Origin of the sequence: Klebsiella michiganensis (assembly GCF_002925905.1) — a bacterium.
GTDB lineage: Bacteria > Pseudomonadota > Gammaproteobacteria > Enterobacterales > Enterobacteriaceae > Klebsiella > Klebsiella michiganensis.
Window position 1 is genome coordinate 1 of sequence record NZ_PRDB01000002.1, and the last position, 114617, is coordinate 114617.

Consider the following 114617-nt stretch of genomic DNA (forward strand, 5'->3'; position numbering starts at 1 on the left):
AGGCATCGCGGGCGTTTTCCAGCGCCATCTGGTCATCGGCGGCGTGCAGACTGCCGACGTGGCGGTGCGACAGTCCCTGTTTGCTGCGAACGAACACTTCATATAACGGCCAGTAGTTTTTGCTCATCTTCATTCTCCTTACGCGGCGTCGCGAGCCTGCTGTTTTTGCGCATGCGCCAGCGCGGCTTCCCGCACCCACGCGCCCTCTTCCCATGCCTTGCGTTTAGCGCCCAGGCGTTCGTGGTTGCAGATCCCGCGTCCGGCAATCACTTCGTTAAATTCGTGCCAGTCGATGGCGCCAAAGCGGTAGTGGCCGCTGGTTTCATCCAGCCGCAAATCCGGGTCGGGTACGGTCATGCCGAGGATTTCCACCTGCGGAATGGTGTTATCGACAAAGCGCTGGCGCAGTTCGTCGTTCGAGTGGAGCTTGATTTTCCACGCCATGCTGCGGGCGCTGTTTGGCGAGTTATCGTCACCCGGGCCGAACATCATCAGCGCCGGCCACCAGAAACGGTTGATGGCGTCCTGCAGCATCTGCCGCTGCGCGTCGCTGCCCTGCGCCAGCGCCATGCAGGCTTCAAACCCCTGGCGCTGGTGAAAGCTCTCCTCTTTGCAGATCTTGACCATTGCCCGGGCGTAGGGTCCGTAGGAGGTGCGACACAGCGCCACCTGATTGACGATGGCCGCGCCGTCCACCAGCCAGCCAATCACGCCGATATCCGCCCAGCTCAGGGTCGGGTAGTTAAAAATGGAGGAGTACTTCATCTTGCCGTCGAGCATCTTCTGATACAGGTCTTCGCGGGCGCAGCCGAGGGTTTCCGCCGCGCTGTAGAGGTACAGGCCATGCCCGGCTTCATCCTGCACTTTCGCCAGCAGAATCGCTTTGCGCCTAAGGGTCGGCGCGCGAGTGATCCAGTTGCCTTCCGGCAACATGCCGACGATTTCCGAGTGCGCGTGCTGACCAATCTGGCGGATCAGCGTTTTGCGGTAGGCTTCCGGCATCCAGTCCTGCGGTTCGATGGCCGTCTCCTGCGCGATGCGCTGGTCAAAGCGTTGTTCTTCTGTCACGTCATCACCTTTATGATTCCAATAAATTCGATTAAAAATAATTTTCGAATCACTTTGTTTTATAAAAGTTACATTCAGGTTAAATAAAACCACAAATTTTGTTTGTTCTTTTTGTGATAGCGACCGCAAAAGCTTTTGTAAAAATCCTTATTAACAGGGTATTAAGTGAATAACGCAGAACATCACCGATCACAATGTTAATAAATTATTAAATGTGAGCTTGATTTTTATGATTCACCAAAGAACTATTTATAGATATTTCACGTAACACATCTGGAGATAAACCATGCAGCAGTTAGCCAGCTACTTGTCCGGCGCGTGGCAGACCGGCCGGGGCCACGCGCGTACCATCCATCACGCCATCAGCGGCGAAGCGCTATGGGAAGTCACCAGCGCGGGTCTGGATATGGCGCAGGCGCGACGCTTCGCGATTGAGCGCGGCGGCAAAGCGCTGGGGGCGATGAGCTTTATTGAGCGCAGCGCGATGCTGAAGGCGCTCGCCAGATATTTGCTGGAGCAGAAGGCAGAGCTGTACGCGATCTCCGCCGAAACCGGCGCCACCCGCGCCGATAGCTGGGTAGATATCGAAGGGGGCATTGGCACTCTTTTCACCTACGCCGGTCTCGGCAGCCGCGAGCTGCCGGACGATACCCTGTGGCCGGAAGATGAGCCGATCCCGCTGTCAAAACAGGGAGGCTTCGCCGCCCGCCACGTGCTGACCTCAAAATCCGGCGTGGCGGTGCATATCAACGCCTTTAACTTCCCCTGCTGGGGCATGCTGGAAAAGCTGGCGCCCACCTGGCTTGCCGGTATGCCCGCCATCGTCAAACCGGCTACCGCCACCGCGCAGCTGACGCAGGCGATGGTCAAAATGATTGTTGATAGTGGGCTGGTGCCGGAGGGGGCAATCAGCCTGATCTGCGGCGGCGCGGGCGATCTGCTCGACCATCTCGATAGCCAGGACGTTGTCACCTTTACCGGCTCGGCCCGTACCGGACAGCAGCTGCGGGTGCATCCCAACCTGGTCGCGAAGTCCATTCCCTTCACCATGGAAGCGGATTCGCTGAACTGCTGCGTACTCGGTGACGACGTCACGCCGGCGCAGCCGGAGTTCGCGCTATTTATTCGCGAAGTGGTACGAGAGATGACGGCGAAGGCCGGGCAAAAGTGCACCGCCATCCGGCGTATTATCGTGCCGCAGGCGCAGGTGAAAGCGGTGAGCGACGCGCTGATTGCGCGCCTGCAAAAAGTGGTGGTCGGCGACCCGGCGCAGGAAGGCGTGAAGATGGGCGCGCTGGTCAACCACGAACAGCGTCAGGACGTGCAGGATAACGTCAACCGTCTGGTGGCCGCTGGATGTGACGTGCTGCTGGGGGGCCAGGCCGATTTCAGCGCCGCCGGCGCCTTCTTCCCGCCAACGCTGCTGTACTGCCCGCAGCCGGACGAGACCCCGGCGGTACACGCTATTGAAGCGTTTGGTCCCGTCGCCACCCTGATGCCGTATCAGAACGTTGAGCACGCCATGACCCTGGCGCGGGCCGGCGAAGGTAGCCTGGCCGGAACCCTGGTGACCGCCAGCGGCGAACTGGCGCGGGCGTTTATTCTCGGCGCCGCCCGCGCCCACGGGCGTATTCAGATACTGAACGAAGAGTCTTCCGCAGAGTCCACCGGCCACGGCTCCCCGCTGCCGCAGCTGGTACACGGCGGCCCGGGGCGCGCCGGCGGCGGCGAAGAGCTGGGCGGCCTGCGGGCGGTGAAGCACTATATGCAGCGCACCGCGGTTCAGGGCAGCCCGACGATGCTCGCCGCCATTGGGCAGCAGTGGGTGCGCGGCGCGCAGGTAGTGGAAGACCGCATTCACCCTTTCCGTAAATATTTCGAGGAGATCCAGCCGGGCGACAGCCTGCTGACGCCGCGCCGCACCCTGGCCGAGGCGGATATCGTCAACTTCGCCTGTCTGAGCGGCGATCACTTTTACGCTCATATGGATAAGATTGCCGCCGCGGAGTCGATTTTCGGCGAGCGCGTGGTGCACGGCTATTTCCTGATTTCCGCCGCTGCCGGGCTATTTGTTGACGCCGGGGTCGGCCCGGTGATCGCCAACTACGGAATGGAAAATCTGCGCTTTATCGAGCCGGTGAAGCCGGGGGATACCATCCAGGTACGCCTGACCTGCAAACGCAAAACGATGAAACGCCAGCGCAGCGCGGAGGAGAAAGCGACCGGCGTCGTCGAGTGGGCGGTAGAGATTTTTAACCAGCACCAGCAGGCGGTCGCGCTCTACTCCATCCTGACCCTGGTGGCCCGCCAGCAGGGGGATTTTGCGGAGTAAATATTAGAAATTCGCCCATCTTTATCGCCATCTTCATGCCTCTGCGGAGGCATTTTTTGTAACTGGCAAAACTGACAAACAACCTGGCATAAGCAGGCAAACGCCCCGGCGCTGACCGCTGTTAGGTTAACGATACACAAGCCGACATTCGCAGCGGCACTGCACAACACAACAATAAGGTGAGGTCTCAATGGCGATTCTTTCTCCCCGCAAAACGGCTCTGGCGTTGGCTGTCGCTCTGTCTTGCGCCTGGCAAAGCCCGGCGTTCGCCCACGGTGGCGAAGCCCATATGGTCCCGATGGACAAAACCCTGCAGGATTTTGGCGCGGACGTTCAGTGGGATGACTACGCGCAGATGTTTACCCTGATTAAAGACGGCGCTTACGTAAAGGTAAAACCGGGGGCGAAAACGGCCATCGTCAATGGTAAAACCCTGGAGCTGCAGGTGCCGGTAGTGATGAAAGACGGCAAAGCGTGGGTTTCTGACACCTTTATTAACGACGTTTTTCAGTCCGGTCTTGACCAGACCTTCCAGGTGGAAAAACGTCCGCATCCGCTGAACTCGCTGTCAGCGGCGGAAATCAGCGCAGCGGTCGCTATCGTTAAAGCCGCGGCGGATTTCAAACCCAATACCCGATTCACCGAGATCTCCCTGCGCGAGCCGGATAAAAAAGCGGTGTGGGATTTTGCCCTCAACGGTACGCCGGTCAACGCCCCGCGCGCTGCCGACGTGATCATGCTCGACGGCAAGCACGTTATTGAGGCGGTGGTGGATTTACAGAATAAAAAAGTGCTTTCATGGACGCCGATTAAAGACGCCCACGGCATGGTGCTGCTGGATGATTTCGCCAGCGTGCAGAACATCATCAACGCCAGCAGCGAATTTGCCGAAGTGTTAAAAAAACACGGCATCGACGACCCGAGCAAGGTGATTACCACCCCGCTAACCGTCGGCTACTTCGACGGCAAAGATGGCCTCAAGCAGGACGCGCGGCTGCTGAAAGTGGTCAGCTATCTTGACGTTGGCGACGGTAACTACTGGGCACACCCGATTGAAAACCTGGTAGCAGTGGTCGACCTTGAGCAGAAGAAGATCATCAAAATCGAAGAGGGGCCGACGATCCCGGTGCCGATGGCGGCCCGCCCCTATGATGGTCGCGACCGCGTTGCGCCAAAGATTAAACCGCTGGATATCATTGAGCCAGAGGGCAAAAACTACACCATTACCGGCGATATGATCCACTGGCAAAACTGGGATTTCCACCTGCGCATGAACTCCCGCGTTGGGCCGATTCTCTCCACCGTGACATATAACGATAACGGCAAGAAACGTCAGGTGATGTATGAAGGTTCGCTGGGCGGGATGATCGTGCCCTACGGCGACCCGGACGTGGGTTGGTATTTTAAAGCCTATCTGGACTCCGGCGACTACGGCATGGGCACCCTGACATCGCCTATCGTGCGCGGCAAGGACGCGCCGTCCAACGCGGTCCTGCTGGATGAAACCATCGCCGACTATACCGGCACGCCCACGACCATCCCGCGCGCAATCGCCATCTTCGAACGCTACGCCGGGCCGGAGTATAAGCATCAGGAGATGGGCAAGCCAAACGTCAGTACCGAGCGCCGCGAGCTGGTGGTGCGCTGGATCAGCACCGTCGGCAACTACGACTATATTTTTGACTGGGTATTCCACGAAAACGGCACCATCGGCATTGATGCCGGGGCAACCGGCATCGAAGCGGTGAAAGGCGTGCAGGCGAAGACCATGCACGATCCGAGCGCCAAAGAGGACACCCGCTACGGCACGCTGATTGACCATAATATTGTCGGCACCACCCACCAGCATATTTACAACTTCCGCCTCGATCTTGACGTTGACGGCGAGAACAACACGCTGTTAGCCATGGACCCGGAAGTGAAGCCGAATACCGCCGGCGGTCCGCGTACCAGCACCATGCAGATCAATCAGTACACGATTGATAGCGAGCAGAAAGCGGCGCAGAAATTTGACCCGGGCACCATTCGTCTGTTGAGCAATACCACGAAAGAAAACCGGATGGGTAACCCGGTGTCGTATCAGATTATCCCCTACGCGGGCGGCACGCATCCGGTCGCCACCGGGGCAAAATTCGCGCCTGATGAGTGGATTTATCATCGTCTGAGCTTTATGGATAAGCAGCTGTGGGTCACCCGCTATCATCCCACCGAGCGCTTCCCGGAAGGCAAGTACCCTAACCGTTCGATTCACGACACCGGCCTCGGCCAGTACGCGAAAGATGACGAGTCGCTGGACAACCATGATGACGTGGTGTGGATCACCACCGGCACCACCCACGTGGCCCGCGCCGAGGAGTGGCCGATTATGCCGACCGAGTGGGCGCACGCGCTGCTGAAACCGTGGAACTTCTTTGACGAGACGCCGACGCTGGGCGAGAAGAAACAATAGGCACGTCACGGCCTCAGCGATGGGGCCGTTTTTATTTATCCGCGGTCAATGCACATGCAGCGGGCAGCAGGACCGGTATAGCCTGTTTTTCAACTTCTTTTGCCATATATGTTAGATGTCGGCGATTAACTTATATGGCATAAAAGCAGGCAACGAATATCAATGAGAATGGCTTTATGTCGCTTTACGATCTCAGAACCGAAGCGCAGGCATTGCCGGCGTCCTGGCGCTCCCGGATCTTAGGCCGCGTTGGGGCAACGAATCTCAAAGTCCTGCGCATGGATGCCCACTCTGTCGCTGAGGAGGTACATGAATATGACGAGGGATTACTGGTTATAGACGGACGTCTGGAACTGAGCGTGCAGGAGAAAAAAATTTCCGTCGCGCCCGGCCAGCTTTATATAGCCAAAGCGGGAATTCCTCATACGGTAGAAGCAGGCAGCTTTGGCACCCTGGTGATTATAGATTTACCAGACAGCGGTTTCAGCGGCGCATCCCCTGCTGATTAAGTGAAATGTGCGGTAGACAGCGTTGTGCCAAAAGCGGATTTTTTTAGACAGCCATTCAATCTTTCAACGAGCTCAATTCTTCAGCGAGCCATTGTCTTAGAATGCTTATTTTAAAAGAGTCCTGATTATCTGAACGGTAGACTAAATAGTACCCCCGCTCAGCCTTAAGTTTGAACTGTGGAAACGGAACAACAAGCCTTCCAGCAGCGACATCATCTGCAATCAGAACGCTGCGTCCCAGAGCAACGCCTTCGCCACGTATAGCCGCCTCAGTCGCCATGCTGCCAAGAGTCCATAAGGGACCCTGCTGGCAGCTAAAATTTTTTTCTCCGGCCATCTCAAACCATGCCTTCCAGTTCGCCTGCATTCTGTACTCATGCAGAAGAACGCAATTTAAAAGTCCCTTAATCTCTGTCAGACCATTATGTTTCTCAAGAAAATCTGGGCTACAGACAGGAGTGACTGTTTCATCGAACATACGTTCAGACGAAACATCTCGATAATTGCCAAGGCCGTAACGAATGGCAGCATCTACCTGACCATCATTAAGATCCACATTAACGTCAGTAACATCCAGCTCAATTTCAAATTCAGGATATCTCTGCCTGAACCGGCTTAAACGCGGTGCTAACCACTTACTGGCAAATGAAACCGTTGTACTTATTCGTAAACTTTTTATCAGGTTTCTTCCTCGCAGACGCTCGGACTCCCGCATTAAATCACTCAAAAGACGGGTAACCAGTTGGTGAAATTCAGCCCCTTGCTCCGTCAGAATTATCTGCCGCGTCAGCCTGAAAAATAGCTTTAACCCCAGATGCTCTTCGAGCTTCCGGATTTGCCGGCTTATCGCGCCATGCGTAACGTGCAACTCCGCTGCCGCCAGCGTCATGCTTGAGAGGCGGGCTGTGGCTTCAAAAGCGCGCAGAGTTTGCAATGGGGGAAGGCGATCGAACATCATACGCGTGATAATAATTCATGCGTGTTGTGAGAACAAATGATTTGTCAGGCCAGAGTCCAAAAATCAAAATTAACAAAAGAACATTATTATTTTCATAGCGATACCTGGAGGAATAATGGAAAGTTTATTTGTTTACGGGACACTCGGACCTGGCCGGCCTAATGCTCATATTCTTGAAAATATCGGGGGAACATGGCAGGAAGGCCACGTTGGGGGTTCTTTATTAGAGAAAGGCTGGGGTGCAGAGATGGGTTATCCGGGAATTGTACTGGATGACTCAGGTCATCGTGTACCGGGTTTTCTTTTCAAGTCAGAGAATTTACATAATCACTGGCACCTACTCGATGAGTTCGAAGGTTCTGAGTATGAACGGGTTCCTGTAGAGGTAACCACATCGAACGGTCAGACAGTGCAATCATGTCTCTATATGCTCAAAGCATAAACTGTTAGCGGCTGGTCCTGGTTCAGGTCGAGATTTTTAACTGTGTCTGTTAACAAATAAAGGTGACTGTCGGCCGGTTACAGGTAATCTGACGATGTCAGCAAGCCAGTTCATATATGGCTGATTGAACGACCAATGATGCTAAAACGCTCTACAGGTTCTAATACAGAGAATAAATCATCCTTGAATGCATCATGCACAAATCTTTAGCCCTATCTATGTCCGCTTCTCGCTCATAGCGGACCTTTGCACTTGTCCGTTTCGTGCCGTAGGCGGACGTTGCAGTATCTTCCACTTTCGGCTCGAATCAGTCTGAGGTAACGTAGCAGAAATTTTTTTCCGGACTCAACCACGATGCCTTCCATCGAAACGTTTATGACTTTCCTTCTCGCGCTGACGCTTCTGGAAATTTCTCCGGGGCCAGACATGATGCTGACCATCGCCAGAGGAGTCGGTCAGGGAAGACGTATTGCACTGCTTACGGTTCTGGGCAATGTCTTTGTCGCAGGTTTTGTGCAAGTTTCTTTTCTTGTTCTTGGGCTGGTGACCGTTGTGCATGCCTGGCCAGTTGCGCTGGATCTGCTAAGGTGGGCTGGTGCGGCTTATCTGATGTGGCTGGGCATAAAAATGATAGCGACTTCAGGCACAGATACTCGGCTGCGAAAAACCGCAATAATTTCTGACTGGAATGCGGTTAAGGAAGGTGCCCTGAACAGCCTGACGAACCCAAAATCCCTGCTGTTCATGTTTGCTTTTCTTCCTCAGTTTATCGATCCCGCCGCGGGTCCTGTCTGGCTGCAATTGCTTGTTCTGGGGAGTATCCAAAAGCTGGCAGGAATTGTTTCCCTGGGGTCAGTCGCAATGGCATCAGGGACATTTGGAAACTGGCTACGTAAACACCCAGGCTTTATCAAATGGCAGGAACGATTTACAGGCGTTGTCATGATAGGCCTTGGTATCCGCATGTTGTTTAGCGGGTCTGGTGTAGTCTCGAAATCTGCCCGGTAAGTTTTACCGAAACAGTAAACCCAGTGTCCGCCTCTCGCTCATAGCAGACCTCGCGACGCTTCAGACGGTCCGCTTTGTGCCGGGAGCGGACTGTGCAAGCCGAAGACGATATTGAGTGTCTTTGCCGGAAATGCCGCCTTTCACCGCTAAGCGTTATAAACGCTCAAAACCCTAAAATGTGATAAGTGAAGCCACTATTCTTCATCTACGAACTTATCTGCTTCAGGAGAATAATGCTGACAAACGCATGCCAGCTTATGCCCGTCAGGATCGCGCAGATAGGCAACATAAAAGTCGGGGCCGTATGCGGTTCGTGTCCCTGGCTCGCCTTCATTCTCCCCTCCCGCAAGGAGGCCTGCTGCATGAAACCGCCTGACAAGGTCAGCGCTGTCTGCATGGAATGCGAACATTGTCCCGTTTCCCGCCGTTGCGGGATGCCGGTCAAAAGGAGGACAAATACAGAAGTTGAATACCTCATGTGGGTTATTTTCATCCCCCCACATTGCCCAGCTTTCTGTCCAGGCTGGCAGTCGTGAGTAGCCAAGAACTTTAAAAATAGCCTCATAAAAGTCCACGGAGCGCTGAAAGTCATTTGTACCTATAGTGATATAAGCCAGCATCTTAGTGCATCCTCTTCGCCCTTTTTTGAACAGACATGATATCTCTCTGAGTCGCGATGAACTATTTCCCCGGATGCGCCTGTTGCCGCTTTGAAACCTGAGCACCGACGGTTACGGCATAGCATGCCCTGTTAATCTCTTCGACTATAAGAGAAATAGCCGGAAAGACATTATCCCCGGGGTTGACACTGGCTTGCCAGCCAGCGACCGACTTCAGGCCATATTTTTTCCGCACATCGGGTACGGAAAAAGCCCATGTGGCCGATGACCGGAATACCATAATCCGCGTGCCGGATCTCGCGGCGTTCAATTTTTGCGTTTTCCACCGGCGCCATCAGGCGCGTAATCGCTGCAGAATTAGCCCAGGGATCGTCATCAAAACCGAGTACCAGAAGGGGTAACGTGACTTCGCTTGCCCGTCGGCGCGCATCCCAGGCGCGATCGTCATAAAAATAGTCGGGCATGGCACTCCAGCGCCCCCATTGCAGCATGACGGGCGCGGGTAAATCTTCCCCCAGCCCGAGGCGTCTGGCAGGCATATAGCCAAAGGTACGACACAGAACCGGCGCCAGAATACGTAATAAAAACCAGACTCTGAGCTTTTCCTGCGTTTGTTGAATTGTGCGGGTGACGCCAGCGTGCGAAGCAACAAGAACCGCCGCATGCAGCGACCGGGTGGCCGTTGAAAGCAGAATAGCGTGCCCGCCAACGCTGTGCCCTACCGCCATCAGCAGAAGATTGGGGAAGCGCAGCTTTGCCCAGGCGGTAACGCAGCCGACATCCTGCTCGATCCAGTCGGACATAGAGACATGACAGTGTTGTAGCGTGCCTGACCTGGAATGACCTATCCCCCGATAGTCGTAGGTCAGAACATTGAATCCCATTGCGTAAAGATACTCAGCGAAGTCCTTGTAAAACGCCTGTGATACCGCGGTGGCAGGATGGAGGATCACCAGCGCTTTAGCATCGCTTCTCTCCCATACTGTGGCAGCCAGAACATCCCCCTGCTTTACAGGGATTGTTATCAGGTTCATAAAAGATATCCGCCCATGTGGTCATACCAGTTAAATATTTTTAACTGTAGCCGCCACGGGCAAATCTGGCGATGTTTTTATTCCTCTATTAACGTCCTCTTCTCACGCTGCACAGGCTCAGCGGTCTTTTCCCCCAACCACCAGCGCCAGAAGCGGTTGGTACTGATAAGCCACTCAATCTCTTGCTTTTTTTCGACCTGTCGATCATGCTCATCTCGTGCAGATTAAGCGCAGCGGTTCGAATACGGGACAGGCAGATGCCCCTCGCGCGCTCATGACGCCCCTTTATTTAATAGCAGGAGATCACCATGCTTGAACTTCGCCCTAATTGTGAATGCTGTGATAACGATCTGCCGCCAGAATCAACAAGCGCGTACATCTGTTCATTCGAATGCACCTTTTGCGTTGACTGCGTGACTCAGCGGCTGCAAGGCCGGTGCCCGAACTGTGGGGGAGAGCTGGTGCGCCGCCCAATACGCCCCGAATCAGCCCTCCTTCGGCATCCCGCCTCCAGCCTGCGCCGATATAAACAATAAGCCGGTTTGTCACTTATCGCTGACGATCCGGTTCGCCGCGTGCCCGCTCATCCTCGTTTACGTAGCGCGTTAAGTAGCGCCTGCGTTGCGCCGGAAGACGTTCCGGATGACGAACAGACCAGCCGAAACTCACGGTGTATGGCAGGCGTCACTGGCACCACGCACAGATTGCGCAACGCCTCTGGCAGGGCTGATTCAGGCACAATGGCGACTCCCATCCCTTCCGCGACCAGCTTACAGGCGCTAATCCAGTCGCGTACCGTCACGCGTATATCAACAAGTTGCAGACCCGCCTTTTCCATCAGGCTTTTGCCATTAACGGCGCATCCGCCTGTCGCCAGAATAAAGGGCTGGTCTGCCAGCGCCTTTAGCGTTATGCCACACGTCCTGGCATGATGTGCCAGCCGATGAGTGGCTGGCAGTACCGCTACCCATGCATCCTGCCCTAATACAACGTCAGCACGGCCGGGTTCGGGATTCATGACTACCCCCAGTTCAACGGTATCAGCGGCCAGCCACTCCTCGACCTCCTCGTCCGAGCCTTCCAGGATGACGACGTCAATACCCGGATACAGGCGCTTAAAGTCCCGCAGCAGTCCAGGCAACAAGGTGGACGTCACTGATGGAAAGCTGGCCAGGCGAATGCGCCCGCGATTTAAACCCCGGCTCTCATCGGCCAGTTCGCGGATGGCATTTAGCTGCGAAAGCATGTTTCTTGCGTGTTCAACAACCTGCCCGCCCAGCGCGGTCACGCCGATATATCGTCGCTCACGTATAAATACCGAAAATCCCAGTGAAGACTCTAGCTGGGCGATTGCCTGGCTGGCGCCGGACTGAGTCATTCCTATCTCCTCTGCGGCGCGCGAGATGTTGCCGGCATCCGCCACGGCCACCAGTAAGCGCCAATGTAAAAGGTTCATCATGATTATCAGTAGCTCAGCTAATAGTTGTTTTCTTTATCATTAATTTTACAGCGCATTCCGCGTCAAATACAGTGGATTCAGGACGTCCCCCGACGGCTTTTCACCTTTAACGGAGACAAAATGAAACTCTATTACGCCCCGGATACCTGTTCGTTATCGCCGCACACTGTGCTGCGCGAACTGCAACTTGAGTTTGAACTGGTTAGAGTCAACAACAGAAGCAAGATCACCGCTGATGGTCGCGACTTCCGCGCCATTAACCCTAAAGGTTATGTCGCGGCCCTTGAGCTCGATGATGGTCAGATACTCACTGAGGGCCCGGCCATCGTGCAGTACCTCGCCGATCTAAAACCAGAACACGGCCTGGCGCCGCGTGCGGACAGCTGGGCTCGGGTGCGTCTGCAGGAATGGCTTAACTTTATCACCAGTGAAATACACGCTGGCTCGGCACCGTTGTTCAATCCCGCGCTGCCCGAAGAGGTCAGAGCGATTTTTCGTGAGAAGCTGTTCCGACAGTTCGATTTCCTTCAGGCGACTCTCAACGAAAAAACCTATCTGACTGGCCCATCCTTCAGCGTGGCTGATGCCTACCTTTTCGCTGTGCTGGGCTGGTGTAAATTCTTCTCAATCTCACTGGAGCGCTGGCCTGCGCTATTGGCGTACAGGGAAACGATCAATGCCCGTCCTGCGGTACAGGCCGCATTACTGGCCGAGGCGTCGCTTTAAGGTTGGTAATCGCTGATTGCGGGACACCGCTTTTGAGTATCTGCAAAATGGAAAGTCCGCTCCTCGTCCATGGCGGATTGCGCGTCCGATGGCCGTCTGCTGCGTGCCAGGAGCGGACATTGTCTTACCAGAAGACAGCATGCAGGAAAGCGCTTCACCTATGGGGTAAAATGCCTGAATGCATACCTGTTTACCACTTTGATTGTAAGGATTTCAAAGAAAGCTTTATGGATACGTTCAAGTTAAAACCCTGGCTAAGTCGCTGGAACCTCATTCCTGATGGCACTCCATTTATAACTCATACATCACAGTTGTATCCGGTCAAAACAGCAGCACATGGTATTAAAGCCATGCTAAAAGTTACGGATGACCTTGATGAACAAGCCGGTAATGCACTAATGGCATGGTGGGAAGGGAATGGTGCGGCACAGGTGATTGCACATGAAAATGAAGCAATTCTTCTCTCAAGAGCCACAGGTTCCTCCTCTTTATCAGCAATGTCCCGTGGAGATAAGGATGACGTAGCCTGTCATATTTTGTGTATGACTGCGAACCAACTTCATTCATGCGCAAAAAGACCGTTTCCCCAGCTTACGCCTTTACATGAATGGTTTAATCCTCTAAAACCAGCAGCCTTGAAATATGGCGGTATCCTGACACGTTGCGCAGAAATTTCAGAGGAATTGCTTTCTTCTCCTCGAGATGTGGTCGTATTGCATGGCGATTTACATCACGGAAATGTGCTTGATTTTGAAACATCTGGCTGGCTTGCCATTGACCCCAAAGGGCTAATAGGTGAACGGGGATTCGACTTTGCTAATATTTTTACTAATCCGGATCTTGGTAATCCAGTACCTCCTGTTGCGGCTGTACCGGAGACATTTAAACAGCGTCTAAGCATCGTCACCAGAATGGCTGACCTGGACAGAGAACGCCTGCTCAAATGGATAATTGCATGGTGTGGTCTTTCAACCGCCTGGTCCCTCTCAAGTAACGATACTGTTTCAACAACAATAAAAGTTGCCGAGTTGGCGATGACTGAACTGGAACGGTGAGTGGGAAGTCGACAATGGGGGTAATGGTTTCCTGTACGTCCGCTCCTCGCTCATAGCGGACCTTTAGCCCAGTTAGCCTGTCCGCCTCGTGCCAGATGCGACCCTGGAGCGTCTCTATATTGTTATACGAGGCATCTCGGTATGATCAATACAGCCCAGGCCCTGTAATGTCGCATGGACAGCCTCATCAAGAGGAGTGTGAGGCTCGGCACCTAAAAAATTCACCAGTTTCGTATTGTCCAGGCGAACCGGCTGGCGCCACAGGTACCGCATCTCCAGAAGTTCGCGTAAGGTTGCGTTGAAAGGTGCTGCCAGGTACATCAACCACCACGGAAATGATTGTATTTTGGCCATGCCGCCATAGCGTGCCGCTGTGCGTTGAATCGCGCTGACCATTTCGCTGCCGTCGGCATCCCAGTGACCTTGCATATGAAAACGTGCAAAGGGCTCAAGCTCCTCGCGTCGTGCCAGCAGCGCAGCTATCGTTTCCGCGACATCAGGTAAGTAAGCCCACTGGTGACCGGTTGCAAACGAAGCTGGATTGGTAATGACGCCAGGCAGCTTGCCGGGCTTAATCAGACCTTGAGAAAACCAGTTATTACCGGCGCGTGGACCAAAAAAATCCCCCGCGCGGACGATCAATACCCGCCCGCCACGCTGCGAATAGGCCGCCAGTTCTTTCTCCATTTGTACCCTGATCGCTCCCTTCCTGGTGACCGGCGTCTGCTGAGCGTCTTCCCGTAATAGCGGAAAAGCGTCAGGTCCATAGTTGTAAACGGTCCCGGGAAGCACGATCAAGGCGCCGGTTCGTTCTGCTGCGCCAATCGTGTTGCGCAGCATAGGCAGCACCAGATGCTTCCAGTTTCTGTAGCCGGGCGGATTGACGGCGTGAACGATCGCGCTACAGTCTGCTGCCGCAGCGGCGACCTGCTCCGGGTCGAGAGCGTCGCCCCCTACCCACTGGATGTCACCACGTCGTTCACTGCCATGAAGTCCTCGTTTTAGTGCACGAACGTCCCATTTTTTCTGAATGAGCCGGCGCGCCGTTTCACCACCGATTCCGCCGGTTGCGCCAAGTATCAGGACCTTGCCTCGGGTTTCCATATTGTCTGCCTCTTTGCTGATTTGACCTTGACAGCGTACGTACAGGCAGAGCTAAATGGAATTGCATATCTTTATAGGGCAGCTATACAAATTTGTATGAATACATCTATCCCATGGGAGTGGTACCGAACATTTCTGGCTGTGCTCAGGGAAGGCTCGCTTTCCGGCGCATCACGCAGGCTTTCGATTACGCAGCCTACGGCGGGACGGCATATCGCTGCGCTCGAGTCCGCTCTGGGCCAGGTGTTGTTCACGCGGTCGCAGACGGGCTTGCTGGCGACTGAAACGGCGCTGGCGCTGAGGGTGCATGCCGAAGCGATGGAGAGCACCGCGAATACGCTAGCGCGCACAGCCTCCAACTTTAGTCATAACAGCGCGTCCATTCATGGCGTCGTCCGCGTCTCCGCGAGTGACGTTATCGGCGTTGAAGTTCTGCCGCCGCTTATTGCCAGGCTCAGGGAGTCTCACCCACAAATAACGATTGAATTAGTTCTGTCGAACCGGGTTCAGGATTTACTGCACAGGGAAGCCGATATTGCTGTACGCATGACGACGCCAGTACAGGAACAGCTTATTGCGCGTCGCGTTGGCCGCATTGAACTCGGTCTCCACGCATCGACGTCCTATCTTGCACGACATGGCACGCCTGAAAATAGCGAAGATCTGCTGAAACATGCGCTGATTGGCTTTGATCAGGATACGCCTTTCATCCGTAAGGCCCTGGAAAAATTCCCTCAGCTAAGCCGGAATGCATTTTCCATGCGCACCGACAGCGACGTGGCTCAGCTGAATCTTATTCGCGCCGGGGCCGGCATTGGCATATGCCAGGTGCAGTTGGCCAATAGCTCTGCTCCACTGCAGAGATTACTGCCGAATTTCTTTTCTTTCTATCTTGATACCTGGATCGTCATGCACGAAGACCTGCGTAATAGTCTGTGCTGCAAATTGGTTTTCGATGTTCTGGCAAAGGGATTAGAGGAATATATCGGCCAGAAACAGGCACAGTGAATCGCCATGGAGAAATGGCCCCTTTAAGGTGCCTGTATACTCCGCGCGTTTTCTCCGGGAGGAATCCCGCTCCTCGGTCATGCCGGCCGCTACGCCCTCCTCCGGCAGCTCCGCGTCGATGCAGAAACCGCGATGACCATGGTTCTGCATGAGCGCAACACACGATCCTGCGCATCATCATTATCTGTCTTTACTCTCACAGCCTTAACGCTATAGCTAAATGGGCATTGGTGGAGTTTGGTAGACAGCGTTGTGCCTGGAGCGGAAAGCGGGTCCAATTAATACAATCAGCGCAATGCTTTTGAGAAACACACGGCTTCTGTCCTACCGACATAGGGGCCGTAATTTTCAATACGAATATATCCATTTTTCTCGTAGAAATTTACTGCCCGATGGTTGATGTGTCGGGTTTCCAGTCTGAGTTCGCTATATCCCATATCTTTTGCAGATGTTTCCAGAAAAGTGAGTAAAGCTCCCCCAACTCCAGGCACGCTTCGGTCTGAAAACATTCTTTTAAGCTCGGCTATATTTTGCGTTATCGGCCGAATAGCGCCGCATCCTATTGCTTCGCCATGAGTATTCTTTGCCAATACCCATAAGGCTTTGTCATCATTCATTGCTTCAACGGTGAAATTGCTTTTGCCACTATCCCCCGTAATAGCGGCAAGTTCAGCTGATAGCATTTCGATTAAGCGATGGGACTCTGAAGAAAATGGATCGGATTTCTCTACAGTTATCATGGTCGTATCCTATAAATGAGAGTAACCAGCATAAAGTATCCTGCCTCAGAAAGCATGAACCGAAACTGATGCTGGAAGAGTATCCTTTCCCAAACTATCCCGGGGATGTTATGTCTGCTATTAGCTCATAGCGGAGATTCAACTCAGTTAGTTCGTCCGCTCCGTGCCAGGATCAGACGTTGTCTTCTCCCTGGTTCGCTATTAAACAGTATACGTGTGACCGGGTTGTCCCCCGGATTTCGAACTGACAGGGTTAGATACGTTTATAGATAGCCCATCAAAAATGGGGAACGTTTAATGAAGGGGCGCTCGATCTGGGAAACCATTCGTTTTTTGTTAGGTCAACCGCGTAGTTGCCATATAAGTAGCATCAACTTTGAAGGTCCCACTCGCGAAAAACTGGGAGATTAAGGCTCCATTTGGCGACGTTGAGCAGAGTGTTCAACTTCCATTCCTCGCTCATAGCAGACATTCGGTACTATTTTTCCAGTCCAGTTTGTGCGAGACCAGCCTCATCAGGCAACCCCATCCCGTCGACGTCACGCCATCAGCGAGCGAGACGAGAGCGTCGCTGCGGTGGCAAAAACTTCCCCTTCCCCGTCTGTTCTGTTGACTTATTCTGTAAAAAGATTACTTTTCAGGACATGAAGAAGATACTTATTATTGTCCCTGATGGCGGCATGCTGTTTGAATCCGCCGGTATTGCCGACATTCTGATGCAGGCCAACCGTCTGCACCCGGAAGGCGCCGGGGAGCTTTGCTACCAGGTCCAGCTAGCGACCACCCAGCCGCATCAGGTGATCCATGGTCAGTCCGGTTTAAATCTGCTGGCCGATCATCGCCTGCATGAGATAGACCCTCGCGAGCCGCTCGATACCATCATGATTACCGGCAGAGGTCAAAACCCGCAGGAAGGGGTTGCGGTGGTTGACTGGCTGCGCCTTGCGGCTCCCCATGCCCGCCGCATTGCCTCCATATGCGGCGGAGCCCTGCTGCTGGCGCAAACCGGGCTGCTGGACGGCAGGCGAGCCACTACCCACTGGAAGCTACTGGATACCCTGCAGGCGGAATTTCCTCAGGTACGCGTCGAAGGCGGTCCGCTCTACATTCAGGACGAACACATCTGGACCTCTGGCGGGGTCAGTTCCGGCTTCGACCTCACCCTGGCGCTGGTTGAAGAGGACTACGGCTTTAGCCTGGCGCGCGATATTGCCCAGGATTTCGTCATGTACCTGCGTCGTCCCGGCGGCCAGCTGCAGTTTAGCCGCTACAACCTTCAGCAGACCAGCACCCTGGGCCCCATTAACGATCTGCTGGCGTGGTTGCTCGCAAACCTCACCACCGATCTCAGCGTGGATAAACTGGCGGAAAGAGTCGCCATGAGTCCAAGGAATTTCACCCGCGTATTTACCCGGGAAACCGGTGCTTCGCCGGCGCGCTACGTCGCCGAAGCCCGTCTGGCCGCCGCGCGGCAGCGTCTGGAGCAAACTAACGAGACGCTGGATCGTATCGCCGAACAAACGGGATTTGGCAGCAGCATTAACCTGCGACGGCTGTTTGAAAAACAGCTTCACCTCACACCCGGGGAATATCGCCAGCGATTTCACTGTCGCAAAATGGCGTAAAGTGATCCTTTTTTGTCATTTACGCCAAAGCCTGCCCGGCCTACTCTGACGCCAGAGACAATGGATAAGGAGTTAATCATGGTAAAGGTCGGTATTAACGGTTTTGGCCGTATTGGACGCAACGTACTGCGCGCTGCACTGGGCAATTCGGATATTCAGATTGTGGCGATCAACGATTTGACGGACAGCAAAACGCTGGCGCATCTGCTAAAATACGATTCGCTGCTCGGTAAGCTCGACGCGGACGTTACCGCCGGTGAAGGGCAGCTTGTGGTTGACGGTAAACCCATAACCGTATTCAGCGAACGCGACCCGGCCAATATCCCGTGGCATCAGCGTGAAGTCGATATCGTCATTGAAGCCACCGGATTCTTCACCGATCGCGACAAGGCGGCGGTGCATATCCACCGCGGTGGCGCAAAGCGCGTGATTATCTCCGCCCCCGGCAAAAACGATGATTTAACCATCGTGATGGGCGTTAACGATAGCCTCTACTCCCCGGATAAACACTACGTGGTCAGCAACGGTAGCTGCACCACCAACGGTCTGGCGCCTGCCGCCCAGGTTCTGCACCAGCATTTCGGTATTAAGCACGGCTTAATGAACACCACCCACGCCTACACCAACAGCCAGGCCCTGCACGATCAGCCGGAAAAAGATCTGCGCGGCGCTCGCGCCGCCGCGCTGTCGATAGTGCCTTACTCCAGCGGCGCAGCGAAGGCGCTGGGCAAAGTTATTCCTGAGCTGGATGGCCGCTTAACGGGATACTCGCTGCGCGTCCCGGTACCGGTGGTGTCTATTGTCGACCTGACCGTGACGCTGGCGCGAGAGGTGACGGCCGAAGAGGTGAACAATGCCTTTCGTGAAGCCGCCGCCGCGGGGCCGCTAAAAGGGATTCTCGGCTATAGCGATGAACCGCTCGTCTCCAGCGACTACCAGGGTGACCCGCGCTCGTCGATTATCGACGGTCTGTCAACGCTGGTGATTGGCGGCAATATGGTTAAAATTCTGGCGTGGTACGACAATGAATGGGGATTCTCTAACCGCCTCGTTGACCTGGCGCTAATGATGGCAAGGCGTGAGCGTTAATTCACTGCGGGTGTTATTGATAGTTGACATCACTCTGTCCCGGAGAGATTCCCTGGTGACGCGCAGCAGGCTCCTCTGAGCGCCTGATAAAAAGCATAAATGCCCTCGAAGGGCATTTATGCTTTAGCGGTAATGTGCGAGGGTCAGTATTTACTTAACCATTATTCCTGCGGGGCCGGAAAATAGTCAGTGCACAAATAGCGCGATTAAAATAATGATAGGAATTGGCACACCCAGAAAGAAAAGCAATATTGAACGCATAGGTTCCTCCCGTATAATGAGTATTAGACGTTATAAATCACGCTGACGGCCGCCATAGGTGGCACAGAGACTGGCAACAAAAGCGCCAATTAACAGAGAAATAAATGACCACAGAGTGACGTAGCTGGTGGTTTTTCTGGCGGCGTCTGCGGCCTGCTGCGCTTTATCTTTTGCCTCTTTCAAATTAGCCTGGGCTTTATCATAAACCGCCTGCACCCGCTGCTCGGCCTCTTGCTGACTGATGCCGGTATTCTGAGAAACCAGCTGCGCCACATAGGTCAGATCATCCTTGGGAAGCGCGCCAGAATAAATACTGTTAGCAAAAATGCCCGTCACCTCGGCTAATTGAGCGGGTGACTCCGCCTTTGGCGGCGCCGGTTGATTCATGGCCATGACATCATTGCCCGGTGCGTTGCTGTTACCTGCCGGAGTGGAGCCGCTCGCCCTGAACAGCGAGCGGGTAAAATATTCCATCGATGACTTCGATAACATCGAGGATCCCTCCCCCGCGTTATTCACGGCGGTTGCCGTCGCGCCCCCGGCAACGGAACCAATGACTTTTGCGCTGCCGCCGATGAGTGAACTGATGGTGGTGGTTAAAAGAACGGCTGATACCAGCAGCGCCACCGCCCATGTCAGAAAGCCATGCGCCGTATCGCGGAAATAGATTTCATTGGTATGCGTATCAACCCATTTAGTCCGAAGCCGTCCGGCCAGATATCCCCCCATTCCTGACGCCACAATTTGGGTAAACGTCAGCCAGGCGATGGCGGCAATACCGACGGTACCCGCCGCAAGACCTTGATTTTCCCAGGGAGAGATTGAGGTGAGGCCTAATCCGGCGCCAAGCATGAGCAGCATAAGCGCCAGCGAGGCGGCAGCGGCGGCGCCTGCAAATATCGCCCCCCATGAAACCGCGCTCGCGCTGTTTACAGCAGCCGCAGGCAAGTGCCTGGCCGCTTCCTGACTGCTTATATTGGTAGAGTCGTAGATATTCGTCATTTACGTTGTCCTTTGAAATAACTCAATTAGCCCGGTGTCGTTTTACACAAACGTCCAGAGCAGGAATTTACCTGCCAGACCCAGGGCAATATCGAGCGGGATAATTATCGTCAGCAGCTATCACCCGCTGCTTAAATTTTGGGCATTCGACACAAAGCCAATTATCTAAATTAATACGAACGAGCAGTGTATGAATTTAATCAACAATTTGATTTTAGTAGATGATTTTATTTTAACCATTTTTTATCGCCAAAAATATTGCCGCACAGCTGTAACTACTTGTTAGCAATGAATTTCCAGGTGCAGGGGGTTGTGTGGCGGAAATATGTACTACGGATACAGATTGGCCAGCTCAGATAGAATTATCTTATTTTTGTAGTGGTAATTAACTGAATAGCCTTGTTTATTAAAAGTGGCGTTAGTTTTTTATTTGCATTATCTGCTATTTCATATACCCGCCGGCAACGTAAATAATCACCCGCTGCTGATGTCGCAGCAGATGAACAGATTGAGAGGGGCACGGGGAAGCGGTCACTCCCACCTCATGGCGATCGCGATGGCTCCCCCGCCATCCCTGCTTCGTGCCCGTTCCGCCCCGGACTCATTGGCCCCTTTGATTAATTAGCGGGCAGACAACGCAAAGCGCTGCTCAAGTACATGCGCAATTTCATCGTCTTCCAGCCGCTGCTTTTCTACCCGATCCGCGGTAATGCTCTTGAGCGTATTGCCCAGCAGAATAAAGCGCCCCTCGGGCTGATGCTGTATAACCAGCAGCTTTTGTACAAAGACCGCGTCGGGGTGCGTGGAGTTAAGGAAATTGGCCGGAGCAAAATCAATCCATTCCTGAGGTGACAGGTCAAAACCATATTGATTGGCCCAGCTTCCCTCAACTTTTGCCTGCAGCAGATAGTCGCCGTGCGCATCGCGGCTAAGCCGGAACGTATCGAAATCCTGGATAATGTCCGTATCAAGTTCATCCAGGGCCAGCGGCGCGCGAATACCGTAGCTCCCAAAGCCAAGGTCGCAAAGCCACTGACGGCCCTCGACTTCCGCGACGACCGCCATATGGGTTTTAGGCCGGCGCGCGGGATAGAACACGGGCCGCGCCGCGACAAACCGCCAGGCAATGCCCAGCGCTTCCAGCGCCATGGTAAACAGCCCGTTGAGTTCATAACAGTAGCCGCCCCGTCTCTGCCGTAAGAGCTTGTTGGCAATATCATCGGGCTCCATCGACACGATTTTACCTGCCTGTACGTCCAGATTTTCGAAGGGGATGGCAAAGAGCTGGTGACGCATGAGCGCGTGTAGCGTTGCGGTATCCGCTGCCGCAGTCCCGCTATAGCCTATGCGGCGGAAGTAAAGTGAAAGGTCAAAACTGTCGCTGTGCATATGATTTCCCCGGCTGGTTGGTGTGGAACACACTATAGATGGCGCCCCGCTTCGCCTGTATAGTCAGATTTATCAAAAAGCAGACTATACAGATGACGATGTCCGAAATATCCCCGCCGACGCCCCGCTACCGCCGTATAGCCGATATGCTGCGGCTGACGCTTGCTTCAGGCGCTTTACGGGCTGGCGATCGCATTATCTCCGCGCGTAAACTGGCCGAACGCGAACAGGTCAGCCTCCCCACGGCCCTGGAAGCGCTGCGTTATCTTGAGGCGGAGGGCCTGATTATCGCGCGACCGCGTTCAGGCTATTTTGTCCGCCAGCCAGCCGCCTCCGGAAACGAACAGCGCGCTGCCTCTTTGCCCGGGCCGGTGCCGGTGACAATGTCCGCCATTGCCCGGTCGCTGTTCGGTAGCGCTGAAGCGCGTCTGGTGCCGCTTGGCGCCGCGCTACCCGATCCCGCCTGGCTTCCCGTGGATGCACTACAGCGGGCGCTGCACACCGCCGGTCGTCGGCTTGATGCGCGCGGGCAGAGCTACAGCCTGCCCCCGGGAAGAGCGGACCTGCGCAGAAAGATTGCCGCACGCGCTGCGCAGTGGGGCGCTCTTTTTGGCGCGGATGACCTTATCATTACGGCAGGCGCAACCCAGGCGCTACGTCTGGCGCTCCGCGCGGTATGCCAGCCTGGCGATGCTGTCGCGATAGAGCAGCCCGCCTACTTCGGCACGCTTCTGCTGCTGGAAGATCTGGGTCTGAAGGCGTTACAGATCCCCACAGACCCGATTGAAGGCTTATTGTTGGCGCCCCTTGAAGAGGCTATCCAGCGCCACCGCCCTGCGGCCGTGCTTGCCTCACCCACGGTGCAAAATCCGCTGGGTGCCAGCATGCCCGTGGCGCGCAAACAGGCGCTGGTGGCGCTGCTCGCCGATAAGGGCATCCCGCTCATTGAGGACGATGTGTATGGCGATCTGGCCGGTGGCGCCCAGCGTCCGCCCGCGTGTAAAGCCTTCGACAGGGACGGAAATGTGATTTATTGCAGTTCGCTGTCGAAAACCCTGGCGCCGGGCTGGCGAATTGGCTGGATTGCTGCCGGACGCTACCACTCCGCGGTATTGCAGGCCCGCATGGCCGGAGAATGGGCAGGCGCGCCGCTGATTGAAGCCGCGGCAAACGAGATCCTCGCCAGCGGCGATTACGACAGGCACCTGCGGCACCTGAAGCTGCGGATTGCGGAAGGTATGCGCGCCATCATCACCCGAGTTGAAGCCTGCTTCCCACCGGGCACGCGCGTCGCGGCTCCGGAAGCCGGCTTTTTGATTTGGGTACAACTCCCCTCCAGGATAGATGCGCTGGAGGTACATCGTCGCGCACTCGCCCTGGGCATTGGCGTCAGTCCGGGGCCGCTGTTTTCCCCGGGCGCGGCGGAACTGCAAAACTACCTGCGCCTGAACGGTGCGAATGAACCCACCCCCGCGCTTTTGCATGCCGTTGAACAGCTCGGTATCGTATGCCACGAATTGGCCAGGGAACATTGACAGCGGCTATTGCCCGGGGCCGGTCAATTGGAGATAAAACCAGGATAGGGTAACCAATCGGGACGGGCAACGTGTCGGCCGCCTCCTCGGGGTGAACCGCGCGCTTTTTTCAAGCGCGCGGACACAGGCAGACTGAACCAGCTCTTCGACAACCAGAACCAGCCCATAGCGTCACAGGCGTGTCAGATATGCAGCAAGATGCTGACGGACGCCGCTGGTCGTAATTTTTTTATCCTCATACTCTTATTCAGGACTCAGCATGACCGTCGATCGCTGCCTGAAGATCCCGGTACTCCTCGCAGCTATGGCCGCACAGCGTGGCGATAGTTTTCAATTGCTCTTTTGCCAGGTCAGGACGGCCTTTCGCCAGCCATGCTTCACCAAGGTATTCACGTACTTTGGCATAGGTCGGATCGAGCGCGATTGAACGCTGATAGTAGCCGATGCCCTCATCGGTACGGCCCAGCTTACGCGTGGCATAGCCCCGGTAATTCCAGGCTTCCGCGGTATCGCCATTTTTCAGGGTGTTGAGCAGGTCCAGGGCCGCCTGGTACTCCCCTTTTTTGGCCAGATGATAGGCATAACGCGTTTTGTCTTCATCGCTGAGCTGGCTTGTTTTTTCAGGGACGCACTGTTTTTTCGTGCTGTCATACACCTGTCCGCTGGGGCAGTCCGGCGTTTTGCTATTGGTACTATTGTCACCTGCGGCCAAAACCGGCGTGGTCAGCAGAGCAAACACCACGGGCAGCAGCAGACGTTGATTAATGGCGGAATGTAAAAACGACAACGTGTTCATAGTGAACTCCGGGTTAACGAAAAGAACGGCAAGGCAGCATACGACGCGGTATGCTGTCCCGTAGCAGATAGTGAGGGAAAAGCGCGCAGCAAATATGACCGGCCCGCCGCTTTTTTTCAGGGGCGTTCCCCGCTCCAGCGGCTCCCGGATATGTGCGCTTGCAAACAGGAAAATGACATTGGCTGCGGTGACCCAATGCCGTGCCAGGGTAAAACTATCGCGGCACTGTTGTGTTAGCGGTTGCGTTGTTGCAGTCATAAATGATGACTCCATCAGTACGTTGATGATGAGTTAACGCCACAACCTTTTAATCTATTCGATAAAAAATACGTTTTTTCGTTTTTTATCGCCGGGCTCAGGTACGATCCTTCTTCGCGCCCTCGTATGAGTATATATCCCCGTTTATTCCTTCACATTTCTGGCGACGCAGCGAAGAGGAGTATCTTGTCGCCAAATATCAGTGATAGCCAGCGCCGGGCTGACGCTGACGGAACGGCCCGGCATGCCCCTGGCCTCTGACGCGGTAAAACGGAGGCTTAAAAACCTAACGGGAATGTCACTCAGCTAAAAAACCACCATCAATGGGATAAACGCCTCCGGTACAGAACGCTGATTTATCTGACAACAAAAACAATATGAAGTCTGCGATTTCCTGCATTTTTGCCATCCTTTTCATAGGGTGGCTATTTGCGAAACTGCGTACGATATTTTCAGGGAATTCGCTTATTCGTGGGGTTTGGACATAGCCCGGAGCGACGGCATTGATGCGAATGCCTTGACATGCAAACTCCAGCGCTGCGGTTTGGGTTAAACCAATTATACCATGCTTAGCGGCGGTGTAAGGCGCCAGCCCAGGAATGCCAACCAGACCATTTACTGCAGATAAATTAACGATAGCGCCCCCCATCTTCATCATCTGAGGTATCTCGTATTTTAGGCAGTAAAAAACGCTGCTCAATGAGGTGGCAATGACCTTATCCCAGTTTTCAACTGTCTGCTCTGTTATCTTTTTACCATGCTCACCTGTTATGCCTGCATTATTGACAGCATAATCAAGCCTGCCAAAATAGTTGATAACGTCATCTATCATTTGCCGTACTTGTTCGGGCTGTGACACATCGCATCCGATCCCCATTGCTGGTTGTCCCTGTGAAGACAATTGTTTCGCTTTTTGTTTCGCCTCCTCTGACGAGCGGGATACAATGACGACCTTCGCGCCATGTTTGTGTAACTGCTCTGCGACTGCCTCGCCTATACCTGCAGTGCTGCCGGTGATAACAGCCACTTTATTTTGAAAATTCATAATCCCCCCTATGACGTAGCATTGAGTCTTACATCTGAGGAAGTATACAAATTCGCAGTGACAGTTTTTGTCAGTACTCTTTCTCCGGGCCGATCCCCTCTTTCATTCTCCATTTATTCAATAAAACTAACCTGCTTTCACTATACCTGGAATCCAGCGGCACAATGCCTTGTATTTTGTCCGTTCTAAAATGACGGAAATCCTTTCTCATTTCACACCATGCAACCAAAAGCCAGCATGACTCCATATATACCAATGCGATGGGCCATATGACTCGAGAAGAGTTAACATTGCTCTTATCACAATACTTTATTTTGATCCTCTTTCGTTTTTTAATCGCATTACGCAAGTCTTCAAAAAACACCTCATTCTTTTCTGTGGGACCGGTCAGATAGGATTGACTCTCAATAAGATTTTTTAATTCGCCGGGAATAACGGCATGTATTTTGGCAAGCGCATTCCTTGCGTTTTTTTTGAAATCATTATCCGTATTATGAGAAACCCAATTAAGCCCAAGTATAATAGCATTGATTTCTTCATGAGAAAGATTTAAGGGCGGTAAATGAAAGTCAGACTTAACGATATAACCAATTCCAGCCCCCCCTTCAATGCACACGCCTTGCTGCTGTAGCGTTTTTATATCTCTGTAAAGGGAACGCACGCTTATTTCTAATCTTTCTGAGAGAGCGGATGCCGTGATCGGATATCTTTGCGCCCTTAATATCTGTAGTAATTCGAGAAGCCTTTCTGTTCTGGTCATGCTGATAAATCCATCTTGATCCTGAGACGATATCTTAACGCCTCTGTTGGATAAATATCTTAGTATAAAGCAAACGTACATGCTTAAGCTGAGTGGTTCCCCGTTGTTTAATACACCGCGACAGGACATAGGGTGAGTTTGGTAGGCAGTGCTTTGTGCCAGAAGCGGACATTATCGCTGGATAATATCCAGAAACCGGCTTCAAACGTTCACCATGCTACACTTTCGCCCTGAATCAGATAAACAAACGGGTAGTCACGTTGGATAACGGATCTCAAATACGATGAAAGTGATATGGGTGAGGCATGCAGAAACCGAGTGGAATCATAGAGGGATTATTCAGGGGCGTCGCGACAGCTTCGTAACCCACCGCGGTATGCAAGAAACAGCGGCGTTACTGACAGCGCTGACGAAAGAGGCATATCCGATAGAATGTGTTTACAGCTCCCCGCTTGGGCGCGCCTTGCACATGGGGCTGAAGCTGTCTGAAGGTCTTGGCTGCCCATTAAAAGTTGAAGAATCTCTTAAGGAACAGTCGTTTGGTTGCTTTGAAGGGATATCTTTTGAGCACTTCAGGCGAGACAATCCGCGTGATGCAGATGCGTTGCTCGCCCTTGATGCAGCCTATTGTCCCCCGGAGGGAGAGTCGTTAGCCCAGGCGACTCGACGCGTGATAAATTTCTTACGACACCTGCAAAATACCAATGAACATCAGATCGTCTGTGTTGTTTCTCACGGGCATGTCAGTCAGGGCGTGCTGGCGTTACTTAAAGAGGGGACTCTCGATAACTTCTCTCGCTATGCTCACCCCAATGCGAGTTACTCTGTTTTCGATTTTACGGACGGCAAATGCGCCGCGCTCAGATGGGGGATGGCTACCCACCTCATTCAACTTCAACGATAAACGCCCATTAAGACCCCGGGGGTCCTGTGTGCCCGAGCGGGTATTAAATGCTGATACATTTTTCATCAGTGCCTCACGCCATGGCGTGAAGCGTCGGCTGGTCCCGCTCTCACTCACGCTTTTTTACCTGGTGGGAAAAGCGCAGATTGCTTCAAAAAAATTACCGTATTTGGTATATTGTTGTTTATTGCTTACTCACCTCTGCGGTGCCAAAAAGAACAAGATTCACCGCTACCCAGGATAAGAAAATGTTAGATTACCGCTTCCCGACAGCTTTGCAGATGGTTCTCAGCGTAGCAATGGCGGAGCAGTTGGGTGAACGTTCGACGAGCGCGATTCTGGCCTACGGCCTGGAAGCGAACCCGAGCTTTATCCGCAAACTCATGGTTCCTCTCACGCGTGACGGCATTATTGTCTCAACGCTTGGCCGCAACGGCTCTATTCATCTTGGCCGCCCGGCGGAAGAGATCACCCTGCGCGATATCTACGTCTCCGTTATCGAAGATAAAAAACTGTGGGCGTCGCGCCCTGACGTCCCCGCCCGCTGCGTGGTCAGCGCGAACGCGTGCTGGTACTTCAAATCTATCGCCGATGAAGCGGAGCAGGCTTCGCTACAGGTACTGGCACGCCACACCGTGGCAAGCGCGCTGGAAGAAGTGAAAAAAGCCGACACCAGCGGGTGCGATCCGGTGCCTGAACTTATCGCCAAATATAAAGAAGCCCATTAATTTTCCTTGAGCGAAAAAAAACCGCCTTCACTGTGAAGGCGGTTTTTTGTTATCTGCCGCACCCTACGCCGGCGAAACGTCCTCGACTGGTTTACCGCGCGTCACGAATTTACGCAGCGTCACGTAAAACACCGGGGTCAGGAACAGACCAAACAGCGTCACCCCCAGCATCCCGGAGAACACCGTGATCCCGGTAACGCCGCGCACTTCCGCGCCCGCGCCGTGACCGAGGATCAGCGGGATGGTCCCGGCAATAAAGGCGATAGAGGTCATCACAATCGGGCGTAAACGCAGGCGACACGCCTCCAGCGCCGCTTCCATGATCCCTTTCCCCTGGATTTCCAGCTCGCGGGCAAACTCCACGATCAGAATCGCGTTTTTACAGGCCAGCCCCATCAGCACCACCAGCCCCACCTGTACGAACACGTTGTTATCGCCGCCGGTCAGCCAGACGCCAAACAGCGCGGAGAGCATCGTCATCGGCACGATAAGGATTACCGCCAGCGGCAGCGTCCAGCTTTCATACAGCGCCGCCAGCACCAGGAACGCCAGCAGCACCGCCACCGGGAAGACGATCAGCGCCGTATTGCCCTGCGTGGCCTGCTGGAAGCTCAGATCCGTCCATTCGATATTCATCCCGTTCGGCAATATCTGGCCGGACATCTTCTCCAGCTGCGTCATCGCCTGCGAGGAAGAGAGTACGCGCGGATCGGCATCGCCAATCAAATCCGCCGCCGGATAGCCATTGTAGCGAATCACCGGGTCCGGCCCGTAGGTGGTGCTGATATTCACCATACTGCCGATTGGCACCATTTCGCCCTGATTATTCCGCGTGCGCAAATTGGCAATATCCTCCACGCTTTCGCGGAACGGGCCGTCAGCCTGCGCCATCACGCGCCAGGTCCGCCCGAACTGGTTAAAATCATTGACGTAAGACGATCCCAGATAGGTTTGCAGCGTACCAAACAGATCGGTGAGCGACACGCCCTGCGCTTTCGCCTTATCACGATCGACCTGGACATCCAGCTGCGGCACGTTCGCCTGGTAGGTGGAGATCGGGAAGTGCATCCCCGGCGTCTGCATAATGGTACCGGACATCGCGTTTACCGCGCTTTGCAGCGCACCATAGCCAAGACCTGCCCGGTCCTGAATATAGAGCGAATAGCCGGAACCCTGGCCGAGCCCTAAAATCGGCGGAGGCAAAATAGAGAAGCCAAAGCCCTGCTGGATTTGCGCGATTTTCGCGTTGATCTCAGCGTTAATTTCCGCCGCCGAATGTTTACGCTGGTCGAACGGCTTCAGGCCAAAGAAGACCGTTCCGGTATTCGGCGTATTGGTGAACTGCAGCGCGTTAAGCCCCGGAAACGCGACCGCGTAATCCACGCCTTCGGTATTCATCCCGATTTCGCTCATTTTGCGGATCACCGCATCGGTGCGCGCCAGCGAAGAACCTTCCGGCATTTTCACGCCGCCGATTAAATACAGTTTATCCTGCGTCGGTATAAATCCGCCGGGTACCGCTTTAAACATGACGCCCGCCGCGCAGAGCAGCAGCACATAGACCACAAACACCGCCCCGCGTCGTCCGAGCGTTTTTCCCACCAGCCCCTGATAGCCGTTCGAGCTGCGGTGGAAAAAGCGGTTAAACGGACGGAAAATCCAGCCGAAAAGACGGTCGATAAGCCGGGTCGGGAAGTCTTTCGGCGCGCCGTGCGGTTTTAGCAGCAGCGCGGCCAGCGCCGGAGAGAGCGTCAGCGAGTTGATGGCGGAGATCACCGTGGAGATGGCGATCGTCACCGCAAACTGCTTGTAGAACTGGCCGGTTACGCCCGAGAGAAACGCCATCGGCACAAACACCGCGCACAGCACCAGCGCAATGGCGATAATCGGGCCGGACACCTCACGCATCGCCTGATGCGCCGCGGCGAGCGGAGCCAGCCCTTCCTCGATATTTCGCTCGACGTTTTCCACCACCACGATGGCGTCATCCACCACGATGCCGATGGCCAGCACCAGCCCGAACAAGCTCAGGGTATTCAGCGAGAAGCCCAGCAGGTAGAGAATGCTGAAGGTACCCACAACCGAAACCGGCACCGCGATCAGCGGAATAATTGACGCGCGCCAGGTTTGCAGGAACAGGATCACCACCAGCACAACCAGCACCACCGCTTCCAGCAGCGTTTGCACCACCGCGCGAATGGAATCGCGAACAAATACCGTCGGATCGTAAGGCGCCGCCCATTTCATATCCTGCGGGAAACGCTTCGACAGCTCGTCCATTTTGGCGCGCACCGCGTTAGACAAATCGATGGCGTTCGCCCCCGGCGACTGGAAGATACCAATCCCGACCGCGTCTTTATTGTTCAGCTGGGAACGCAGCGCATAGCTGCCGGAGCCCATTTCGATACGCGCCACGTCGCGCAGGCGGACGACCGTACCGTCCTGCGTTGTTTTCAGGACAATATTGCCAAACTCTTCTTCGGTATGCAGGCGCCCCTGGGCGTTAATGGAGATCAGAAAGTCGCTCTCTTTCGGCAGCGGCTCGGCGCCAAGCTGCCCGGCGGAAACCTGGACGTTCTGCTCCTGCATCGCCGTGACCACATCCGACGCGGTTAATCCGCGCGCCGCCACCTTGTTGGGATCGAGCCAGACGCGCATCGCGTATTCGCCCGAACCAAAAATCTGAATTTGGCCGACGCCGGGCAGGCGCGCCAGTTCATCCTTCACCTTCAGCGTGGCGTAGTTACGCATATACAGGGAGTCGTATTTACCGTTTGGCGAAAACAGATGCACCACCAGCGTCAGCGTCGGCGACTGCTTCTGGGTGGTGATCCCCAAACGCCGCACATCTTCCGGCAGACGCGCTTCGGCCTGCGATACCCGGTTTTGCACCTGAACCTGCGCCTGATCGGGATCGGTACCCGGACGGAAGGTTACGGTGGTCACCAGTACGCCGTCAGAACCGGCGACGGATTTCATGTACATCATATTTTCAACGCCGTTGATCGCCTCTTCCAGCGGCGTCGCCACGGTCTCGGCAATCACTTTCGGGTTGGCGCCCGGATACTCCGCGCGCACCTGCACGCTGGGCGGCACGACGTCAGGATATTCGCTCACCGGCAGCAGCGGGATGGCGATTAATCCGGTGATAAAAATCAGAATCGACAGAACGGCGGCAAAAATCGGCCTGTCGATGAAAAAACGGGAAAAGTCCATGGGTTGGATTCTCAGGTCAAGGGATCAGTTGAGGGCGGTGCTGGCGGTCATGGCCACGGTTTTCGCGTTAACCGGCATGCCCGGCATAAACACTTTCTGTAGACCATCGACGATGACTCTGTCGCCCGGCTTCAGCCCCTGCTGCACGATGCGCAAACCGTCCGCCAGACGCCCCGGCGTAATATCACGGCGCTGCGCTTTACCCTCTTTATCAACGACATAAACATATTTGCGATCCTGATCGGTCAACACCGCTTTATCATCGATAAGCGTGGCGTTGAATTCCGCGCTGCCCGGCAGGCGGACGCGGGCAAAGAGACCCGGCGTGAACTGACGCTGCGCGTTATCCAGCAGCGCGCGCATCCGGATGGTGCCGGTGCTCGGCGTTAACTGATTATCCAGAAAATCCACTTTGCCCTGATGGGGGTAGCCCTCTTCGCCAACCAGGCCAATCTCCACCGGCAGCGCCAGGTGATTGCTGGACGCGCCCTGCCCGCTGCGGGCGAGATTTTGATAATGGAGGTAGGTCGACTCGTCCACGTCAAAGTAGACGTAAACCGTCTTCTGCGACACCAGCGTGGTGAGCACGCTGGCGCTGTCGCCGGCGGTGACGAGGTTACCGCTGGTGATCAACGCCCGGCTGGCGCGGCCATCGATAGGCGCGGTCACTTTGGTGAAGTCCAGGTTAAGCTGCGCGGCGTCGACTGCCGCCTGGGCGGCGCGAATGTCGGCCTGCGCCTGGGTGGCCGCGGCGCGGCGCTGCTCCCACTCTTCGCGGGAGACCAGGTTGGTATTGACTAATTTATCGGTACGGTTAGCCTCGCTTCGCGCCAGGCTGGCCTGTGTTTTGGCTCGCGCCAGCGTCGCCTGCGCCTGTTCCAGCGCGGCGCGGTAGGTTCTGTCATCGATAGTGAACAGCACCTCCCCCTTTTTCACCTCCTGGCCGTCGGTGTAATTCACTTTGTCAATGTAGCCGGAGACGCGGGGTCGCAGCTGGACGCTTTCCACCGCTTCAATCCGACCGTTAAAGCTGTCCCACTGACTAATGGATTTGACGACCACATCAGCGGCGCTGACGGCGGGCGCCTGCGGCGCGGCGTTTTGCGCGACGCCCTCATCGCATCCAACGAGGAGCGCCGAGAGCAGCATCACGCCCGGCACAGTCAGATGAAAGTTACCCCAGTATTTTTGCAGGCTCATTATTTTTATTCCGGTATTGGTAGCCGCCGGGCAAGACGCTGCGGGAGACGCCGCGCCACTTCCTTTGTCCGGTAGCTGGCTTAAGGCCATTTGTGTCGTTCATCGCCACAAAACTGTAACAGTTGCGAATACACTATCGCGGCGATTGTAGGAAGGCGCTAAATTTAGTGCAAGAATAATTGTTGCACTTTATGTGCTATTCCTGGCGCCTAAAAATGGCGCGTTTCCGGCATGGATTTAAATGCAACAATAAAACTTGCAATTAGTGCAAAAACGGGCCACCTTTAAATGCAACAGATAAAGATGCTTTTTTAGACGCTGCGTAGAGGTACATCAGATGAACACTGGCGCATTCATTCACGATTTACTCGACTGGATCGACAACAATCTTGATAGCCGTCTGGATATTGGCACCGTCGCCAGGCGAGCAGGCTATTCGAAATGGCATCTGCAGCGGCTATTTAAGGAGCATACCGGTTATCCTCTCGCCGAGTATATTCGCGCGCAAAAGCTACAAAAATCGGTCGAGCGCTTAGCCCACAGCGACGAACCGATTTTGAACGTGGCGATCGCCCTGGGCTTTGACTCCCAGCAGTCCTTCAACCGCAGCTTCAAGCGTCAGTTCGGCCAGGCCCCCGGCGCATGGCGCCGCAGCATCGGCAACCCGGATACGACGGGATTACGCCAGCCGCCTCCGCCCTTCTCTGACTAAATTTTGCGCTCGCCGCGGCGCTGTGGCCGCGGCGGATATTAAGCGCCTCACTCCGCATCCAGCCTGCGCGCCGCTCAGGGATCTGCCGTTCTTCGACCGGCAAAGTAGTGCGCGGGGGTGCTCCCCATCGTTTTTCTGAACATGGTGATAAACGCGTTGACCGACTCATACCCCAGATTAGCCGCCACGTTTTGCACCGATACCCCGCTTGCCAGCTCCCGCAGGGCAATAATCAAATGCAGCTGCTGACGCCATCGCCCGAAGGTCAGGCCGGTTTCGCGCAGCATCAGGCGTGCTAATGAGCGCTCGCTGAGCGCCAGCCGTTTCGCCCAAACTTTAAAGGTGCTGCGATCCTCCGGGTGGCTGACCAGCGCATCCGCCATGGCGCGGATCTTAGGATGCGCCGAAACCGGCAGACTCAGCTTCTGCTGCGGCATGGTGGCCAGCTCATCGAGCGTCACTCTGGTCAGCCTGCCGACATGGCTCTCCGCGGCGTAATCGACGTCCGCATTCGTTAAGCGGTCAACTAACGCTTTAATCAGCGGCGAAATCGCCAGCGTGCAGCATTTCTCCGGCAGCGCGGCGGCGCCGGGTTCAATAAACAAATAGTTGAGATGCGCATTCCAGGTCGCTTTGGCGCTGTGCGGGATCCCACCGGGGATCCACACCGCGCAGTCTGGCGGCACTATCCAGATATCGTTTTCCGCACGACAAATCACCGCCCCATAGAGGGCAACGATCAGTTGTCCCTTGCGGTGGGTATGAACCGGCACTTCTGCCGCGTAATCAACGAAATCAATATGCCGCGCGACGGCAGGGCTCGGCGTGCTATCGGGATCAAACAGGGTATGGGCAAGTCTGGATGGCATCTCATTGGCAACATTTAGGTATTTTTTGACAGAATAGAGTATTTAAGGAGACGCGCAAAGCGGGAATAATTCCCGGCATGAGCACATTAACTTCCCATCACAGCCGTTTTTTACACGCGATAAGCCGTTGGTCAGGCCGCATAGCCTCTCCCTCGCTGCTGAGCGACGCCCATGCCCTGCTCTATTCCGTCAGGAGTTTTGCCGCCGCGATGCTCGCCTATTACGTTGCCCTGGCGATTGGCCTTGAACGGCCCTCATGGGCCATCATCACCGTCTACATCGTGTCGCAAACCTCGGTGGGCGCGTCCCTGAGCAGAAGCCTTTATCGCCTGGCCGGTACCGTGGCCGGCGCGGGGGCCACGGTATTGATTGTGCCGACGTTTGTGAATACGCCAATTCTATGTAGCGTGATTCTGGCAGGCTGGATCACCTTCTGCCTCTATTTATCCCTGCTTGAACGCACGCCCCGCGCCTATGCCTTTGTGCTGGCCGGTTATACCGCAAGCCTGATTGGTTTTCCCGCCGTCGCCGATCCCGGCACGGTGTTTAACATCGCCCTCATCCGGGTACAGGAAATCGCGATCGGTATCGTCTGCGCCGCGCTGATTCACCGCTACATTTTACCTGCCCGGATATCAGGGCTGTTCAACAGCAAATTAGCCCAGACGCTGCACGCCGCGCGCCAGCGGATTGCCGACACCCTGGCAGGCAAGGCCGACGCGCAGTCAGAGCCGCTGCATCTGGCGCTGGCGCTACAGTTTCTGCAGGGTATCAGCCACCATATCCCGTATGATTTTGCCCTTTCGGTTCCGGCCCGCCAGGCCAGGAAAGCGCTCCATGACAGGCTGGCGCGGTTAGTGATTGTCAACGGCGAAGTGCGCGATCGTTTGCAGATCATCGCCGAGATGCCCGCCGCGATGCAGGCTCTACTGAATGACGTGCAGGTCTGGCTGACCTGCGACGATACCGGCCAACGCAAAAACGCCGCAGAAGCGCTGCACCAGCGCAGCGCGCAGTTAGCGCAGCGGCTCGCGGCGCAGGCGCGGACCTTTGAAGATGCGCTGCGGGTAAATTTCTTACGCTACATCGCTGAGTTGATTACCCTCCTGCAACAGTGTGAGCGGCTTTCGGAGACCATTCATCACGCCAGGCCTGCGCCAGCGCAGGCGGAAGATCGTGCGGCGACAGGATACGTTTTCCATCGCGATCCCCTCAGCGCCGCCCGCACGGCGCTGGGCGCTTTTGTCATCATTCTGAGCGGCTGTCTGCTATGGATTTACTCTGCCTGGCCCGATGGCGGCACGGCGGTGTCGATTCTCGGGGTTTGCTGCACGTTGTTTGGCAGTTTCGACACGCCGGCCCCGCATATTGTGAAATATATTATCGGCTCTGTCTGGGGCGTAGTGATAAGCCTTATCTATAGCTTCGCCCTGCTTCCTCCGCTCAGCGATTTCCCCGTGCTGGTGGCGGTGCTTGCCCCGGTCTATCTGCTTGCCGGATCGCTGCAGGCGCGGCCCCCCACGACCTTTATGGCCATGGGGATAACGCTGACGCTGCCGGTACTGTGCGAGCTGGGCGCGCGCTACAGCGGCGACTTCGCCGACGCGGCCAACACCGCGATCGCCCTGTTTTTCGCGACCGGCTTTGCGGTTATCGGCATGAGTTTGCTGCAAACCGTACAGGCGGACGCGGCGATAAAGCGTCTGCTGAAACTGTGCCAACGCGATATTCGCCGCAGCGTGAGCGGCGTATTTAAAGGCGATGAAACGCACTGGACCAATCTGATGATCGACCGGGCCGCCCTGCTGCTACCACGCTTGCCGCGCAGCGGGCAGTCCTCCGCCCGGGCGCTCGATCGCCTGGTGCACTTTCTGCGCATAGGCCTCTGCGTGATGCGCCTGCGCCGTTGCGAAACGCCCGCCGGCAGCGATATCCAGGAGGTGCTTTCTCGTCTTACCCACACAACGGAGACCGAAGCCTTACGCGAGCGCATTGCCGCCATGGCGAACCGCTGCTTGCCCGCGAGGGAGGAACAATCATGCCAGTTTGTCGACCGACTGGTCGATCTGCACTGCGCGTTACGGACGCAGAACGAGGAACCCACCCATGATAAATGACATCAATATCGGGGGCGTTTTTATCCCCGGACTGCTGCTGACCGCGCTCATTGCCCTGGTCTGTACGCTGTTACTCGTACCGCTTTTCTCCTGCAGCAGGCTTTACCGCCGCTTGCCCTTACGCCCGCTGCTTGATGTTTCAACCTATATCGTGACCTTTTTCCTGCTTTTGCAGGGCCTGACCACACTGGGGTTATTCGCATGAAATCTTTTTTCTCTTTGCTGGGCCGTTACGCGCTGACGTTAATCGCAGTAGCGGTAGCGGCCTGCGTGGCGTTTATTTTCTGGAAACAGTATGCGCAGACGCCCTGGACGCGCGATGGCCGGGTTCGGGCAGATGTGGTGCAGATTGCGCCGGATGTTTCCGGGCCGGTGAGCAGCGTGGCGGTGCGGGATAATCAGTGGGTTAACCGCGGCGATGTGCTTTATGCCATCGACCCGCGCTGGCTGAAGCTGGCGGTGCTCAGCGCGCAGGCCGACGTCGAAGCAAAACGTCATGAAATGCTGATGCGCCAGGATGCCGCCCGGCGACGCGCGCTCATCAAAGGGGTCATTTCCGGCGAGGATATCCAGCAAACAGGCAGCGCAGCGCGCGTCGCGGCGGCCAATTATCAGGGGGCGCTGGCTGCGCTGGAACTGGCGCAGCTGAATTTATCCCATGCAACGGTGCGCGCCCCGGTTACCGGCTACGTGACGCATCTTCGGCTCCGCCCCGGCGACTACGCCGCGGCGGGAGAGACAAAGATCGCCGTGGTCGATGCGCACAGTTTCTGGGTGGTGGGCTATTTTGAAGAGACTAAGCTGCGTCATATTCGCGTCGGGAGGGCCGCACACATTTCGCTGATGGGGTTTGACCCGCTCATCACCGGGCACGTGGAGAGTATCGGCCGGGGGATCGATGATAGCAATGACGAGACCGGCGGGCTGGGGCTGCCGGATGTCAATCCCACCTTCAGCTGGGTGCGACTTGCGCAGCGAGTCCCCGTTCGTATTCAGTTAGATAAGATACCGGAAGGGATTGAACTGGTGGCGGGACTATCCGCCAGCGTTTCCATCCTGCCTGAAAACCCTGACGGCGGGCGTAGCGGAGGATCGGGCTACGTGGCTCAGGCTATCCACCCATAGTGGACCCGAGACTCAATGAGGAAACGACGCTTCCTGCAAAAATATCTGGCCCGAATATACCGAACTCGATATTCTGTAATGCTTTGTATTTTTTGTGAACAGGAAAAAGTATGCTTAGTACGTTACCCGATTTACACAGAAGTTTTGCAGAGCAACTCAAGCTTAACGTTCAGTCTGACGCCCGGATTCACTCCCTGCTCGGGGGCGGATCGCTTATTCATGGCGGATTTGATAAATACTCCGATTTGGATTTTGTCGTTGTGGTAGACCCTCTCTACTACGATGAAATCATGGAGCAGCGTGTGGCGTTCGCCGGAACAGCAGGCAACCTGCTGCATGCGTTCGCCGGGGAACATGTCGGAGAGCCTCGCCTGCTGATATGCCTGTATGGCCCTGAACTCCTCCATGTCGATCTGAAATTTGTCACCCTGGACATGCTCACTCAACGCGTTGAGGAGCCGGTAGTGTTATTTTCTCGCGATCGCCATGCCCTGGAGCGACATCTGGCACAATTTCGGGCCCAGTGGCCTGACATGACGCCGGAGTGGTTTGAGTCCCGAGCCTGGATCTGGCTTCATTATGCGGTGGTTAAACTGGGAAGGGGCGAACTTTTCGAAGCGATGGGTATGCTGTCATTCTTCCGGGAGCAAGTGCTGGGACCGATGCTGTACCGCCGCGCCAATCTACCGCAGCGTGGGGTTCGCCGCATTGAATGCCACAATATCGATCCTGAGGGCCTGCTGACCTCCACGCTGACCACGCACGATCGTGACTCCGTCAGCATCGCCATCAGCAAGGCGGTTGACGCTTATATCAATCTGCGCGCTGATGCGCTGCCTGAAAATATCGCGGACGATGCGGCACGACGGGCGCTCCTTGCCATGCTGAAAGCGTATTCTGAACGGGTTTAAACGATACTTCCGGCCGCTTAAGTGGCCGGAATGTAAAAGAGAGTCTGATACACATCATTGAAGGCCCGCTCCTCCTCATTGCAAACCCTGGCTTTGTTGAGTCTGGCAGCTATATGCCAGAAGCGGATGTCTTAAGCCTGTTCTTTCCTTTAAACGCGAATACCGCAGGATATCGACCTGAATATTATTGATTTCATATCAAATACTTGCAATGGATTTTTAGCTATGGAAGAGATAAAAATCGCTGATGCTATATGAAACATTTTAATAATGACGGAATCGGATGTTGTTCGTAATGACCTTTAATTTGGAATGAGATATAACGTGCCTCGAAGAAAATTAACATTCTCATAACGTAATTAGGGTTAAGCAAATGAAGCAGGTTGGCATTGTTGGTTGGCGAGGAATGGTCGGTTCTGTTTTGCTACAGCGAATGATCGAAGAGAACGACTTCGACAATATATCGGCGCATTTTTTCAGCACCTCCAGTGCAGGAGCCGCCGGTCCTGTCATTGATGGCGTCAGCTACACACTTAAAGATGCTAATTCCGTAAGTGCGCTGGCCGAAATGGACATCATCATAACCTGCCAGGGCGGGGATTATACCAAAGCAATATACCCTGCTTTGCTTAACCATGGCTGGGAAGGCTACTGGATTGACGCGGCCTCAGCGCTACGGATGGATGAGAAAGCCTGCATTATTCTCGACCCCGTCAACCGCAACAATATCGATCGTGCAATTAAAGAAGGTATTAAACTTTTTGTCGGCGGCAACTGTTCCATTACGCTGAGTCTTATGGGGCTGGCTGGGTTGATAAAGGCTGACTTGATCGAATGGATGAGTGTGATGACCTACCAGTCCGCATCGGGTGCTGGTGCACAGTATGTACGGGAACTCATTGCGCAAAGTGCCTACATAAGCCGCCATTTATCTCCGGATGAGCTGGCATCCTCAGGTTCAGTGCTTCCGTTAGTTAATAAGGTCAGTGAATTGATTAACAGCGCTGATATGCCGACCCAAAACTTCGGTGCACCTTTGATGGGCAGCATCATTCCCTGGATTGACAGCGATTTAGGCGATGGCAATAGCCGTGAAGAATGGAAAGGTGAGGCGGAAACCAACAAAATTTTAGGCCTGTCTCCCGGTACGATCCCGGTAAACGGCTTATGCATACGCGTCGGCGTGATCCGCTGCCACAGCGCTGCTATAACCCTTAAGCTCAAGCGTGAAGTCAACGAAGAGGAATTTGCAGAATTAGTGATGAATTCCCACCCCTGGGTTAACTATGTGCCCAATAACAAGGAAGAGAGTGTCCGTACCCTGACACCGGCCTGTATCAGCGGTTCGCTTAAGGTGGGTATTGGCCGTTACAAGAAAATGTCGCTAAACAATGAACCGATCTACTCGGTCCTGACGGTCGGCGATCAGCTATTGTGGGGAGCAGCGGAACCATTACGCCGCATGTTGAATATTTTGGCTGGCAAAGCGTGAATCATATTATGTGGACAAAACACCTCCCCCTAAACTCAACGGCATAGATACAAGCTGAATACGGAGCACTTGATGGTCACCACACATGTTTTTATCGCGGTCAGTCTTGATGGTTATATCGCCCGACAGGATGGCGATATCGACTGGCTGTTGCAGCGCGATGACCCGACAGAAGATCATGGCTATGCCGCATTCATCGCGGACAAAGATTGGATCGTTATGGGCCGGGGGAGCTATGAGAAAGCGCTGACTTTTGACCAATGGCCTTACGATCGACCCGTGCTGGTTCTCTCCCGACAGCTAACCGATACCGCCATTCCCGAGGCGCTGAAGGGCAAAGTGCAGCTCTCAAGCCGCACGCCGGGGGAAGTGCTTGCTGACCTGGCGGCGCAAAACGCGCATCGCGTCTATCTGGATGGCGGGCAGGTAATACAGTCGTTCCTGCGTGAAGGTCTGGTCGCCGATATCGTTATCACGATCGTTCCTGTCCTGCTCGGTTCGGGAAAACCATTGTTCGGATCCCTGACCAGGGATATCGATTTGACGCTGTTATCAAGCCGCAGCTTCCCTTCGGGACTGGTGCAGTCGCACTATCGGCTGACGTCATAAACGGCATATAAACCTGACGGCGGCCTACGCTAAAGCAACAGTACCGCCCTGCCAGCGGTACTGAATGTTACTGATATAATCACAAAATAGATAAAAGAGGTGACGCATGGGTACTGACAAAATAGCTACGCTGTTTAGATACAAACGCTGGATAGATATTGAAACGCTACAAGCGATTAAAAGAATTGATGCGTCTGCGAATGCAGAAAAACGCCATCTGACGCTCAGATTAATGAATCACATACATGTGGTTGATATGATCTTCCGCGCTAACATTACCGGCCAGAAGCACTCCTACACCGCACTGAACACGCCAGAGACGCCCTCTGCCGATGAGCTTCTGAGAACAATGACTGAATGTACAGACTGGTATATTCAATACGTCAATGCTATGTCCCCCGTTGACCTTGCTGAAACCATTAAATTCCAGTTTGTCGATGGCGGACCTGGTGAGATGAAGGCGGTTGATATGCTCAATCATGTGCTGTTTCACGGAACATATCATCGCGGCGCTGTAGGTTGGCTACTTTCAGAAAGTGGTGTCACCCCACCCAAGGACGTACTGACCGTCTTTCTAAGAGATCATAACCACGAGTAACCGAGTCATATCAATTTCCTCCCTTAGCCCTTAAAGCAAAAAATTAAGGAGCTTCGATCCCCTCAGTCAGTGAGTGAAAACCTTTTGCCGCAAGATGGGCGGGGCCTCGCCCGCCCTGCCGCCGCTACCGCGGCCAGACCTGCGGAAACTCATCGGCGACAAGCGGCTCTCCGTCGCGAAGCTTAAGCCCCGGAAACGGCGGCGACGTCACGCCGCCGCGGTCGGCGAATGTCGCATCATCCCCTACCCAACGGGCGGAAAATACCCGCCGCGCGCGGGCGGTTGAATTGCCCTTTGCGCCATGCAGCGTGCGGAAATGAAAAGCGACCGCATCGCCCGGCTCCAGCGCCCAGCTGACGATATCGTAATCCTCCTGATGGGCATCAATGTCCGGCAGCTCTTTAAAGCGCGAATGGGAATAGAGCTTTGAACCGTTAAACCGCGTTGGGCTGAACTCATCGTTCCAGCGATGGGAACCGCGAATACAGCGCAGCGAAATCGCCTCCGCTACCGGATCGAGCGGGATCCACAGGCTGACATTCTGCCGCCCCTCCACGCAGTAATAGGGCTGATCGTGGTGCCATGGCGTTACCGTACTGCCGCCGGGCTGTTTCACCAGCGTGTGCTCGTGGAAAAACTTCGCCGTCTGCGACCCCATCAGCGCCGCGGCGATCTCCGCCGCCGGCGACTGAAAAACAAAATCGCGAAATTCCGGGATTCGTTGCCAGTTACAATAGTCCTGAAAAAACGGCGCCGAACCGTCCTCGGGGATCACTGTCCGCGCGTGACCGTACTCGCTGGGGTTCGCCATCAGCGCGGCGACGCCGCGCGACAGGCTCTCGATCCACGGCGTGAACACGCCTTTAAGTAGCACGACGCCGTCGGCCTGCCAGCGGTCGACGGTCTGTTGATCAATAAGCGGGGAGTTCGGGTTTTGCATAGTCGCCATCCTGTGTTGATAAATCAGCGAAGAGAATCGGAGGGATCGGCGCGCATCCAGGCGCAAAGGTTTTCCAGCATCGCCATACAGCGTTCGGTCTGGGGAATACTGATATATTCGTCCGCCTTGTGGCCCTGAGCCATGCTGCCCGGCCCGCAGATCAGCGTCGCGACGCCCGCCTCGTCAAACAGGCCGCCTTCGGTGCCGTAGGCGACGGTGGTGAAATCGTCGCTGCCGCACCACTGCGCCAGCCAGCGGGCGAACTCTGACTGCGGGTCGCTCAGCAGCCCCGGATAGTGGCTCAGCGTCTGGAAATGAATATCGCTGCGCTGCGCCACCTTGCGCATCGCCGGAAGCAGCTGCTCGCGGGCATAATCGCCCAGGGCGTCGGTCACGGCCTGCGGGCGCGTGCCGGGTAAATAGCGAATCTCAAAGTCGAACCAGCAGGATTGCGGAACGATATTCAGCGCCGCGCCGCCGTGAATCGTCCCCACCTGCAGCGTGCCCGAGGGCGGCGAAAACCGGCTATCCTGCTGCTGCGCAAGGCTTTCACCCAGCGCGTCCAGCCGGGAAATCAGCCTGGCCGCGTAGCTGATCGCGTTAACCCCTTCCGGGGCGTAGGCCGAGTGGCAGGAGTGCCCTTCCACGCGGCAGCGCACCGCGAGCTTGCCTTTATGGCCGTAGACCGGGCGCATGTCGGTCGGCTCGCCGATAATGCACAGCGCCGGTTTCCCGGCGGAGGCGCGGAGAAAATCCACCAGGCTGCGCACGCCCAGGCAGCCAACCTCCTCATCATAAGAGAATCCCAGGTGCAGCGGCATCCGCAGCGGCGCGGCAAGAAACGCCTCCAGCGACGCCAGCACGCAGGCGATAAACCCTTTCATATCCGCGCTGCCGCGACCGTAGTAGCGCCCGTCACGTTCGGTAAGGGCGAACGGCGGCACCGTCCACGCCTGACCATCCACCGGCACCACGTCGGTATGGCCGGAGAGCATCACCCCGCCGGGGCCGGTTGGCCCAAGGCGGGCATAGAGGTTTGCCTTGCGCCCTTCGTCGTCATAAAACAGCTGCGACGTCACGCCGCGCGCGCGCAGAAAGTCGCCGATCCAGGCAATCAGCGCCAGATTCGACTCGCGGCTGGTGGTATCAAACGCCAGCAGCGCGCCGAGGATCTCACGCACGCGGTTATTCATCGCCCGGCACCCCGTAGGTCGGCGCTTCGCGCGGGTCAAGCGCGCGGGTGATGTACGCTTCCATCTGCGGCTCGTAGGCCAGCCACAGCGCTTCCAGCGCCGCTACCGGGCGTTCTTCCGCCCAGTCGACGCGTAAATCCACCACCGGCCAGGCGTAATCCTCCACGACTTTAAGCGCCGCCGAGTGCTCCGGCCCGGCTTCGCCGCCCGCATCGATACCCGCCTGCAAAGCCGCGATCAGGCGGCTGGCCAGTTCGCCGCTGGCGGCTTCGAACGCCGCCGTCATGGCGGTAATCACCTGCGGGTTGGCCAGCATATTCCCCGCCGCCACGCAGTTCTCGCCCTGCGCCAGCTGCCAGATGCCGAGCGTATGCTCGCCGCTGAACACGGCGCTCTCGCCGCTGGCGTCGATGACCGCCACCTGGCGATAATCGCTAAACCGGTCTTCGCCCAGCGCCTGCGTCAGGGCCTGCTGCGGCGTGAGCCCCGCCTCAAGCCCGGCAAGAATCTGCGGTCCGAGCGCGGGCAGCGTGATGTTCTGGCTGGACACCGCGCCAACGCCCGCCAGCAGCCACGGGCAGCGGGCGCCGACGGCAATGCTGGATGAGCTAATCGCAATGCCCAGTTGACCCGACTCCGGGCACAGGGCGGAAATAGAGAGGGTCATGGTGCCTCCTGCGCATGCCAGTCGTCAGGGATCACCGCCGTAACGTCAATTTCCATCAGCCACTGCGGCTGCGCGAGAGCCGATACCACCACGCCGGTCGAAATGGGAAACACGCCTTTGAGCCATTTCCCCACTTCCTGGTACACCGGTTCGCGGTAGCGCGGGTCGATCAGATAGGTCGTCGTTTTCACGATATGCGTCAGATCGCTGCCAGCCTCTTCCAGCAGCTGTTTAACGTTCTTCATCGCCTGTTCTGCCTGGGCGCGCGGGTCGCCCAGGCCGATCAAATTGCCGTCAAAATCGGTACCCACCTGACCGCGAACGTACACGGTGTTTCCCGCGCGCACCGCCTGGCACAGATCGTTATTGAGCGTCTGATTGGGATAGGTTTCTTTGGTGTTAAACATCCGAATACGGGTATGGGTTGGCATAGGTTGCGTCCTCAAATCAGGCATTAGCAGGAAGGTTGATAGCGTTGATACTGGCGCTGAATGGCAATCTGATCGGCGATATATTTCGCATCGTGCCAGACGCCCCAGATAAAGGTTGAGCCACGGCGGGAGAGCCACGGCAGACCGAGGAAATAGACGCCCGGTTCGCTGGAAACGCCGCGATGATGCTGCGGGCGCTGCTGTTCATTAAAGGCGTTGACCTTCAGCCAGCGGTAATCGGTGGTATAGCCGGTAGCCCAGATAATGCAGCTCACCCCCGCGGCTGCCAGGTCGAGCTCGGTGAGGGGCTGGGTCAGGCAATCGGGGTCGGGCAGGAAAAAGCGCGCTTCCGGCTCTTCCGGCAGCGACAGCCCGTTGCGGGCGATATACTTATCCGCGGCGTCGAGCAGCGCCAGATAAGAGGCGTCGCCGAGACGAATGTTGTCCGCCAGATCGGCACGGAATACGGCTTTGCCCTCGGTAAAGCCGTGCGTCTGTCCGACCAGGGTAATTCCCTGGTGCGCCAGCTGGCGAAAATCAACGGTATGACCGCCGCGCGCGCCGCTGACCGCAATCGTCACGTGCTCTTTGCCGGGCTGATTGGCCGCCGCATCCCACAGCCCTAACACTCCCAGCCACCAGCAAAAATCGCGCTGGCGGTAGCGGCGCGGTGGCCGATCGTGCGCGCCGACGGAGAGCCACACCGCGCGCCCCGCCCGGCGGAGTTCTTCGGCGATTTGTACGCCGGACGATCCCGCGCCAACCACCAGCACGCCGCCTTCAGCAAGCTGCTGCGGGTTGAAATAGTGCGCGGAATGTATTTGCTCAACTGCGCTATCCTGCGGCGCGATGGCCGGTATCACCGGGCGCTGGAACGGCCCGGTGGCGGCGACAATACGCTGCGCCTCAATCACGCCCAGTGACGTTTCCACGCGAAACCCCGGTCGGCCGTTTAAGCGCTCGGCGCTAAAGACCTCAATGCCGGTTTTGATCGGTGCATTAAAGGTTTTGGCATACGCGGCGAAGTAGTCGGCGATCTGCTCTTTGGCGACAAAGCTGTCGGCGTCGCAGTCGGGAAAGGTCATGCCGGGAAACCGATCGTGCCAGGCCGGGCCGTTGGCCACCAGCGAATCCCAGCGGCCGCTGCGCCAGGCCTCAGCGATGCGTTTTTTTTCCAGCACCAGATGCGGAATGCCGTGATGCGTCAGATGCTCGCTCATGGCGACGCCCGCCTGCCCCGCGCCTACCACAAGGGTATCGATCTCTGTAATCTGCTCTGTCATATCTGTGTCCTTCAAGCACGGTTGTCCGGCTTATCCGCCGGGATTGACAGAACTCAGGTTAAGTAAGTGTGATGAAATGGTAAATTATTATAAAACGATCGTCTGAATAGAAATTTACGAGGCTGAATGACGCGACAAGAAAATAACGCTTGCGGCCGCGTTAATTACATTACGCGTGCTGATGCGGCGTTAATTCTATACTGCGGCAATAATCCATAAACAGCTGCGTCGGGCGCGTGGGTTCATTATTGGCAAGATGCGCCATAATTAATGTCGATGCAGGCATTTCGTCGGCAATATCCAGCTGCACCAGCTTTTCGCCGTCATAGGTCATATCGCACAGCGGACGGGTAACCAGTACCGAAAAGCCTAATCCCTGTCCGACCATACAGCGCACCATTTCAATAGAGGGTGAACTATAGGCCACTTCCGGGTGATAACCTTTCTCTTTAAATATCGAGACAAAATAGTTTTTGCTGGGGACCGCATCGAGCAAAATCATCGGTTCCCGGCTTAATTCCTGCAGCGTGACGCATTTTTTCTGCGCCAGCGGATGAGAAGCGGGCAGCAAAGCATAGGGTTTATGCGGGGCATTGAGCAGCTCTTTATGAATGGAATGCCCTAATTCAAGGTCATAAACCAGCGCCAGATCGAAACGCCCGCGATGCAGGCCGTGCATCAGCTCATGTTGTTCACCGTCGTAGAGCTGGAGAGTGATCTCGGGATACATTTTTTTAAATCCCGCCACCAGTTTTGGCATATACAGCGGCGCCACGGATTCAAAGCAACCGACGGAAATGGTCCCGGATACCAGCTCTTTATCCGCCCGCGAGTTCTGCTCAAACTCATACGATAGCCGCAGCAGCTCTTTGGCTTTATCGTAGAAGCGCCGCCCGCTTGAGGTCAGGGATACGCCCTGCGCATGGTGGCGAATAAACAGCTGCTGGTCGAAGGTACTTTCGAGATTTTTAATCGCAATAGAGATCGACGGCTGGGCAATATGCAGCTGACGGGAAGCCTCAGCGATACTCTCCGTTTCCACCACCGTCACGAAATATTTAAGTTGTTTGAGGGTAAATCGGTTCATCGCTTCACCATTGATAAAATATTGTCTTATTACGAACGGGCTTAGTTTTACGATAAGCAGCCTGCAAGCATCGTGCCATGCCGTTTGCGCTGTACATCGTCGGCAAATAACCGCCGTTTCTATTTAATGACCCGCCCTCTTTATTTGCCTGATTTCGCGTTTTGCACCATAAAGCATCGCCCTGCACCTTATTTGCCCGCGGCGCGCCCCAATATTGCACAAATTATCGCTTTGCAAAAAATTAGGTTTAAAAATAACGGCAATTGTTTTTAAGTTGTTTCAATGCTGTTTCTCATTAATTGCGTTAAATTCCTTGAGGTTAATATAGCTGTATAGTTTTTTTAAACTTAAAGGCCAAAAATTTACTAATTGCCACCGGTCGAACAGTGCCAGCATAGTGTCAGGGCAAGATGAACGCCGGCGGCTCCCCATTTTAGAACAGGGGAATCGCCTTAATTTCCGTTAATTATGGCGAGTGAAATAGCCCATGACGTTTAACTGGAACTATATGTTAAGCCTGCTCAGCGATATCGATTTCTGGCAGGCCACCTGGACCGTCATCAAATTAAGTTTGCTGACCTGGGCTTTCAGTATTGTGCTGGGGTTTATTCTGGCGCTGGCCAAACAGTCGCCGCGCAAGCTGTTTAACGCGCCTGCCCGCCTCTATATCTGGCTGTTTCGCAGCATGCCGCTGCTGGTGCTGCTGATTTTTGTCTACAACATGCCGCAGGCGCTACCCTCCTTCGCCCCGGTGCTGAACGACCCGTTCTGGGCCGGACTGCTGGCGATGGTGCTGAGCGAAGCCGCCTATATTGCTGAAATTCATCGCGGCGGACTGCTGTCGATTCCGAAAGGACAGAGCGAAGCCGCCCGCGCGCTCGGGCTGCGCTATGCTGGCACCCAGTGGCGTGTGGTGATCCCGCAGGCGCTGCGCGTCGCCCTGCCGGCGCTGGCTAATGAGTATATCGCCATCGTCAAGCTCAGCTCGCTGGTGTCGGTTATCTCCCTGACCGAGATCTTAATGGTCGGCCAGCGCCTCTATTCGCAGAATTTCCTCGTCATGGAGACCATGGCGGCGGTGGCGTTTTACTACATCCTGATCGTCACGGTGTTTGATTTCCTGCTTAAGCGCCTCGAGACCTGGCTCGACGTCACCCAGCGTAAGACCACGCGACTGGTGGATGAAGAAATGCAGCAGCTGGCCACCGCGCGGCGTCCGGCAATGGCCCGCAGCGTTAGCGTCGCGCAGGAACCGGCGCTGCAGGCGTCAAAGCTGCATAAAGCCTATAACAATGTCGAAGTGCTGGGCGCCGTCAGCCTGCAAATTCAGCCCGGCGAAGTGGTCTCCGTCATCGGCCCGTCCGGCTCCGGTAAAACCACGCTGATCCGCCTGCTGAACGGCCTTGAGCAGATTGATAACGGCGAGATCAAAATCAACGGCCAGCCTTTTATTCACCTTGACCGCCAGGGGCAGCAGAAGCCGCGTTTTATGGAGAACAGCGAGCATCGCCAGAATATCGGCATGGTTTTCCAGAGCTTCAACCTGTTCCCCCACCTGACCGTACTCGGCAACCTGCTGCTGGCGCCGCGCTATCACCATCTGGCCAGCGAAGGCGAGCTGAAGCAGCACGCCTGCGAACTGCTGCATAAAGTCGGCATGCTGGAACACGCGTGGAAATATCCGCATCAGCTTTCCGGCGGCCAGCAGCAGCGGGTAGCGATTGCCCGCGCCCTGATGATGCGCCCACAAATTATGCTGTTCGATGAGCCCACCTCGGCGCTGGATCCGGAAAAAGTTAACGAGGTTCTGCAGGTTATCGAATCGCTGGCCCATGAAGGCATCACCATGGTGATCGTCACCCATGAAATGAACTTCGCCTTTAAGGTTTCCGATCGAATTGTGTTTATGGAAAAAGGACGCGTGGTCTGCGACGACACGCCTCAGGCAATGCGCGACGGCCAGCATCCGCGCGTGGACGCCTTCCTGAAAGATGTCTCTTTGGCTTAACGCCTCCGTTCCCGAAAGGAGAAAAATATGATCGCGCAGTGGCAAATCGAACAGTTTCATCAGCAGGGTTTTCTGGTTGTCGAAGAGGTGCTTTCCGCCGAGGATGTCGCGCAGCTGCAGGCCGATTTCGACGCCTGGGTCGAAGAGAGCCGACAGCATAGCGAGGTGTGGGGCGAAACCCTGGACGGTCGGCCGCGTTTCGACCTCGAAAGCGACCACGCGCCCCATCATCCGTCGCTGCGCCGTGTGAGTTCCCCCACGGAGATTTCCGCCGCCTACCGCCACGCCGCGCTTGATTCGAGAATGGCGGCGATTGCCGGCCAGCTGATCGGCGGCAGCGGGACCCGCTTCCATCACAGCAAAATCAACTCCAAGCTGCCGCACACCGCCACGCAGGTGAAATGGCACCAGGATTTTCTGTTTACCCCCCACAGCAATGACGACATCATCACCGCCCTGCTGATGGTCAGCGAAGTGACGCCGGAGAACGGCCCGCTCAACGTGGTGCCAGGAAGCCATCGGGGACCGCTGTGGTCCCACTGGCAAAACGATCGTTTTACCGGCGCCGTGGATCGGGAGGTTGAAGCGACCCACTGCCAGCAGCCGCAGGCCTGTTTTGGCCCGGCGGGATCGGTGTGCTTTATGCATACTCGTCTGCTCCACGCCTCCAGCCCCAATGAAACCGACCTGCCGCGGACGCTGTTTATCAGCGTCTACGCGGCGGAAGATGCCCTGCCGTACGGCGAAAATCCGCTGCCCAGCGCGCACGCCGGGCAGATGGTTGCCGGGGAAGAGAGCGGCCTGGTGCGCAGTACCGTGAATCATTTACGCCTGCCGCAAAAACCGCGCGGCGCATCCTTTTTCGTCCAGCAGGCCGGTACCGATCGCGCCAGCATGTAATTTGCCCACTCTCTGGAGGTTGTATGAAACGTTTTAAAGCTTTCCGCCCTGCTGCCCTGCTCCTTTGCACCGCTGGCGCCCTGTCGTCCTTTAGCGCCCAGGCCTTCCAGCAGCCGGGGAAAATCACCGCCGGTTCGGATATGACCTTTTTCCCGTATGAATATATGGAAAACAACAAGCCCGCCGGGTTCGATATCGAGTTTCTTGCCGGGCTGGCGAAAACCATGGGCCGCGAGGCGGTGAATATTGATACCCGGTTTCCGAATTTGATTCCGGGCTTGCAGGGCGGACGCTTCGATATCACCAACTCGTCAATGTACATCACCGCCGAGCGTCTGAAGGTTATCGATATGGTGCCCTATCTGAAAAGCGGCGAAGCGATCCTCGCGCTGAAAGGCAGCGACTATCAGCCGAAAACGCCGGAAGCGTTTTGCGGCCACAAAATTGGTTCAATGGGGGCGACGTCATGGCTGGCGCAGCTGCAAAAGCTCTCCGCCGACTACTGCGTGAAAAAGGGCCTGAAGCCGATAGCGCTCAGTGAATACACCACAGACCCGCAAACCACCCAGGCGCTGCTCTCGCGGGCGGTTGAGGCGCAAATCACCGATGCGGCGGTGGCGCGCGGCGTGATTGATAAGCTTGGCGATCGGGTGACCATCTCTTCCGAAACCTTAATTTATCCGGTGCTCAATGGCTTTGGGGTGAAAAAAGGCAATAGCGAAGTGAAAACCGCCCTGGAGGAAGGGCTGAAGAAATACAGCGCGACGCCGGAATACGCCGCGCTGCTGAAGAAATATAACTTCCAGGCCCCGACGCCAGAGGATCTGCAGACCCTGATGCCGAAAGCGGAGTAATCATATGGCCCGCTCTTATGAAGAACAGACGCGTATCGACCTGGCGGCGACCTTTCGCATCATCGCCCATCTCGGGATGCACGAAGCGGTGGCCAACCACTTTAGCGCGGCCATCTCGGCGGACGGCAAAAAATTCCTGCTGAATCCGAAGTGGAAACACTTTTCGCGCATCCGCGCCAGCGACCTGCTGCTGCTGGACGCCGATGATGAAGCCTGCGCCCGGCGAGCGGACGTGGACGCCACGGCGTGGGCGATTCACGGGCAGATCCACCAGCGCCTGCCGGAGGTGCGGGTGGTACTGCACCTGCATCCGGTGTATACCACCAGCGTTGCTTGCCTCGAGACGCCGCATATCCCGCCGATCGATCAGAACACGGCGCGCTATTTCAATCGGGTAGCCGTCGATAGGTTGTACGGCGGCATGGCGGACACCACGGCGGAAGGCGCGCGTCTGGCGTCGCTGCTGGCCGACAAGCGCCGGCTGCTGATGGGCAACCACGGCGTACTGGTGACCGCACCGTCGATTGGCGAGGCTTTCGATGATATCTGGACTCTGGAGCGCGCCTGCCAGATTCTGGTGACCGCCTGGTCAACGGGGCAGCCGCTGAAAGTGCTCTCCGCTGCGGTGGCGGAGAAAACCGCGCAGGACTGGGAGGGGATCGCCGACTTTTCACGCCAGCATTTTGCAGAGATGAAGCAGATGATGATCGACGCCGACCCGTCCTTGCTGGAGTGACGGTTTACTCCCGGAGAAAGGCGCCACCGGGCATACGGAGATAAGCCGGATTTGAGGTATCGAGGCGCGGATTTTGCCGCAGGACTGGCGACAGAATCCGCAAGTTACGCGCTTGTAGCCCCGGTAAGGCGCCAGCCGCCACCGGGGAAAAGGCGGCTAGTAGCGCACGCAAACCGACTTTGTTTCGCACCAGTCGTCCAGCCAGTCGGGGCCGAAATCGCGGCCGGTACCGGACTGCTTCATGCCGCCGAACGGCAGGTTGGCGTCGATCAGCGTATGGCTGTTGACCCACACCGTCCCCGCCTGCAGGCGATCGGTATAGCTCAGCGCCTGGCTCAGGTCGCGGGTCCAGACGCTGGCGGTCAGGCCAAAATCGCTGTCGTTGGCCAGGCGCAGCGCCTCTTCCCCGTCGGCCACGCGTACCAGGTTCACCACCGGACCGAAAACCTCTTCCCGGCTAAGGCGCAGCCCGGCGTCGGGATTAATCACCAGCGTTGGCGCAATATAGTAGCCCTGCGCATTCGGCCCCACGTTACCGCTAATCAGCTCTGCCTTCTGCTGACGGGCTTCATCAAGATAGGCCGCCACTTTTGCGCAGTGCGCCTGCGACACTACCGGGTTAATCTGGCTGCTCTCAAGCATACCGGGCCCGACCTGTAGCGACTTCACCGCCTGCTCAAAGCCGCTCACCAGCGTATCGAACAGCGGCGCTTCGATATAAATTCGCGAACTGGCGGCGCACACCTGCCCCTGATTCAGAAAGCTACCGGTCATTAATCCCTCAATAACCCACTGCGGATCGGCATCTTTCAGCACGATGGCCGGGTTCTTGCCGCCCAGCTCCAGCGTGACCCGGGTAAGGCGGTCAGCGGCCACGCGGGCAATCTGTTTACCGGTAGCGGTCGATCCGGTAAAGCTCACCTTGGCGACCTGAGGATGCGAGGTCAGCGCCGCGCCGCACCCGGCGCCGCTGCCGGTCACCACGTTAAAAACGCCGCCCGGCACGCCGGCCTCGGTTGCCAGTTCCGCTACCCGCAGCAGGGTCAGCGGCGTGGTTTCCGACGGCTTAATGACGATCGAGCAGCCAGCCGCCAGCGCGGGCATCACTTTCCACATGCCGATCATCAACGGGAAATTCCACGGCACGATCCCGGCCACCACGCCCACCGGCTCTTTTTTGGTCCACGCCTGATAGCGTGCGCCCTGCGGGAAGGGGATCGATACGTCGAGGGTGCGGCCGCTGATTTTAGTGGTCAGTCCGGCGGTATAGCGCATCCAGTTCAGCGTGCAGCCCACTTCAAAGGCGCGGGAAATGTTAATCGATTTCCCCTGTTCAAGGGTCTCCAGCTGCGCCAGCTCCTCGCCGTGCTGCTCCACCAGATCGGCGAAGCGCAGCAGGATCCGTTCGCGGTCGGCGGGCGTCCGCCCTGCCCAGCTGCGGGAAACGAAAGCGCGCCAGGCGGACATCACCGCCCGATCGACATCCGCGGCGTTAGCATCCGCGGTGCTGGCGATAGCCTGACCGGTGGCCGGATCCCAGACGGTTAAGCGCTTTTCGCTCTCTGCCGCCTGCTGCGCACCGTCGAGATACAACCCATGCTGTCTGTCTAAAAACTGCTGCACGCTGGCGAGTAGCGCGACCTGTGATGTGGACATACCCCTTCCTTATTGTTCACGGATAGTGGTTTCAGTTTATGCCGGGGTCGCGATTCACGCTTTTTTCTCTGTGACATTCGCTGTTGCCGCTGTGACAGGCGCCGCAATTAAGTTGATGAGGCGGACAGAAAATGTGCAGCAGGTAATAGTTCTTTCATATACTCCGCCGTTGACCCTTGCCTCCGGCATCATAAGTGCAACAATGCAAAAACATTATTATTACAAGGGATGCGCGATGAGTACGGCAAATCGTGGGCAGAACTACCAGCATTGGTTAGCAAAAATCAATCAGGTCTGCGGGCAGTTTGCCGCCCGTCCGCTGGCTGATAATTTCCACGGTGAGATCGACGCCAGCTATGCCGGCGACCTGAAAGTCAGCACGGTGACCGCCTGCGGCATTAATCTTTACCGCACCCGACAAGAGATCCAGCGCGATAACGACGCCTGGTTTTATACCGTCTTCCAGCTCGCGGGCCAGGCAACGATCGAGCAGGATGGCCGCCAGGCGATGCTGGAAAGCGGCGATATCACCCTGATTGACGCGTCTCGTCCCTGTTCAATTATCTGGCAGCAAACCTCGCGTCAGGCCTCCCTGCTGCTGCCAAGATCGCTGCTGGAGCAACAGCTGCGCGGCAGTGAAATCAGCATCGCTACCCGGCTGGCGAAAAGCCTGCCGATGGTCCAGCTCAGCCAGCGCCTGCTGCATGAAAGCATGAACAGCCCTGAACTCTCGGCCAGCGAAAGCAAAGCGGCGCTGGAGGCCATCGTCTGCCTGCTGCGCCCGATGCTGCATCATCAGGAGGCCCAGCCTTCCCGGCGCGATAAGCAGTTTCAGAAAATCATGGCGTTAATCGATGAGTCGATTCAGGCGGAACATCTGCGCCCGGAGTGGCTGGCCAGCGAAACCGGCATGTCGGTGCGCAGCCTCTATCGGCTGTTTGCGGAAAAGGGGCTGGTGGTGGCGCAATATATCAAGAATCGTCGGCTCGATTTGTGCGCCCGCGCGCTGCAAAGCGCCCATGATGACGAAAAGCTGGCGGGGATCGGCTACAGCTGGGGCTTCAGCGATCATAGCCATTTTTCCACCGCCTTTAAGCAGCGCTTCGGCGTCTCGCCGGGGGAGTATCGCAAGCGCTGCCGATAGCTATTTTTTCAGCCATTTGCCGTTAAGGCCCTTCACGTACTCGCCCGGCTGCGCCCTGGCGACCAGCTTCTGACCGGCCATTTTCGCCACCTGATCTACCGGTAGATTATTGTCATCCGCCAGCTGCTGATAGCTGTCGCTGCGGGCGGCGTTGATCTGTTTCACCAGCTCAAGGGTTTCTTTATCCTGACGCAGCGGTTCAAGATAGCCGTTGAGGGTTTCGCCAACCCGCCCCTGCTGGCGAGCCTCATTCAGGGTCAGGGCCTGCGCCTGAGCGCTGAACAGCACCAGCGCCAGCGCGGCGGTTATCAGTCGTATTCTCATCATCGCCTCAGAACAGATCGCTACGAGATTTGAGCAGATTCTCAACGTCTTTATCCAGCTTGATATGAATTTCATGCTCAATTTTGACGTTCATATTGATGGTGATCGGCTCTTTCGATGCCGCGATTTCAATACGCGGCGTACAGCCCGCCAGCAGCGCGGTGGCCAGAAAGGCGGCGAATAGTTTGATCATTATTGTTGTTCCTTACAGGTATGACTGTCCTGACAGCGCGGCGCGGGCAGCCTGGCGTTCTGCTCCAGCCACGCCTGCAGATTGTCGCCGAAACGCAAGCTGCGCCACAGGTCAAAAATATTCTCTTCATGGGAGTAGTTTAAGTGCACCGTATTGCTTTTGCCTTCTACCCGGCTGGTGCCGCTAATCGTCGCCTTCAGCGTCAGTACGCCGAGGTTATCGAGGTTGATCCGCGTCCACGAGGTGGCCACTTCCATATAGCGCAGCCAGTTAATGGCCGCCCCGGCGGAGACGTTGTCGGCCACCAGCGCGTCAGCGGTGTCTTTATCAAGACGCATCGTCATCGGCCCCGGATTGCTGAACCAGCCGTCCTTGATAATCCATTTATCGTTATCCAGCCACAGCGGCAGCGCACCGTTAAACGGGCCGGACACGGCGAACTGCTTCACTTTAATCGCGCTAATTAACTCGCTGCTGGAGATATTTTGCAAACGCAGCAGCGCCGGATCGTGCTGCGGCATCCGCAGCTGCTGCATGGTCAGCTTGCCGCCGAGAATATCGACGCTGACGTTGCTCAACTGTAAAGGTGCGTCTTCACTCCAGGGATATGCGCCCTGGAGATCCGCCGTCAGATTGCGCGCGGTGAACTGGTTGACGACTTCGCCGATGCGCAGCGATACCGGATGGCGGGTGCCAAGCTGCCAGGTGGCGTCGCTAAAGCGGAACGGCAGCACAAAATCGACGCCGTTGATCTGGTTATCCGGCATCCAGGCGCTGCCGTCTTTGAGCACACCGTGACCGCCCGCCTCGAAGCCCTGTTCGGCGGCGGCAGAGAATGCCACCTGCGCGTAGAGCGTTCCCTCACGCAGGTTCATCTTCCACTCCGGCGGCACCAACGGCTGGAAAACGGTCAGCGACTGTTTTGGCCACCACGCCTCGCCGCGCAGACGTTCGCCGTCCCAGCGCCCGGTCACGCGCACTGGGCCAATTTTTTGCGCATGCAGGGAGCCGCTGAACCGGAACCAGGTCGGATCGCGGCCATCAATGTTGAACTTAAGCGTTGACGGCGGCAGTTCGCTGCCGCCGCTGAAGGTGGTTTTCCCGGCATCCAGCGACAGCGCGCCGGTCAGCTTGGGATGCTGCTCATCGCGCAGCCAGTGGATCGGTTTTTCCAGCGTCAGGCGCGGGGTACTCACCAGCATGGATCCATACTGCAACTTATCGAAACCGGTCGACAGGCTGTTGAGCACAATGGCGCTATCAACCCATTCGCCCGCGCCTTTAACATCCCAGCGCGCCTGCATCGGGGTGAAATGGCCATCGCCCCAGTAGCGCCACTGCCAGCGGCCGCGGTCGGGCATAAAGTTGTCGGCCTGGCCATCAAGATGCAGGATAAAATCCCCCATCTCCTGCTCATGGGCCCGTAGAATAGCCTGCAGGCGGCCATCAACGCCCTGTTGCGTCACTTTAACGCCCGCCAGCGGCCAGCGGATTTCATCGATATTCAACGAATCGATGACCCGCCCGCGCGAACGCAGCAGCGCGCCGGGGTGAAAATTGAGCACCGGCGCGGTAAGCGGCCCGCTCAGCTGCGCGGGCAGTCGGGCATAAAAAATCAGATCGCCGAGCTTGGCCTCGCCGGTCAGCTGTAGCGGCATGTCGCTGCTGTCCATGCTCAGCTTACCGGGGCCGATATTCAGCACGGCGTTGCCCTTCCCGGCCTGACCCTGAGTGAGCACGTTAAGACGCCCGCTGACCTGCATCTGCTCGGTGCCCTGCTGCCAGTTGCCCAGCGAAAGCGCAACCCGGCCGCTCAACGCATTGCCCGCGTATTCGGTGTGCCAGCGGCCATCGCTGATGACGATACGATCCGGGGTGATTTCCCACGGCAGGTCAAGCATCGGCTCCACTTCACCGCGCGGCGTGACCAGCAGCTGCCCGCGGTTCTTCTGCCACTCCAGCTCGGCATCGACAAGACCGGGAGTTTGTGGAAATTCAAAGGTGCTGAACAGGTGGCCGTCGACCGGCAAACCGTCCGGCACCAGCGGCATCTGAAACTCGCCCACCAGCTTCACCGGCGCCTGGTCTTCCACCAGACGCGCGGAAAAATCGCTGACCGTCAGCACCTGGCCGCGCAGCCGCGCCTGGAGGGTAACCTCTTTACCGGCATAGCCAATATCCTGCTGCTGCGGCGTTAGCGACATCACCAGCCGCCCCTGCCATTTCTCCCACGGCGACAGGCGCAGATTGTCAATCGTCAGCCAGCTGTAAGGGAGCATTGATTGCCATTCGGCGAGGGTTTTCGGCGCCCCCGGCGCGGCTTCGCTTTCCGGGAGCTTGTTCAGGCAGGCGCTGTTTATATCCAGCTCGCTGATATGTAAACGCCAGCGGCTGGGACGCGAGAGCGAGGCATTGGCGACGCGCGCGATTTCGCAGTCGCCGACCAGGTAGCGCAGATCCGGAATACGCAGCGCGGAGCGCGTCAGTCGCGGGCTTTCATTAAGTGAGATTCGGGTTCCCGCCGGTAGCCAGATACCTGCCAGCGTGGGCACCCAGTGGGTGAGCGTTAATAGCAAAGCCAGCGGTAGCAGCACGAGGGCTAATAATAGCGCGATGGCGGCTTTATATTTACCCTTCATGGGCAGCTAATATCCTGATTCGAAATAAGTAAAAGCCGAGAGGCCGCTATTGTGGCACGTTCGACCTGTGAGTTAAAGTTTCCATCCCGTTTAAGCGTAGTCGCCGCTATGTGATTCACCAGCCGGCTATTTAACCGGGGTTTAGTTTTCGCCTGCGACACTGGTTCACACCTGCGAACGTAAACGGATGGTGCTGTGGACTTAATTATCTCGCTGATGGAATACGCTCAGAGCCGCTATTCATTGGTATTGCTGATGGTTTTCCTGCTGACGTTCACGAAATCTTGCGCCGTTATCTCGCTGCTGATCCCCGGCACCTCCGGACTGCTGCTGTTCGGCACCCTGGCATCGGCCAGCGTCGGCCATTTTTTGTTAATGTGGATGAGCGCCAGCCTCGGCGCCATCGGCGGATTCTGGCTCTCGTGGCTGACGGGCTACCGCTACCGGCACCATCTGCATCGTATCCGCTGGCTTAATGCCGAACGCCTCGCTCGCGGCCAGCTGTTCCTGCGCCGCCACGGCGCGTGGGCGGTCTTTTTTAGCCGCTTTCTCTCTCCGCTGCGCGCCACCGTGCCGCTGGTCACCGGCGCCAGCGGGACCTCTCTCTGGCAGTTTCAGCTCGCTAACGTCAGTTCAGGTTTACTCTGGCCGCTGGTCCTGCTGGCGCCAGGGGCGCTGAGCCTCAACTTTTAATGAAACGTATTGTCTTTTAAAGAGATTTCTTAACTCTACGATATGCTCTAGAATTAATACTATAACCTGCTGATTAAACTAGTTTTTAACATTTGTAAGATTATTTTAATTATGCTACCGTGACGGTATTATCACTGGAGAAAAGTCTTATGAAAATCGCTGTATACAGTACGAAACAGTACGACAAGAAGTATCTGCAGCACGTCAATGATGCATACGGCTTTGAACTGGAATTTTTTGACTTCCTGCTAACCGAAAAAACCGCCAAAACCGCCAACGGCTGTGAAGCGGTGTGCATCTTCGTAAACGATGACGGTAGCCGCCCGGTACTCGAAGAACTGAAAGCCCACGGCGTGAAGTACATCGCGCTGCGCTGCGCGGGGTTCAACAACGTTGATCTCGATGCCGCGAAAGAGCTGGGCCTGCGCGTGGTGCGCGTCCCGGCCTACTCGCCGGAAGCGGTCGCAGAGCACGCGATCGGCATGATGATGTCGCTGAACCGCCGTATTCATCGCGCCTATCAGCGCACCCGCGATGCAAACTTCTCCCTTGAAGGACTAACCGGTTTCACCATGCACGGTAAAACCGCCGGCGTTATCGGCACCGGTAAAATCGGCGTCGCCGCGCTGCGCATTCTGAAAGGCTTCGGTATGCGTCTGCTGGCGTTTGATCCCTACCCAAGCGCCGCCGCGCTGGATATGGGCGTGGAGTATGTCGATCTTGAAACCCTGTACCGGGAGTCTGACGTTATCTCCCTGCACTGCCCGCTTACCGATGAAAACTACCATTTGCTGAACCATGCCGCGTTCGATCGCATGAAAGACGGGGTGATGATCATCAACACCAGCCGCGGCGCGCTCATCGATTCTCAGGCAGCGATCGACGCCCTGAAGCATCAGAAAATTGGCGCGCTGGGGATGGACGTGTATGAGAACGAACGCGATCTGTTCTTTGAAGATAAGTCTAATGACGTGATTCAGGATGATGTGTTCCGCCGTCTCTCTGCCTGCCATAACGTCCTGTTTACCGGTCACCAGGCATTTCTGACCGCGGAAGCGCTGATCAGCATTTCACAAACCACCCTCGACAACCTGCGTCAGGTGGATGCTGGCGAAACCTGTGCTAACGCGCTGGTCTGATATTCCTTTCCCTTTTGTGCTCCTCCTCTGCGGGGGGCACATTCAGATAATCCCCACAGTAATCGCCTGCGATAAAGTTACAATTCCCTTCATTTATTAATACGATAAATATTTATGGAGACTAAATGAACAAGTTTGCTGCGCTGCTGGCGGCGGGAATGTTGCTATCGGGCTGCGTTTATAACAGCAAGGTGTCAACCAGAGCGGAACAGCTTCAGCATCACCGTTTTGTGCTGACCAGCGTTAACGGGCAGCCGCTGAATGCCGCGGATAAGCCGCAGGAGCTGAGCTTCGGCGAAAAAATGCCCATTACGGGCAAGATGTCTGTTTCAGGTAATATGTGCAACCGCTTCAGCGGCACGGGCAAAGTCTCGGACGGCGAGCTGAAGGTTGAAGAGCTGGCGATGACCCGCATGCTCTGCACGGACTCGCAGCTGAACACGCTGGACGCCACGCTGAGCAAAATGCTGCGCGAAGGCGCGCAGGTCGACCTGACGGAAACGCAGCTAACGCTGGCGACCGCCGACCAGACGCTGGTGTATAAGCTCGCCGACCTGATGAATTAATAGTTACCGCAGCTTCCGCCTGCCAGCGCCTGCTCGCTGCAGCGCTTGCCGTTCGGCAATGCGCACATGCCGATAGCGGAGCCATCAAGCTGGCGGGCGACCGATAACGAGCCGCCAACCATGGCGCAGTTTGCCTGGCCGGAGCTGCTCATCGCGGCACGCATTCCCGGCGACACGTGCGCCGCCGTTGCCTGCTGAACAGGTTCATCATTGCTACTACACGCCGACAGTAACAGCGCAGCACATCCCACTAAAAACGCAGCTCGCATCTTCTCTCCCCTCAGATACATCTTAAAATGAACAAGCCTAAGGATAATAGGCAGCTCAGCGCGCCGCGTCGAGAGGCGAAGTACGTATTTATGCGTTGTGTTAACATTTATTAGCAAATTTTTTGGCGTCAGAAGCCTCTCAGCATGAGCACATTAATCTCTGTACGACTGAGACTCATCATAATGAGGCGATAGTTTCCCGACAGTTAAATATGTAGTTCTTTGTTCTGCAAGATTATTTCCTGTGCGTTCAATCTTAGCTTCTTTGACTCACTGGTGAGCATCCAAATCACTTTCATTCCTATCAGCGACAATCGTCAGAGTTGAATGGCTCTACTCGGCAGGGACTCGTCACAGTCAAACATAAAAAAAGCCAGCAGGGGATGTGCTGGCAATTTTTCAAATATGAAAGTTATTGAATACCGTATTTCTTTTCAGTGACGAATTTTGGCTCTTGCCAATTGGGACCTTTTTTGACAAGCATTTTTTCGCCCCATACGACCACGCCTTTTTGACGCATCTGTTCAAAGGTCCTCATAAACTCCCCACTTTCTATTACTGAAAACTTATAACGACTGAAAAAACGATCCATTTGAGGATAACCAAAGCCATTCTCATTCCTTGTTAAGTAGAGAATAATATCCTCGAGCGTCTGCTCTGCTACTATACGTTCAAAATCAATCACTTTAACCCCCTTAACTCTTGTTCTTCTGCTGCTTTCAGCGCTTCTGGTGTATATAAAAGAGTTTCGCTATTACCTAATTTATAGTCCTCCAGAGTGGCTGTATGAGTATTATTCCATACCTCAGCTTCATTCGCTGGGAGAGCGCTATCTTTAACGCCAAGCTGTCTGTAGCGCTCCAGTTCTCTGACCTCATGAGTGTAGTATCTCTTATCGGTATCAGTAGCCTGTAGCTCACCTTTTAGAATTTTTTCTAGCCTGTCAATCATCACTTTATTGGCATCTGATTCAGCAAAACGACCTGTATGTAGTTTCACCTTATCAATGCCTGCACGGTCAATGATTGCCGCCTTCCAGTCCAGATTCTGAACCGGACCGCCTGCCTTTTCGGTGTTGTACGGACGATTACTGTATTTCCCTTTAGCATTGGTCTCGCCATAAGGCCCGTTCAGCATAACATAGATCGGCTCAACGCCCGTCCCCGTTACATCAGGCTGCCAGTAAATGAAATCCTGCAGTGGCGGGAGGTCTGCGGCCGGGAACGTGGTCGTGACGATACTGTCGGCCTGCTTAACCTCCGTGCCAGTATGTACAGGGGTCACCGGTGCCGGCGTACTGTTACCGGTGTGAGGCGGGGCAGCGGGCCCGACCGGCACAGGATTTACCAGAATGGTCCGCGACGGGGCGCCCGCCACGGCTGGTACAGTGATTTTATCAAGCCCTGTGGTCTTGTCACGCACGCCATTCAGTACAGGTACCGTGGCTGACACGCTGCCGAAACCGGTTTTCACCAGCATCACTGACTGTCGTCCGTTATCCTCCGTGGTAATAAATCCGCGTACCGGCAGGTCAACCATATTCATCCCTGGTTCGATATTCACCTTACCGGCCGTAAACAAGCGGGCCTGGGCAGCCATCATATCAATATCACGTCCAGGAACTTTACTATCATTACCGCCTCCTGCGGGTGGTGAGAAAAATATTGTCGATGCCGCAGCTACCATGGGACCAGCGGTACTGGCAGTGGCGATTTCAGCCACCGCGACAGCTCCCCGCCATAGTGCGCCTGCTATCGAACCCGCCCACTCGCTGAGCGCAGTAACAACTCCCTTACCTACACCGGACAACTGTATCCCGGACGGCGCTCTGTTAAGGACCGTTGCTACGGCTGCCGCCAGTTGAGCATTTGCATATTTCACCATTTCCGGTGTGTAAACAGGCGTGTCCTGAATTCCAACTTTGTCAAAAAGGGCCTTACGAGCTTCCTCTGCTTTATGAGCCTCCTCTGCTTTACGGGCCTCGTCTGCAATCTCGTCTTTGATTCTCTTCCATGTTTTAAATGCTTCAGTCAGAGACTTAACTTCTACTTTTTCCTTTCTGGAACCCGTACGGTCGTTTCCTTTTCCTCCACCATTAATTTCGAATATCACAATAACTTCAGTCATGATTTTTTCATTATCAACCCAGAATCCTGTGGGGATCTCCCCCTGCATGACAGAGGCGTAAGCTTCAAGTGACGTCTTGTTTTCAGCCAGATTTTCTGCACTGCCATTATTGCCGCTCGGCCTGCTATCGAAATCCCCGATTTTATGTCCGGTGTCAAAACTGCCAAAGGAATGAGGGCCATCAGTGCCAGTGATGGTGATAATTCCGCGCAGACCAAGTGCGAAAGTTTGATCAACTGTTAAACCATCGATTCCGATAGTCAGCATACCGCTTTGCGAAAGCTCACTGGTAAAAAGGTGCGCGTTCGGATTAATTGCTTTTGCCCCTTTAATTAAATCCGCCAGTCTCTGGCGTACTTTTGGGTCGCTTTTTACGGCAGCAATCTGTTTATCTGCAGCGGATAATGGGGCCGTATTCGGGTCATGATTACCGGAATTGCCGTTATTGCTGCCCCCCGGAGTCGAATTGTCACTCTGTTCATTAAGATTATCGCTACTACCACCTTTATATTCCCCGGCAATAGGCCCCGGACCATTCAATTCAGTTGTCATAGTGTTCAGCCTTAATCGGTTTTTTCACCGAGGAGGTAACCCGAAGGCCCGTCCCGTTTTCTTCAGCAGACAGACGGAAACTCTTTGTCACCGGCGGCGCATCATTATTATCATATTCATCCATGAATCAGCCCTCCCGGCCTACACGTTCTTCAAGCGCTGCCAGACGTCGTTCAAATGACTGTCTGGCTTCCTGCTCCTGAATCAACGCCTGACGTTCTTCTTTAAGCGCTTCAACAAGCAGGGCCACTACACCATTGATATTTATGCTGAGGGCATCCTTCAGCACACGGCCATCGTTTAAAATCACTTCAGTCCGAGAGACGGTTTGAGGTAGAACAGCCTCCACTTCTTGTGCGATAACGCCAGCTTCGCTAACTCCCTGCTTCAGGTAGGTGTAACCACTGATGCGATTCAGTTTTTCAAATGCATTATCGATTTTTTCAACCTGGGTTTTCATGCGTGCGTCAGAACTGCTGTGCCAGGCGCCATTAGTATAGGCATGACCATCATTACGGAACTCATACCAGCCCTGCGCGCCACCGTTGGCCACATGTAGGCCGAAGAAATGATGCTGGCCAATACGTTCAGAGTGATAGAGGTCTGCGGATAAATCTCCTGCCCCCTGAATGCATAAACCGTTCGTTATTCTGGCTGCGTTGTTATCTGCCTGGCGATAACCTTTCGCGACAAACCATCCGTCTGGATTGCGTTTAACATACTGACCTGCATCAAGTTCATTGTTAGGACGGACACGAAGCTCATTCCACTTTCCATGCCAGTCACGGTATGAAAGTAAGCCGTAATCATCATGACCGGCGTTAACCCGAGCCCCCATAAGCATTCTTGTAACGACGCTACCAGTCTTGAAATCGGTATACATAGGGGCAGAGTCATAGGTTTGACCGTTAATAAGCGCATCTGGCCCGGTCAATGTGGTAAAAACTCCCGCATTGTGAGAAACCATGGCCCCGCCTGAAATATCCACACCATTACGAAGAGCAACGCGGCCAGTTTTGAGGTTAAAGGATAATGGGCGAAGGGTATTCCATTGCCCGTCTTGCGCCTGCCCCTCAGAGGTTACCAGGGCGTGAAAATCATTCCCGTCATTGCGCAGTATGACTCCCGTTTTGCTACCAGCCAGGCGGAACGCGTTCTGAGATTTAGAAACGACTTCACCATCTGTCACCACACGTTTACGCAATGTGGCCAATGATTTCATTTCTGAAATATCGTCGTTAACGCCATTTAAAATTTGCGCATTACTTTTTTGTTCAACCATTTAAATATTCCTTACCGAGGATTTAATTACTTACCGTATAAATATTCGAATATATGCATCCGGCACTTGCATCTGGATTTCCCAATAAATACCTGATTGCAACTCACTTAACTTAATTGCCCTTTACTCTCTCCGCGAGAACATTGAGAGGGTTAAATCATTAGATGTATACATATTCACTTTCTCCAGATTTCAGTTACTGAACGAATTAGATTAATAAAACAGAAAATTACATAGCTATCCGAGCCCTTAACCAACCATATATAAATGATTTATTAGCCTCACTTTTTTCTGCTAACTCCAGATAATACTGCCCCTGGCTACAGTTTAATGCCCGTAGCAGTACAAGCTCCCCTTCACTGCCTCTTCGAATAACATAATGGCTCAAGGCATTTAAGGTCCTGGGGCCAATAACACCATCGGTTATAAGATCCGGATAAAGTACCCCACGATGATTAAAAGCATTTAACCAGCGTTGAAGCCACTTACCCGGCAGAACAGGCCCCATATTGACCCCGGCGTCACACAGTTTTTCAGCGATCGCGGTAGATATTTCAGCAACATGATCGAACCGGGGCGCAATCCAGTAGTCAGCGTTGAGAATATCCAGCGCCTGTTGGCGCGTCAGTTTTTGCATATCGCCATCATAACCATGAGCCCGTGCGGTGACTTGAGTAATCCCCCAGCTTGTCGGACCTCCTTTATCATCAGGATGATTTACATAACCGCCCTCCTTTTCCAGAATGGCATTAAAAATCTCATCTTTATTCATTTATTCCTCATTTATCGATTAAATGCGCAATATTCCCCCTCACCAGGAACACGGCAATAAAGACAAAAAAATTCACGGTAACAACCAACCAGTGGGTCGACGTATACAAGCCGGAGAGATAACGAAACGGTATGCTGGCATAGGTGATTACCAGTAAATAAGCCGTATACGATATCCATGGTCGATACCTTCTGTACCGGGCGCGCCGATAAAACATTAAGGTTAGGGTGATCAAAGCGCAGAGAACGGCATTAAGCAGCGCGGGAAGTTCATTTCCCATTCGGGCGCCCACTATTGTTGCGGGTTAGTATTTTGTAGAGGTCGGTTAGTTCTTGATTATTCAGGAACGTAAGTATCTTAATAATCAGCGCGGATATCAGCACGGCGCCTAACGCGTCTAAAGGTCGTTCATTGTATCCGGTCCAGATAGCCAGCTTCGTACCAATTAACCCGGAACCCAAAACGCCGACAATAAAAGAAGTCATAAAATAGGCGACGAGTCTAAAGCGCGTGATATTAACCGCCGTCGCAACATAAAATACCGCGCCAGCAAAAGCCCCAAAAACAACGCCATAATCAATACCTGTCACCAGGCCAAACATACCAGCGCCCATTAATCCACCAGCAACAATTATCGACGTACCGGAAACAGGATCGGACATATACCCTCCCTTCTTTCACTATGAGTTATGATGGTAAATAACGAAGCGCAGGGTCATTTTTCCTGGCACTAAGGCGTTACCTCGCCGTTACTTTCTTTCTTTTTTGCAAACCAAGCGCATAAATTGCCCTCTGGAAGAGCCAGGTTCCTGGCTGCGCATACTGGTGTGCAAATTCTTGCTGATAAATGATGGTCGCTCGCTCAATTTGCCGTTTATATTCCTCGCGCTGCCAAAAAATATCCTGTGCCACAAATTTAATCGGCAATGCGTCCTCAATACGTTCAGGCGTATGGTGCTTCCCTTTTGCCTGAATCTGAGCGCGGGACGGAGTGGGCCGATGGATAAGATCTGAACTGAGCGTTTGCGGATTTTGTAAGTGGGAGCGCTGCGCGCGACGTCGGCCCGCAGCGGAGCCATTAAACGCGGTTTTACGGGACATTGCGGTCTCCTTTAATGGGCTTTGGCGGAATGCCTTCGGCAATCGGATCCTTGCCAATAGCTTCACCCCAAAGCGCACTGCGCCATGGCGCTGGCTTTTCAGCCACGTAGATTCAGTTATGAATCGTTGTATTTCATCATCCGGATAGTGCTGCCTATCAAGCTGATGACAGAAGAAAACCTCAGGGTTATTTAAAAATAAATACCCATAGGTATACTTTATGACAAAAACACATTAACCAATTGAAAATATTGAAAATATTTTTGAAAAAAAGTGGTATGCCGCGTAAAAACAGCTGAAAAGGTCCGAGGCGGGTAGTGTTGAACAGCGGGTCACAGGATTGAGGGGTGCGAAGCCGCAGGTATGCCCGGCGTACAGGTGGCATACCCGGGTAATGCTTATGGCTGAGCTCAGGGTTTATGACAGAAACAGGATGGCGAAGCTGCGCGGCAATGAACGCCTTTAAACAAAGCGTTTAACGCTGTGGCTATAAATCACGCGACCAATGATCTTCAGATACTGTTCATGGCTTTCGCCAATCGTCCAGTCCGCATATTTGCTGTTATCCGAGTGAACGAGCAGCCCATCCGCCGTGAACTGAAGACGTTTCACCAGCACCGCGCCTTTAAAAGAAAAGACATAAATGCCGTCACCTTCAAAGTAGTCTTTCGAGACATCGACAAAAATGTAGTCACCGGTCTCAATGGTGCCGGACATGCTATCGCCGGAGACCGTGATCACCTTGATATGCTCTGCGGGCCGGTTACCAAAAAGCCGCAGCGCGCCGGCAGAGTCATAGGTGATGCTATTCACCGTTTCATCAACCTCACTGGAGACAATGCAGCCCGGCCCTGCGCTGGCCTGGGCATCCAGAACCTCAATGACATATGGCATCTGCGGCGAATCCTCTACCGGTTCTCGCTCGATATCAATATTACCGGTGATACCGTCCATCCATCCACGGGGCAGATTGAACGAAGATTCAATAAGTTCGACCATCTCGTCAGCTATCCTTTTCTTTTGCTTTTTGCCTTCGGGGTAGAGCATCCTTGAGACGTAAGAAGGCTCCCGTCCAAGGGTTCGGGCCACATCAACAGCCTTACCGCCGCATAAATTATCACGGATATAGAGCAAGCGCTGTCGTCTGATTTCGTATTTATCCATCGCAATGATTCTAACGCCATTTACCATCAGGTATCTAAAATATAGCAAAACTCGAATAAATTACCTACAGGTAATTAAGACAGTGTTGTCGGTCAGGAGGCTTTGACTGGCGAAATTCGCCACACTGCTACTTATGGAAAAATGACGCCACTGATTTTGGTGTAGGGTGTCGTTCATACGTAGGCACCTATGTAATACCTTGAATTAATTTATCTGAACTATGGATTTTGTCGCTACTGGAGATCAAAAAATCATGTTCCTCTGGGGTCTATACTTAAACAGTGATTCACAAACCCGGTCCCCCTGCCCGTAGCGATGCAGGTAACGCAACCCCGTTACCAGGCAGGTGAGATACGAACTTTCCGCTACCGGTGGAATCGCGCCGATAGCGGTTTCGCAGAAGAGCTCAGCGAGTGCTCAGCGTGTATCAATGGGCATAAAAACTTTTTTTATCAAAAATTTAGCAATGTGAGTATTGATATGATCACTATCGACGGTAATGGCGCGGTTGCTTCAGTCGCGTTTCGCACCAGTGAAGTTATCGCCATCTACCCGATCACGCCCAGCTCCACGATGGCGGAGCAGGCGGACGCCTGGGCGGGCAACGGGCTGAAAAACGTCTGGGGCGATGTCCCCCGCGTCGTCGAAATGCAGTCGGAAGCCGGGGCAATCGGCGCCGTACACGGCGCGCTGCAAACCGGCGCCCTCTCGACCTCTTTTACTTCATCGCAGGGTTTACTGCTGATGATCCCGACGCTGTACAAACTGGCCGGCCAGCTGATGCCGTTTGTTCTGCACGTCGCCGCCCGCACCGTGGCAACCCACGCGCTCTCCATATTCGGCGATCACTCGGACGTCATGGCCGTGCGTCAGACCGGCTGCGCGATGCTCTGCGCCAGCAGCGTCCAGGAAGCCCAGGACTTTGCGCTGATTTCGCATATCGCCACGCTGCAAAGCCGGGTGCCATTTATTCATTTCTTTGATGGTTTCCGCACCTCGCACGAAATCAACAAAATCGCCCCGCTGGCGGACGATACCCTTCTCAGCCTGCTGCCGCAGGATAAAATCGATGAACATCGCCAGCGCGCCCTGAACCCCGAACATCCGGTAATCCGCGGCACCTCAGCGAATCCGGATACCTACTTCCAGTCACGTGAAGCAACTAACCCGTGGTACGACGCGGTTTACGCGCACGTTGAAACGGCGATGAACGATTTTGCCGCCGCCACCGGGCGTCAGTACAAACCGTTTGAGTTCTACGGCCATCCACAAGCCGAGCGCGTTATCGTGATTATGGGCTCCGCAATCGGCACCTGTGAGGAAGTGGTTGATGAACTGCTGAGCCGCGGTGAAAAAGTCGGTGTACTGAAAGTTCGTCTTTACCGCCCCTTCTCCGCAGCCCACCTGCTGGAAGCGCTGCCGGTAAGCGCCCGCGCCGTAGCGGTGCTTGACCGCACCAAGGAACCGGGTGCCCAGGCTGAGCCGCTGTATCTCGACGTGATGACCGCGCTGGCGGAAGCCTTCAACCGCGGCGAGCGAGAAACCCTGCCGCGTACCATTGGCGGCCGCTACGGTCTCTCTTCAAAAGAGTTCGGGCCGGAGTGCGTCCTGGCGATATTCAACGAACTGAGCGCCGCTAAACCCAAGCCGCGCTTTACCGTCGGCATCTACGATGACGTCACCAATCTTTCGCTGCCGCTGGTAGAAAACACGCTGCCGTCGGAGGCGAAGCTGGAAGCCCTGTTTTACGGGCTCGGCAGCGACGGTAGCGTCTCGGCCACCAAAAACAATATCAAGATTATCGGTAACTCGACGCCGTGGTTCTCGCAGGGCTATTTCGTCTATGATTCGAAAAAGGCCGGCGGCCTGACGGTTTCCCATCTGCGCGTTAGCGAGAAGCCGATTCGTTCTTCCTATCTGATTTCACAGGCGGATTTCGTCGGCTGCCACCAGCTGCAGTTTATCGACAAGTATCAGATGGTTGAACGCCTGAAGCCCGGCGGTATTTTCCTGCTCAACACGCCTTACGGCGCCGAAGAGGTCTGGTCGCGTCTGCCGCAGGAAGTCCAGGCTACGCTGAATCAGAAAAAAGCGCGGTTTTATATCGTTAACGCGGCAAAAATCGCCCGCGAGTGTAGCCTTGGAGCGCGTATCAACACCGTCATGCAGATGGCCTTTTTCCATCTGACGCAGATCCTGCCGGGCGATAGCGCGCTGTCGGAGCTGCAGGGGGCGATTGCTAAAAGCTACAGCAGCAAAGGTCAGGAGCTGGTCGAACGCAACTGGCAGGCGCTGGCCCTGGCCCGCGAGTCGCTGGCGGAAGTGCCGCTGCAGCAGGTCGACGCCAACAGCCCGAACCGCCCGCCGGTCGTCTCCGACGCCGCGCCGGATTTCGTCAAAACCGTGACCGCCGCCATGCTGGCCGGGCTCGGCGATGCGCTTCCGGTCTCCGCCCTGCCGCCGGACGGTACCTGGCCGATGGGCACCACCCGCTGGGAAAAACGCAATATCGCCGAAGAGATCCCTATCTGGAAGGAAGAACTTTGCACCCAGTGTAACCACTGCGTGGCCGCCTGCCCGCACTCGGCAATCCGCGCGAAAGTGGTCTCCCCGGACGCGATGGAAAATGCCCCGGCCAGCCTGCATTCTCTGGACGTTAAATCCCGCGATATGCGCGGCCAGAAGTACGTTCTGCAGGTCGCGCCTGAAGATTGCACCGGCTGTAATCTCTGCGTCGAGGTTTGTCCGGCCAAAGACAGGCAGAACCCGGAAATCAAGGCCATCAATATGATGTCGCGCCTTGAACATGTTGAAGAAGAGAAAGTGAATTATGACTACTTCCTCAATCTGCCGGAAATGGACCGCAGCAAGCTGGAGCGTATCGATATCCGCACCTCGCAGCTGATCAGCCCGCTGTTCGAATACTCCGGCGCCTGCTCCGGCTGCGGCGAAACGCCGTATATCAAGCTGCTGACTCAGCTCTACGGCGACCGGATGCTGATTGCCAACGCCACCGGTTGTTCATCGATTTACGGCGGCAACCTGCCTTCCACGCCCTACACCACCGATGCCAACGGCCGCGGGCCGGCGTGGGCTAACTCGCTGTTCGAGGATAACGCCGAGTTTGGTCTCGGTTTCCGCCTCACCGTCGATCAGCACCGTCAGCGCGTAATGCGTCTGCTGTCGCAGTTCGCCGATAAACTTCCGCCCGCGCTTAACGACGCGCTGCACGCGGAAGCAACGCCTGAAGTACGCCGCGAACAGGTGGCCGAGCTGCGTAAGGTTCTGGCAAATGAAGCCGACGCGAAAGAGCTGCTAACCGACGCCGACGCGCTGGTCGAGAAATCGATCTGGCTAATCGGTGGCGATGGCTGGGCCTACGATATCGGCTTCGGCGGTCTTGACCACGTGCTGAGCCTGACCGAAAACGTCAATATTCTGGTGCTCGATACCCAATGCTATTCCAACACCGGCGGCCAGGCATCAAAAGCCACCCCGCTGGGGGCGGTCACCAAGTTTGGCGAACACGGTAAGCGCAAGGCGCGCAAAGACCTCGGCGTCAGCATGATGATGTACGGCCACGTTTACGTCGCGCAGATTTCCCTTGGCGCGCAGCTGAACCAGACGGTAAAAGCGATTCAGGAAGCGGAAGCGTATCCGGGCCCGTCGCTGATTATTGCCTACAGCCCTTGCGAAGAACACGGTTACGATCTGGCGCTGAGCCACGATCAGATGCGTCAGCTGACCGCGACCGGATTCTGGCCGCTGTATCGCTTTGACCCACGTCGCGCCGATGAAGGTAAACTTCCGCTGGCGCTGGACTCCCGTCCGCCGTCAGACGCGCTGGCAGAAACGCTCCTGAACGAGCAGCGCTTCCGCCGCCTTAACGCGCAGCAGCCGGAAGTCGCGGAACAGCTGTGGAAGGATGCGACGGCGGATTTACAAAAACGCTATGACTTCCTTGCCCAGCTGGCCGGTAAGGTGGAAAAACCGGCAACCGAAAGCTAATTTACTGACGTTTTTTTAACCACCCATAAAAAAAGCCCGAATATTCATTCGGGCTTGTCATTTTACCGCTCAATAAAAACCATTCTCAGGAACGGAGGGCAACATAAATTCTTAGATGACAATAAAAGGCATATAACGGGCGGATAATACGATATTAAAATCACCGTGTATAATTTTTATTTTGTATGTATTTCACAAAATCATTCATTATAATTATCACCATTTCAATTGAATTATTTATTTTAGATTTTACTCATATCGTAACAATTGATATTTACCATATCTTAATTTGCTCATTTAGCATGAGTTCACTTCCCAGGAGGAAGCTAAAACAAAAACCGTTAAAGGATTGTCTAAATGAAAAGAAAAGTACTGGCCCTCGTTATCCCGGCATTGTTAGCTGCTGGCGCTGCTCACGCTGCTGAGATTTATAATAAAGACGGAAATAAACTGGACCTCTATGGCAAGGTGGATGGTCTGCATTATTTCTCCGATGATTCATCTAAAGATGGCGATCAATCCTACGTCCGTCTTGGCTTCAAAGGCGAAACTCAGATTAACGATCAGCTGACCGGCTACGGTCAGTGGGAATATAACGTTCAGGCGAACAACACCGAAGGCGCCGACAACCAGTCCTGGACCCGTCTGGCGTTTGCGGGTCTAAAATTCGCTAACTACGGTTCATTCGACTATGGCCGTAACTACGGCGTACTGTACGACGTAGAAGGCTGGACCGATATGCTGCCAGAGTTCGGCGGCGACTCCTACACCCAGGCCGATAACTTTATGACCGGCCGCGCTAACGGCGTAGCGACCTACCGTAACAATGACTTCTTCGGTCTGGTTAACGGCCTGAACTTCGCCCTGCAGTATCAGGGTAAAAATGAAAACGCCGGCAGCGGCGAAGGCACCAACAACGGCGATCGCAGCGTACGTAACGCCAACGGCGACGGTTTTGGTCTGTCAACTTCTTATGATTTCGGTATGGGTATCAGCGCTGCCGCTGCCTACACCTCTTCTGACCGTACCAACGATCAGATGACCCGAACTACCGCACAGGGCGATAAAGCGGAAGCCTGGACTACCGGCCTGAAATACGATGCCAACAATATTTACCTGGCAACCATGTATTCCGAAACCCGCAACATGACGCCATACGGTAACGGCAACGGCGTCGCCAATAAAACCCAGAACTTTGAAGTAACTGCGCAGTATCAGTTCGACTTTGGTCTGCGTCCGGCGGTCTCTTTCCTGATGTCTAAAGGTAAAGATTTGAGCAAAACCGATGGTGACAAAGATCTGGTTAAATATGCTGACATTGGTGCGACTTATTACTTCAACCGTAATATGTCCACCTACGTTGATTACAAAATCAACCTGCTGGACGAAGACGATAGCTTCTATTCCAACAACGGCATCTCTACCGATGACGTGGTTGCTTTAGGCCTGGTTTACCAGTTCTAATCTGCGGGCCCGCTGGCAACTGCGGGCTTTCTCTTCCCCTCCCGGCCATCGACTGCATTCAAAGCAAAACAATATATCAATTGCTTTAAAATAATCGACCGATGAATGTTATATTGCTACCAGGAACCGCCGTAGCCGTAGAGGACGCCCGCCATGCACCATCATCCCGTGAAATCATCCCGTATCCATTCCATCGCCTACGATGAGTCCTCCGGTATTCTTGAAATTCGTTTTCGCGATAACAAAACCCTACAGTATCTCGGCGTCCCGCCGCGCATTTTCCGCGACTTTCTCCAGGTGGTTTCTAAAGGCCGTTTTTACGACGGCGTGATCAAAGGTAAATTTACTGAACGCCGCCGTGCCTGATGGCGAAAGTGTGATTGCGCTCAATGTACAATAATCAACTGGATGGCCTACACTTTAAGTGGTTACTTAAACAGGAGGTTTTATGAACAGAATGATTCTTGTGCCCATCGATATTTCCGATACAGAATTAACCGATCGCGTTATCAAGCATGTTGAAGCTGAAGCCAGAATCGATGATGCCGAGGTGCATTTCCTGACCGTCATTCCCTCCCTTCCCTATTACGCTTCGCTGGGAATGGCTTACACCGCAGAGCTGCCGGCGATGGATGACCTCAAAGCCGAATCGGAATCGCGGCTGAAAGAGATTGTGAAAAAGTTTACTATTCCCGAAGACCGTATCCATTTTCACGTTTCGGAAGGCTCGCCAAAAGATAAAATCCTTGCTATGGCGAAGTCTCTCCCCGCGGATCTGGTGATTATCTCTTCGCACCGTCCCGATATCACCACCTATCTGCTGGGCTCTAACGCCGCCGCCGTTGTCCGCCATGCGGAATGTTCGGTGCTGGTCGTGCGGTAAACCTACTCTGCCCGCCGCTGTGCGGGCTTTTTTTCCGCAATCTGAGCACTGGGCCGTACCCGCAGCATCGCAGATAGGGGAATCATTTACCTGGTACTATAAAAATTAGTACGTTGTGTCTTTTTCATTTTGCTGTATAAAACCTTTGCCCGAACATGGGTATGTTTTACAACAATTATAGGGATGAAATGAAAAAGTTAATTATGGTAGTTTTCGCCGCAGCCGCTATTTCTGGTTGCGCCCAGCAGAGCTTCTCGGTAAATCCTGGCGTCACCGTTCAACCTCAGCAGGTCACCACTCACCACTTCTTTGTCAGCGGCATTGGCCAGTCGAAGCAAATTGATGCTGCCAAAGTCTGCGGCGGCGCCGACAAAGTAGTCCGTACTGAAGTGCAGCAGACTTTTGTCAACGGCCTGCTGGGTTTTGTCACCCTGGGTATTTATACTCCGCGTGAAGCGCGCGTCTATTGCGCTAAATAATTGCCGGCGGCAGGCATCATCATTGCCTGCCCATTTCCCTTTCGGTTCAATTGCCTTCTCTTTGCCCGGACAAACTCATCTTTTCGCGCCCCTACCTGAAGGTTACCTGATGCATTCGTGAATCGTATCTTTGTTCGTGGCGGATTTTGCGCCACAGGTAGAGCATACGAGGAGATAAATGAAATGCCGGCACACGAGGATAAGCGCCTTGCATTTACCTTCGGTTTTTAGCAATTCCTGGGCGATCCCTTTGTGCTTGCCACAATCCATCCTCTGAAGCATTGGGTGATATGGCCGTGGATAATGGAGTGCCCTCAGAGCGGGAGACACTCCATACTGATTATCGCGCGCTCCGGGATTAGCGAGTTTTGCTTGCTATATCCACGGGCGGTAATGATTTAGAATCGATATTGAAGTCCGGCTGTGATGGTAAAGTTTTTATTTGCAATGCCGGCAGCATCTCCCCCAATTGAAGCTGATTCACCGCTATAGGTATCAATAATCTGAGTGCCTCCCTTACCCTCTTCATATTTACTATAGGTGAATTCAGTAAAAACTTTGGCATGAGGCGTGATGTAATACCCGGCATCAACCGATGTACCATAATAACGCGAATTAGTTGATTTCTCACGAAAGGTCAACTCACGCATATAGTGTTCGTCGTTATCATGAGCTCTGACCCAATCACTGAATTTAAACAAGGCATTAAACTCAAAGTCATTGATACGATATTGACCCGCGAGACCGATATAGGGCATGGAGAATCTCTGGCTGTATCCTATCCCACGCTCACCGGTCGGAAAATTGCCAGTCGTCGCACCGTTATCATAATTGTAAGAACCTCCGGTAGCCGTCCAGCTGAAACGCGTTTCCTGATAACCCGCAATTACGCCCGCTTTATAATTGTCGTCCTGGAAAAGCCAGCCCTGCACGCTGAGATCGTATTCATTGGCATAATTGACATTGGTGCTGGGATGAGATGAATGATCTGTCCAACCGGACTGGTTATCGTTCATCCAGTCATAGTCATCCATATGTCCTGAGCCTGAAGCCAACGACGTCCAGCCGCGGGCGGTCAGCGTCAAAAAGGAGTAGGCATCCCATGAGATATCACCTTTCACAATGGCGACATTCTTTATTTTCCAGTCAAGTTGACTGACCTTTCGCCCCGTATCCGCGTCATAAACTCTCTCCTGTGATTTCCCACTCAGCATCCCTGCAGACGTCGATACAGTAAAATTTTCCGCAGAAAAATTTGGGCTTAGCTGCATTGACTCGGCATAAGCTGATCCTGAAAGAGTCGCTATCATCATTACTGCAACGGTACTTTTTTTCATTTTTATTCCCATAATCAAAGTTAATCCATAAGTTGCAGTGAAAGTTTAAATCTCATAAAAACATCAGGCAACTGTCAATTTTTGTAATTGCCTTATTCATAATCCGAGAAATAAGAGTGTGGGCTGGATAAGCGCTTCGTTTTGCAAGGAAAAACCCCATTGAGCAGGCACATATTCAGATTATTATCAGGAAAAAATCTAACTGCTCTGGCGTTGTAGGGAATCAGTGTGCATCAGGTTATTTTTACTCAAACTTTACCGCTGTTATTCACCTGCGCCAAATACCTTCGCTGTGTAATTATCAGGATGTAAATAATTATATCGCGATCCTGGCGGATTATGGCAAAAGCAGGAACAAGGCCCCTGCTTTAAAAAAAAGCGAGGTACCTTGCCAACGCTTTTTGATTATCGCGAACAATAAATTCTCGCACCCTTTTACCAGATACACTCCATCACCGGGCGTGCGACGCTGGCGAGCCTGAAAACGACGTTTGTCTTTCTGCCCGGAGGGGGGATTGAGGCCAAAACTCGCCGCACTATCGTTAGCAGATGGAAAGCCGCCGTAAAACGCGCTGGCATTCGTCGTCGGAATCCGTACCATACGCGACATACTTTTGCCTGCTGGCTGCTGTAAGCCGGTGCTAACCATTGTTAACCAGATGGGGCATGAAAACGCAATAAATGGTGTTCAAAGTCGACAGTACAGGGATGGATGAAATGAACGGCGATCGGCTATCAATGCCTGACGCCGGGCTTGCACCGTGAAGTTAACTTTGCCCCTTACATGCCTTTTCGTTTCAGAGAACGTTTATAATGCTTGATAATCAGCAAGTTACAAAGAAAGAAAAATACAATATCGACAAATTGCAGAAGCGCCTGCGCCGTAACGTCGGCGAGGCGATCGCTGATTTTAATATGATTGAAGAAGGCGACCGCATCATGGTTTGCCTCTCCGGCGGTAAAGACAGCTACACCATGCTGGAGATTTTGCGCAACTTGCAGAAAAGCGCGCCAATTTCCTTCTCCCTGGTGGCGGTCAACCTCGATCAAAAACAGCCGGGCTTCCCCGAACATATCCTGCCGGAATATCTTGAGCAGCTGGGCGTTGAATACAAGATTGTTGAAGAAAATACCTACGGCATTGTTAAAGAAAAAATCCCGGAAGGTAAAACCACCTGCTCGCTCTGCTCACGTCTGCGCCGCGGCATTCTTTACCGTACAGCTTCTGAACTGGGCGCGACCAAAATTGCCCTCGGCCACCACCGCGACGACATCCTGCAGACTCTGTTTCTGAATATGTTCTACGGCGGGAAGATGAAAGGGATGCCGCCGAAGCTGATGAGCGATGACGGTAAACATATCGTGATTCGCCCGCTGGCCTACTGCCGGGAAAAAGATATTGAGCGTTTCTCCCAGGCGAAAGGTTTTCCGATTATTCCGTGCAACCTGTGCGGCTCGCAGCCCAACCTCCAGCGCCAGGTGATTGCCGACATGCTGCGCGACTGGGACAAACGCTATCCAGGGCGCATCGAAACGATGTTTAGCGCGATGCAGAACGTGGTGCCTTCCCATCTCAGCGACGTCAATCTGTTCGACTTTAAAGGCATTCAGCACGGCTCTGCGGTCGTTGACGGCGGCGATCTGGCGTTCGATCGTGAAGAGATTCCGATGCAGCCGGCCGGCTGGCAGCCGGATGAAGATGACGCGCAGCTGGATGAGCTGCGCCTGAACGTTGTGGAAGTAAAATAACGCCTTTGCGTCTCAGGCACGCGCCTGAGACGCCTTTCCGCACTTATTTCAGCAAACGAACCCGGCAGGCTTTACCTTTAATTTTCCCGTTTTGTAGCTGCTTAAACGCTTTATGCGCGACGCCCTGACGCACGGCAACGTAGACATGCGCCGGATGAACGGCGATCTTACCGATATCGGCACCCTCAAGACCGATATCACCGGTCAATGCCCCCAGCACATCGCCCGCGCGCATCTTCGCTTTTTTGCCGCCATCAATGCATAGCGTGGCCATCTCTGCCTGCAGTGGCACAACGCTGCTATTCGTCGGCCCACTCATCCAGTTGAGCTTCATTTGCAGCATTTCGGCAAGGATATTTGCGCGCTGCGCCTCTTCCGGCGCGCAGAGGCTAATCGCCAGGCCGCTTTCACCGGCGCGGGCGGTACGACCAATACGGTGTACGTGAACCTCCGGATCCCAGGCCAGTTCATAGTTCACCACCAGCTCAAGCGACTTGATATCTAACCCGCGCGCAGCAACATCGGTCGCCACCAGCACGCGCGCGCTCCCGTTAGCAAAGCGCACCAGCGTCTGGTCGCGATCGCGCTGTTCAAGGTCGCCATGCAGCGACAGCGCGCTTTGCCCGGCGGCGTTTAGCGAGTCGCAGACGGCCTGACAATCTTTTTTGGTGTTGCAGAACACCACGCAGGAGGCAGGCTGATGCTGGCTCAACAGCTTTTGCAGCAGCGCGATTTTGCCGTGTTGCGAGGTTTCAAAAAACTGCTGCTCGATAGCCGGCAGTGCATCAACGGCGTCAATTTCAATAGCCTGCGGGTTGTTTTGTACGCGGCCGCTGATTGCCGCTATCGCTTCCGGCCATGTAGCGGAAAACAGCAGCGTCTGGCGCGAAGCCGGCGCAAAGCGGATCACTTCATCAATGGCATCGTTAAAGCCCATATCCAGCATGCGGTCCGCTTCGTCCATCACCAGCGTTTGTAGGGCATCTAACGATAAGGTGCCCTTTTGCAGGTGATCGAGCAACCGCCCCGGCGTAGCAACGATAATATGCGGCGCATGCTGTAGCGAATCGCGCTGGGCGCCAAAGGGCTGGCCGCCGCAGAGGGTTAAAATTTTGATATTCGCCATGAAGCGCGCCAGCCGACGCAGCTCGCCGGCGACCTGATCCGCCAGCTCGCGGGTTGGGCACAGCACCAGCGACTGCGTCTGGAACAGCGAGGCGTCAACGTGCTGAAGTAGCCCGAGGCCGAATGCCGCCGTTTTACCGCTGCCGGTTTTTGCCTGCACGCGGACATCTTTACCCGCAAGAATCGCCGGCAAAGCCGCGGCCTGAACCGGGGTCATCGAAAGATACCCCAGTTCATTCAGGTTAGTTAGCTGGGCGGCGGGCAAAACATTCAGAGTTGAAAAAGCGGTCACAATTATTTCTCGCATTACATTTAGGGGCGGACAATCTGCTGGCGCGTATCGTCGCAGATCTCCGCTCCCGATGCGACAATTTAATCGGCTCATCATCAGGCGGCGGGTCGGGTAACGGGCGCGGGCGAGGTTTGGGATCGTGGACCGGTACCGGATCGTTGGGTTCCGGCGGAATGGGAATTGAGTTCAGCTGTTTATTACGCATATTGACTCCCGGTTGTGGGCGGGTACACCCGTTAAGCGTAGAAGCTGAGAAACAGAGCGCAAAAAAAAAGCCGACTCATTAAAGTCGGCGTCGTACGAATCAATTGTGCTATGCAGTAATTCAAAAAAGGAAGTAAGACAATATGGAGCGCAACGCCCATCGCTTGACGTTGCATTCACCTGCGAGAGAGATATTGCCCTGAATGGGTAGATGGTTTATTGATTTCGCTCAAACATTGCCGGGTTTTCACCATCATCATCGCGACAAAAGACGATTCTTTACAGCCATTTACTACGATGCAACCACCATGTAACACCCCCAATGAGAACGACTAACATTAGGCAGAAAATGGCAAAACCCATATGCCAGCTATTGCCGGGAATGCCGCCGAGGTTGACGCCAAAGAGACCGGTTAAAAAGGTACTGGGCAGAAAAACCATGGCCATCAACGACATCGTATAGGTTCTTCGCGATAGCGACTCCTGCATAATCTGCGCGATCTCATCGCTCATAATCGCCGTGCGGGCGATGCAGCTATCAATCTCATCCAGACCTCGCCCCAGACGTTCGGCAATGTCCTGCATCCGGCGCCGATGATCGTCCGTCATCCACGGCAGACGCTCGCTGGCTAATCTGGCATACACATCGCGCTGCGGCGCCATATAGCGGCGCATGACGATAAGCTGTTTACGCAACAGCGCCAGGAAACCGCGCGGCGGAACCTGCTGATCCAATAAATCATCTTCCAGATCGATAATCCGGTCGTGAAGCTGCTCGATAAACTCGCTGGCGTGATCGGTCAGCGCATCGCAGACCTCCACCAGCCAGCCGCCGCCGTCAACCGGACCGTTGCCCTCGCGCAAATCGCCGAGTACATCGTCGAGCGCCAGGACTTTGCGCTGCCGGGTGGAGACAATCAAGCGCTCATCCATATAAAGACGCATCGCGACCAGCTGGTCCGGGCGCTCATCGGTACTGCCATTGATGCAGCGCAGCGTGATTAACGCCCCATCGCCAATCCTCGTCACTCGCGGACGAGTGCTCTCCCCGGCCAACGCGTCACGCACGTTATTGGGCAGCAGCGGCGTCGATGCCAGCCATTCCGCGCTATCCACATGGGTATAGTTGAGATGCAGCCAACAAGGATGCTCTTTATCAATGGTGTCACTGTCGACCAACGGCTTTACGCCGCCCTGCCCGTCGAACACCCAGGCAAAAACGGCATCCGGCACGTTCAGTTCCGATCCCTTAATGGCGTCCACTGGACCTCCGTTAACTCATGCACATTTCCGTAGTCTAGCCTTACGCGACGGTTACGCAAGAGCTAATCAGGGCATGCTGCTGAATTCACTGGCGAAAAGCGGGAGGGCTGAAAAAAAGAACCCGCCGGCGGCGGGTTGCTGATGAACTTTGCAATACGGTGTCTAACCTGCATTATCACCTGCCGCCAGACGCTGGGCTGACGGGAAGGCAGGCTAGCAGGAGCCGTTCATTTTTTCTCTTCTGCGTATTGACGAGCGTTGTCATGCAAATTGGTACACATTGCTTTTTCCTCCATTTTAGTAAGCAAAATAAGAATAGAGCGATCTTGCCGGTTTGCAAGTTTAAGAATTATCTTTCGCAACCCAGCGTGCGTTATCCAGATGACGCAGCAATAGTACGAGGTCTAAATCATTGCGTAGATCGAATTTAGACATAATAAGACGCTTGTGGGCAAAAACCGTTTTATTGCAAAGCGATAGCTTTCTGGCAATCGTGTTCACCGTTAACCCCTGATAAATTGCCGCCGCGATGATTCTCTGCTGCGGGGAAAGCGTCCTCTGCGGGCAACTATCGCACCGGAGCGCCAGCTTTTCTTTTGCTGACGGAGGCGTCAGAACCCATGAAAGTTTAATTTTCGCAATAACCTGAGAGAGCTTCTCATCGCGCCCAACAAAAACTATCTCCTTCAAGCAGAGCGGCAAAGCGCCTCTCCCTCGATGATTTAGCCTGGCAACCACGCCGATCAGCAATCCCGGTTTACGATTTAACAACTCTGGATGACATACGAACTCTTCTCCGCGACATAAATCCAGTACGACGACGTCTGCATCACGCACGAGCTCTTCGTTAAGCGATGCGGTGACCTGTGTAGAGAACGAGTATTCCGGGAAGAGCGCTTGCAATAAAAAATGAAATCCCAAATTAAAGAACTGGTTATTATTTTTAATAACAATATTCAACATCGATTTAGCCTGCTGACGAAAGTAAATCAAGTATTATCCAGATAGCTAACGATACGCACAGTACAGCTATCGTCGTTTTAAAAAACACGATATAAATAAACATTATTTTTTGACCTGAGAACGGGCACTCAACGAACTTTAAGTAAAATAGCTATCTGGCGTGACGGGCATTCCCCTCACCAATTAACTTCGAGGTGCCCATCCGGGATTAATATTTTCAGCATTCAACCCAAACGGAAATAGTGAGAAAACGTCATGCCATCCATATGAATTATATTTCTGCCAACCGGACCGTCGCCAGCAAGTCCAGCTCACGACGAAGCGCTAGCAAAAACCAGCGCTATCGCTGCTGATAGTGAATTTTGATATAAACACACTCATTAACTCAAGTTATTTCTCGGTATCATTTTAGACTATTCATCTCTTGTCTTTTTCTGCAATCCCGACTTATCGCCTCGACGTCACGTGGATTCAAACGGTGATTTCAGCCCTTGATCGAGCCATCCCGTATAAAAGTCTTCATTAACTCATCCCCGCGGCCGCGCGTTGTGAAGATTTCTTTTTCCGCAAAATGCTGTATTATGCAAGTTATTGCAGCATTTTGCGGGTTCAAACGATGCATAAAACGGCCAGGCAAAAATATCTCATTGAGATCCTTAGTGAAAAAGGCCAGATCACGATCAGTGAGCTGGTAGACAGACTGCAGGTTTCTGCAGATACGCTGCGCCGCGATCTTAGCGACCTCGAAAAACAGGGGCTCGCCCAGAAAAACCACGGCGGCGCTATCGCGCTCAATCTCTCCGCCATGAATCGGCAGAACAGGAACACCCTGCTACCGGATACCAAGAAGCGCTTAGGTAAAATGGTGGCGGAGAAGATCCCCGGCGGATCCACGCTGTTTCTTGACGCCGGGAGCACCGTGCTGGCTGTCGCCACCCAGATACAGGGTCCAATGACGGTCATCACCCCCTCTTTAGATATTGCCCAGCACTTCAGCACCCGTGCGGATATTCAGCTTATTTTGCTGGGGGGGAAATGGGATATGCAGCAGCGCCTGTTTACCGGTAGCGCTACGGTTTCGCTGCTGGAACGCTATCGGGCGGATATCGCTGTTCTCGGCACCTGCGCGCTCCACGCCGACCTCGGCCTCAGCGCCAGTCAGGAGGCGGATGCTGAAGTCAAGCGCGCCATGCTGGCGGCCAGCGCGGAACATTGGCTGGTGGCCGATCATATGAAACTGAATCACTGCGAACCCTGGCTGGTTGCCGGACTCGCCGACATCCATCAGCTCTTCCTCGATCGCCCCTGGGACGAACTGAAGGATAACGACTCAATACAGCTCCATATCGCTGATGCTTAATAACGCGGAGATGCTTATGACTACCGGTAAGAACATTAATATTGCCCTGATTGGCTACGGCTTCGTCGGCAAAACTTTTCACGCCCCGCTGATCCAGTCCGTCGACGGCCTGAATCTGGCGATTGTCGCCTCGCGTGATGAAGAGAAAGTGAAACGTGACCTGCCAGACGTCACCGTCATCGCATCGCCTGAAGAGGCCATCCAGCATCCGGATGTCGATCTGGTGGTTATCGCCTCTCCTAACGCAACCCATGCTCCGCTTGCCCGTCTGGCTTTACACGCCGGCAAGCACGTCGTCGTCGACAAACCCTTTACCCTCGATATGCAGGAGGCTCGCGAACTGATTGCCCTCGCGGAAGAGAAACAGCGGGTGCTGTCGGTATTCCATAACCGCCGCTGGGACAGCGATTATCTGGGCGTGAAGCAGGTTATCGAACAGGGGCTCATCGGCAAAGTTAAACATTTTGAATCCCATTTCGACCGATTCCGCCCGGAAGTACGCGTCCGCTGGCGGGAGCAGAACGTACCGGGCAGCGGCCTGTGGTTTGATTTAGGTCCGCATCTGATCGACCAGACGCTGCAGCTGTTCGGCCTGCCGCAGTCGGTGCAGGGAAATATCGCCACCCTGCGTGAAGGCGCGGAAATCAACGACTGGGCGCACGTGGTGCTGAACTATCCGCAGCACAAAGTGGTTCTGCACTGCAGCATGCTGGTCGCGGGCGGCGTATCCCGCTTTACCGTCCATGGTGATAAAGGTAGCGTCGTCAAACAACGCGCTGACCAGCAGGAGAGCCAGCTGCTGGCGGGCGTGGTCCCGGGCAGCGAAAGCTGGGGCGAAGATGACGATAGCCTGGCGGTGTTTGATGCCAACCTGCGCGCCAGTGAAATCAGCGCGCCACGAGGCGATCAGCGGCAGTACTATATTCACGTCCGCGATGCGCTGACCGGCAAAATCAGCAACCCGGTATCGCCCTTAGAAGCGCTCGCCGTCATGGCGGTACTGGAAGCCGCAGCGCAGTCTGCCGAAAGCGGAACAACGCAAACTTTAGCGCTGACCGCCGATGAACTGGCGGGCCTGCAATAAGCGCTGCGCGATATGTTTGACGGTTTGTCGTCCGGAGCGCCGCTCCGGATAACCACTCCCTTTCATACCAGCCTACAATTTCACCCGCAGCAAATCGCTGAATCGGGTGGTGTAGGCTGGCGACAGCATATGCCGTTTCATCTCCCAGCTGCGCTCGATTCCCTGCCCGGCAAACCAGAGCTGGCCTTTTTCACGTCGGTTCACTAAATCAAGCACCGTCATCAGCTGTTCGCTATTCGCTCGCGGCTGATAGTCGTCAAACAGGCCTAACTGCGCCACTCCCTGGCTAAAGAAATCGCCCAGCATCACGCCACACTTTTGATATCGGCATCCCTCCCGCCAGATAGTATCCAGGCATTTTAGCGCCGCAGCGACGATATCCCGGCTATCCTGCGTCGGGATGTGGATTTTCGTGCCGGCGTCTTTGCTGTAATAGACTTCATGACCCGCAAACGGACTGGTCTTCACAAAGACCGAAACATAGCGGCAGTACTGGTGCTCCGCGCGCAGCTTCTCGGCGGCGCGGACCGCATGGCTGCAGACGGCTTCGCGCATCGCCCCGTATTCAATCACCTTCTGACTAAAGGAACGCGAGCAGATAATTTGCTGTTTAGTCGGCATATACTCTTCCAGTTCAAGACACGGCTCGCCTCTCAGCTCCCGCACGGTGCGCTCCATTACAACGCTGAAATGTTTTCTGATCAGCGGAGCGGGCGTCTCGGCCAGCTGAAGAGCCGTCGTAATCCCCATGTCATTGAGCTTTTTCGCAATGCGTCGCCCCACTCCCCAGATTTCACCGACGGCAACCTTCTCCAGCAGTTTTCTCTGCCTGGCCGGCAATGAGAGATCGACAACGCCCTCGAATTTTGGCCACCTTTTGGCCGCATAATTCGCCAGCTTGGCCAGGGTTTTCGTCGGCCCGATCCCGACCCCTACCGTCAAGCCGGTACTCTGGAGTAATGTACTACGCACGTGGCGACCAAATGCCTCAAGCTCCTCAGAACGATGGATCCCGGTCAAATTTACGAACGCTTCATCAATGGAATATTGATACACCGCGGGCGCCAGTTCTTCGAGAATCGTCATGACGCGATGGGACATATCGCCATAAAGGGCATAGTTGCTGCTAAACACCGCTACCTGATGACGTTCAAACTGTGATTTCACTTTGAAATACGGCGCGCCCATTGGAATTTCCAGCAGTTTCGCCTCGTGGTTTCTGGCGATGACGCAGCCATCGTTATTGCTTAACACCACCACCGGATGCCCGCGTAAGTCAGGGCGAAAGGCTATTTCACAGCTGGCGTAAAATGAATTCACATCGACAGTAATAATGCCGATGTCAGTCTTTACCACCACTTAGTTTGCCGTTTAACCAGATTGGTGTGATTACTGATGCAGTGAAGACCTTCCCGCATCCTGACTCACACAGCGATCGACCTTTTGTGTCCTGCCCTGGACCCGTCGGTTGCCGGAAGCGCCTTCATGCGAGGCATCTCCTCACCGATGCGCGTGACTCAAGAAGGGCCTGACGGCTTGTCTCGTTACTGTCCTGTCCGGGTTATCTGTCTGGAGATTCAACTCTGTTTCCTCACAGGAGCTCTGTCATGGTTGATAAAGTTACCGAAGCTGCCGTTGTGGGTGGCGTGGATACACATAAAGATTTGCACGTTGCCGCTGTCGTAGATCAGAACAATAAAGTCCTTGGGACTCAGTATTTCTCCACAACACGACAAGGTTACCGGCAGATGCTGGCATGGATGACCTCGTTTGGGACATTAAAGCGAATTGGTGTTGAGTGCACAGGTACCTATGGTTCCGGTTTGCTTCGTTATTTTCAGAGCGCCGGGTTAGAAGTTCTTGAGGTGACTGCTCCAGACCGGATGGAGCGACGCAAACGGGGTAAAAGTGACACAATTGATGCTGAATGTGCCGCTCATGCAGCATTCTCAGGCATCAGGACAGTTACTCCCAAAACGCGTGATGGCATGATTGAGTCCCTGCGGGTATTAAAAACTTGCCGAAAAACAGCAATATCAGCCCGCAGAGTCGCTCTCCAGATTATCCATTCAAATATTATCTCTGCCCCGGATGAATTACGTGAACAGCTCAGAAATATGACGCGCATGCAGCTCATCAGGACCCTGGGTTCCTGGAGACCTGATGCCAGTGAATACCGCAATGTAACCAACGTTTATCGCATTTCATTAAAGTCCCTTGCCCGACGCTATCTCGAGTTACATGACGAAATCGCTGATCTGGATGTCATGATTGCGGCAATTGTCGACGAGTTGGCACCTGAGCTGATTAAACGTAATGCTATCGGATACGAAAGCGCTTCACAGTTGCTGATCACTGCCGGAGACAATCCTCAACGGTTAAGATCAGAATCAGGATTTGCGGCACTGTGTGGTGTCAGCCCGGTCCCCGTTTCTTCTGGAAAAACGAACCGTTACCGACTTAATCGTGGTGGAGATCGTGCTGCAAATAGTGCACTTCACATCATCGCCATCGGACGCTTACGAACTGACGCAAAAACAAAGGAATATGTCGCCAGGCGTGTAGCCGAAGGACATACAAAAATGGAAGCGATACGCTGTCTAAAGCGATATATCTCCCGCGAAGTTTACACGTTACTGCGCAATCAAAACAGGCGGATCAACAGTATCCCGATAACAGCTTGACTCTTAGAAGGGCGTCCAGGGCAAACATCAGCGGAGCCTGTTGATGCTGAAAGTGACGACGCCAAAAATCTCCAGCGCTTCACCGTCGTTGCGCAGCACAATTGGCGGAAAATCCGGGTTCATCGGCAAGAGCTGCATGATGGGGTGCGTACAAAGACGCTTAACCGTGTATTCACCGTCGACTGAGGCAATGATGATATCCCCATGTTTCGCTTTCAGACCGCGATCCACCACCAGCAGCGTACCTTCATAAATGCCGGCATCCACCATTGAGGTGCCTGTCGCCATGACAAAATAGGTTGCCGCGGGATGGCTGATACAAAGCTCATTGAGATCGATTCCCTTCTCAATATAATCCTGCGCAGGGCTGGGAAAACCGCATGGGACAAGGTCGCTAAACAGCGGAATCGACACGATCTGACGCAACTCAACCGGTTTATAGAACAACATAATAGATTCACCCGTTATAATACTGTGTTTTTATACAGTATCGATAGTTCATCTGAGTTTTTCAAGTCGCCTGTCGGAGATTGGCGTGAAGCCGTTGAAGTTGCGCTGAATTTTGCGTAAGGCGTTGCATAGCACGGGGCTGGAGAATGCCTCTCCCTACGTATTCCAGATGGTTTTGTACGGCATGCTGGAAATTTCCGCAAATTGGGAGGAGGATAGAATCCGTTGATGCGTGCTTTGCTCATCGCTTGTTGTTGTCCACCCGACATACTGAACCGGAGATTCATATGTATTACACGTTAGGAGACAAAACTCTCCACTTTTATCGTTATCAGTGCCGTTTTTATGTCGCTCATTGGGACGGAGGTCATGTGATGACGGAGAAGTTCAAACCGTTTATTGCCTCAATCACCGAGAAAACGGGCATTGAGGCAAAGAACGTTGAGGCGGCGGCGCGGGACTACTTCAATAACGTCGACTGAGATTGAACCCCGGACCATCGCTATCGGCTTATCCATAGCGATGGCAACGGCTGGCGAACGGCAGAAAGCGCAAATAATAAGCCGTGTCACGCGATCGTAAAACAAAGCCTGTAGGATAGCCCCCGGACGCCACCAGCGCTAAAACGAGGTGAAGAGATGGGAACAGTAAAAGCCAGCAATCTGGAACAGGCAAAGCAGCTTCTGCAGTCCGGCGACGCCATTAAACTCGAACTGGATTTCGAGCTCGACTCTGATGAGTTTTTTAATTTTGCTATCGAGTACTGTACAAATGGAACGAAGCTCACGCGAGCCGGCGATCGCTTCCTGATTTCACGTAAAAAAAGGTAGCCTGAGAGTCATCCCTGCCATTCACAGCATCACAGAGGCATACGTTTTTCGCATCTGTGATGCTCTCCGTCATAATAAAAATATCCGCAGAAATTAACCTCAAATATTGATACATCGCGCATTTTCGTGAGTAAAGGAGGAATAGTGTAGCTTCGCTATCTCACCGAGGGTTAAATCGTGAAAAAACTATTAATATGCTGTCTGTTTGGCGAAACGGCAGGGATTATTGCCCGCAAAATGCAAAAAATTGCTGACGATCGGCAATTAGATTTATTAATCAGCGCCGTTGGGGTTGAAAATTTCTTTAGCGTCGCGCCTGCCTATGATGGCGTACTGGTTGCGCCGCATATCCAGTATAAGGTTGAACAATTTATTAGCGCACTGCATTTACCACAAGAAATTGCCGTGATTGAAAGCTTGCCCTATGCCTCATTTGATGGCGAGAAGATCCTCAACTTCGCGCTGAATACAATGCCTTCATCTCTGTCCTGATCTCTACGTCCCGCCCCACACAACCCGCGAGATCGCGGGCTCTGTGGGGATTAATTATCTGAACGGCGCGTCAAGAGGCACTTCAGCGTCCGGTTCGTGGGTGATGCGGTTGCGAAGATCGCGACGAATCATCTCAATGGCCCAGAACCAAAAAATATGCCCCACCAGTTCCGAAATATATTCATCGGCAGGAATATTCAATAAAGAGGGGGTCAGGCCCAGTAACGGAAAGGAAATCCAGTGTACGGCGATAGTTGCGACAATCCCGGCCCATACCCCCTGCCATAATTTAACTTTCGGAAAGACCTCCGCGACGACACAATAGCCAACGGCAAATACCAATGAGAATATAATATGCGTAACCATCACCGGATTGATGATGTGTTCGGAAAAAGTATAAACCGTATGCGTCGGGTCAATGCCCAGATAGTCGCGTAAGAAAAGATAAGGTGGGTTAAATTCATCTCTGCCACCGGAGAAAGTACGCGGCGGTAAAGGAACTTCAGCGCCCCATTTAACAAATGCCGACATAATCCCTGCCACTACCCCGACAAATAACGCTACGCCATAACGACGGCGTCCAGGTGTGGTCTGTTTAAAAAAATCCTTAATTGCCATAAAATCACCATTAATATATTACATTTATTTTCCCTGTATCATATTTAAAGGCATTGGCGATTATCAATGTTGATCACGATCACACTTTATCGGGTCCTGTGGCTACCAGTTATATACTGTAATTATGACCATAGGTATACCATTAGCAGATAAAGAGCCCCTTTTATTCAAAGGAGACTCTTCCCGTACGATGCGTTTATTGCCCAAAGCGGTAGCTAATGCCGGCCATCACGGAGCTCACATCGCTGCTCACGCCAATTTGGTTTTCGTTACCCACATTGTTGACCCACTGGTACTCCAGGCGCCCCGACCATCTGTCATTAAAGGCATATTCGGTACCGAAAGCCAGCACCGGACGCACGCCCGTATCAAATCGATTTTTTCCATTCACATCGGATTCCGCACGGTAGCCCATCAGGCCGGCCCGGCCGTACAGATCCCAGTCGCTGGTCAGGCTGTAGCTGGCCTTCAACGAAAGCTGTAGCCCCTGACTTTTCATTTGCGAACCGGCTGCGCCATGGCGACCATTGATGCCCATATTCCCTAAATAGTCATATCCACCTTCAACCGCCAGCCAGGGGTTAATCTGATAGCCGGTAAACACACCGCCGCCGACGTTATCACGGTCAACATCGACTTGCCGATCGGTGCTGGAGTCGCCGTAGTGCGACCAGCCAAATTTAGACCCCGCGTACCAGGTCCCTGTCTCCGCAGCAGCAAAAGCGGCAGTCGCCGTAAAAGTATGAGCAATAATTAACGTAATAAGCGTCTTCTTCATAATCATCCCATTGTCGACCCTTTGTCGAATAAATGTCATCGTCAAAAGTTAAGTGGGCCTACAATAGAATATTAACGTCGCGCTGATAATCGTTTTATTATTTAATTTTGGACAAACTGCCAGCGCTAAAAACGCTCGGGTAATTTATTCACCCCCGTCAAATACCCTCCCCGTTTAAAAGCAATATAATTACCACTTTTTAACGCCGACAACACGTTTAATACACTGCTGCGTGATAAGTGCGTACGTTCCTGGATATAATCCAGGATAGAGACCCGCATCCGGGTCTCTTCGGGTAGCTGGCCCATTTCCTGCAAATGATTGCGGATAACGGCGTAGGTTCGCTGCTGTACGACGAGCGCGTCGCGATAGAAAAGATAAGCCGTGTGGTACGACAACAGTGAGGCGACGTCTTCCCAAACGCCGTGCTGGCGAAAGGCTTCCATCGCTTTTTGCGCATCAACGCGCAGTATTGTCGATTCGGTTTCCGCACGCAGCTGATGGCCGCGTACCGGCTGGATCATCTCGGCAATACCAAACAGGTGTGGGTGGTAAACCGTGACAATCAACAGACCGTCCGAGGCCCGGAGTATGGAGAGCTCGCCGTCAAGGAAAAGGAACAACTGCGGTTGATTTTTATGCGTCCAGGTCATGCGTTTCCGCGGCACAACGACCATTTTTTCAGCAATTGGCGTCAGGAGCGCCGTTAAGCGCTGGATACTCTCTTCCGGACGGACGGGCGGTAGGATATGCATAGAAATACCTGATTAGTTCTGGTTTAAGAATTATAGAACGCAACAAGATTTCCGTAAGAATTGCGTAGCTGCGCATTGACGCACATCGGCAAAGAGAAGAAAAGTACGGCGTGATTTAAATTTAAACAAACTAAAAAGCTGCCCGCAGGCAGCCCGATCAAAATGGTAATAATGCTTACTATACCCGTCATACTTCAAGCGGCTTATGTGTTGGCTTTGTTACTCGGTTCATCCATGAGCCTCGCCCTTACGGGCCGCCGGGATAAGGCGTTATCTATGCTTCTTGAAGCTCACGCCCTGGCCGCCTTTAAGCAACTCGAATTATTTAGGATATTTGCAGATATCAAAGGCCCTTTTCGGGGCCTTTTCTTACTTCCGTAACGCCAGCGATGCCGAGTTTCTGGAAATATGCGGTGCGATGTTATCAAATGTAATCATTGCGGATTTACAAAAAATGCATTTCGCGCCAAACGGATTTTTTTCAGAAACATCGTAGGTGGATGTTCTGTACTGTGACCCATGACAGCATGGGCATCTGAAATGAATGTGGTCAATCATGATGTTAGCCTCTTTTTGCTACAACATTCTCTACCGCAGGGACATTTAGCCATATTTCACAGAAAACGCCTTCCCGGCTTTTCTGTCACAGCGTAAAAACGCTGCTCTGAATGGTTGAGAATAACAATGACATCATTGTCATTACTTCTTATAGAAACATCTGAAGCGCACTTCAGACTGAACTCTATTACTGCACCAGCGATTTTTTAATGTTGTTAATTTCTTAGTTTGCCCGAGGGCACGTAATGTTCGGTAGATTTCAATAAAATAATCGTGTGCTTTGGGATAACGCTATCTCTTATGCACTTTTCACGCTAAACGGGAGATACAAGGACTTTCCTTCACTATCACCGTTTGCGCCAGCTTCTGAGCCTGTCTACACGGGTTTAGACCGTCATCGTTGTCGCAGGTTCAAAAAACTTTAACATTATTCGCGTCACAGAGCTTAATTAATCACGATAAGGAGAGTCTAAAGAAGGATTATCTATGGATAACGCTTGAGATGAGAACTGCTTCGCTAAACCGTTTATTACCGCATCTGTGTAGTAAATCAACTTGCTATTGATCACACAGATGGCGATTGATAGCAAGCTTTATTTTCACGCCACGATGTTCGCCAGCTGGCGAGCTGGTAACGCGAATGAATCCAGGGCCCAGGCTGGAGAGGCCGCCCAGGGATGACCCGATGACCCCGGGAAGGTGTACAGCCGCCTCTCATTTGGCGTGATTTGCCACAATTGTGGCGCTTTATGAATGTTACCGCCAGGATTGAAACGTTATGCTCTTCTCCGGGAAAAGATTCGCTCCCTGACAACACTCATCCTGCGGAAACCTGACAATGGCACATAACCGTACTTTCTCTCTCAATATCGGCTGGAAAGCGCTGCTAAAAGATGCGGGTTTAGAGCCTCAACATCTACTACGCAAAGCAGGATTGCCCGACGACACGTTTTCGAGGACAGAGCGCGGCCTTAATATCGAGGAGTATATTCGTTTCTGGCGCGCCCTTGAGGTAGAAACAAACGATCCTGCTTTTCCCTTACCACTGGTAGAAAGAGTCTCTGCTGAAATCTTTGATCCCCCGCTTTTCGCCGCACTATGCAGCACCAACATGATGCAGGCAGTTCAGCGACTGGCCAGATATAAGCAACTCATTGCCCCAATGGTTCTGGAAATAGTTGTAGAACACAGCGGCATCCTTACCGTTTCACCGCGCTGGCTGTCAGCGACAAACATTCCTCCGTCCCTGCAGATAGCAGAACTTGCTTTCTTACTGCGGCTGCTAAAACTTGCCACTCGCGAACCGGTCACAGCAGTGAAAGTCACGCTCCCTCAGCTTCCCGCCAGAATACAGGACGGCCACCTTACCCGCTTTTTCGGTACCGCCGTAGCGTATGGAGAAAAACCGGCCATCAGCTTTTCCGCCGCTGATGCCCTCCGCCCGTTTTTAACGGTGAACGAAGGAATGTGGCAAATATTTGAACCAGAGCTGCGCCGCCGTCTCAGCACGTTAGATGAAACGGCCTCAACAACTGAACGCGTACAGGCGGTACTTCTTGAGCTTCTTCCCGGTAACGAAGCCACTATTGAGAAAACGGCGGAGCGCCTCGGTATGAGCAAACGTACGCTTCAGCGCAGACTTGAAAGTGAGGGAGGAAATTTTCGTACATTGGTCAATATTTGCCGGGAGAACCTGGCGCGGCACTATCTGAGTCATACCCATCTCTCCGGCTATGAGATTGCATTCCTGCTTGGCTTTGAAGATCCAAACTCCTTCTATCGCGCATTTATGGCCTGGACCGGACAGACGCCGGAAACCGTCAGAGGGAGCATGCGTCTTAATGGAAAGAACTCCTCAGGTTAAACAAACGAGATGACGCGGTTGTTAAGCACCGACTTGCCATAAGAATCGCGTTACCTCCTGTCGTTTCCACAAAAGGCGGCTTCCTTTCTGATCTGAAGCGAATGGAGCCGTTAGCAAGCGTACTGGCGCATAAGGCCAGATGAAAAGAGCCTGTCTGCAGGCAAACTGTAGCCAGTCCATGAAACGAGGTCCTTATGTTCGCTCCGGAAAAGAAAACCGCGCTGGTCACCGGCGCATCGTCAGGGATGGGTAAAGCTATTGCCCGTCGCCTGATTCAGGATGGTTACCAGGTATATGTTGCCGCCCGTAGCATCGATAAAATGGCCGATCTGGCCGAACTTGGCGCACAGCCGTTACGGATGGATATAGCCAGGGATGAGGAGATTGTCTCCTGTGTAAACGCCATTCTGTCGCAAACCGGGGGAGTGGATGTCCTGATCAATAATGCAGGCTTTGGCCTGTATGGACCCGTAGAAGAGATCGGTATTGATGAAGCACGCTATCAATTTGAGGTTAACCTCTTTGGTGCCGCACGGCTGACGCAGCTACTGCTCCCTGCAATGCGGGCCAGACGTAGCGGGCATATTGTCAACATCTCCTCGATGGGAGGGAAGATGTACAGCATCCTTGGCGCCTGGTACCACGCCACAAAGCACGCGCTCGAAGGATGGTCAGACTGCCTGCGCCTGGAGGTCGCCGGATTTGGGATTAAGGTCACGATCGTCGAGCCGGGGGTGATAGAGACAGGCTTCGGTGATGCTGCCAGCGAAAGCATCGTCAAACGTTCACACAGTGGCCCCTATGGCCAACTGGTGAAAATGGTGGCCGCGTCGATCAAAAAAACTTACGGGCACGGGACAGGCAGCGATCCGAAGGTTATCGCGGATGTCGTTTCAAGCGCCATTAACAGTAAGAACCCACGTACGCGCTATGCCGCAGGTAAGTTTGCAAAAATGCTTATCTGTCTGCGCGTCTGGCTGGGCGACCGTATATTCGACCGTATTATTCTCAGTCAGACACGCTAACAAGCGGATGATTTAGCTGAACGGCCTGCGTCTCTTGGGGAGCGCTAACTCACGGTTAACGCGTCGACCACTTCCGCTACGCTTTTGACGCTGCGGATGCTGCCGATACCCGTGCCGAGCGTGATATAGCCCTCATCGGCATTGCCTTCCAGCATGCCGACGCGCAGGCCGCGTAATCCCCCCATTGCTTCACCGAGCGCCTCGTTGCTGGCGCCGGCTTTATCCATCGCCACCAGTTTTTCGGCCAGTCTGCCCGGCAGAGAGCGATAGTAATGGGGCAGCGTGCGGAAAAGCAGTAAATCCAGGCCACTGGCGGCAATAATTTTATTTTTGACCGACCGCGGCACTCTGCTTTCTTCCGTCGCGATAAAAACCGAACCGGCAAATATCCCTTCAGCGCCGAGCGCGTGCGCCGCTCTGGCGGTGCGCTTGTCGGTAATACCGCCCGCGGCCATCACCGGAACACGCTTCACCGCATCGGCGATCAGCGGCACGATAGAAAAGGTTCCCAGCGCGGTCCCCGGCAATGTTCCTCCCTCATCAAAGCCGGTCGCGACGATGATATCGGCGCCCGCTTCTTCAGCAAGGCGGGTATTTTCAGGCGTCGGGTTAATATCGCGATAGATGATAGCAATGCCCGCCTCTTTTAATTCGTTGAACAGCGCCGGTATGAGCGCTCCTTCACCGTAGCCGGTATACACCACGGCCCTGACACCCTCTTCTTTTATCACCTGCAAAATAGGCGGGGTCCAGATATCGTTTTCAGCCGCGGGGATCAGGTTCACGCCGAAAGGTTTTTCGGTCAGCCGTTTGGTTTTGCGGATCTCTTCACGCATTTTTTCGGCGGTTTCTTCAGGCGTGGACACCGCGGTCTCAGCGGTTAAACCGGCATTCGGCCCCAGCACACCAAGCCCGCCGGCATTGCTGACAGCGGCGACTAAACGGGCATCGGTCAACCACGATAACGGCCCCTGAATAACAGGTTTTTCTATATTCAGGATCTGGCAGATTCGGTTATTTTTCATGGAGTAATATCCTTCACAATAGCGCTATGGAGCGGTTCAGTTTCATGATGGAAGGAGTGTAGGACGTTATATTATTTAGAAAAATAGCCAAAAAAGTGCATCACTATTATAAAATCAGTAACAATGTGATATCCCGATCCCGGCAAAAGAAGCCCGCTATGCAAATAAACCTCTTTGAATCGATTCGCATTTTTATTGAAATTGTCGAGTCCGGTAGCTTTACTCAGGCAGCGGAGAACCTGCAGATTCATCGTCCTGCCGTCACTAAGGCATTGCAGCTGCTTGAGCAGCACTGCGGCACGCGTTTGATGCAGCGAACAACGCGGCGCATCAACCTGACGCCTGACGGCGAAGCGTTTTATCGGCAGAGTAAACCTTTACTGGCCCAGGCAGATGCGCTGCTGGAGTCGTTTGGGAGCGATAGCGTATTGCACGGCCAGCTTCACGTGGATATGCCCGTCGCTTTTGCGACGTTATTGGTCGTCCCCCATCTGCCTGATTTTTATCGCCAGCACCCTGACGTCGAAATCATCCTCAGTAGCTCAGACCTCCGCCGGGATATGCTGCGCGATGGTCTTGATTGCTTACTGCGGGTGGGGGAACTGGACGACGGGGACTATATCGCCCGTAAGTTAGGCAATATTAAAATGACGACCTGCGCCAGCCCGTCCTATATTGCCAGCCACGGTGTGCCGCAAACGCTGGAGGATCTACAGCAGCATCAGGCCATCAACTGGATTAACAGCAGCAGCCGACAAATTATGCCGTGGACGTTTTCTACGCCAGAAGGAATAGTTGAAATGACGCTTCCCGGCAAGCTGGTCATCGATAACTCTGAAACCTATTTATCGGCAGGCCTGGCAGGGCTGGGATTAGTCCAGGGAATGAACGTTTTTTTACAGCCTTATCTCGATCGCGGCCTGTTAGTGGAAGTCTTACCTGACAACCCTACCCCCGATCGCAAATTGTCACTTCTGTATCCGCACCGCCATCTTTCACGCAAAGTGCGGGTGTTTACCGAGTGGTTAGAAAGCTTATTGGAAAAACGGGATTAAGGCACTCATCCCCGTGAAAAACCACAATGATTGATAAATGCTTGCGGTTACTGCCTTAAACCCAGTCAACGATCCGCGCCCCACTCTGGGTCCTGCTTGCTCAGATTCTCAGCGTGTCTATCACCGCCCGCAGCGCGGGCGACACATTACGATGGGGATAATAGAGAAAAGAGCCTTCCAGCCGCTGGCTGTAACGCTGCAGGACTCTGATAAGCGCGCCTCGCTCTAAGTCATCGGCAACCAGTTCCTGCGGGACATAGGCCAGCCCCAACCCCAGCCGGGCGGCCTTCGCTTCCATATAGCTGTCGGCAAAGGCCCACTGTCCCTGCGGCCGGTGGGTGATTTTTTTACCGTCCTGATTGAGTTCCCAGGCATAAATAGTCCCGTCGCCAAACTGGTACGCGATACAGGGATGAACCACCAGGTCCGCCGGCGTTTGCGGAAAACCGTAGCGGCGAAAATGCTCGGGCGTGCCGACAACGACCATCTCCATATCGGGTGAAATGCGCACCGCGACCATACCGCCGCCGACTTCCGGCCCCAGACGCACCCCGGCATCAAATCGCTCCGCGATAATATCGACAAACCGGCTTTCACTGATGAGTTCCAGCCGGATATCGGGATAGCGTTGTTTGAACACCGAAAGCTTTGGCAGAAGCACTTTATCAATGGCGTGCTGGCTGGCATTGATGCGGACGGTACCGGTGGGGGTGTTGCGATAATACGCCAGAGTGGAAAGCCCCGAATCTAACGCATCAAAGCCGGATTCAACGGTTCGATAGAGCTGCTCGCCGGCCTGGGTGAGCGAGAGTTTACGGGTGGTACGCACCAGAAGCTGTACCCCCAGCCTTTCTTCAAGTTCACGTACCGCACGGCTGACGCCGGATTGCGCCAGCCCAAGCCGCTGCGCCGCGGCGGTAAAACTGCCCTCCCGCACCACCAGCATAAACAGGTACAGATCGTTATAGTTTTCCCGTTTTGCCATGATTCCTCCCGCGCCTGCGCCGTAATTTATAACAATATGATATGAATCTTAGCACTTTTCACCCGCTAATCAGCACTCTGACTGCTAACTATAATCAGCGCATTGCAACAAAGCACAGCAGCGTTGTCCGTATGAAACCTGTATCTGGAACCTGTTTTAGGGGAATGATTAATGAAAGCGTTTACCAGAAAATTGACGGCCGCCATGCCTGCCATGCTGCTATGCGCGTCACTAAGTGGAGTCACCACCATGAGCTATGCCGGGACAACCAATCCAAACGCGCCCGTTTCGCTGGTCGAAAAATGGGACAAAACCTTCGCGGAAAGCGCGAAAGTCACTCACCGTAAGGTGACCTTCCAGAACCGCTATGGGATCACCCTGGTCGGCGATCTCTACATTCCGAAAGATCGCGGCGAGCGCAAGCTGGCGGCGATTGCAGTCAGCGGCCCCTTCGGCGCGGTGAAAGAGCAGTCCAGCGGTCTGTATGCGCAGACCCTGGCGGAACAGGGTTTTGTCACCCTCGCCTTCGATCCTTCTTATACGGGGGAAAGCGGCGGCCATCCGCGTAACGTCGCCTCTCCGGATATCAACACCGAGGATTTCAGCGCGGCGGTGGATTTCTTAGGATTGCAAAACGAGGTGGACCGCAACCGAATTGGCCTGCTCGGCATCTGCGGCTGGGGCGGCATGGCGCTGAACGACGCCGCGATGGATACCCGGGTGAAAGCGGTGGCCACCAGCGTCATGTACGACATGAGCCGCGCGATGGGCCACGGCGTTGGCGACGGTAAAGACCGCTATACTACCGCCGATCGCCGCGCCGTCTTGCAGTATCTGAACGCGCAGCGCTGGAAGGATGCGGAAAGCGGCACATTCGCGCCGGGCGGGCATGATATTTATGTCGATCAGAAAGGTCACGTCAGCGCAGGCGATCGTATTCTGCCGGAAACCTTACCGGCCAACCCGAACCCGGTTTTGAAAGAGTTCTTTGACTATTACCGGATGCCGCGCGGTTTCCACGCCCGCTCCGTGAACTCAACCGGCGCGTGGAATGCAACCATGCCGCTGTCGTTTATGAATATGCCGCTGCTGAGCTATGCCAGTGAAGTCACTATCCCGACGCTGATCGTGACCGGAGAAAAAGCCCACTCACGCTATTTTGCCGAAGACGCCTTTAAGGCCATCGGCAGCAAAGAGAAAGAGCTGGTGATCGTCCCCGGCGCGAACCATGTCGATCTCTATGACAATGCGGCCGGTAAAATCCCGTTTGCCAGATTTGAACAGTTTTTCAAAACCAACCTGAGATAACGGCCGAAAGCCGCCCGATCGTCGCGGGCGGCTTGCCCTCGCCCGCGCATGACGTTTACCCACGCTTTAGTCGTTATTCAATGAATAGCGTCCGCTCCAGCCGCACCCGAATCTGGCCGGAAAAATAAAGAGATACCCCTATCATGTCCACACTGAGTCGTCGTACACCACACCCTCAACCGCACGCCCATTGGGGCGGCGTCTTTGCCATGACGCTGTGCGTTTTTGTCCTCATCGCTTCCGAATTTCTGCCGGTCAGCCTGCTGACGCCGATCGCCGGAGAGCTAAACATCACCGAGGGGCTGGCAGGCCAGGGCATTGCGATTTCCGGCGCCCTGGCGGTGCTGACCAGCCTGACTATCTCTAACCTTGCCGGAAGTCTGAATCGTAAACACCTTCTGCTGGGGCTGACGGTTCTGATGGCGGTCTCGGGAATGATTGTCGCGCTGGCCCACAGCTATGCGATCTATATGGCGGGAAGAGCCCTGATTGGCATCGTTATCGGGGGATTCTGGTCGATGTCGGCGGCCACCGCCATCAGGCTGGTCCCCGCGCACCAGGTTCCCCGCGCGCTGGCGATTTTCAACGGCGGCAACGCGCTGGCGACCGTCGTGGCCGCGCCGCTTGGCAGCTATCTGGGGGCCACCGTCGGCTGGCGCGGCGCCTTTTTCTGCCTCGTGCCGCTGGCGATAGTCGCGTTCATCTGGCAATGCTTCAGCCTGCCTGCGATGGAAAGCGATAAAGCGAGCCGGCCGCGCGGCTCCGTGCTTCGCCTGCTCAGACATTCCATCGTCGCGATCGGTCTGCTGGCCTGCGGACTCTTCTTTATGGGGCAGTTTGCCTTATTTACCTACGTGCGGCCGTTTCTGGAAGCGGTGACCGGCGTCAGCGCCTCTGGCCTGTCCCTGATTTTGCTCGCTATCGGCGTCGCGGGTTTTATCGGCACCCTGGGCGTTTCAACACTCCTCAACGCCCGGTTTTATCAGACCTTAATGACCATCCCTTTATTGATGGCCCTCATCGCCGGCACGTTGCTTCTGGTAGGACACCACGCCTGGACCGTTGCCGTGCTGTTAAGCCTGTGGGGGATGCTGGCGACCGCGGCGCCAACCGGCTGGTGGACATGGATCGCGCGGACGCTGCCCGACGACGCCGAAGCGGGAGGCGGTCTGATGGTTGCCGTTATTCAGCTGTCGATCGCGCTGGGTTCGACGACGGGCGGTTTGGTATTTGACCGCCTGGGGTGGCAAAGCGCGTTTGGCTTAAGCGGCATACTGCTTCTTGCCGCGGTCGGGATGACGTTGTACACCAGCCGGCAAATGACGCAATAAGCTCACGCCATCCGAAGCGGGCAGCGGATTTTTCTCGCCGCGGGTAATGCGTATAATGCGGCTTCGATACACGCTAAAAATAACCGCGGCTCATATGATAAATCTCAATCGATGTTGTTATTTGCTCCTGATTTTCGCAGCGGTCGGCAGCATTTTTACCGCCTGGCCCTTTGCTACCTGGCTCCTGCTGGTCAACGCGCTGACCCTGGCGATCTACGGCGTGGATAAAATGGCGGCGCGCAGGGCCTGGCGCAGAGTACCGGAAGCCACATTGCTGGCGTTCGGGGTGCTGGGCGGCTGGGCTGGCGCGATAGCCGGCCAACAGCTGTTCCGCCACAAAACGCAAAAGCAGCCGTTCAGAACCCGATTCATCATCAGCACGATCGTCAGCCTCTCAGGGATGGTGGCGATTTATTTGTTCTCTCCTTTTTCTTTTCACTAAGTTCCGGCGAGGCTAACGGTTTGCAAACGCGTGGAATGCACTCAACCCGCAGCTATTCGTAGTATATTATTGAGAGTATTGTTGATTATCAGGTGTACCTTATGACCTACTCCATCGGAGAATTTGCGCAGCTTTGCGGCATAAACGCGACGACGCTCCGCGCCTGGCAGCGTCGCTACGGCCTGCTTAAACCACAGCGTACCGATGGCGGCCATCGCCTTTATAACGATGACGATATCCAGCAGGCGCTTAAAATCCTCGACTGGGTAAAAAAAGGGGTACCTGTCAGCCAGGTAAAGCCCCTGCTGGCGCGCCCTGGCGCACGGCGGACGAATAACTGGATCACCTTGCAGGAGAGCATGCTCCAGCGGCTTAAAGAGGGGAAAATCGAATCCCTGCGCCAGCTGATTTACGACGCCGGTCGTGAATCCCCCCGCCCCGAGCTGGTCACCGAAGTGCTGCGCCCACTGCGTAGCCAGGTTTCCGCCAACGTACCGGCCATCATGACGCTACGCGAAATCCTCGACGGCATCATTATCGCCTACACCTCTTTTTGCCTCGAAGGGGACAAAAAGGCGCCCGGCGATAACTATCTGATCACCGGCTGGCACCTGACGGACGCCTGCGAAATCTGGCTCGAAGCGCTCAAACGCACCGGTCAGGGCCACCGCATCGACATCCTTCCCTCTCCCCCCGCGACCCTGGCGCCGGAGATCCTGCCGGATCGCAAATGGCTACTGGTGACGACCGGTAAACTCTCTCCAGCCCGGCAGAAACAGGTTGAACGCTGGCAGCAGGTTGTCTCTCTGGAGATTGTTGCGCTGTAATTGCGTGCGCCACCGCTCCGTGGCGCAACGAGCAGGTCCCTCAGAATTGCCCCTCTTCTTTTTCCGCACAAGCCCGCTGACTCTTCTTTTCTCTCCAACACCCACAAAATCATGCTTCAAAGACATGTTATTAACAAACTGATAATAAAGGAAAATAAAAAATATTTTAGTCAAAACTTGGACAAATAATATTAATTGTGTAAGTTTTAACTATGCCATATTGTTTACTCAGGAAGTGACCTATGAGTTCCTCGTCGTCCGCCATCAGTCGTTTTAGCGCGTACTACGCCGCGCTGGATACCCAGCCGCCTTCGGCGCTGGCCGCGCTGTACCACACGAATGCGCTGCTGATCGATCCTTTTGGCCAACACCAGGGGCTGTCCGCGATCCAGAGTTATCTTTCGCACCTGCTGGCCAACGTCGATCATTGCCGTTTCACCCTCGATGCCCCGCTCTGCGAAGGTCAACGTTTTGCCGTCGCCTGGACCATGCACTGGTCGCATCCGCGACTTGCCGGGGGTAAGGCGCTACAGCTTGCGGGCTGCTCGGTGGTCACCGTTGAAGACGAACGAATTATTCACCAGCGTGACTACTACGACGCCGGGGAGATGCTGTACGAACACCTTCCCCTGCTGGGCTGGGCGGTGCGCGGCGCTAAACGGAGGGTGCGGTCATGATGACGGTGCTCATCACCGGCGCCAGCTCCGGCATTGGCGCCGGGCTCGCCAGGTCCTTCGCTGCGGACGGCCACCGGGTTATCGCCTGCGGCCGCGATCCGTCGCGTCTGTCGGCGCTACAGCAGCACAGTCCCCACATCAGCGTCCGCTCTTTCGATATGACGGACAGGGATGCCTGTCGCCAGACGCTCGCTGACTGCCGCGCCGATCTGATCATTCTCTGCGCCGGGACCTGCGAATATCTCGAACACGGAACGGTGGATGCCGGGCTGGTTGAAAGGGTCATCACCACTAACTTTCTCGGGCCGGTGAACTGCCTGGCGGCGCTTCAGTCGCAGCTGTCAGCCGGGAATCGCGTGGTGCTGGTGAGCTCGATGGCGCACTGGCTACCCTTTCCTCGGGCCGAAGCCTATGGCGCCTCGAAAGCGGCGCTGACCTGGTTTGCCAACAGTCTGCGCCTGGACTGGGAGCCAAGAGGGATCGCCGTCACGGTCGTTTCGCCGGGGTTTGTTGACACTCCGCTGACGCGTAAAAACGATTTTTCTATGCCCGGTCAGGTGAGCGTGGAGCAGGCGGTTAAAGCGATTCGCCGCGGTCTGGCGAAAGGGCACGATCGTATCGCCTTCCCGACGGGCTTTTGCCTGCTTCTGCGCCTGCTGGCCGGGCTTCCTGAAGGACTTCAGCGCAGGCTATTGCGCAGGATGGTGCGCTCATGAAAATCGCGATTATTGGCAGCGGCATTGCCGGGCTGACCTGCGCCTGGCGCCTTGCCGGGCAACACGAAGTGACCCTGTTCGAAGCGGCGTCCACGCCGGGGGGACATACCGCCACGGTGGATATCGCCACGCCGCAGGGTACCTGGGCCATCGATACCGGATTCATCGTGTATAACGATCGCACCTATCCGCGCTTTATGGGCCTGCTTAACGAGCTTGGGCTGAGCGGTCAAAAAACGCAGATGAGCTTTTCGGTCCACAATCCGCAAAGCGGGCTGGAGTATAACGGCCACAGCCTGAGCTCGCTTTTCGCCCAACGGCGCAATCTGCTAAAGCCGGCCTTCTGGGGGTTGCTGACGGAGATCGTCCGCTTTAATCGCCTGGCGAAGCAGGCTCTGGCGGGGGCGTTCGACCCGGGCGCCACGCTGCAGACCTTCCTTGAGCGGCACCGTTTTAGCCCCTTTTTCGCACGCCACTATATCCTGCCGATGGGGGCCGCTATCTGGTCTTCGTCGCTGCAGGAGATGCGCCGCTTCCCGCTGGCGCTGTTCCTGCGCTTCTTTGATAATCACGGCCTGCTGGATATCCGCCAGCGCCCGCAGTGGTACGTGGTGCCCGGCGGCTCGCGCGAATACGTGCGCGCCCTGCTTGCCCGGTCCGGCGATCGCCTGCGCCTGCGCCTCAATGCGCCGGTGCAGAACGTGATCCGTCATCAGGATGGCGTCACGCTCCAGCTGGCATCGGGGGAGCAGCACTTCGATCAGGCGATCTTCGCCTGCCACTCTGCCGAAGCGCTGGCCATGCTGGCGGACCCGACGCTCGCCGAACGCGAAATACTGGGGGATATCGGCTGGCAGCGAAACGAGGTGGTCCTGCACAGCGATCCCCGCTGGCTGCCGGTGCGCAAGCGCGCCTGGGCCAGCTGGAACTATCGCCTGAGCGAACAGGATCAGGCCAGCGCCTGCGTCACCTATAACATGAATATTCTCCAGGGCCTGTCTGCCGACGCCCCGCTGTTCTGCGTCACCCTCAATCCGCCAACGCCGGTGGACCCGCGCTTCGTCTGGAAGCGTATGGTCTATGAACACCCGCTATTTAATCCCCAAAGCTGGTCCGCCCAGATGCGGCGCGAGGAGATTAACGGCCGCCAGCGAAGCTGGTTCTGCGGCGCGTACTGGTACAACGGTTTTCATGAAGATGGCGTGCGCAGCGCCCTCGATGTGGTCAACGGCATTATCGCGGCGGAGAACCTCTGACATGAACAGCTGCCTCTATCAGGGCGTATTACGCCACCGCCGTCTCCAGCCGAAAGCGCACCACTTTCGCTATCGCATCTTTATGGCCTGGCTCGATCTGGATGAGCTGGATCGGCTCGGCGAAGCGGGTATCCGCCGCAATCGCTTTGCTGCCGCCTCTTTTTATGATGCGGATTATCCGCTGGGCACGCCGCTGAAAGCGCAGGTTCTGAACCGGCTGGAAAACCTGACCGGCGCGCGCCCGGATGGCCGCGTCATGCTGCTGACCCAACTGCGCTACCTGGGCTTTCATTTTAACCCGGTCAACTTTTACTACTGCTACGACGGCGCCGGTACCCTGCGCTGGGTGCTGGCCGAAGTGCGCAACACGCCGTGGAATGAGCGCCATTACTACGCGGTAGACGGTCAACGGGCGCGCCCGCTGGCGAAAGCCTTTCACGTCTCGCCGTTTAACCCGATGGATATGGTCTACCTCTGGCGCTTTAACAGTCCCGGTAAAACGCTGCACATGCATATCGAGAACCATCAGGCCGCGAAAGTCTTCGACGCCACGCTGGCCCTGAGCCGCGCGCCTTTAACGCGGGCCAGCCTGCGCGGGCTGCTGCTGCGCATTCCGCTGATGACGCTGAAAACCGTCCTCGCGATCTACTGGCAGGCGCTGCGGCTATGGCTCAAGCGCGTGCCGCTGTACAACCATCCTGTCAGCAGGAGTGAACGCTCATGACCGATCCAGTCTTTGCGCTTGAACCCGATATCCCGCGCAACGTGCGTATCGCGCGCTGGTTGCTCTTTCGTCTGTTGAGCGGCATTCGCGAAGGGGCGCTCACCGTACGCGAAGGGGCGCAGACCTTTCATTTTGGCGACCCCGCCGCCGCGCTGCGCGCCGAGGTGCACGTGCTCTCCTCGGGCGTCTACCGGCGTTTACTGACCGGCGGCAGCCTCGCCGCCGCGGAGGCCTGGATGGACGGCGAATGGGAGAGCCAGCAGTTGACGCCGCTGCTGCAGATCCTGGCGCGTAACGGCCAGGTACTGGGGCGGCTGGAGCGCGGCTTCCGGCTGCTGGGCAAGCCCGTCGAGCGGCTGCGCCACTGGACGCGCCGCAACTCGCGCGCGCAGGCGAAGGCGAATATCGCCGCCCATTACGATCTGGGCAACGACTTTTACGCCCACTTCCTTGACGACGAGCTGCTTTACTCCAGCGCGCTGTTTACCGACGACGGCCAGGATCTCACCCAGGCCCAGCGGGCCAAAATGGCGCGCCTGTGCGAGCGTCTGGCGCTTACGCCCGGCGATCATCTCCTGGAGATTGGTACCGGCTGGGGGGCGATGGCCGAATACGCCGCCCGCCACTACGGCTGCCGGGTCACCACCACCACCCTGTCGCAGGAACAGTTCCAGTGGACCAACGCGCGAATTGCCCGCGCCGGGCTGCAGGATCGCGTCGAGGTACTGCTCTGCGATTACCGCGATCTGACCGGCCAGTACGACAAGCTGCTGTCGGTGGAGATGATTGAAGCCGTGGGGCAACGCTATCTGCCGGCTTTCTTTCGCACCTGCCAGGCGCGACTGCGCCCGGGCGGCAGAATGGCGATCCAGGCAATTACCATCCAGGATCAGCGCTATCGCGGCTACAGCAAAAACGTGGATTTTATTCAGCGCTACATCTTCCCCGGCGGATTTTTGCCCAGCATCACGGCGATGAACGAGCTGATGACGCGGCACACCGATTTTGTGGTGCGCGATCTGTTCGATATGGGGCCGGACTATGCCCGCACCCTGGCCCACTGGCGGCAGCGATTTATCCACGCCTGGCAGGATATTGAGAAGCTCGGCTTTGACGATCGCTTCCGCCGCATGTGGCTCTACTACTTCGGCTACTGCGAAGCCGGGTTTAACGCCCGCACCATCAGCGTTGTGCAGCTTACCGCGGAGCGAACATCGTGAAACGCATTCTGACCCTTGGCCTCGCGCTGCTGATGCTGGCGCTGGCGGGCTGCAGCGCCGAAGTGGCCGACTACCGGCAGCAGCAGCCGGCGCTGGACATTTTCCACTACTTTCAGGGCAAAACGGAAGCCTGGGGGATGGTTCAGGATCGCAACGGCAAACAGCTGCGCCGCTTCCATGTCGCCATTGACGGCGACGTTGTTGGCGACACGCTGACGCTCCACGAACGCTTTATTTACGATGATGGCGAAAAGCAGCAGCGGGTATGGCGCATTCGCCGCGCCGGCGACCACCGTTATGAAGGCACCGCGGGCGACATTGCCGGCGTGGCGACCGGCCAGGCGGCGGGCAACGCTTTTCACTGGCGCTACAGCATGAACGTGACGGCCAGCGGTAGCACCTGGCTCCTGCACTTCGACGACTGGATGTTCCTGCAGGACGACGCGCACCTGTTCAACAAAACCGAGATGAAGAAATTTGGCATTACCGTCGCCACCGTGACCCTTTTCTTCACCCGAACCGCACAATAAAAGAGGACTACGCCATGAACACACAACCTGTCATTGGGATCAGCGGATGTTTGACCGGTTCTGCCGTACGATTCGACGGCGGGCATAAGCGCATGGGCTTTGTGATGGACGAGCTGGCGCAGTGGGTGGCGTTTAAACCCGTCTGCCCGGAGATGGCTATCGGCCTCCCCGTCCCGCGCCCGGCGCTGCGGCTGGTGCAAACGACCGAAGGGGAAATCCGCATGCGCTTCACGCATGCACCGCACGACGACGTGACGGAGAAGATGGCCGATTTCGCCAGCGCCCACCTCTCGACCCTGGGCGAACTATCGGGATTTATCGTCTGCGCCAAATCGCCCAGCTGCGGCATGGAGCGCGTGCGGCTGTACGATGAAAAGGGCAATCGCGGGCGAAAAGAAGGCACAGGGTTGTTTACCGCCGCGCTGATGGAGAAATATCCGTGGCTGCCGGTGGAAGAAGATGGCCGCCTGCACGATCCGGTGCTGCGTGAGAATTTTGTCGAACGGGTCTTCGCCCTGCACGAGCTTAACTGTCTGCACAAAAATGGCCTGACGCGCCGCGCGCTGCTGGATTTCCATAGCCGCTATAAACTGCAGCTGCTGGCCCACCATCAGGCGGGATACCGCGAGATTGGCCCGTTCGTTGCCTCGCTCCACGAATGGCAGGATCTGGAGGCTTTCTTTGCGATCTACCGCGAAAAACTGATGACGATCCTGAAACAGCCCGCCTCGCGTAAAAACCACACCAACGTGCTGATGCATATTCAGGGCTACTTTCGTAACCAGCTAAACAGCCGCCAGCGCGGCGAGCTGCGGGAGGTGATCCTTAACTATCGCTCCGGGCTGCTGCCTATCCTTGCGCCGTTAACGCTGCTTAAGCACTATCTGGCCGAATACCCGGATCGCTATCTGCAGGCGCAGAACTACTTTGATCCCTACCCGCAGGACCTGGCCCTGCGCCTGACGGTGCATTGAGATAGCTGAACGCGCGAAGAGGCTGGCGCACGCCAGCCTCTTCGTTGTTGGATCCATCGGCTTCTAGAACCATGCCTCACCCCATCCGGAAGTCGTTGTTGATCCCCTGTTGCGGACGCTGATGGAAGTCACGGCCGGCTCCGATTTGGCATTGGGGTTAGACTCCAGCACGTTGGTGACGCCGACGTAGGCTTTTTTCAGGTTAACTTCATCGCTGAGGTGGGCAAACATGACGTTGATATCCCAGATAGCTCCTTTACAGCTGTTGAAGGCTTTGGTTATCTGGAATTCGCCGCCATTGCCTTCATTGCCTAAACGGCCGATCGCCGGTCTGGAACTGCGCGCCGTAGCGGGCCTTCAGACCGAAGGGGATCGCCATATCCGGCGTGGCCGCGGTGGTCTGCGGGTTGGTAATAACATCCACTTTTTTATCAGCACGGCGTCGATCTGTTCTTGAGTAAATTCTCGCGCGAATACGAAAATTGGGCACAGCGTGGCCACGACCGCCATCGGTAATGGAAGTTTTTTATCATTGTCATAATTATCTCAATATAGGTTAGCTTTATTCGGATAATAACAATCCCATTCTGGGCAATCAGAATATATTACGTTATTTCGCTTCGCTATTAAGAAAACACCCAAACGTGAGCCCACCCGCAGATATTATCGCCATTTACTCAGCGCGCGGACAACCCTGTAGAGTACATTTCCTGGAGTGGCCAGAGTAAAAAAACAATAAAACAAAATGCCGGTTTTGCGGTGTTTTAAATCTACCGGGGTATAGCTTGTAACGCGTTAATCAACAAGTGAAATGGAGGGTCTGGAGGAGGCTTTGCTTCGATGATCACAGAAGTAAAAAAACATAATAAATTAATTTAAAAACGTAATAGATTCTTCGAGATCATTTATGTCAGAAATTGTTACACATCCACACAACACACCGGAGTCTGCTCAGAATGAGTAAAAACATAATGCAAAGCCGCCATGATGAATATCATAAATTAACGCGTGGAGAACGTATTGGTTATGGTATGGGCGACTTCGCTCAAAACCTGGTTTTTGGCACAATAGGCGGCTTTCTGGCTCTTCACATGCTGACGGTTAATACCATCAGCACGGCAACGGCAGGGTTTATATTTCTTTTTGTCCGAATCATCAATGTCTTTTGGGATCCGATGGTCGGCACGTATGTTGACAAAAGAACGTCAAAAGCAGGTAAATACCGCCCCTGGCTGTTAAGAGCCGGCGTACCGCTGGTGATCCTTTCCGCTTTACTTTTTGCTCCCATTCCTGGGGTCAGAGGTTCGGTACCTTTTGCCTTCATCGTTTATTTGGCTCTGGATTTAGTTTATTCCGTAGTGAATATTCCTTATGGTTCGCTTAATGCATCCCTGACCCGGGATCCGGAATCGATTGATAAACTCACCAGTACCCGAATGATGCTGGCCAATAGCGCCAATCTTCTTGTTTATACCCTGTTCCCGATGTTTGTACAGATGGCTTCACCAAAAGATCGCAGCCTTAAGGACACCGGTTTTTTCGGCATTGAGCTCAATCTGGGAAACTATACCGATCCATCAGCCAACTACGCCTGGTTCGGCGTCTACTCCGTGTATATGCTCATCGGCGCGGTGGCGCTTTTCATCTGCTATAAATTTACGAAAGAACGCGTTGTCGCGACGGCAGAACAGACCGCCAACGTCAAAACGACCGATCTGTTCCTTGAACTCAAACATAACCGCCCGCTGGTTATTCTCGGGCTGTTTTTCATGCTGGCCTTCACGTTCATGTTTTTCATGAACACGGTTAACGGCTTTTTCAATCAGTACGTTGTCGGTCATTCAGAATGGATGGGCGCCGTAGGCCTTGTCGCCTCCATACCGGGCATCGCATTCCCTATTTTTTGGCCCAAACTCAAGAAAATTTTTGGTAAAAAAGGCTTCTTCCATATTTTTCTGGCCATGTTTATTGTCGGTGAGCTACTGACTTACGTCTGGTCACGCGAGGGCATGCACGATGCGCTTTGGCTTGCTTACATCGCCACCTTCATTAAACAATGGGGCTTAACGTCCGCGACCGGCTTTATGTGGGCGCTGGTTCCTGAAGTGATTGCGTATGGCGAATTAAAATCCGGCAAGCGAAATGCGGCGATCATTAATGCGATTATGGGCCTCTTTTTCAAAATCGGCTTTACCATCGGCGGCGCGATTCCCCTGTGGTTACTGGCCGTCTATGGCTTTAATGAAACCGGCGCCCAGCAAAGCGCCAGCGCTATCGACGGGATCATTATGACCGCGGTGTGGATCCCTATCGCGTTAGCCATCGTATCGATGATCATCATGCAGGTTTACCCCATCTCTGACAAAAACGTAACCGATATCAACCGTCAGCTTGATGAGGTCCGCGCGTAGTTAAAAATATAAATTAAATGCATTTGGAACATTTAAATAAAAAGGTGTAATGATATGTCACTTATTCAAAACCCTATTTTACGTGGGTTTAATGCCGACCCCAGTATTATCCGTGTCGAGGACACCTACTATATCGCCAACTCTACGTTTGAGTGGTTCCCTGGCGTTCGTTTACATGAGTCAAAAGACCTGGAGCACTGGAATCTTCTCCCTGCGCCCCTGTCAACCACCACCCTTCTGGATATGAAAGGCAACCCTTCATCAGGCGGCATTTGGGCGCCGGCGCTCTCTTATGCCGACGGTCAATTCTGGCTAGTGTATACCGACGTCAAAGTCACCGAAGGCGCCTTTAAAGACATGACAAACTATCTGACCACCGCAGCCGATATCCGCGGCCCGTGGTCAGATCCCATTAAGCTTAACGGCGTAGGTTTTGATGCTTCTCTCTTCCACGACGATGATGGCCGGAAATATATCGTGCAGCAAACCTGGGACCATCGCGAATATCACCATCCCTTTGACGGCATCACGTTAACTGAACTGGATACAAAAACCCTGAAATTAATGCCAGAGACCGCGCGTACCGTTTATCGGGGGACCGCCGTTGGGCTCGTTGAAGGGCCGCATCTCTATAAACTGAACGGATATTATTATCTTTTTGCCGCCCAGGGGGGCACCGTATTTACGCACCAGGAAGTGGTTGCGCGTTCTAAAACCTTAGACGCCAACAGCTTTGAAACGGAGCCAGGTGAGGTCTTCTTAACCAACGTCGATACGCCAGACAGCTACATCCAAAAGCAAGGGCACGGCGCGTTGGTTTCCACCCCCGGCGGCGAATGGTACTACGCCTCGCTCTGCGCGCGTCCGTGGAATCGCCCGGGTGAGTCAGTCTACGATCCTCGCGGCTGGTCAACGCTGGGCAGAGAAACGGCTATCCAGAAGGTGTACTGGGATGAAGGCGGCTGGCCGCGTATTGAAGGCGGTCACGGCGGAAAGACGTTTGTTGAAGGCCCGAAAGATGCCATTGATACCGAAAGTCCGGAAGACCGTAGCCAGCACGACGAATTTACAACGGCGACACTCGATGGTAACTGGAACACCCTGCGGGTGCCGTTTACAGAAAAAATGGGTACCACCGGCGATGGCAAGTTAACGTTAATTGGCCAGGGATCTTTAGCGAATACCCATGACCTGTCGCTGATTGCCCGACGCTGGCAAGCCTTTTATTTTGATGCGAAAGTTAAAGTTAAATTTAATCCATTTAACTACCAGCAAATGGCTGGATTAACGAATTACTATAACGATCGTCACTGGAGTTTTGTGTTCATTACCTGGAATGAAATTAACGGTAAGGTCATTGAAATAGGTGAGAATAATCGAGGACGGTATACATCATATTTAAAAGATGAAGCCATCAAGCTCCCGGAGCACGTTGAATATGTCTGGTTCCGGACGAAAGTCAGGAAGGAAACGTATAGCTATGAATATAGCTTTGATGGGGTTGAGTTCACTGAAATCCCTGTGAAGCTAGATGCTGCGATCCTTTCGGATGATTATGTCCTGCAAAGCTATGGCGGATTCTTTACCGGAGCGTTTGTTGGCCTTGCGGCAGTCGACTACTCCGGTTATGGCGCCCGCGCTGAGTTTTATCATTTCGATTATCAGGAGCTTGGCGACACGTTAATCGCCAGGGACGCGTATAGCTGGGAAGCCAGTGAATTACGGCGTTATTAGATAGCCTTGTCTGGGGAGATTAAACGCTGAAAGGAGGCACCGGCGCGCCAGGCGCGCCGGTGCCGGGTGTGGCAGGGTTGTCGCATCAGGCCGGCAACCGGCCGTTCCGATAGCGAAAGTCATGCGTCACGCTAATGACCCGTGCGGGTGGCTATTGCAGACTTATTCCGCCGTTTTTTGTTTCAGCGCAGCATAGCGGGCAATCAGTTGTTGCAGATGCTGCTCCGTCTGGTTCTGCTGCGCCGCAGACCCTGGCTGATTGCGCGGCTGTGCGGAGAGTTGCCGCAGTTGCTCTTCCGCCGGAACGGTACGGCTGAACGACTGCGTTATGGCAAACACCGCTGACTTCAGCTCACTCACCGTGATATACCGCCCCTTCTGTTCATCCAGCGCGTTAAGCCGGTTCGTCAACTGCTGTAGCTGCGTCATTCCCTGGTGCCAGCCGCTGAGATTCTCCACGGGAAGCGCGGCGGCGCTGACCTGCTGTTGCCATTGCCGCGCCAGCGGTTTCGCCTGTTCTGGCCATAGCGTCAGCGCCTGCTGCGCCAGATGAGTGCCATAACTCAAAGCCCAGTCCGGTTTTAGCTGTAAAAGCTGTGCCAGCTGCTGCTGAGTCTGTTTTATCCCCGTCTCGGCCGAGGGGGATTGTTGTCGTAGCGTCTGTAACTGCTCAGCGGAAAGCACCGTGGGTAATGGAGAGAACCGGGCGGGAAACCGCATCTGCCCCGAATCGGACGGGTGCGTTGCCCGCCATCCTCCCGCCGCGGCCCCGGCCAGCGCCAGCATAGTCAGCATCCCGGCGACAAACGGCTTCCAGGGCTTCGCGGGCGCCGGGAATGCCGTCACAACGTCAGCATTCGGCCGCGATGCCGGTTCGGCGACATAGACCCATTTCACCTGCGCGGTCGGTTCAGGGAGGCTGGAAGGGTCAGGATCAGGCGCGGCCGCTTGCGGCGCGGTCTCCTCTTTATTTTCGCTGCTCTCCAGCCGCACCGCCGCGTTGTGCAGCAGGATAGACAGGGCATCAAGCTGGCCGGCATGTTTGAGTTCCAGACGCTGCAGTACGTCATCCAGCGCCGTCAGATGCGCTTCTGCCTGGTAAAGCTGGCTCAGGTCGATATAGGTCAGCGACAGCGTGCGCATCGCCTGCTGCAGCCGTTTACTGAGCGAACTGAGTATTTTGATTCGCGCAGTCGTCGGCTGCGGCCACATATTGCCCCACTGCCGGGAGACCAGCGCGACCAGTATCGCCAGCCCTTCATTCATGCCGTATAGCCCCGCCAGATTCGTGCGGACAAGCGTATACCAGGCGGCAGTCTGTAGCTCCACGCCGTTGTGCTCAAACAGCGACAGGCAGAGTTTTTCCGCGAGCCGCCAGTTGACATCCGGGCGCGCCGGATGGGTCAGTTTGTTCATTTCATCGCGAAGGCGCGCGTAATCCGCAAGCGTACGCGGGTCGCCGCCGGTTTTCAGGCAACATTCAGAAGGGGTCGTCATGATGGTTTCAGCCAGAATAAAAACTAGATTGAGGAGCGGACTTCCAGGTACTGCTGCTGTTTGAGGTGGCGGATAAGCACCCTGCCCTCGGGCATAAATTCGGTGCCGTAGCGCACCAGGCCTACGCCCTTCAGCTCCGCGTCAATGGCGTAACGCAGCTCGCCGGGGATAGCCTGCTCGAGCAGAACCACGTCAATTTTCTTCAGCCGCGGTTCATATTTAAGCAATACGGCCGACAGGATGCCCATCAGCTCATGGGCCGTACCCGGCATCCCCTGGAGGATTTTAGTCATATCCGGCAGGCCGTAATCGGGCAGGTGCGCCAGCGTCCCGGCGCGACAGTTGAGGACGCGCTGCATATTATCCAGCACCGACAGAATAACCTGGTTTTCCTCACTGACCTGATGCAGGTCGAGTCCGCCGGTAAAGTTGCCGTACAGCATTTCATACAGCGAGGGGGCATTATGGCGTGTGGGCATCTCAGTCATCCTTCAGGGGTTTCAGCGTCAGGCGGTTATGGCTGGCTTCAATAATGCGCGGTTTGTCGGGATCGAGATCGTCGCGCCTCAGCACCAGCTTCCAGTCATTCTTCACCATATCCGGCGCCCGGAATAACCCCACCACCGCGATAAACTGCGCCTTCTCGTCCATCGGCATATCCAGGCTGACGTCAGCGCCGGGTTTTACCACCAGGCTACGGCTGGCAAGCCGTTCGTCTCCGGCGGCCTCCTCGCTTTCCGTGACCAACTGCTGATAGACCCGTTTATCGAACGCCTTGCGGTCACTGAGCTGGTAGACCCACACCATCACCGGCTGGGAGAGCGAGGTGTTCTCCCGCTCATCGGTGTTCAGTTCCGCCCGGGCGGTAACGTCCAGATGCAGGACGTTTACCTGCTTATAAAACACCGATTTCACCGCCGATGAGGTGCTGTCGCTAATTTTCTGCGTCAGACCACAGCCTGTCAGCAGTAAAGGCATAAGAAGTAAACTCCATCGTTTAATCGAAGTGGTATGCAACACGCTGGTTTCCTTGTTGTAAAGTTGCAGACGGCATTCCGCAATAGCCGCCAGGCTCAGTAGTAAAGGTGGCGGGGATATCGGGCGGGATCTCCTCTCCCTCCACGCCCAGTATCCCCGTCATGCCAAGCATAAAGGGGGTTTCGCCCAGCACCGGCGCAGGCAGTAACCGGGCAGGAACGGTCAGCTGTATACGCGCTTTATAGCGCCAGCCGAGATAGACCCGCAGCAGGTCCAGAAAGTCCTGATATATCTGCCCTTCCGGTAACCACCCCTGCGCCTCGGCGATATCGTCCGTGTACAGCGCAATCAATAGCTGGCTGCTGACCTCTGTCGTTTCGTCGCCCAGCACGTTATAGCCATCGAGCAGAAAATCGTCATTGCCGTAAAAACCCAGTGGATTGTTGATGAAAAACGTGCGCGGGCAGTGCGGCGTGACGGTGGTCCGCGTGCGGGGAGCCAGCAGACGTACCAGCGCCTGAATCCCCTCTTCGGTACGCGCAGGCAGGCGCATGATGCCGAGCAGCGCCAGAAAACGCGATATCGGGGTGGCGATATGCTTATCGGTACCCGGCATTCCCAGACCGATAAGGCCCAGCAGGCTCTGCGAGGTGCTGTCCCTGCCCCCCGCTTCAAACGTCGCCGGGTAGGAATATTTTCGCCAGATGCGGTAAAACTGCGTCAGAATGCGGTGGTTAAAGATATCGAGAAACGCCTCCTGCGCTTCGTGCCCTTCCCGCTGCTGGGCGATCTCGTCGAGCCACGCGGTGGGCAGCGGCGAGTCGACGCCGTAGAGCCCCATAAACGTCGTGCGCACCGTCGGCGGCGCATCCGGATGGTCTTCATCATATTCCACCGTTTTCAGCTCGCTGACCGGGAAGCCCATTCCCGGATGCGGGCGAAACCGTACCGGATCGTCCGCCGGATTCAGGGTGCTGCCCAACGGCGATGCGCCCGGACGACGCTTTTCCAGTAACTGGCAGAAGCGGTAGAAGTTGATGCGATAGATTTCCCGCTCAAGCCGGGGGCTTAGCCGGGAATGCGGCGGTTGTGGTTCTCCTGCCATTCGAGGCGCTCTCCCCCAGGTTGTAGTATCAGAATCAGATGGTTGAACAGGTGAATATCGGTATACAGCGCGAAGAAGCGGTTCAGCATCTCGCCGAACAGGCAGATATCGCCGTGCCCGGCGAAGCCGCTGCTGTCGAGGGTCACCTCAATCTGCACGCCGCGCAGAAAATGGCCCTGCGCAAAACGTTCCACCTCGCTATGCCTGACGTCGACAATCGCTTCCAGGCGGCGGCGGTTCATCTCGTTATCGGTCCAGTCATAGAGGGCCAGCGCGCCGCGCAGCACGTCGGCGTTATCCATCATCCACAGGAAACTGCTGCCGAGATGGCTCAGCACCCGCCAGTGGAAACGATCGCGGTCCGGCGGGTAGCACGGCAGCGTCGGGGCGCAGAGGTTACGCACCTGAATGCGCGCGGTGGTGGATTTCACCACCGTGTCCAGCAGCGTACTCTGCAGCGCCCGGCGCGGCAGCTGGCCGTTGGTGCCGGTCAGGCTGAGCGACAGTTTTTCATTCTCCGGTACGGCGTGGTTATCAAACGCCTCGCCGCCGAGCGTCAGCCAGGTGTCGTGCAGCCCTGAAGGACCGGACTTTACCCGCGTATGGTAATAATATTCCGGCGCATCATGGCGCAGCATTCCTCCCTTGTGACGGAAGCTGGTGAACGGCACATACGTCTGGTGACCGGAGTGGCGCGAGGAGGTGACCGAATCCACGGAATAAATCTCGGTATGACCGTCCTGGACACGCATCGGGCGCAGCAGGTATTCGGTCTGTAACGAGTCCAGATGCAGCGGATCGGACTCCAGCGGAAACAGATTAATCACCGGCGTGCAGTGCAGGCGCAGATGTTTCTCCGACAGCGCATATTCATGCGGCCACTGTCTCTCCAGCACGATATCGATTTCAAACCACGCCAGTTCTTCCGGGAAATCCACATTTTCCAGGCCGCGCAGCGTCACCGACATAAACTTTTCACGAAAGGTAAAATACTCCAGCAGCAGCTGATAACCGCTGAAACTGCCGCACTCCGGCAACAGCGCCTCCTCCTTACTGAAACCGCAGACGGCAAAACGGGCGTCCA

111 protein-coding genes and 6 pseudogenes (1 of these 117 running past the window's edge) are annotated in these 114617 nt (G+C 54.8%); 59 read left to right on the forward strand and 58 right to left on the reverse strand.

Annotation, left to right across the window (positions count from 1 at the left end; translation table 11 throughout):
• Positions 1–127 (reverse strand): annotated as a pseudogene (gene paaB / locus CDA56_RS07095) (1,2-phenylacetyl-CoA epoxidase subunit PaaB); the annotation flags it as partial.
• 11 nt (positions 128–138) lie between these two features.
• Positions 139–1068 (reverse strand): 1,2-phenylacetyl-CoA epoxidase subunit PaaA, encoded by a 930-nt coding sequence (gene paaA / locus CDA56_RS07100; protein WP_025107926.1) that lies wholly within the window; start codon positions 1066–1068, stop codon positions 139–141.
• A gap of 286 nt (positions 1069–1354) precedes the next feature.
• Between paaA and paaZ the strand changes: the two genes are divergently transcribed.
• The 3 genes from paaZ (at position 1355) to CDA56_RS07115 (ending at position 6358) form a co-directional block, all read left to right on the forward strand.
• A complete protein-coding gene (paaZ, locus tag CDA56_RS07105) occupies positions 1355–3400 on the forward strand; it encodes a phenylacetic acid degradation bifunctional protein PaaZ (protein ID WP_102803560.1) in 2046 nt (681 codons plus the stop codon).
• A 190-nt stretch (positions 3401–3590) separates the two neighbouring features.
• Positions 3591–5849, forward strand: a complete 2259-nt coding sequence (gene tynA / locus CDA56_RS07110; RefSeq protein WP_102803561.1) for a primary-amine oxidase — start codon at positions 3591–3593, stop codon at positions 5847–5849.
• Between the two features lie 176 nt (positions 5850–6025).
• Complete coding sequence (locus tag CDA56_RS07115; RefSeq protein ID WP_046877267.1) at positions 6026–6358, forward strand: cupin domain-containing protein; 333 nt, start codon at positions 6026–6028, stop codon at positions 6356–6358.
• Positions 6359–6413: 55 nt separating this feature from the next.
• Here CDA56_RS07115 and gcvA read toward each other — a convergent pair whose 3' ends face one another.
• A complete protein-coding gene (gene gcvA / locus CDA56_RS07120; protein ID WP_227632921.1) occupies positions 6414–7316 on the reverse strand; it encodes a transcriptional regulator GcvA in 903 nt (300 codons plus the stop codon).
• Positions 7317–7431: 115 nt separating this feature from the next.
• On the opposite strand from gcvA, the gene CDA56_RS07125 reads away from it, so the two are divergent.
• Both CDA56_RS07125 and CDA56_RS07130 read left to right on the forward strand, forming a co-directional pair.
• The gene (locus CDA56_RS07125; protein ID WP_046877266.1) at positions 7432–7758 is read left to right on the forward strand and encodes a gamma-glutamylcyclotransferase family protein; all 327 of its coding nucleotides are present in this window, start codon (positions 7432–7434) and stop codon (positions 7756–7758) included.
• Between the two features lie 354 nt (positions 7759–8112).
• Positions 8113–8766, forward strand: a complete 654-nt coding sequence (locus tag CDA56_RS07130; RefSeq protein WP_046877265.1) for a LysE family translocator — start codon at positions 8113–8115, stop codon at positions 8764–8766.
• A 194-nt stretch (positions 8767–8960) separates the two neighbouring features.
• Here CDA56_RS07130 and CDA56_RS07135 read toward each other — a convergent pair whose 3' ends face one another.
• Both CDA56_RS07135 and CDA56_RS07140 read right to left on the reverse strand, forming a co-directional pair.
• Complete coding sequence (locus CDA56_RS07135) at positions 8961–9386, reverse strand: VOC family protein (protein ID WP_025107933.1); 426 nt, start codon at positions 9384–9386, stop codon at positions 8961–8963.
• Between the two features lie 170 nt (positions 9387–9556).
• The gene (locus CDA56_RS07140) at positions 9557–10420 is read right to left on the reverse strand and encodes an alpha/beta hydrolase family protein (RefSeq protein ID WP_080528014.1); all 864 of its coding nucleotides are present in this window, start codon (positions 10418–10420) and stop codon (positions 9557–9559) included.
• A gap of 308 nt (positions 10421–10728) precedes the next feature.
• On the opposite strand from CDA56_RS07140, the gene CDA56_RS07145 reads away from it, so the two are divergent.
• Positions 10729–10956, forward strand: coding sequence for a DUF1272 domain-containing protein (locus CDA56_RS07145; RefSeq protein ID WP_071846104.1), 228 nt, complete (start codon positions 10729–10731; stop codon positions 10954–10956).
• A gap of 47 nt (positions 10957–11003) precedes the next feature.
• Here CDA56_RS07145 and CDA56_RS07150 read toward each other — a convergent pair whose 3' ends face one another.
• On the reverse strand, positions 11004–11879 hold the full coding sequence (locus CDA56_RS07150) for a LysR family transcriptional regulator (RefSeq protein ID WP_102803562.1): 876 nt from the start codon (positions 11877–11879) through the stop codon (positions 11004–11006).
• Positions 11880–11999: 120 nt separating this feature from the next.
• On the opposite strand from CDA56_RS07150, the gene gstA reads away from it, so the two are divergent.
• Positions 12000–12605 (forward strand): glutathione transferase GstA, encoded by a 606-nt coding sequence (gene gstA, locus CDA56_RS07155; RefSeq protein ID WP_103814216.1) that lies wholly within the window; start codon positions 12000–12002, stop codon positions 12603–12605.
• A gap of 227 nt (positions 12606–12832) precedes the next feature.
• Complete coding sequence (locus tag CDA56_RS07160; protein ID WP_049082513.1) at positions 12833–13660, forward strand: aminoglycoside phosphotransferase family protein; 828 nt, start codon at positions 12833–12835, stop codon at positions 13658–13660.
• Positions 13661–13774: 114 nt separating this feature from the next.
• Here the strand turns inward: CDA56_RS07160 and CDA56_RS07165 are convergent, their stop codons facing one another.
• Positions 13775–14764 (reverse strand): NAD-dependent epimerase/dehydratase family protein, encoded by a 990-nt coding sequence (locus CDA56_RS07165; RefSeq protein WP_064406360.1) that lies wholly within the window; start codon positions 14762–14764, stop codon positions 13775–13777.
• Positions 14765–14860: 96 nt separating this feature from the next.
• Between CDA56_RS07165 and CDA56_RS07170 the strand changes: the two genes are divergently transcribed.
• Positions 14861–15772 carry a LysR family transcriptional regulator gene (locus CDA56_RS07170; protein WP_102803564.1) on the forward strand — a complete coding sequence of 304 codons (912 nt, stop codon included), beginning with the start codon at positions 14861–14863 and terminating at the stop codon, positions 15770–15772.
• A gap of 287 nt (positions 15773–16059) precedes the next feature.
• On the opposite strand, the gene CDA56_RS07175 is transcribed toward CDA56_RS07170, so the two are convergent.
• Complete coding sequence (locus CDA56_RS07175; RefSeq protein WP_014229171.1) at positions 16060–16512, reverse strand: GNAT family N-acetyltransferase; 453 nt, start codon at positions 16510–16512, stop codon at positions 16060–16062.
• 244 nt (positions 16513–16756) lie between these two features.
• On the opposite strand from CDA56_RS07175, the pseudogene CDA56_RS07180 reads away from it, so the two are divergent.
• The 3 genes and pseudogenes from CDA56_RS07180 (at position 16757) to gap (ending at position 19226) form a co-directional block, all read left to right on the forward strand.
• Positions 16757–16923 (forward strand): annotated as a pseudogene (locus CDA56_RS07180) (hypothetical protein).
• A gap of 233 nt (positions 16924–17156) precedes the next feature.
• The gene (locus CDA56_RS07185) at positions 17157–18137 is read left to right on the forward strand and encodes a GlxA family transcriptional regulator (protein ID WP_048263748.1); all 981 of its coding nucleotides are present in this window, start codon (positions 17157–17159) and stop codon (positions 18135–18137) included.
• Positions 18138–18215: 78 nt separating this feature from the next.
• Positions 18216–19226: a type I glyceraldehyde-3-phosphate dehydrogenase gene (gene gap, locus CDA56_RS07190; protein ID WP_049078942.1), complete on the forward strand. Its 1011-nt coding sequence runs from the start codon at positions 18216–18218 to the stop codon at positions 19224–19226.
• A gap of 291 nt (positions 19227–19517) precedes the next feature.
• Here gap and CDA56_RS07195 read toward each other — a convergent pair whose 3' ends face one another.
• On the reverse strand, positions 19518–20489 hold the full coding sequence (locus CDA56_RS07195; RefSeq protein WP_032720785.1) for a hypothetical protein: 972 nt from the start codon (positions 20487–20489) through the stop codon (positions 19518–19520).
• Positions 20490–21110: 621 nt separating this feature from the next.
• Entirely contained in the window at positions 21111–21878 is a 768-nt protein-coding gene (locus tag CDA56_RS07200) for an arylamine N-acetyltransferase family protein (RefSeq protein ID WP_103814220.1), read from the reverse strand.
• A gap of 38 nt (positions 21879–21916) precedes the next feature.
• Between CDA56_RS07200 and CDA56_RS07205 the strand changes: the two genes are divergently transcribed.
• A complete protein-coding gene (locus CDA56_RS07205; protein WP_046877255.1) occupies positions 21917–23413 on the forward strand; it encodes an aminotransferase-like domain-containing protein in 1497 nt (498 codons plus the stop codon).
• Positions 23414–23482: 69 nt separating this feature from the next.
• Here the strand turns inward: CDA56_RS07205 and CDA56_RS31530 are convergent.
• The 5 genes and pseudogenes from CDA56_RS31530 to CDA56_RS07230 form a co-directional block, all read right to left on the reverse strand.
• Positions 23483–23599 (reverse strand): annotated as a pseudogene (locus CDA56_RS31530) (RNA polymerase sigma factor); the annotation flags it as partial.
• A 61-nt stretch (positions 23600–23660) separates the two neighbouring features.
• The gene (locus tag CDA56_RS07215) at positions 23661–24209 is read right to left on the reverse strand and encodes a tetratricopeptide repeat protein (protein ID WP_046877254.1); all 549 of its coding nucleotides are present in this window, start codon (positions 24207–24209) and stop codon (positions 23661–23663) included.
• Positions 24210–24320: 111 nt separating this feature from the next.
• Positions 24321–24467, reverse strand: a pseudogene (locus CDA56_RS31210) (cytochrome b); the annotation flags it as partial.
• Between the two features lie 298 nt (positions 24468–24765).
• Positions 24766–25512, reverse strand: coding sequence for an SDR family NAD(P)-dependent oxidoreductase (locus tag CDA56_RS07225; RefSeq protein WP_025107943.1), 747 nt, complete (start codon positions 25510–25512; stop codon positions 24766–24768).
• Between the two features lie 70 nt (positions 25513–25582).
• On the reverse strand, positions 25583–26272 hold the full coding sequence (locus CDA56_RS07230; RefSeq protein WP_025107944.1) for a helix-turn-helix transcriptional regulator: 690 nt from the start codon (positions 26270–26272) through the stop codon (positions 25583–25585).
• Positions 26273–26555: 283 nt separating this feature from the next.
• On the opposite strand from CDA56_RS07230, the gene CDA56_RS07235 reads away from it, so the two are divergent.
• Positions 26556–27176 (forward strand): histidine phosphatase family protein, encoded by a 621-nt coding sequence (locus tag CDA56_RS07235; RefSeq protein WP_064406354.1) that lies wholly within the window; start codon positions 26556–26558, stop codon positions 27174–27176.
• A gap of 248 nt (positions 27177–27424) precedes the next feature.
• A complete protein-coding gene (gene oqxR / locus CDA56_RS07240; protein ID WP_004121015.1) occupies positions 27425–27904 on the forward strand; it encodes an efflux pump transcriptional repressor OqxR in 480 nt (159 codons plus the stop codon).
• Positions 27905–27967: 63 nt separating this feature from the next.
• Here the strand turns inward: oqxR and oqxB are convergent, their stop codons facing one another.
• Both oqxB and oqxA read right to left on the reverse strand, forming a co-directional pair.
• A complete protein-coding gene (gene oqxB, locus CDA56_RS07245) occupies positions 27968–31120 on the reverse strand; it encodes a multidrug efflux RND transporter permease subunit OqxB (protein WP_025107946.1) in 3153 nt (1050 codons plus the stop codon).
• Between the two features lie 24 nt (positions 31121–31144).
• On the reverse strand, positions 31145–32320 hold the full coding sequence (gene oqxA / locus CDA56_RS07250; RefSeq protein WP_032720794.1) for a multidrug efflux RND transporter periplasmic adaptor subunit OqxA: 1176 nt from the start codon (positions 32318–32320) through the stop codon (positions 31145–31147).
• Positions 32321–32657: 337 nt separating this feature from the next.
• Between oqxA and CDA56_RS07255 the strand changes: the two genes are divergently transcribed.
• The gene (locus CDA56_RS07255; RefSeq protein WP_025107948.1) at positions 32658–33032 is read left to right on the forward strand and encodes a helix-turn-helix domain-containing protein; all 375 of its coding nucleotides are present in this window, start codon (positions 32658–32660) and stop codon (positions 33030–33032) included.
• 74 nt (positions 33033–33106) lie between these two features.
• Here the strand turns inward: CDA56_RS07255 and CDA56_RS07260 are convergent, their stop codons facing one another.
• Positions 33107–33901, reverse strand: a complete 795-nt coding sequence (locus tag CDA56_RS07260; protein WP_009653008.1) for an AraC family transcriptional regulator — start codon at positions 33899–33901, stop codon at positions 33107–33109.
• 77 nt (positions 33902–33978) lie between these two features.
• Here CDA56_RS07260 and CDA56_RS07265 point away from each other — a divergent pair, with 77 nt between their 5' ends.
• The 7 genes from CDA56_RS07265 to CDA56_RS07295 all read left to right on the forward strand — a co-directional run bounded on the left by CDA56_RS07265 (position 33979) and on the right by CDA56_RS07295 (position 40753).
• Positions 33979–36018 (forward strand): FUSC family protein, encoded by a 2040-nt coding sequence (locus tag CDA56_RS07265; RefSeq protein ID WP_102803566.1) that lies wholly within the window; start codon positions 33979–33981, stop codon positions 36016–36018.
• A complete protein-coding gene (locus CDA56_RS07270; RefSeq protein WP_014229155.1) occupies positions 36008–36223 on the forward strand; it encodes a DUF1656 domain-containing protein in 216 nt (71 codons plus the stop codon). Before CDA56_RS07265 ends, CDA56_RS07270 begins: the two co-directional genes overlap by 11 nt.
• Entirely contained in the window at positions 36220–37143 is a 924-nt protein-coding gene (locus CDA56_RS07275; protein WP_102803567.1) for an efflux RND transporter periplasmic adaptor subunit, read from the forward strand. Before CDA56_RS07270 ends, CDA56_RS07275 begins: the two co-directional genes overlap by 4 nt.
• 110 nt (positions 37144–37253) lie before the next feature.
• Entirely contained in the window at positions 37254–38054 is an 801-nt protein-coding gene (locus CDA56_RS07280) for a hypothetical protein (RefSeq protein WP_102803568.1), read from the forward strand.
• Positions 38055–38427: 373 nt separating this feature from the next.
• Positions 38428–39546, forward strand: a complete 1119-nt coding sequence (asd, locus tag CDA56_RS07285; RefSeq protein WP_025107953.1) for an aspartate-semialdehyde dehydrogenase — start codon at positions 38428–38430, stop codon at positions 39544–39546.
• 72 nt (positions 39547–39618) lie between these two features.
• Entirely contained in the window at positions 39619–40155 is a 537-nt protein-coding gene (locus tag CDA56_RS07290; protein WP_102803570.1) for a dihydrofolate reductase family protein, read from the forward strand.
• 106 nt (positions 40156–40261) lie between these two features.
• Complete coding sequence (locus CDA56_RS07295) at positions 40262–40753, forward strand: DinB family protein (RefSeq protein WP_042945062.1); 492 nt, start codon at positions 40262–40264, stop codon at positions 40751–40753.
• 124 nt (positions 40754–40877) lie between these two features.
• On the opposite strand, the gene CDA56_RS07300 is transcribed toward CDA56_RS07295, so the two are convergent.
• The 6 genes from CDA56_RS07300 to CDA56_RS07325 form a co-directional block, all read right to left on the reverse strand.
• Entirely contained in the window at positions 40878–41693 is an 816-nt protein-coding gene (locus CDA56_RS07300) for a phytanoyl-CoA dioxygenase family protein (protein ID WP_102803571.1), read from the reverse strand.
• Between the two features lie 23 nt (positions 41694–41716).
• On the reverse strand, positions 41717–42886 hold the full coding sequence (argE, locus tag CDA56_RS07305) for an acetylornithine deacetylase (protein WP_025107956.1): 1170 nt from the start codon (positions 42884–42886) through the stop codon (positions 41717–41719).
• Positions 42879–43553 (reverse strand): DUF1028 domain-containing protein, encoded by a 675-nt coding sequence (locus CDA56_RS07310; protein ID WP_014229145.1) that lies wholly within the window; start codon positions 43551–43553, stop codon positions 42879–42881. Before CDA56_RS07310 ends, argE begins: the two co-directional genes overlap by 8 nt.
• Positions 43550–43984 (reverse strand): RidA family protein, encoded by a 435-nt coding sequence (locus CDA56_RS07315; RefSeq protein ID WP_004139129.1) that lies wholly within the window; start codon positions 43982–43984, stop codon positions 43550–43552. Before CDA56_RS07315 ends, CDA56_RS07310 begins: the two co-directional genes overlap by 4 nt.
• 23 nt (positions 43985–44007) lie before the next feature.
• Positions 44008–45267 (reverse strand): flavin-containing monooxygenase, encoded by a 1260-nt coding sequence (locus CDA56_RS07320; protein ID WP_103814222.1) that lies wholly within the window; start codon positions 45265–45267, stop codon positions 44008–44010.
• A 169-nt stretch (positions 45268–45436) separates the two neighbouring features.
• Positions 45437–46354, reverse strand: coding sequence for a LysR substrate-binding domain-containing protein (locus tag CDA56_RS07325; protein ID WP_009653045.1), 918 nt, complete (start codon positions 46352–46354; stop codon positions 45437–45439).
• A 487-nt stretch (positions 46355–46841) separates the two neighbouring features.
• Here CDA56_RS07325 and CDA56_RS07330 point away from each other — a divergent pair, with 487 nt between their 5' ends.
• The 4 genes from CDA56_RS07330 to CDA56_RS07345 are packed head-to-tail and all read left to right on the forward strand — an operon-like array spanning position 46842 to position 50852.
• Complete coding sequence (locus CDA56_RS07330) at positions 46842–48362, forward strand: amino acid ABC transporter permease/ATP-binding protein (RefSeq protein ID WP_064358483.1); 1521 nt, start codon at positions 46842–46844, stop codon at positions 48360–48362.
• 27 nt (positions 48363–48389) lie between these two features.
• Positions 48390–49262 (forward strand): phytanoyl-CoA dioxygenase family protein, encoded by an 873-nt coding sequence (locus tag CDA56_RS07335; protein WP_102803574.1) that lies wholly within the window; start codon positions 48390–48392, stop codon positions 49260–49262.
• A 23-nt stretch (positions 49263–49285) separates the two neighbouring features.
• Positions 49286–50116, forward strand: coding sequence for an ABC transporter substrate-binding protein (locus CDA56_RS07340; protein ID WP_004850396.1), 831 nt, complete (start codon positions 49286–49288; stop codon positions 50114–50116).
• 4 nt (positions 50117–50120) lie between these two features.
• Entirely contained in the window at positions 50121–50852 is a 732-nt protein-coding gene (locus CDA56_RS07345; protein ID WP_025107959.1) for a class II aldolase and adducin N-terminal domain-containing protein, read from the forward strand.
• 156 nt (positions 50853–51008) lie between these two features.
• Here the strand turns inward: CDA56_RS07345 and CDA56_RS07350 are convergent, their stop codons facing one another.
• A complete protein-coding gene (locus CDA56_RS07350; protein WP_064375763.1) occupies positions 51009–52508 on the reverse strand; it encodes an aldehyde dehydrogenase family protein in 1500 nt (499 codons plus the stop codon).
• Positions 52509–52743: 235 nt separating this feature from the next.
• Between CDA56_RS07350 and feaR the strand changes: the two genes are divergently transcribed.
• Positions 52744–53652: a transcriptional regulator FeaR gene (feaR, locus tag CDA56_RS07355; RefSeq protein WP_025107961.1), complete on the forward strand. Its 909-nt coding sequence runs from the start codon at positions 52744–52746 to the stop codon at positions 53650–53652.
• Here the strand turns inward: feaR and CDA56_RS07360 are convergent, their stop codons facing one another.
• From CDA56_RS07360 to CDA56_RS07370, 3 genes are read right to left on the reverse strand one after another with little or no spacing between them, the layout of a single operon-like run.
• Positions 53653–53976, reverse strand: a complete 324-nt coding sequence (locus CDA56_RS07360) for a YdbL family probable chaperone protein (RefSeq protein ID WP_014838317.1) — start codon at positions 53974–53976, stop codon at positions 53653–53655.
• A gap of 7 nt (positions 53977–53983) precedes the next feature.
• Positions 53984–54169, reverse strand: coding sequence for a YnbE family lipoprotein (locus CDA56_RS07365; RefSeq protein WP_004121063.1), 186 nt, complete (start codon positions 54167–54169; stop codon positions 53984–53986).
• A complete protein-coding gene (locus tag CDA56_RS07370) occupies positions 54169–56808 on the reverse strand; it encodes a YdbH family protein (RefSeq protein ID WP_102803577.1) in 2640 nt (879 codons plus the stop codon). Before CDA56_RS07370 ends, CDA56_RS07365 begins: the two co-directional genes overlap by 1 nt.
• Positions 56809–57003: 195 nt before the next feature.
• Here CDA56_RS07370 and CDA56_RS07375 point away from each other — a divergent pair, with 195 nt between their 5' ends.
• The 3 genes from CDA56_RS07375 to hslJ all read left to right on the forward strand — a co-directional run bounded on the left by CDA56_RS07375 (position 57004) and on the right by hslJ (position 59206).
• The gene (locus CDA56_RS07375) at positions 57004–57501 is read left to right on the forward strand and encodes a DedA family protein (protein WP_004850371.1); all 498 of its coding nucleotides are present in this window, start codon (positions 57004–57006) and stop codon (positions 57499–57501) included.
• Positions 57502–57650: 149 nt separating this feature from the next.
• Positions 57651–58640, forward strand: coding sequence for a 2-hydroxyacid dehydrogenase (locus CDA56_RS07380; RefSeq protein WP_102803578.1), 990 nt, complete (start codon positions 57651–57653; stop codon positions 58638–58640).
• A 125-nt stretch (positions 58641–58765) separates the two neighbouring features.
• The gene (gene hslJ, locus CDA56_RS07385; RefSeq protein WP_102803579.1) at positions 58766–59206 is read left to right on the forward strand and encodes a heat shock protein HslJ; all 441 of its coding nucleotides are present in this window, start codon (positions 58766–58768) and stop codon (positions 59204–59206) included.
• On the opposite strand, the gene CDA56_RS07390 is transcribed toward hslJ, so the two are convergent.
• The 10 genes from CDA56_RS07390 to CDA56_RS07430 all read right to left on the reverse strand — a co-directional run bounded on the left by CDA56_RS07390 (position 59203) and on the right by CDA56_RS07430 (position 66473).
• Entirely contained in the window at positions 59203–59475 is a 273-nt protein-coding gene (locus CDA56_RS07390) for a putative hemolysin (protein ID WP_004101621.1), read from the reverse strand. The genes hslJ and CDA56_RS07390 overlap by 4 nt on opposite strands.
• 412 nt (positions 59476–59887) lie before the next feature.
• Positions 59888–60160 carry a hypothetical protein gene (locus tag CDA56_RS07395; protein ID WP_032720805.1) on the reverse strand — a complete coding sequence of 91 codons (273 nt, stop codon included), beginning with the start codon at positions 60158–60160 and terminating at the stop codon, positions 59888–59890.
• Positions 60157–62154 (reverse strand): S-type pyocin domain-containing protein, encoded by a 1998-nt coding sequence (locus CDA56_RS31145; protein WP_224260716.1) that lies wholly within the window; start codon positions 62152–62154, stop codon positions 60157–60159. Before CDA56_RS31145 ends, CDA56_RS07395 begins: the two co-directional genes overlap by 4 nt.
• A complete protein-coding gene (locus tag CDA56_RS31495) occupies positions 62144–62278 on the reverse strand; it encodes a hypothetical protein (RefSeq protein ID WP_256681588.1) in 135 nt (44 codons plus the stop codon). The genes CDA56_RS31145 and CDA56_RS31495 overlap by 11 nt, the downstream gene beginning before the upstream one ends.
• A gap of 3 nt (positions 62279–62281) precedes the next feature.
• A complete protein-coding gene (locus CDA56_RS07405; RefSeq protein WP_032720806.1) occupies positions 62282–63436 on the reverse strand; it encodes a tail fiber domain-containing protein in 1155 nt (384 codons plus the stop codon).
• 229 nt (positions 63437–63665) lie between these two features.
• On the reverse strand, positions 63666–64208 hold the full coding sequence (locus tag CDA56_RS07410; RefSeq protein ID WP_102803580.1) for a glycoside hydrolase family 108 protein: 543 nt from the start codon (positions 64206–64208) through the stop codon (positions 63666–63668).
• Between the two features lie 7 nt (positions 64209–64215).
• Complete coding sequence (locus CDA56_RS07415; RefSeq protein ID WP_102803581.1) at positions 64216–64488, reverse strand: phage holin family protein; 273 nt, start codon at positions 64486–64488, stop codon at positions 64216–64218.
• The gene (locus CDA56_RS07420) at positions 64478–64870 is read right to left on the reverse strand and encodes a phage holin family protein (protein WP_025107970.1); all 393 of its coding nucleotides are present in this window, start codon (positions 64868–64870) and stop codon (positions 64478–64480) included. Before CDA56_RS07420 ends, CDA56_RS07415 begins: the two co-directional genes overlap by 11 nt.
• Before the next feature lie 76 nt (positions 64871–64946).
• Entirely contained in the window at positions 64947–65309 is a 363-nt protein-coding gene (locus CDA56_RS07425; protein WP_014229124.1) for a transcriptional antitermination N peptide, read from the reverse strand.
• A gap of 462 nt (positions 65310–65771) precedes the next feature.
• Positions 65772–66473 (reverse strand): S24 family peptidase, encoded by a 702-nt coding sequence (locus CDA56_RS07430; RefSeq protein ID WP_046877232.1) that lies wholly within the window; start codon positions 66471–66473, stop codon positions 65772–65774.
• A 480-nt stretch (positions 66474–66953) separates the two neighbouring features.
• Here CDA56_RS07430 and nifJ point away from each other — a divergent pair, with 480 nt between their 5' ends.
• From nifJ to CDA56_RS07460, 5 genes are all read left to right on the forward strand, one after another.
• Entirely contained in the window at positions 66954–70481 is a 3528-nt protein-coding gene (nifJ, locus tag CDA56_RS07435) for a pyruvate:ferredoxin (flavodoxin) oxidoreductase (RefSeq protein WP_025107972.1), read from the forward strand.
• Positions 70482–70838: 357 nt separating this feature from the next.
• Positions 70839–71945 carry a porin OmpC gene (gene ompC / locus CDA56_RS07445; protein WP_004850328.1) on the forward strand — a complete coding sequence of 369 codons (1107 nt, stop codon included), beginning with the start codon at positions 70839–70841 and terminating at the stop codon, positions 71943–71945.
• Between the two features lie 153 nt (positions 71946–72098).
• Positions 72099–72311 (forward strand): KTSC domain-containing protein, encoded by a 213-nt coding sequence (locus tag CDA56_RS07450; protein WP_004850325.1) that lies wholly within the window; start codon positions 72099–72101, stop codon positions 72309–72311.
• Between the two features lie 82 nt (positions 72312–72393).
• On the forward strand, positions 72394–72828 hold the full coding sequence (gene uspF, locus CDA56_RS07455) for a universal stress protein UspF (RefSeq protein ID WP_025107975.1): 435 nt from the start codon (positions 72394–72396) through the stop codon (positions 72826–72828).
• 188 nt (positions 72829–73016) lie between these two features.
• Positions 73017–73307 (forward strand): Bor family protein, encoded by a 291-nt coding sequence (locus CDA56_RS07460; protein WP_014229121.1) that lies wholly within the window; start codon positions 73017–73019, stop codon positions 73305–73307.
• 398 nt (positions 73308–73705) lie between these two features.
• On the opposite strand, the gene CDA56_RS07465 is transcribed toward CDA56_RS07460, so the two are convergent.
• Both CDA56_RS07465 and CDA56_RS30860 read right to left on the reverse strand, forming a co-directional pair.
• Positions 73706–74644, reverse strand: coding sequence for an omptin family outer membrane protease (locus tag CDA56_RS07465; protein ID WP_102803605.1), 939 nt, complete (start codon positions 74642–74644; stop codon positions 73706–73708).
• A 337-nt stretch (positions 74645–74981) separates the two neighbouring features.
• Positions 74982–75254, reverse strand: coding sequence for a hypothetical protein (locus CDA56_RS30860; protein WP_102803583.1), 273 nt, complete (start codon positions 75252–75254; stop codon positions 74982–74984).
• 203 nt (positions 75255–75457) lie between these two features.
• On the opposite strand from CDA56_RS30860, the gene ttcA reads away from it, so the two are divergent.
• Positions 75458–76393 carry a tRNA 2-thiocytidine(32) synthetase TtcA gene (gene ttcA / locus CDA56_RS07480; RefSeq protein ID WP_025107977.1) on the forward strand — a complete coding sequence of 312 codons (936 nt, stop codon included), beginning with the start codon at positions 75458–75460 and terminating at the stop codon, positions 76391–76393.
• A 43-nt stretch (positions 76394–76436) separates the two neighbouring features.
• Here ttcA and dbpA read toward each other — a convergent pair whose 3' ends face one another.
• The 4 genes and pseudogenes from dbpA to CDA56_RS07500 all read right to left on the reverse strand — a co-directional run bounded on the left by dbpA (position 76437) and on the right by CDA56_RS07500 (position 80240).
• Positions 76437–77810 carry an ATP-dependent RNA helicase DbpA gene (gene dbpA / locus CDA56_RS07485; RefSeq protein ID WP_103814225.1) on the reverse strand — a complete coding sequence of 458 codons (1374 nt, stop codon included), beginning with the start codon at positions 77808–77810 and terminating at the stop codon, positions 76437–76439.
• Between the two features lie 40 nt (positions 77811–77850).
• Positions 77851–78015, reverse strand: a pseudogene (gene ynaL / locus CDA56_RS31500) (proline-rich small protein YnaL); the annotation flags it as partial.
• A gap of 278 nt (positions 78016–78293) precedes the next feature.
• Positions 78294–79277 carry a zinc transporter ZntB gene (gene zntB / locus CDA56_RS07495; RefSeq protein ID WP_004850311.1) on the reverse strand — a complete coding sequence of 328 codons (984 nt, stop codon included), beginning with the start codon at positions 79275–79277 and terminating at the stop codon, positions 78294–78296.
• A gap of 342 nt (positions 79278–79619) precedes the next feature.
• Positions 79620–80240: a helix-turn-helix transcriptional regulator gene (locus CDA56_RS07500; RefSeq protein WP_102803585.1), complete on the reverse strand. Its 621-nt coding sequence runs from the start codon at positions 80238–80240 to the stop codon at positions 79620–79622.
• Positions 80241–80856: 616 nt separating this feature from the next.
• Between CDA56_RS07500 and CDA56_RS07505 the strand changes: the two genes are divergently transcribed.
• On the forward strand, positions 80857–81600 hold the full coding sequence (locus tag CDA56_RS07505; protein WP_102803586.1) for a DeoR/GlpR family DNA-binding transcription regulator: 744 nt from the start codon (positions 80857–80859) through the stop codon (positions 81598–81600).
• Entirely contained in the window at positions 81593–82684 is a 1092-nt protein-coding gene (locus tag CDA56_RS07510; RefSeq protein ID WP_170873315.1) for an oxidoreductase, read from the forward strand. The genes CDA56_RS07505 and CDA56_RS07510 overlap by 8 nt, the downstream gene beginning before the upstream one ends.
• 72 nt (positions 82685–82756) lie before the next feature.
• Here CDA56_RS07510 and umuC read toward each other — a convergent pair whose 3' ends face one another.
• Positions 82757–84040 carry a translesion error-prone DNA polymerase V subunit UmuC gene (gene umuC, locus CDA56_RS07515; RefSeq protein ID WP_277949465.1) on the reverse strand — a complete coding sequence of 428 codons (1284 nt, stop codon included), beginning with the start codon at positions 84038–84040 and terminating at the stop codon, positions 82757–82759.
• A 251-nt stretch (positions 84041–84291) separates the two neighbouring features.
• Here umuC and CDA56_RS07530 point away from each other — a divergent pair, with 251 nt between their 5' ends.
• Positions 84292–85368, forward strand: a complete 1077-nt coding sequence (locus CDA56_RS07530) for an IS110 family RNA-guided transposase (protein WP_032448228.1) — start codon at positions 84292–84294, stop codon at positions 85366–85368.
• A 27-nt stretch (positions 85369–85395) separates the two neighbouring features.
• Here CDA56_RS07530 and umuD read toward each other — a convergent pair whose 3' ends face one another.
• Positions 85396–85818 carry a translesion error-prone DNA polymerase V autoproteolytic subunit gene (gene umuD, locus CDA56_RS07535; RefSeq protein ID WP_004850301.1) on the reverse strand — a complete coding sequence of 141 codons (423 nt, stop codon included), beginning with the start codon at positions 85816–85818 and terminating at the stop codon, positions 85396–85398.
• Between the two features lie 287 nt (positions 85819–86105).
• Here umuD and CDA56_RS07540 point away from each other — a divergent pair, with 287 nt between their 5' ends.
• The 3 genes from CDA56_RS07540 (at position 86106) to CDA56_RS07550 (ending at position 87140) form a co-directional block, all read left to right on the forward strand.
• The gene (locus CDA56_RS07540; RefSeq protein ID WP_014229113.1) at positions 86106–86300 is read left to right on the forward strand and encodes a hypothetical protein; all 195 of its coding nucleotides are present in this window, start codon (positions 86106–86108) and stop codon (positions 86298–86300) included.
• A gap of 156 nt (positions 86301–86456) precedes the next feature.
• Positions 86457–86648: a hypothetical protein gene (locus tag CDA56_RS07545; protein WP_004850297.1), complete on the forward strand. Its 192-nt coding sequence runs from the start codon at positions 86457–86459 to the stop codon at positions 86646–86648.
• Positions 86649–86825: 177 nt separating this feature from the next.
• Positions 86826–87140 (forward strand): PTS sugar transporter subunit IIB, encoded by a 315-nt coding sequence (locus tag CDA56_RS07550; RefSeq protein WP_004850294.1) that lies wholly within the window; start codon positions 86826–86828, stop codon positions 87138–87140.
• Positions 87141–87194: 54 nt separating this feature from the next.
• On the opposite strand, the gene CDA56_RS07555 is transcribed toward CDA56_RS07550, so the two are convergent.
• The 4 genes from CDA56_RS07555 to ymcF form a co-directional block, all read right to left on the reverse strand.
• Entirely contained in the window at positions 87195–87758 is a 564-nt protein-coding gene (locus tag CDA56_RS07555) for a YagU family protein (RefSeq protein WP_014229112.1), read from the reverse strand.
• Positions 87759–87954: 196 nt separating this feature from the next.
• Positions 87955–88536: an outer membrane beta-barrel protein gene (locus tag CDA56_RS07560; RefSeq protein ID WP_032720811.1), complete on the reverse strand. Its 582-nt coding sequence runs from the start codon at positions 88534–88536 to the stop codon at positions 87955–87957.
• 125 nt (positions 88537–88661) lie between these two features.
• Positions 88662–89291 (reverse strand): winged helix-turn-helix transcriptional regulator, encoded by a 630-nt coding sequence (locus tag CDA56_RS07565; RefSeq protein ID WP_014838304.1) that lies wholly within the window; start codon positions 89289–89291, stop codon positions 88662–88664.
• Positions 89292–89660: 369 nt separating this feature from the next.
• Positions 89661–89849 carry a cold shock small protein YmcF gene (gene ymcF, locus CDA56_RS07575; RefSeq protein WP_071532263.1) on the reverse strand — a complete coding sequence of 63 codons (189 nt, stop codon included), beginning with the start codon at positions 89847–89849 and terminating at the stop codon, positions 89661–89663.
• 838 nt (positions 89850–90687) lie between these two features.
• Here ymcF and CDA56_RS07580 point away from each other — a divergent pair.
• Positions 90688–91713 carry an AraC family transcriptional regulator gene (locus tag CDA56_RS07580; protein ID WP_025107986.1) on the forward strand — a complete coding sequence of 342 codons (1026 nt, stop codon included), beginning with the start codon at positions 90688–90690 and terminating at the stop codon, positions 91711–91713.
• Between the two features lie 194 nt (positions 91714–91907).
• Positions 91908–92738 carry an oxidoreductase gene (locus CDA56_RS07585; protein ID WP_048263679.1) on the forward strand — a complete coding sequence of 277 codons (831 nt, stop codon included), beginning with the start codon at positions 91908–91910 and terminating at the stop codon, positions 92736–92738.
• Positions 92739–92782: 44 nt separating this feature from the next.
• Here the strand turns inward: CDA56_RS07585 and CDA56_RS07590 are convergent, their stop codons facing one another.
• Positions 92783–93763, reverse strand: a complete 981-nt coding sequence (locus CDA56_RS07590; protein ID WP_102803587.1) for an NAD(P)H-dependent flavin oxidoreductase — start codon at positions 93761–93763, stop codon at positions 92783–92785.
• A gap of 158 nt (positions 93764–93921) precedes the next feature.
• Between CDA56_RS07590 and CDA56_RS07595 the strand changes: the two genes are divergently transcribed.
• Positions 93922–94818 (forward strand): LysR family transcriptional regulator, encoded by an 897-nt coding sequence (locus CDA56_RS07595; RefSeq protein ID WP_102803588.1) that lies wholly within the window; start codon positions 93922–93924, stop codon positions 94816–94818.
• Between the two features lie 100 nt (positions 94819–94918).
• Here CDA56_RS07595 and CDA56_RS07600 read toward each other — a convergent pair whose 3' ends face one another.
• Positions 94919–95803 (reverse strand): LysR family transcriptional regulator, encoded by an 885-nt coding sequence (locus CDA56_RS07600; RefSeq protein ID WP_014838299.1) that lies wholly within the window; start codon positions 95801–95803, stop codon positions 94919–94921.
• A gap of 171 nt (positions 95804–95974) precedes the next feature.
• On the opposite strand from CDA56_RS07600, the gene CDA56_RS07605 reads away from it, so the two are divergent.
• The 11 genes from CDA56_RS07605 (at position 95975) to CDA56_RS07655 (ending at position 105808) form a co-directional block, all read left to right on the forward strand.
• On the forward strand, positions 95975–97111 hold the full coding sequence (locus CDA56_RS07605; RefSeq protein WP_014229103.1) for an alpha/beta hydrolase: 1137 nt from the start codon (positions 95975–95977) through the stop codon (positions 97109–97111).
• A 143-nt stretch (positions 97112–97254) separates the two neighbouring features.
• Entirely contained in the window at positions 97255–98442 is a 1188-nt protein-coding gene (locus CDA56_RS07610) for an MFS transporter (protein ID WP_162557675.1), read from the forward strand.
• A gap of 97 nt (positions 98443–98539) precedes the next feature.
• On the forward strand, positions 98540–98884 hold the full coding sequence (locus tag CDA56_RS07615) for a DUF1294 domain-containing protein (protein ID WP_025107991.1): 345 nt from the start codon (positions 98540–98542) through the stop codon (positions 98882–98884).
• A 101-nt stretch (positions 98885–98985) separates the two neighbouring features.
• Positions 98986–99711, forward strand: coding sequence for a MerR family transcriptional regulator (locus CDA56_RS07620; protein ID WP_102803590.1), 726 nt, complete (start codon positions 98986–98988; stop codon positions 99709–99711).
• Positions 99712–99953: 242 nt separating this feature from the next.
• Positions 99954–100388 carry a nuclear transport factor 2 family protein gene (locus CDA56_RS07625; RefSeq protein ID WP_102803591.1) on the forward strand — a complete coding sequence of 145 codons (435 nt, stop codon included), beginning with the start codon at positions 99954–99956 and terminating at the stop codon, positions 100386–100388.
• Positions 100385–101104, forward strand: a complete 720-nt coding sequence (locus CDA56_RS07630) for an SDR family NAD(P)-dependent oxidoreductase (protein ID WP_064406306.1) — start codon at positions 100385–100387, stop codon at positions 101102–101104. The genes CDA56_RS07625 and CDA56_RS07630 overlap by 4 nt, the downstream gene beginning before the upstream one ends.
• A complete protein-coding gene (locus CDA56_RS07635; RefSeq protein WP_102803592.1) occupies positions 101101–102360 on the forward strand; it encodes an NAD(P)/FAD-dependent oxidoreductase in 1260 nt (419 codons plus the stop codon). The genes CDA56_RS07630 and CDA56_RS07635 overlap by 4 nt, the downstream gene beginning before the upstream one ends.
• A 1-nt stretch (position 102361) precedes the next feature.
• The gene (locus CDA56_RS07640; RefSeq protein WP_047723943.1) at positions 102362–103084 is read left to right on the forward strand and encodes a DUF1365 domain-containing protein; all 723 of its coding nucleotides are present in this window, start codon (positions 102362–102364) and stop codon (positions 103082–103084) included.
• On the forward strand, positions 103081–104304 hold the full coding sequence (locus CDA56_RS07645; RefSeq protein WP_102803593.1) for an SAM-dependent methyltransferase: 1224 nt from the start codon (positions 103081–103083) through the stop codon (positions 104302–104304). Before CDA56_RS07640 ends, CDA56_RS07645 begins: the two co-directional genes overlap by 4 nt.
• Positions 104301–104834 (forward strand): DUF3833 domain-containing protein, encoded by a 534-nt coding sequence (locus tag CDA56_RS07650; protein WP_102803594.1) that lies wholly within the window; start codon positions 104301–104303, stop codon positions 104832–104834. The genes CDA56_RS07645 and CDA56_RS07650 overlap by 4 nt, the downstream gene beginning before the upstream one ends.
• A 14-nt stretch (positions 104835–104848) precedes the next feature.
• Complete coding sequence (locus CDA56_RS07655; protein WP_014229093.1) at positions 104849–105808, forward strand: YbgA family protein; 960 nt, start codon at positions 104849–104851, stop codon at positions 105806–105808.
• Between the two features lie 82 nt (positions 105809–105890).
• Here the strand turns inward: CDA56_RS07655 and CDA56_RS07660 are convergent.
• A pseudogene (locus CDA56_RS07660) lies at positions 105891–106318 on the reverse strand (carbohydrate porin); the annotation flags it as partial.
• Between the two features lie 461 nt (positions 106319–106779).
• Here CDA56_RS07660 and CDA56_RS07665 point away from each other — a divergent pair.
• Both CDA56_RS07665 and CDA56_RS07670 read left to right on the forward strand, forming a co-directional pair.
• A complete protein-coding gene (locus CDA56_RS07665) occupies positions 106780–108219 on the forward strand; it encodes an MFS transporter (protein ID WP_162557343.1) in 1440 nt (479 codons plus the stop codon).
• 54 nt (positions 108220–108273) lie between these two features.
• On the forward strand, positions 108274–109953 hold the full coding sequence (locus CDA56_RS07670) for a glycoside hydrolase family 43 protein (RefSeq protein WP_103814227.1): 1680 nt from the start codon (positions 108274–108276) through the stop codon (positions 109951–109953).
• Between the two features lie 162 nt (positions 109954–110115).
• On the opposite strand, the gene CDA56_RS07675 is transcribed toward CDA56_RS07670, so the two are convergent.
• The 5 genes in view from CDA56_RS07675 to tssF are tightly spaced (at most 23 nt apart) and all read right to left on the reverse strand, a layout consistent with a single transcriptional unit that may run on beyond the window.
• Entirely contained in the window at positions 110116–111450 is a 1335-nt protein-coding gene (locus CDA56_RS07675; protein WP_102803596.1) for a VasL domain-containing protein, read from the reverse strand.
• Between the two features lie 23 nt (positions 111451–111473).
• Entirely contained in the window at positions 111474–111929 is a 456-nt protein-coding gene (gene tssE / locus CDA56_RS07680) for a type VI secretion system baseplate subunit TssE (RefSeq protein WP_014838282.1), read from the reverse strand.
• 1 nt (position 111930) lies between these two features.
• Positions 111931–112470: a type VI secretion system lipoprotein TssJ gene (gene tssJ / locus CDA56_RS07685; protein ID WP_102075966.1), complete on the reverse strand. Its 540-nt coding sequence runs from the start codon at positions 112468–112470 to the stop codon at positions 111931–111933.
• The gene (gene tssG, locus CDA56_RS07690) at positions 112448–113533 is read right to left on the reverse strand and encodes a type VI secretion system baseplate subunit TssG (protein ID WP_102803597.1); all 1086 of its coding nucleotides are present in this window, start codon (positions 113531–113533) and stop codon (positions 112448–112450) included. The genes tssJ and tssG overlap by 23 nt, the downstream gene beginning before the upstream one ends.
• On the reverse strand, positions 113497–114617 hold the 3' portion of the coding sequence (tssF, locus tag CDA56_RS07695) for a type VI secretion system baseplate subunit TssF (RefSeq protein ID WP_102803598.1). Its footprint extends 640 nt past the window's final position; the window shows 1121 of its 1761 coding nt (coding positions 641–1761); the start codon falls outside the window, past its right edge; its stop codon occupies positions 113497–113499. The genes tssG and tssF overlap by 37 nt, the downstream gene beginning before the upstream one ends.

Coding starts and splice junctions, on each gene's coding strand:
- CDA56_RS07125 (WP_046877266.1), top strand. CDS start 7,432: ATGGAAAGTTTATTTGTTTACGGGACACTCGGACCTGGCCGGCCTAAT.
- CDA56_RS07140 (WP_080528014.1), bottom strand. CDS start 10,420: ATGAACCTGATAACAATCCCTGTAAAGCAGGGGGATGTTCTGGCTGCC.
- CDA56_RS07635 (WP_102803592.1), top strand. CDS start 101,101: ATGAAAATCGCGATTATTGGCAGCGGCATTGCCGGGCTGACCTGCGCC.
- asd (WP_025107953.1), top strand. CDS start 38,428: ATGAAGCAGGTTGGCATTGTTGGTTGGCGAGGAATGGTCGGTTCTGTT.
- CDA56_RS07380 (WP_102803578.1), top strand. CDS start 57,651: ATGAAAATCGCTGTATACAGTACGAAACAGTACGACAAGAAGTATCTG.
- nifJ (WP_025107972.1), top strand. CDS start 66,954: ATGATCACTATCGACGGTAATGGCGCGGTTGCTTCAGTCGCGTTTCGC.
- CDA56_RS07600 (WP_014838299.1), bottom strand. CDS start 95,803: ATGGCAAAACGGGAAAACTATAACGATCTGTACCTGTTTATGCTGGTG.
- ymcF (WP_071532263.1), bottom strand. CDS start 89,849: ATGATTGACCACATTCATTTCAGATGCCCATGCTGTCATGGGTCACAG.
- CDA56_RS07205 (WP_046877255.1), top strand. CDS start 21,917: ATGGCGCCCCGCTTCGCCTGTATAGTCAGATTTATCAAAAAGCAGACT.
- CDA56_RS07460 (WP_014229121.1), top strand. CDS start 73,017: ATGAAAAAGTTAATTATGGTAGTTTTCGCCGCAGCCGCTATTTCTGGT.
- CDA56_RS07150 (WP_102803562.1), bottom strand. CDS start 11,879: ATGATGAACCTTTTACATTGGCGCTTACTGGTGGCCGTGGCGGATGCC.
- CDA56_RS07185 (WP_048263748.1), top strand. CDS start 17,157: ATGAAGAAGATACTTATTATTGTCCCTGATGGCGGCATGCTGTTTGAA.
- CDA56_RS07405 (WP_032720806.1), bottom strand. CDS start 63,436: ATGGTTGAACAAAAAAGTAATGCGCAAATTTTAAATGGCGTTAACGAC.
- oqxR (WP_004121015.1), top strand. CDS start 27,425: ATGTTAGATTACCGCTTCCCGACAGCTTTGCAGATGGTTCTCAGCGTA.
- CDA56_RS07255 (WP_025107948.1), top strand. CDS start 32,658: ATGAACACTGGCGCATTCATTCACGATTTACTCGACTGGATCGACAAC.
- feaR (WP_025107961.1), top strand. CDS start 52,744: ATGAGTACGGCAAATCGTGGGCAGAACTACCAGCATTGGTTAGCAAAA.
- CDA56_RS07325 (WP_009653045.1), bottom strand. CDS start 46,354: ATGAACCGATTTACCCTCAAACAACTTAAATATTTCGTGACGGTGGTG.
- CDA56_RS07200 (WP_103814220.1), bottom strand. CDS start 21,878: ATGCACAGCGACAGTTTTGACCTTTCACTTTACTTCCGCCGCATAGGC.
- CDA56_RS07580 (WP_025107986.1), top strand. CDS start 90,688: ATGGCACATAACCGTACTTTCTCTCTCAATATCGGCTGGAAAGCGCTG.
- CDA56_RS07610 (WP_162557675.1), top strand. CDS start 97,255: ATGTCCACACTGAGTCGTCGTACACCACACCCTCAACCGCACGCCCAT.
- gstA (WP_103814216.1), top strand. CDS start 12,000: ATGAAACTCTATTACGCCCCGGATACCTGTTCGTTATCGCCGCACACT.
- CDA56_RS07500 (WP_102803585.1), bottom strand. CDS start 80,240: ATGTTGAATATTGTTATTAAAAATAATAACCAGTTCTTTAATTTGGGA.
- CDA56_RS07545 (WP_004850297.1), top strand. CDS start 86,457: ATGGGAACAGTAAAAGCCAGCAATCTGGAACAGGCAAAGCAGCTTCTG.
- oqxB (WP_025107946.1), bottom strand. CDS start 31,120: ATGGACTTTTCCCGTTTTTTCATCGACAGGCCGATTTTTGCCGCCGTT.
- CDA56_RS07465 (WP_102803605.1), bottom strand. CDS start 74,644: ATGAAAAAAAGTACCGTTGCAGTAATGATGATAGCGACTCTTTCAGGA.
- CDA56_RS07195 (WP_032720785.1), bottom strand. CDS start 20,489: ATGACGAATATCTACGACTCTACCAATATAAGCAGTCAGGAAGCGGCC.
- CDA56_RS07350 (WP_064375763.1), bottom strand. CDS start 52,508: ATGTCCACATCACAGGTCGCGCTACTCGCCAGCGTGCAGCAGTTTTTA.
- CDA56_RS07295 (WP_042945062.1), top strand. CDS start 40,262: ATGGGTACTGACAAAATAGCTACGCTGTTTAGATACAAACGCTGGATA.
- CDA56_RS07270 (WP_014229155.1), top strand. CDS start 36,008: ATGATAAATGACATCAATATCGGGGGCGTTTTTATCCCCGGACTGCTG.
- CDA56_RS07115 (WP_046877267.1), top strand. CDS start 6,026: ATGTCGCTTTACGATCTCAGAACCGAAGCGCAGGCATTGCCGGCGTCC.
- CDA56_RS07300 (WP_102803571.1), bottom strand. CDS start 41,693: ATGCAAAACCCGAACTCCCCGCTTATTGATCAACAGACCGTCGACCGC.
- CDA56_RS07340 (WP_004850396.1), top strand. CDS start 49,286: ATGAAACGTTTTAAAGCTTTCCGCCCTGCTGCCCTGCTCCTTTGCACC.
- tssE (WP_014838282.1), bottom strand. CDS start 111,929: ATGCCCACACGCCATAATGCCCCCTCGCTGTATGAAATGCTGTACGGC.
- CDA56_RS07175 (WP_014229171.1), bottom strand. CDS start 16,512: ATGATAACTGTAGAGAAATCCGATCCATTTTCTTCAGAGTCCCATCGC.
- CDA56_RS07235 (WP_064406354.1), top strand. CDS start 26,556: ATGAAAGTGATATGGGTGAGGCATGCAGAAACCGAGTGGAATCATAGA.
- CDA56_RS07315 (WP_004139129.1), bottom strand. CDS start 43,984: ATGCCAACCCATACCCGTATTCGGATGTTTAACACCAAAGAAACCTAT.
- CDA56_RS07170 (WP_102803564.1), top strand. CDS start 14,861: ATGAATACATCTATCCCATGGGAGTGGTACCGAACATTTCTGGCTGTG.
- CDA56_RS07655 (WP_014229093.1), top strand. CDS start 104,849: ATGAACACACAACCTGTCATTGGGATCAGCGGATGTTTGACCGGTTCT.
- CDA56_RS30860 (WP_102803583.1), bottom strand. CDS start 75,254: ATGTCGCGTATGGTACGGATTCCGACGACGAATGCCAGCGCGTTTTAC.
- CDA56_RS07555 (WP_014229112.1), bottom strand. CDS start 87,758: ATGGCAATTAAGGATTTTTTTAAACAGACCACACCTGGACGCCGTCGT.
- CDA56_RS07335 (WP_102803574.1), top strand. CDS start 48,390: ATGATCGCGCAGTGGCAAATCGAACAGTTTCATCAGCAGGGTTTTCTG.
- CDA56_RS07135 (WP_025107933.1), bottom strand. CDS start 9,386: ATGCTGGCTTATATCACTATAGGTACAAATGACTTTCAGCGCTCCGTG.
- CDA56_RS07625 (WP_102803591.1), top strand. CDS start 99,954: ATGAGTTCCTCGTCGTCCGCCATCAGTCGTTTTAGCGCGTACTACGCC.
- CDA56_RS07645 (WP_102803593.1), top strand. CDS start 103,081: ATGACCGATCCAGTCTTTGCGCTTGAACCCGATATCCCGCGCAACGTG.
- tynA (WP_102803561.1), top strand. CDS start 3,591: ATGGCGATTCTTTCTCCCCGCAAAACGGCTCTGGCGTTGGCTGTCGCT.
- CDA56_RS07420 (WP_025107970.1), bottom strand. CDS start 64,870: ATGTCCGATCCTGTTTCCGGTACGTCGATAATTGTTGCTGGTGGATTA.
- CDA56_RS07620 (WP_102803590.1), top strand. CDS start 98,986: ATGACCTACTCCATCGGAGAATTTGCGCAGCTTTGCGGCATAAACGCG.
- gap (WP_049078942.1), top strand. CDS start 18,216: ATGGTAAAGGTCGGTATTAACGGTTTTGGCCGTATTGGACGCAACGTA.
- CDA56_RS07630 (WP_064406306.1), top strand. CDS start 100,385: ATGATGACGGTGCTCATCACCGGCGCCAGCTCCGGCATTGGCGCCGGG.
- CDA56_RS07665 (WP_162557343.1), top strand. CDS start 106,780: ATGCAAAGCCGCCATGATGAATATCATAAATTAACGCGTGGAGAACGT.
- CDA56_RS07330 (WP_064358483.1), top strand. CDS start 46,842: ATGACGTTTAACTGGAACTATATGTTAAGCCTGCTCAGCGATATCGAT.
- CDA56_RS07145 (WP_071846104.1), top strand. CDS start 10,729: ATGCTTGAACTTCGCCCTAATTGTGAATGCTGTGATAACGATCTGCCG.
- CDA56_RS07160 (WP_049082513.1), top strand. CDS start 12,833: ATGGATACGTTCAAGTTAAAACCCTGGCTAAGTCGCTGGAACCTCATT.
- CDA56_RS07215 (WP_046877254.1), bottom strand. CDS start 24,209: ATGAACACGTTGTCGTTTTTACATTCCGCCATTAATCAACGTCTGCTG.
- CDA56_RS07670 (WP_103814227.1), top strand. CDS start 108,274: ATGTCACTTATTCAAAACCCTATTTTACGTGGGTTTAATGCCGACCCC.
- CDA56_RS07310 (WP_014229145.1), bottom strand. CDS start 43,553: ATGACCCTCTCTATTTCCGCCCTGTGCCCGGAGTCGGGTCAACTGGGC.
- CDA56_RS07165 (WP_064406360.1), bottom strand. CDS start 14,764: ATGGAAACCCGAGGCAAGGTCCTGATACTTGGCGCAACCGGCGGAATC.
- CDA56_RS07450 (WP_004850325.1), top strand. CDS start 72,099: ATGCACCATCATCCCGTGAAATCATCCCGTATCCATTCCATCGCCTAC.
- ttcA (WP_025107977.1), top strand. CDS start 75,458: ATGCTTGATAATCAGCAAGTTACAAAGAAAGAAAAATACAATATCGAC.
- CDA56_RS31495 (WP_256681588.1), bottom strand. CDS start 62,278: ATGGATGAATATGATAATAATGATGCGCCGCCGGTGACAAAGAGTTTC.
- CDA56_RS07415 (WP_102803581.1), bottom strand. CDS start 64,488: ATGGGAAATGAACTTCCCGCGCTGCTTAATGCCGTTCTCTGCGCTTTG.
- CDA56_RS07430 (WP_046877232.1), bottom strand. CDS start 66,473: ATGGATAAATACGAAATCAGACGACAGCGCTTGCTCTATATCCGTGAT.
- CDA56_RS07590 (WP_102803587.1), bottom strand. CDS start 93,763: ATGAAAAATAACCGAATCTGCCAGATCCTGAATATAGAAAAACCTGTT.
- ompC (WP_004850328.1), top strand. CDS start 70,839: ATGAAAAGAAAAGTACTGGCCCTCGTTATCCCGGCATTGTTAGCTGCT.
- CDA56_RS07345 (WP_025107959.1), top strand. CDS start 50,121: ATGGCCCGCTCTTATGAAGAACAGACGCGTATCGACCTGGCGGCGACC.
- hslJ (WP_102803579.1), top strand. CDS start 58,766: ATGAACAAGTTTGCTGCGCTGCTGGCGGCGGGAATGTTGCTATCGGGC.
- CDA56_RS07365 (WP_004121063.1), bottom strand. CDS start 54,169: ATGATCAAACTATTCGCCGCCTTTCTGGCCACCGCGCTGCTGGCGGGC.
- CDA56_RS07640 (WP_047723943.1), top strand. CDS start 102,362: ATGAACAGCTGCCTCTATCAGGGCGTATTACGCCACCGCCGTCTCCAG.
- CDA56_RS07265 (WP_102803566.1), top strand. CDS start 33,979: ATGAGCACATTAACTTCCCATCACAGCCGTTTTTTACACGCGATAAGC.
- CDA56_RS07565 (WP_014838304.1), bottom strand. CDS start 89,291: ATGCATATCCTACCGCCCGTCCGTCCGGAAGAGAGTATCCAGCGCTTA.
- CDA56_RS07560 (WP_032720811.1), bottom strand. CDS start 88,536: ATGAAGAAGACGCTTATTACGTTAATTATTGCTCATACTTTTACGGCG.
- CDA56_RS07595 (WP_102803588.1), top strand. CDS start 93,922: ATGCAAATAAACCTCTTTGAATCGATTCGCATTTTTATTGAAATTGTC.
- CDA56_RS07290 (WP_102803570.1), top strand. CDS start 39,619: ATGGTCACCACACATGTTTTTATCGCGGTCAGTCTTGATGGTTATATC.
- CDA56_RS07275 (WP_102803567.1), top strand. CDS start 36,220: ATGAAATCTTTTTTCTCTTTGCTGGGCCGTTACGCGCTGACGTTAATC.
- argE (WP_025107956.1), bottom strand. CDS start 42,886: ATGAATAACCGCGTGCGTGAGATCCTCGGCGCGCTGCTGGCGTTTGAT.
- CDA56_RS07130 (WP_046877265.1), top strand. CDS start 8,113: ATGCCTTCCATCGAAACGTTTATGACTTTCCTTCTCGCGCTGACGCTT.
- CDA56_RS07360 (WP_014838317.1), bottom strand. CDS start 53,976: ATGAGAATACGACTGATAACCGCCGCGCTGGCGCTGGTGCTGTTCAGC.
- CDA56_RS07505 (WP_102803586.1), top strand. CDS start 80,857: ATGCATAAAACGGCCAGGCAAAAATATCTCATTGAGATCCTTAGTGAA.
- CDA56_RS07390 (WP_004101621.1), bottom strand. CDS start 59,475: ATGCGAGCTGCGTTTTTAGTGGGATGTGCTGCGCTGTTACTGTCGGCG.
- CDA56_RS07370 (WP_102803577.1), bottom strand. CDS start 56,808: ATGAAGGGTAAATATAAAGCCGCCATCGCGCTATTATTAGCCCTCGTG.
- gcvA (WP_227632921.1), bottom strand. CDS start 7,316: ATGATGTTCGATCGCCTTCCCCCATTGCAAACTCTGCGCGCTTTTGAA.
- CDA56_RS07410 (WP_102803580.1), bottom strand. CDS start 64,208: ATGAATAAAGATGAGATTTTTAATGCCATTCTGGAAAAGGAGGGCGGT.
- uspF (WP_025107975.1), top strand. CDS start 72,394: ATGAACAGAATGATTCTTGTGCCCATCGATATTTCCGATACAGAATTA.
- paaZ (WP_102803560.1), top strand. CDS start 1,355: ATGCAGCAGTTAGCCAGCTACTTGTCCGGCGCGTGGCAGACCGGCCGG.
- CDA56_RS07225 (WP_025107943.1), bottom strand. CDS start 25,512: ATGAATTTTCAAAATAAAGTGGCTGTTATCACCGGCAGCACTGCAGGT.
- CDA56_RS07675 (WP_102803596.1), bottom strand. CDS start 111,450: ATGACGACCCCTTCTGAATGTTGCCTGAAAACCGGCGGCGACCCGCGT.
- CDA56_RS07540 (WP_014229113.1), top strand. CDS start 86,106: ATGTATTACACGTTAGGAGACAAAACTCTCCACTTTTATCGTTATCAG.
- CDA56_RS07510 (WP_170873315.1), top strand. CDS start 81,593: ATGCTTAATAACGCGGAGATGCTTATGACTACCGGTAAGAACATTAAT.
- CDA56_RS31145 (WP_224260716.1), bottom strand. CDS start 62,154: ATGACAACTGAATTGAATGGTCCGGGGCCTATTGCCGGGGAATATAAA.
- CDA56_RS07260 (WP_009653008.1), bottom strand. CDS start 33,901: ATGCCATCCAGACTTGCCCATACCCTGTTTGATCCCGATAGCACGCCG.
- CDA56_RS07605 (WP_014229103.1), top strand. CDS start 95,975: ATGAAAGCGTTTACCAGAAAATTGACGGCCGCCATGCCTGCCATGCTG.
- tssG (WP_102803597.1), bottom strand. CDS start 113,533: ATGGCAGGAGAACCACAACCGCCGCATTCCCGGCTAAGCCCCCGGCTT.
- oqxA (WP_032720794.1), bottom strand. CDS start 32,320: ATGAGCCTGCAAAAATACTGGGGTAACTTTCATCTGACTGTGCCGGGC.
- CDA56_RS07585 (WP_048263679.1), top strand. CDS start 91,908: ATGTTCGCTCCGGAAAAGAAAACCGCGCTGGTCACCGGCGCATCGTCA.
- CDA56_RS07425 (WP_014229124.1), bottom strand. CDS start 65,309: ATGTCCCGTAAAACCGCGTTTAATGGCTCCGCTGCGGGCCGACGTCGC.
- CDA56_RS07280 (WP_102803568.1), top strand. CDS start 37,254: ATGCTTAGTACGTTACCCGATTTACACAGAAGTTTTGCAGAGCAACTC.
- CDA56_RS07230 (WP_025107944.1), bottom strand. CDS start 26,272: ATGACCAGAACAGAAAGGCTTCTCGAATTACTACAGATATTAAGGGCG.
- umuD (WP_004850301.1), bottom strand. CDS start 85,818: ATGTTGTTCTATAAACCGGTTGAGTTGCGTCAGATCGTGTCGATTCCG.
- CDA56_RS07530 (WP_032448228.1), top strand. CDS start 84,292: ATGGTTGATAAAGTTACCGAAGCTGCCGTTGTGGGTGGCGTGGATACA.
- CDA56_RS07320 (WP_103814222.1), bottom strand. CDS start 45,267: ATGACAGAGCAGATTACAGAGATCGATACCCTTGTGGTAGGCGCGGGG.